This is a genomic window from Paenibacillus sp. SN-8-1 (assembly GCF_050995535.1).
Classification (GTDB): Bacteria; Bacillota; Bacilli; order Paenibacillales; family Paenibacillaceae; genus Fontibacillus.
Window position 1 is genome coordinate 4,022,672 of the sequence record NZ_CP194782.1, and the last position, 115,343, is coordinate 4,138,014.

A 115,343-nucleotide genomic window follows, 5' to 3' on the forward strand; every position below is an offset into this window, starting at 1 on the left:
AGGGTCTGAGTCTGCAGCTTTTCTTTAAGAGTGGCCGCATCCAGCTTTAAGAGAAGCAGAAGCTGTTTCTCGAATTTGCCTAATCCTTCAAGCTTGTCTCCCTGCTGCAATGTGGTCTTCTGCTCTTGCACCGCGCTTGTTCCCGCGGCTGCGCTTGCATGTCCAGTTGCCAGAATTCCCCCGCCTAGCGCCAAAGAGAATGCCATAACTCCGGCTGCTACTGTTTTTGCTGATTTTCCCTTTTTCATAATGAAGACCACCTCTCATGATGTGCTTGGTTGGTTACTGTTACCAACAATTTCAGTATAACTGAGATCAAGCGAGATGGAACTACTTTTTTCGATAGTAATCGACAAAAACTTCGTAATGTCGAATCATGCACAAATGAGCCTCAAAATTAAAAGAGCGACGGTAAAGGACAAGTGCGTAAAGTCCTTAACTGTCGCCGTATCATTGAACCCACGATTCTATTAGCGCAATAAAATTAGCCAATCTATGATAATTGCGTGTTCTATATGGATGAACTAAAAACTGCGTGATTGATTACCTGGCACACCAAGCGGTTGCCTGGATCCAAACGTTCATTTCTTTAGCTCATTCCATATAGCTTGACGTGTGTGTTAGTGTCTTCTCTCTTGCATCTGCCAGGATGCGGCGCCAAATGTCCGTCCTAGTATGCAGATCGTGTCCACCTTCAACTTCATAAAGTGCAGCATGTTTTATCCTATTAGCTAAGTACCGTGAACCTTCAATTGGTGTTATCGGATCATGGATACCGTGCCACAAGCTGACCGGGACAGATATGACCCCGGGATCGAATGACCATGGCCTCGCCGTGATGCTTGTATCTTGCACGCACCCCTTTACACCTTGACGATATACTTCGCAATAGAACGAGCTGCCTGGTGAATTTGGAAATTTTGCAGAACGGCGGGCTTGTGCCTTAAAGATTAGGGTCAATAACCCAGGTGCCCTTCTTCCCAGGAAAAACATGACACGATTGAGATGGTTCATCTTTTTTGAAGCACGATGCCATACGGATGGTGTGGAGGTCATAATGATGGTTACAAATGTTAATCGGGAAGCAAGCTTCGCAGCACATGCAGCCGCATAAGGTCCTCCGCCCGAAATACCAATAACGCCAAACTTCTCAATACCTAATGCATCGGCTAGCTTTGCCATATCGTCTGGCCAGTCCTCTAGACCTCTTTGCATCTTAGGGGATGAGCGGCCCATTCCCGGGCGATCCGGCGATATCAGTCGTAGACCTAATTCTCGGGAAATCGGCTCATCAGGTTCAAATAGATGTCGGCACCCAGGTGTCCCATGGAGGACAAAAATCGGGATACCGGATGTATCCCCATATTCAGTAAAAGCTAACACGCGCTCATCCGGCAAAATAATAGTCCCTTCCAGCCACCCTTTTGCGTTAACCGATTCCACCAAGAAAACCTCGCTTCCGCTCAATACAACACTGTCCTAAATCTCATTACTACTAGAAGATCATACTATAGTAAAATATTGGCTTTTCCATAATAGCACATTCAGCAAAATCCGTCCCTTACCTTATTCAGCTTGGACTAACATAGCTCAATTTCATTTAACTACGCTTGTCTCTTGAAGCCTTCTCCAAGCACCTCATGTGCATTCGTAATAATGACAAAGGCGGACGGTTCAAGCTGCTGAACCAGTGTCTTGAGGCGGGTAACTTCACTTTGTCCTACTACGACCATCAGCACAGGCCGGTCATCACCGGTGTATCCGCCCCTTGCGCTAAGCTTCGTCAGTCCCCGATCGAGGTGGACTAGCACCGCCTCCGAGATTTCATCTGTCTTCTCGGCGATAATATAAGCCACCTTCGTATAATTCAGTCCTAGTTCTACTGCATCTATAATCTTGCCTGTAATATAGAGGCCGATGAGAGCATAGAGTGCCTTCTCGGGAGATAGTATAATACCCGCCAGCGTGATGACGAGTCCATCCATCATAACTACACACGTGGATAAGCTGAGTCCGCTGTATTTCTGGATAATCTGAGCCAGGGTAGACAGACCGCCCGTGGAGCCACGTCCACGGAACACAATCCCCAGCCCCAGACCAACCCCAATCCCTCCATAGAGAGAGGAGAGCAGCGGATCTGTGGTAGGAACGATCCAATCCTTCGTCAAATAGACGAATAACGGCAGCACTACTGTACCCAGCAAAGACCGAATTGCATAATTACGGCCGAGCAGCAGGAAGCCTGCGGCGAACAAAGGAATGTTCAGCGCCCACTGGACATACGCCGGCTCAATGCCGAACAGAGAGTTCGCCACGATGGACAGTCCAGATACTCCTCCCGACGCGATATGATTCGGCAATAAGAACATATTGAAAGCCAGGGCAGTTATAAAAGATCCAATCACAATCATCATAGTATCCAGCACATGCCGGGCTGGGCCAGTCACAGGAAATACCTCATTTATTCTACGTTTACGGCCTTTTGGGGGCATAATTCCGTTCTCCTTCACTACGTCAAAGTGTTAATGGCCAAAAAAATTCCCGCACAAGTTAGCTTGTGCAGGAATCGTATATTTATTGAACTTAAGCTTGCTCCGCCTCAGTCTTGATTTGGCTTCGCAGGTATCCATCGATGAAGGCATCCAGCTCGCCATCCATGACCGCGCCCGTATTCCCCGTCTCAATGGAGGTCCGGTGATCCTTAACCATACTGTAAGGATGGAAGACATAGGAACGAATCTGACTGCCCCAGGCAATATCAGATTGCTCCCCGCGGATTTCATCCAGCTCCTTCTGCTGCTCTTCCAGCTTACGCTCATAGAGCTTGGAACGAAGCATCGTCATTGCCCGTTCCCGGTTCTTGATCTGGGAACGTTCATTCTGACAAGTTACAACCACGCCTGTAGGGATATGCGTAATCCGTACAGCGGAGTCCGTAGTATTAATGTGCTGACCCCCAGCGCCGCTGGCCCGGTAGGTGTCAATCTTCAGATCCTCCGTACGGATCTCTACATCGACATCTTCCGTAATTTCAGGCACGACATCGCAGGATACGAAGGAAGTATGACGGCGGCCCGAAGAATCGAACGGGGAGATCCGGACTAACCGGTGAACCCCTTTCTCTGTCTTCAAATAACCGTAGGCATTATATCCCTTAATCAGCAAGGTCACACTCTTGATCCCCGCTTCATCTCCGGGAAGATAATCGAGTACTTCCACCTTGAAGCCGCGCTTCTCTGCCCATCTAGTGTACATACGGAGCAGCATTTGGCCCCAGTCTTGCGACTCGGTCCCCCCTGCGCCCGGATGCAGCTCAAGAATCGCATTGAGCTTGTCATATGGCTGGTTGAGAAGAAGCTGAAGCTCGAACTCTTCCAGGCGCTTTAGCAGCGATTCCACGGACCCGGCAATTTCCGAGAGAAGCTCCGCATCCCCTTCTTCTTCTGCCAGCTCAATCATGACGACAATGTCGTCATTCTCGGACTGCAACTTCTGGTATTGATCGACTGAAGATTTGACGGCGTTCATGTCTGCAATTACTTTTTGGGCGGATTCGTTGTCATCCCAGAAGTCGGGCGCGGCCATCTTCTCCTCAAAGTTCGCAATCATCTCCTGCTTCAGATCTAAGTCAAAGAGACCCCCTAAGGTTGGATAATTTCTTAGCTATTTCACGCAGATCCTGCTTGATACTTGGATCGATCATGCTGCTTCGTCACCTCTTCTACTTGTTACAAACCGATACGATTAGTCGTTCTGACCATGGCAGTGCTTGTATTTCTTGCCGCTGCCGCATGGACAATCATCATTGCGTCCGATCTGCTCGCCGCGTTGAACGGGGCGCTTCTCGGCAGGCTCGCCATTAGTGGAGATCTGGTTCTCATCCACAACAGTCTGACGCTCCTGATTCGTCTCGATTTGTGCTTTCATAATATATGTTGCGACTTCCTCTTGGATACTCGCTGTCATTTCGTTGAACATCTCAAAGCCTTCGAACTGGTACTCACGAAGCGGATCCGTACCGCCGTAAGCACGAAGGTGAATACCCTGACGCAGTTGATCCATAGCGTCAATGTGATCCATCCACTTGCTGTCAACAGCACGAAGCACGATAACCTTCTCGAATTCGCGGATCATTTCAATGCCGATATGCTCTTCGCGGGCATTGTACTTCTCGACAACCTTGCCAAAGATATATTCGATGATCTCATCCGCTTCCTTGCCCCACAGCTCATCCTTGGTCAATTGGCCTTCATCAAGCAGCTTGCTGTTGATGTACTCAGCTACTTCTTCCAGTTCCCAGTTCTCAGGAATATCATCACTGCAGTGCGCCATTACGATACGTTCGATTACTGGCTTAATCATCTCAAGCACAATATCCTTGATGTTCTCGGATTCGAGAATCTCGCGGCGCTGCTTATAGATAATTTCCCGCTGTTGGTTCATTACATCATCATATTGAAGAACGACTTTACGCACGTCAAAGTTATTGCCTTCTACCCGTTTCTGAGCCGACTCAATGGCACGGGTAATCATTTTGCTCTCGATTGGTGAATCCTCGTCAAAGCCGAGGCGGTCCATCATAGCCAGCACGTTGTCAGCCCCGAACCGCTTCATCAGATCATCGCCAAGGGATAGATAGAACTGGGTAGAGCCCGGGTCACCCTGACGTCCAGCACGGCCGCGCAGCTGATTATCGATCCGGCGGGACTCATGGCGCTCTGTACCGATAATGTGCAGACCACCAATTTCGGATACGCCGTTACCCAGGATAATATCAGTACCGCGTCCGGCCATATTGGTCGCAATGGTTACGGAGCCCGGTTCACCGGCACGGGAAATAATCTCTGCTTCCTCCGCATGGTACTTCGCATTCAGTACCTTGTGCGGAACGCCTTTGCGCTTCAGCATTTCATGAAGAAGCTCGGAGTTCTCAATGGATACTGTTCCGACGAGAACCGGCTGATTAGTGGCATGACGCTTCACGATCTCCTCCACTACAGCCTTGAACTTGCCTGCTTCGCTCTTATACACGATATCCGGGTTATCCACACGGCGATTCGGACGGTTCGTAGGAACCTGAAGAACCTCAAGACCATAAATCTTCTTGAATTCCTCTTCCTCGGTCTTCGCTGTACCCGTCATACCGCCAAGCTTGCGGTACATACGGAAGTAGTTCTGGAACGTAATCGTCGCCAGCGTCATACTCTCGTTCTGAACCTCAATGCCTTCCTTGGCTTCAATAGCCTGGTGAAGGCCATCGCTATAACGGCGTCCTGCCATCAGACGGCCTGTGAACTCGTCTACGATCACGACTTCGTCTTCCGTCACCACATAATCCACATCACGGCGCATAATTACATTGGCCTTGAGTGCCTGTACAATGTGGTGGTTAAGCGTTACGTGAGCGTTGTCATACAGATTCTCGATCCCGAAGGCCTTCTCGGCTTTCGCCACACCCTTCTCGGTCAGAGATACGGCCTTAACTTTGATATCTACATTGAAATCTTCTTCCGCTTCCAGACGCTTCACGAAACGGTCTGCTGCATAGTACAGCTCGGTCGATTTCTGGGCTTGTCCAGAAATAATCAATGGTGTACGCGCCTCATCGACGAGAATGGAGTCCACCTCGTCAATAATGCAGAAATAGAGCGGACGCTGAACCATCTGCTCTTTGTAGAGGACCATATTGTCACGCAAATAGTCGAACCCGAATTCATTGTTCGTTCCGTACGTAATGTCGCAAGCATAAGCAGCCTGCTTCTCTTCATGCTCCATGCCGTTCAGGTTGACCCCTACGGTCATACCCAGGAAGTTATAGATTTGGCCCATTTCCGCGCTGTCACGCTGTGCCAAATAATCATTCACGGTAACCACGTGAACGCCTTTGCCAAGAAGTGCATTCAAATAAACCGGAAGTGTCCCGACCAATGTTTTCCCTTCTCCGGTTTTCATTTCCGCAATACGGCCTTCGTGCAGCGCAATACCGCCAATAAGCTGGACGTCATAATGACGCTTGCCCAGTACACGCTTGGAGGCTTCACGTACAGTTGCAAAAGCTTCAGGAAGAATATCGTCGATATCCTCGCCTTTCTCCAATCTCTCTCTAAATTCTACCGTTTTATGTTGAAGCTGCTCGTCCGAGAGCTCCACAAATTTAGGTTCCAATGTATTAATTATGTCGACCGTCTTCATAAGACGTTTGACATCACGTTCATTCGTGTCGCCAAATATCTTTTTCACTAGTCCTAGCATGGTTTTCCCCTTTCACGCATAAACAGATGATTTGCCTAAATTGTAACAGTTTGTCAGGGTTGCCGCAACTTAAGCTAGAGCGCTTTCCCGCGGCAAATTCACCCATATATGAATAAAGAGCCTTACCCGCGAGGCGGATGAGGCTCGGTCTCTTACGTACTAGTTAGATAAAAATAAATTCAAATGCTGCTAATTCATTGGATCATAGGATCAAGCATGTTCAATAAGTCCGTATTTCCCATCGGTACGTTTATAAACCACGTTAATCTCTCGGGTATCCACGTTGGAGAATACAAAGAAATCATGCCCAACCATATTCATTTGAAGTATGGCTTCCTCCACGTCCATCGGCTTAAAGGTAAAGCGCTTGGTACGGACAACCTCGAGTTCATCATCGGTTAGCGCATCTTCTTCCTCGCTCGCAAGCATAGGGCCATCAACAGGCTCTTCGACGAATAATGTCTTCAGACTGCCTTCCTGGCGGAATTTGCGGTTCACCTTGGTCTTGTGCTTACGAATCTGGCGTTCGAGCTTGTCCACTACCTCATCTATGGATGAGTACATGTCATCGCTCTTATCCTCTGCCCGGAGCACTACACCGGTTAGTGGAATCGTTACTTCCACTGTGTGCAATCCCCGGATGACATTAAGGGTTACATGTCCTTCTGAGGTGGGAGGTGCATCAAAGTACTTCTCAAGCCGGCTGAGTTTCTTGTCCACGTAATCATACAAGGCGTCAGTCACTTCAATCTGTTGTCCTCGAATACTGTAATTCATAGGGCACTCCTCCTTTGCCTCTATATTATACCATATGTAAAGCCCAAGTTAAAATGTTAACTCTGCAAAAAGGGCCAAAAATCGAACTTATTTGTGACGTCCTATGTAATATTCTTAAAGACCAAAAAAAGACCCTGGAAAGTCCAGAGTCTGTTGCTAGCGAATTCAATTGTTAACCATCGTTACCAGGTATATGGGTCGGCTTGAGCCGGGATGATTATAGCTTGATTACGTTAGCAGCTTGAGGTCCGCGTGCGCCTTCGACGATATCGAATTCTACGGATTGTCCTTCTTCAAGCGTCTTGAAGCCTTCGGATTGGATCGCGGAGAAGTGAACGAATACGTCGCCTCCGTCTTCAGTCTCGATGAAACCGTAACCCTTCTCAGCGTTAAACCATTTAACTTTACCTTGCATGCACTAACATTCCCTTCTTAGTCAAATGAAAGTGTGAAGATTTCTTCACATTTGGAATATAACATCCTTACTTTCCCATTGTCAATTGGAAATGAAAAGGTTTTTCTGTAAATAAAATGTGATATTTTGTCTGATTTCATCAGATTTTCACAGGGGTGAATTCGACAAAAAATGAGCCGGGTACGAAAGGTACCCGGCTCGTCTGAACGTATAATGTTATTGTTGCATCGTTACTTTCTGCGATCCATAAGAATGCTGTCTGGTGAATACGCGGCCTCGTATGCATTACGTCTAACCTTGGCTTGACCGCGAAATTGAAGCCAGTTCGAGGCTTCCTTCTTGAGAGATGACATGCGGCTGAGGATGAGGGAATCTTTTAGCAAAATATCATTTAAGCGTTCCAATTGTACTGGTGTATACGTCGTCTGTTCTTTTAACAAGACGATCTGATCAATAATCTCCTGCCGTTCATTTACGAACAGTTCCAATTCTTCGGACGACATATCTTCGATTCGACTAACTACAGATTCCGTTAACTCTTCCAAAGAAGAGATTAGATTATCCATGTAGAATCTCTTGACCTTGGCTTTGGCCTGCAACAGTCAATTTGGCTGCTTGGGCGAAGGTCTCTCTCAGATCGGTCAAATAGCCAAGCGCTTCCTCTGCAGGCTGTTCATTCTTCTTAATGTTCGCCTCAATCAGAAGATGATTAATATATTCATAAAGGGAAGCAAGCCCCTCGGATACCTCATAGGTTCTGTCCAAGGTGGACAGAAGTTCGTTTACGATGCTTTGTCCTTTGCCAAGATTCAGATTCGCCTTCTGCATATCCTTTTTCTGCAAGCCATCAATCCCTGAGCGGACGAACCGGATAGCTCCATCATACAGCATAAGAAGCAGTTGTCCTGGAGTTGACGTTTGAACGGATGACTGACGGTATTTTTCATAAGGAGATGTAATCAAGTGCCTTCACCCTTTACTTAATTATTAATTAGATGTAGAGCCTAATAGACTGGACGACTGGGACTGGAGCTTGCTCATGGCAGACTCCATGGCTGAGAATTGTTGATAGTATCGAGTCTCAGCATCATTTAGGCGAGTGGTCATAGCGGTGATACGGGAAGTATAATCCTTCATCGCCTTGCCCATAACGCTCTCGTCTTTGAATGCACTACTCAAATCCCCGCTGAACCGGTTGGTACCCGCGCGGTCGGAGAACTTCTGAAGGGTACTCGTCATGGTTGTCGATAACTTACCAACAATACTATCCTTATAGTTCGAACCTGATCCCTGGAAAAGGTCCGTAACCTGCTGAGGATTACTTTGAAGCGCAGCCTTTAGCTTATTCTCATCAAGATACAGCTTACCACCTTCATAGTATTGTCCTGTGGTAATGCCCATTGAGGTTAATTGCCCCATTTTGTTATTGATTACCGACCGCATAGCTGTGATGGTATCCTTGAGAATATCGTCGTTTTTCAGAAGACCGCTCTTGGCCTTAGCTTCCCAAGCGGTAATATCATTTTCCTTCATTGCAGACTTTTGTTCATCGGTAAGCGGAGTGTAATCCCGATACTTCTCTTCATCTACCTTTGAATTCATTAGACTAAGCAGATCATTATAGGTCTGAACAAAGGATTTAAGTGTATCTACCGCTTTGGCTGGGTCGATAGTAGTTGTAATCTTGGACAACTGCTTAGCAGTGGTCTTGTCCGCAGGATCCGTTCTTTCCGATTCTTTCAATGCAGTCAGAACAATACCATTCACTGTAAAAGTATTGCTGTTATCTGAAGTAAATACATTTGTTCCGGAGCTAGTTGTAACTTCTATTTCTGAACCTTGCCCAAGTTGATGAGACACCCCAGAAAGTTTAAGGAGATCCATCATCTTAGTTGTTCTAGTAGTACCATAGTTATCCTCAACAATGCTTATATCCTTATTACCGAAATCTTTTGAGGTTATTGAGAACTTGCCACTTACTTCATCAAATACTGCATTTACATTCGCGGAGGAACCATTAATTTTACTAATCACACCTGATATGGTGTCTGTCTTGGAGAACTCCAACCTAGTATTGTTAATTGTCAATACAAATGGCTTGTCTTCGTCCGCAGGAACTGTAGCCGCTGTATAATTATCCAACGAACTAAGCGCAGTCGTAAGCTTTGCCTTGGAAGCAGGAAGAATTGGATCTGTAGAAGCTGGCACCATCATAGCGTCCGTTGGCACGATGGTCGTTTTTGTAGCTACACTCCTAACTGCCACACTCATCGCAATACCAGCAGTATTAGAGCTTGCCTCTGCTCTAATAGCATCCGTATCTCCACTAACCGAGGCGGTTTGTGTGTTCATCGAACTCGAAAGACTGAAAGTATCCGTCAGTTTTGATTTGAAATTAAATACCTTACTGTTCATCTCACGGTAGCTGTCACGCTGCCAAGAGAGATAGGTCTTCTGTTGATTCAGCTTATCAAGAGGGATCCTCTTCGCTGTCATTAACTGCTTAACCATACTATCTATATCCATACCTGAAAAACCATTAATCCGCATCGTAGTCATTTTGTGTTATTCCTCCTTACACCTTCTCATCAATCATGATTCCGGCTAATTCCATCATCTTAGCTACCAAGTCAAGCGTCTTCTCTGGTGGAACCTCACGAATAACTTCTCCGGTGTCCTTATTAAGTACTTTCACCATGATTTGGTGCGTCTTGTCATGAATACTTATATCGAGCGTAGTCTCAGGGCCCTGCAAAGATTTCACGGCCCGATCAATGGTACGAATTAACTGTTCTTCACCTACGGGAATTGACATCCCCTGCTGTTCTTTCACAGCTAAGTCCTTAACGTTCCGTATGCTTGATGCACTGTATGCTGAAGCCGCTGATTCAGCGGGAACTGCTGGATCTGGCTTACTCTGAGATGTCGTACTCGCTGTTAGAGAGAATTGTACATTCATCCTAATAACCTCCGACGGAAATTGATATATAGTTTATTATCGGTTAAGAGGGTGCCCAGATTTAGGGAAAAGCCAATTTTTCAAAAAATATAAACAAAAAAAGAGCCTTAGAAAAATACTAAGACTCTCTGGAATCAGGCTTTCGCAAATAAGCACACATTCATACATCTAAGCAGCCTTCCGATTCACACAAGATTCCCAGGGTTGTTAATAATTATGATCGTATCGTATTTAAAAGGCATCAGATTGAACCCGATTATTGAAGCAACTCAAGACAACTCATCCCTCTAGCTAAAGATTATCAAATAAAAAAAGTTAATTTACTTCTAATGTGTAGTGTATATACTTTTCATTAACGATATCCATATTATCCCTGTTATTCTCTTTTGACCATGCAATATCTCTTCTGATAATTTTTGCAGGGCTTCCAGCGATAATACAGTTATTCGGAAATTCCCTTTTAACTAAGCTATGAGCACCAACAATACTACCACTATGGATCTTTGTGTTATATAGGCATGTACATTTTGCCCCAACCCAAACATGGTCGCTGATGATGACACTTTTTTTGTATTGTTCTTTCAAAGCAGAATTTATATTTTTTTTTGTATTAATATCAAAAATGGAGTGCCCATCGTTCGTTCGTATCATTACATCTCTACTAAACAAGCAATCGTTTCCGATTTTTATACGAGATTGTATACTTGCAACAATCCAATATCGACAACCAAACAATATGTTTGACCCAATTGTAATTTCAGCATTCCTACCGCACGTTAATTCACCATCTTGTTCAAATATGCAGTTGTCCCCTAAAGTAACTAATGAATCCGGAAGGAAATTCCACTTCGTGTTTTTAAATATCGTCAAATTATTCCCAATAGAAACATTTACATCATCATCAATATATATTTCAACATTCTCTTGAATATTTGTTGAATTGCCAATTGTAATTGTTGAATTATAACCTCGAAAAATAACCTTACAATTACTGATATCACCAACAATTTTATTGCCGAATATGTCAGAATATGAGTAATCATCCATTTTATCCTTTGTAATGCTTATTGGCTTATGAGAGCTATAAGCATAATCGTTTACTTCCTTATACCCAAAAGCGGTTAGTCGTTCAATGATCGACTTATGATATCTTAATGGTATAACTACGTAAATATCATTGCTTTTTCTGTCAATTTCCATAACACTTCTTACTGTTGTACCGTTAAGCAAATTAGTATTACTATCAATAAAATATTCAGTTACAATTCCATGCTGTTCATAAAGAGCTTTTGATATCATATCACTAGAGTCGCACTTTCCCCAAATGACTACTTTCCTGTTGTTGTAATTTCTTACTATACATTCAATTAAAGTTTGAACTCTATAACTCTTCATTATTTCACCCACCTCAATTTATATCATGTCGTAATCCTGTTACTAATTTTCATGTTTTTATTCGTTGTAAGACATCTCGGCGATTATGATCATAGCAATCAGCCATTGATTAAAGTAACCGTCGTATATGATCACCTCAAAGTCCAAAAATCTGTGAATTTTCCCGCGCTTCATATATTGCTCTGAATATATAGTAATCCGAAGCAGTTGTTATTTTTATATTTTCTGCCGGGCCATCGACCGTGTGTAATTTGTATCCGTAATGCATCATTAATGAAGCCGAATCCAGCATTTTAAAGTTATTATCTTCTATTGCCTTTTCGTGCGCTGCCATGATATCACCTAAGTAAAAACTTTGCGGGGCTTTCGCTATTTTAGAATAATTACGATTTTGAATATCTACGATTTCATTTTGGTCATTTGTATTAATCACAGTTTCTACAGCTTTTGTTACCGTAATTGCCGAACCGAACTGTTTTACAGCAGCTATGTTATCAGAGATAAGTTTGTCATTGATCAACGGTCTAACGCCATCGTGGATGAGTACGATTGTATCCCCAGGGTTATCACATGCATCATAAATTGTTCTCAGCCCATTGTATATGGACTCTTGCCCAGTCTCACCACCAGGTACAACCCAGCGAACTTTCTCAAAAAAATTGTGCTTTAACTGTTCTTTGAGATAATCGATCCAACTCTCTCTGCAAACTACTGCTATGCTATCTATTTCATTGTTGGATTCAAAGTATTCCAACGTATGGATGATAATAGGCTTTCCGTATAAATCCAAAAATTGTTTAGGCTTTGATCTACTATTCATTCTTGAGCCAGTGCCGCCCGCGAATATTAGTGCTGTCGCCATCAAAGAAGGCCCCTTTCTAAGAAGCGTTTATATTTAAGGTTTTAATAATTCACTTTTTCGTCACTTTCATTTCATAAGTCGATCTTATGAATTAAGTGGTTTACTTGTTTCTTCCTACTAGTTCTGGTTCAACCAACCGATAATTAGAACATGGAATATGCGGAATTCTTTCACCTGGTGGTGGCAATTCCATGTATTCTCCATATACCAACCTTAAATATCGGTCATACTGGCTAAAGCCCCAAAATGAATATCCTTCAAATTCAACTTGAATTCTATTGTCATAAAAACTTTTAGGGGTTCCATATTTGCACCTTGAAGGATACCCACCCGTCATTCTCCTGATCAAATCCGTTTCCATAGCATTACAGCTATTAGCAATAAGCTCCCTAGCTCTAAACAACCAATTAGTCGGAATATATGAGGCTAATTTATACCATAGCCTTAAATACCATTTAGGATGCAGCACTTGGCCTGCTTCAGACCATAACAATTTTCTAATACAGTAACAAAAAGCATTATGAAACTTCCTCATAATTGGACCGTCTGGAACATTATCCACTATCATAATATCGATAAATATACCAGTTCTGTACTTCATATGTTCATGTCCAGCACGTATAAATTCCGTTCCAATTCTCCTTAAGCGTGAATATCCCCAACGATAATACGGATCCAATTCATGGTCTTGTAGAAAGAATCGTCTAGTATCTAGATCTTCCCCGCAAGCTTTCTTGAACTTTTTATATTCATTGCTGTGCATAATAACATCAACATCAGGATCCCAAGGTATAAAACCCTTATGGCGAATAGCGCCCAGCAATGTGCCACCATCGAGTGAATAAACAATATTGTGTCTGTTACAAATGCGGTCGAACTCAACTAACATCTCCAGCATGATCATTTGAATTTTTCTAAAATCTTCTTTCGGGATCTCCATGATTATAGCCCCATGTTCAGTTTCTCATATATTCAATCATTCGATTATACATCTCTTGCATTCCATACTTCGGGCTCCAACCAAGCTTAAGCATTTTTTCTGATGATAAATGCAATTTAACTGGCGGCGGATATCTAGTTATGCTTTCTTTGTCAATCTCCATCTTGACCGAAATACTTCCATTCGCCACTTTTTTCACAACGAGTTCTGCCATATCTAGAATCGTCATATGGTTTGCTTCATTTGCGATGTTATACGCTTCCCCTTCTTCACCACTTAAAAGTAAAATGAATAAAGCCAATATAGCATCTGCAGTATAGCAGCAGTTTGTATCACTTTCGCCTTTTGTGTGAAGAACAATATCCTTGTTATCAAGAACACTCTTAGCGAATTGAGCAAATACCCTATTATCTTCTATGGAGACCCCTGCCCCAAAGGTTTGTGACAACCTAGCTATCTTAACGGGTACGCCATACTCGATTTGATAATTAAAGCAAATATTTTCAGCCATCCTTTTACTCATTGGATATGAACTTCTAGCATTAAAGATATCGATCATTCCTAGATCTTTCTCACTGACTTTCCCTGAAATTAAACTTGTTCCGTATACTTCCATAGAAGAAAGGTATACTACACTTTCCACTTTTTTTTCATACGACAACTTCATCAAATTGTAGGTTCCCAGAACGATTCCCTCTGTTACTTCAACTGGTCTTTCAATCATCGTCTTAGAATCTGTAACAGCCGCGCAATGAAAGACAAAATCTATATCGGTCAGAATTGTTGGCATATTGCGAATGTCTCCTTTTGCGAAGACCACATTACAGTTATCAAGCACTCTTCGTGCCTTCTCTTCATCACGTATAAGTGCAACCATTTTGATATTTCGGTGTTGTGTCACATTCAAATAGTCGATAAACCGAATGATTAGCGAACCTAAAAAACCTGTCCCACCAGTTATAAGGACTGTTTTATTATCCAGCTTTCCCCATGGCAATTCAGCTTTCGCTATATATTGAAAATCTGCTTCCAAAATTCCATTCATCAAATCACCTCAAATGCTTATGCACTGTAAATAAGATACAAATATCCCCTTAAACAAATCGCTTACTCTATATATAGTTTTTTCATCATATCATCAAATTCAGGTATTTCAGGTTTAATTAGCGTTAATTTGGAGCATGGAATATGACTCTCTCTTTGTTCTACAGGAGGGAGAGTCATATAATCACCAAATGTATTTTTCAAGGCTTCCTCGTAATGCTTTGAAGCCAAAAATTTATATCCTTCGAAATCCAGATCTGTTAAAAAATAATCCCAGGGCAACTCACCATTAATAAACTTCTTTTCCTCTTCTCCCGACATTGTCTTCTTTGGATACCCCCATTTAGATATACTCTTTGAAGAGACCTTATGAGCCATGTTTCGACTTAATTCTGTCTGGTTCCCTAAAGTCCAACTAATTACCCAATCTCTAAATTTAAATATCAAATTTCTGGGGGTTAGCGATAGAAGTGCAAGCCATTTTCTCATAAAAAAGTTTGGATGCAAGTCTTTACCAACTTTGGACCAAAGTGCTTTGCGTATGATAAAGCAAGAAAAGCAATGGATAGGCCGGAGTATTTGCAAATCAGGAACACGATCTGAGTACATGATATCAACAAAAACACCATTCCTAGCATTCAATTCTTCATGACCGGCTCTAACAAACTCCGTTCCATTCCTAAGCATTCTTGTATAATTCCACCGATAATTAATATCGGTTCGCCATTCCTGCAGAAAAAAACGACTTGTATCAAGCTCATCCCTGCATACTTCAAAAAAACGATTGTATTCTTCCCTATCCATTGAAATATCCAAGTCAGGATCCCAAGGAATAAATCCTTTATGCCTCACAGCCCCAATAAGAGTTCCGCCAATTATTCTATATGCTATTTGATGCTTACGGCAGATCCGATCGATTTCAACCATCATCTCCAACTGAATTATTTGAATCTGTCTTCTCTGCTCCGGGGTAATAATAATGTCTGTCTTTACTCTTGCCTCTTTCACGATCTCGCTCCTATAAACTGACTATGCGTTTATGAACTTTTTGTCCGCAAGAGCCATCATCAATATTAACTACTGAATTTCTTAAGTCTGTTAAGCGCGATTCCTTATTGATATCTTTTTCGTCTATAATCATATTGCAAAAATCTTGAATGCTAAAACCATCATATATGAAATAGCTCGAAAAATGATCAAACACACAAATTCTGTCTTTTTTCATTTCTTTTTTACCATTCAGCATTAAAATTGGCTTTCCAGTTGCAATATATTGACGAGCCCAAGAACTTAAATCACTTATCATCCCAGCAGATACAATTGTAGCAGGCACGGTACTAGCAGATTGATCAAGTATACCATTCGAAGAGTTCTCAATCATATGAATAATCTCCATATAAGCATCATAGAAATCGGGTCTCATAGTAACTATTGTGGTTTCCAAAAGAGGATGCGGTCGCCAAATGAGAACCAATTCATTATATGACAAAATAATGGACATTCTGTGTTTCAATTTTATAAAATAGTTTGGGTCATTTAAGAGAGAACCGATGCTACTGTTTAAAACAATAGCTTTCTTCCGGTTAAGTTTCTGTATCCAGGTTATTGGTATTGGTATATTCTCATTGTTTTTGTTTAAGTTTACAATTGAGTCCATTTTAGGAGAGCCCATTACAAGCAGTTTATTTTCATTGACACCACACTCAACATATATTTTTTTGTGAGTATAGGATTGTACGATAATTTTATCGACTTCATTTACGCAAGAAGTCAGATGCTTTTGTGCAAAAACCTGAGTATTGAGATAAGCACCAGAAATAAAATACGGCACGTAAACAAGCATATTCGTGAATCTCTTGAGGTTATACGAATAGAATCGCGGATCAACCGAAGTGACCAGATTATGCTCGTCGTATGGGTTATGAATGTAAATCACGTCTGGCTTACTATTGCTCAAGTCATAGTTGTCATAATGAACAATAGGGACATAATCGGGATACTCTCCACCCTCATAATGAAACTCTCCAAAACTTCGATCGGGATTTCTATCATAATAAGGGATAGGCACAACAATTGGATCACAACTTTCATCATTTCTTGCAGCAAGCCAGATACTTTCAAGGGAGTCCCACATGCTTGCTTTATATGGCATAAACACAACTTCTAACTTTACCTCAGATTCCTTAATAAGCTCCTTTTTCAATAGTCCAAGCATGTACCTAAACTGTTTCACAAATTCAGAAATTGGCTGGTTGCTTGAAATACCTTCATTAATAGCTTCTAGCATATTCTTCATCCCGGAAAGGTAATTCTCATAAAAAGCAAAACGGTTCTCACTAAGCCCTGCTTCAAGACTGTCAGCTATAGAATTCACCGCAAAATAACAGTCACTTAGAATAACAGTGGCCTGTTCTGATTGTTTATTCTTGGCATATTTAACCCCTTCCCAAATAGTCGGGAGAAGCTCGATGAGTTGATCTCGAATATACTTTCTCATGTTAACCTCTTTGTATTCAAATTTTACAGTGCTCATTTCCATGACCTATAAAAAGCTCGTCGTTCATTAATTTTTCTGTCTAACAAAAACTTATCCTCTTACTAAATTTTATCGACTAAAAGTTAAAAAAGTTAAGATATTACTTATTTTCTATTCCGGCAGATTGAAATACTACCTTTTTAACATGTTGCAAGAAGTCCATTACTATTTCATCTTTTTTTGCACTTTTTTCAAAGAGATCCTCGGCATGTGTGATAGCATTAACAGCTAGTTCAACATTCACCTTTACCGCTTCTCCCGCAAAATAAATGTAATTCATAATGTTGTCCGGCTCTTCCTTCATAGCACTTTCAAGCAGTCTTACATTTCTTATTCCCTTCTGAATCTGATTTACTTCCTCGGGATCATACCCATCGTGGTAAAGACGAATCGGCATATTGATAAGAGCTGCCTTAACTTTATAATCGTTGGTTAATGTTTCGTGCATTTTGCCGTGATATTTAAAAACTCCTGTAAAAATCCGTGCATTGGCTTTTGAATAAATATCATCAGCTACTTCCGAATTCTTAATGTTTATTATATTGACATCTGCAATTACATTCCTGAACCCCTGTTTCAGTGAATATTTACAGTAATCACGAATTTTACTTACATCTTCTGGATGCAAGAACTCATCTGCATCTATTGTTAATTTCCACGTTCCTCTTGCCTTTGAGATTGCAAAATTCCGAGCTGCCGAAAAATCATCAATCCACTCGAAATGATACAGTCGAATCTTTTTTTGATCTTTCCTGTACTCTTCAATAAGTTCTAATGTGTTATCAGTCGATCCAGTGTCTACAATAACAATTTCGTCTACTGCATCAACGATACTAGAAAGACAGCGTATAATACACCTCTGTTCATTTTTCACAATCATCACAGCTGAAATAAGCGTACCCATTATCCTCATCTCCTCTTGTGCACCTTATCTTTATATCGGAAAAACACCTCTTTTTTCTTAATCCATTCATTCACTGATTGCCGAGTCACTTCTACCCGTGTTAATCTCACTCCTTAAATTGGTATTTAAAATAGGACCCTCTGGAAGAAGAGTCCTACTCGTATCAACCTACAGTATTTTCGTGAATATTTATCTAGAAGGACGTTAACCATTTCTTATTTCTTAATCAAAAAAGAGACCCTAGAAAGTCTAGGATCTCTCGGTAATACATTAAGATTAACGAAGCAATTGAAGAACGCCTTGTGGTTGTTGATTAGCTTGAGCCAACATAGCCTGTGCAGCTTGAGCAAGAATGTTGTTCTTAGTTTGTTCCATCATTTCTTTCGCCATATCAACGTCACGGATACGGGATTCAGCAGCTGTCAGGTTCTCAGAAGCAGTTCCCAAGTTGTTGATTGTGTGCTCCAGACGGTTTTGAACAGCACCAAGTTTAGAACGAGCGCTGGATACAGTTTGAGTAGCTTTGTCAAGAACAGCAATTGCTTTGGAAGCATCTTCTTTAGTAGAGATGTTCAGAGCAGCTTCGGATTTCACATCGTTAGTTCCGTTAGTAACGGAGTTAGTTTTTGTGAAACCATCCTGACCAGCGTTACCAGTGATTCCAAGTGCAGCCGCACGCATGTCATCGATAGACAGGGACATAGATTGTCCAGTGTTAGCACCAATTTGGAATTTAGTATTGAAACCAGTGCCTTGAGCTCCAGCACCAACTACTTGATCAATGTTCTTAACTGTGCTCAATCCACCACCAAGAGCAGTAACTGGCGTTCCAACTCCATTTTCTACTTTAATGTCTTTACCAGTTTCAGAAATGAATTGAATTTCGTTGTCCTTGGACAACGATGCTGTCACTTTACCGCTCAGTCCTGCATCTTGAAGAGATGCGTTGATGTCTTTAACCAAATCTGCCATAGCAGCATTTTTAGCATTGTCATCTACGCCTGAACTTGTTTTGTAAAGTTTATCAGCTGTTCCAGTGTTAAGTTTAACTTCAACTGCACTATCTGTACCAACTGTAATTTTAAGCGTAGAGTCCTTAGCGATAGTTGTATCCGAAGCAGTCAATTTTGCCGCAGCTTGTAGACCCGCACGTTCAACAGTAGTAGGATTTCCTTTAACTGCCTTTGCAGAACCGACATCGGCAGTAGCGTCAGTACCAAGTTTTGCATCAGCCCCTGTAAATTCAATAGTACTAGTCGTACCTTGGGATTTGGCTGTGAACTTGAGCTTACCGGATTCACTCGTAATATCAACAAGATCTCCGAGTTTAACTCCACCGCTAGTAACATTTTTCAGCGCAGAAATTGAATCATCTGCTTTAGTTGAATCTAAAGCAACCCCATCAAGATTGAAAGTAGTTCCATCAACTTTAACTGAGACACCAGCACCGATTGTACCAGTAGCAAAGGCGCCAGTGAGTGTTTTCTCTGCACTTGTTGCTTTAGTAATTTTGTCACTAGACCCTGAACCAATACCACCATTCAGCAATTTCTGAGTATTGAACTCAGTTGTGTTACCGATACGGTTGATTTCGGAAGTCAATTGGTTCATTTCATCTTGCAGCGCGCCGCGGTCAGTATCAGTGTTCGTACCGTTCGCAGATTGGTTGGAGATTTCGCGCATACGTTGCAGGATGGAGTGAGTTTCGTTCAATGCACCCTCAGCTGTTTGGATCAAAGAGATACCATCTTGAGCGTTACGGGAAGCTTGATCTAGACCGCGGATTTGACCGCGCATTTTTTCGGAGATTGCCAAGCCCGCTGCGTCATCACCAGCACGGTTGATGCGAAGACCGGAAGACAATTTCTCGATGTTTTTGTTAGTGTTAGCTGTGTTGATAGACAGTTGGCGGTGAGTGTTCAGCGCCGCAATATTGTGATTGATAATCATTGTGTGTTTCCTCCCTGAAATTAAATTAAGTTCCACATCCTTGTGGTAAACACTGACTCGTTAAGGTCGGCCGCCCTGCCGAATCAGCGTCTAATACATATATCGACATGCTCTGCCGAACAGTTTAGAGCATTTTATAACTTTTTTAATTTTTCTTATTTCCCCGGAGACGCTCCATCAATGCCTCCAGATTGGCAGGGGTAGGTGCCGCCGATTCACGGTTGCTCTCTTGTATAGACAGATAGACTTCCTTGCGAAAAATATCGATATGCGGAGGCGCGGAAATACCCACTCTTACGGTATCTCCTTCGACGCTGAGTATAGTAACCTCAATCTGATCCTGAATGACGATAGACTCACCTTTCTTACGGGAAAGCACCAACATATCTATTCACCTGCCTTTACAGAATCTTCAGTCCATAACTGGTGTCTTGTCTGGTAAGAGGAGCTATGCAGAATAATCTGCTTACCCACTTGCTTCTCAGGATTAAGGATGACTGGGGCAAGCAGGTTGATCGTGGACTGCTCTACCTGCTCCTTCAAAGAGATAATACAGCGTACAAGAACCTGGGCTTCAATCTGCAATTCTTCCGTATCAGCCGCTGGAAGTTCAAATTCATAATCAGGATAGTAGTCAAAAGGATCAGCAAGAAGAAAGGCAAGCCCCTTCTCCTTCAGGGATTGCAGATAAGAGAACATCCCCTCCTCCAAAGTAATGAGGGCGAACTCCGTCTCATCCTCAAACCCTGGCATTCCTTTGGGGAAATGGAAGATTTGGTCCTCAGCAACCTCCAGGCTGCCCCACGAAGCTGTGTGTATCATCATCATGTATCACTCCTTATTCGTCTTAGAAACAAAGAAAACTATAGATGGCTGGCTGCAAACCGCATCTATAGTCATCGTACAACATCAACTTTGTATATCCACCTCAGGCGGAATATACTGCACAGCTGCATACTGCTTCATGTACATGTCCAGCTTACCGCGGTTGTACTGAATCTCCGGTCTGTGCACTTCCACTTGGATGTCGGTATGAGCTTTATGAAAATTAATATCTGGTGGAGTTACATCGAAACGGATATCCACGTTATCCATAGAAGCCGGGGTTCGAAACTCCGGAAAAGGGATTGGCTGCCAATCCTGTCCGTATATGTCCGCAATGGTATTACCCGGCTCATAGATTGCAGCAGCTCGATTGCCCTGCTCTACCCGGTTCGCAATCCCCTGAAGATAGATGTCCTGGAACCCGGAATAGATCCGGCTGTTCATATCTAGGAAGTTCCCTCCGGTAAATGCAGAACGGGCAGCAGAAGAATCTATGGTCAGCTTAGGCACATATTGATGAATCTCCAGCTCGGACGGCTGGGTATTCATATTCACTTCAGCCTTCGGCTGCTGAATCGAATATTGACCCGGATCCGCATCGAAATTCAGAATAGCCGGGGTCTGCCTGATTTGAAGAATAGGCTGCATGGATACGGCCTCCTCTATACTATCTCAGAAAATCAACCAAAGAAGGCTGTATAATCTTAGAACCCGCAGAAAGGGAGGCATTGTAAATGTTCTCCTGTACTTTGGATTTCATGATCAGTTCTGCGTAGTCCGCATCCTCAGTCTTGGATTGAAGGTCCGTCAGGTTCGTATTGAGATCTGATAGTCTTCCCTGCATCAGTTCAATCCGGTTCGTCTTCGCACCAAGCTCGGCACGGGTAGTCAAGATCGTCTCCATACGGCTATCAATCTTATCTAGCTGAGAGGAAATTCCGGTAAAGTCCCCATTCGTTAAGCTTTGAGATAGATTGTTAATAATATTAAAAATATTATCTGAGTCAGATCCATTCCCAAATACATCTGTACCCGTGAGATTAATAGGCAGCTGAACACTATCTCCTACAGAGTAATTAATCAGACCTTTATCCGTAGTTAGCGTGGTAACACTTGAAGTATCAAAGGTCCCATCAGCATTCCGCGGGAAATCATAAGGCTTCTTATCGTAAGATTCTCCGTTGAAAATGTATTTACCATTTAGTTTACTGTTAGAAATATCGATCAGCTGTTCTCTTAACTGACCTACTTCCTGCTTGATGCTGTCTAGCGCTGACTGTGGGTTGCTCCCTGTTGAAGCTTGCACAGTTAACTCGCGCAGACGTTGAACGACATCCCCAGTCTGACTCAGAACTGTATCATTGAAGTCCAGCCAGGACAAAGCACTATCTACGTTCTTCGTATATTGATCATTGGATGCCAATTCCCCGCGGTAACGAAGGGAGTAAGTAATACCCACGGGATCATCTGAAGGTTTGTTGAGCTTACGGCCCGTAGCCAGCTGATTCTGGGTATTGTTCATAGCCTGAGCGTTCCGGTTCAAATTGAGCATCAGTTGGGAATTCATCATATTTGAAGTGATTCTTAACATTATCGCTAACCTCCTTTACTTATTTATTATCTCCCTACAGTTCCTGTTGAATTAATTAACTTATCCAGCAGTTCATCAAATGTAGTCATAAACCGCGATGCTGCACTATAGGCATGCTGAAATTTAATCAGATTGGACATTTCCTCATCTAAGGATACACCGCTAACCGATTGACGCTGGCTCTCTACCTGTTGTACCAAAATCGTGGAGTTCGCTGTCTGGCGTTGTGCTTCCTGCGACTGAACACCAAGCTGACCTACCGCTGAGTTATAAAGCCCTTCAATTGTGGTCGTCCGTGAACCATCTGCTGCCGTAAAGTTAGTCTGCTTCATATTAGCCATCAACAGGGCAAGCGTATTATTCCCTCTGATCACAGCTTCTGATGTTCCTGTTCCCTCCGTCCGCATCGAGGTTGCAATCAAATTCTCATTAGCCGCAATCTTGGTATTCAGGCTGATGTTCGCCGCTGTAATATCCCCGCCGCCCTTAGCCTCAAAGAACGGCAAGCCGCCTGTAGTGGTTCCGTCCATCGTATAACCGAGCTGATGAAGGCCATTCAGACCTTTTACCGTTACTACGGTATCTTGGGTTACGTTCCGGCCGGTTACTCCATCGACTGTTACGCCATCTGGAAGGACTGTTCCTTTCGGAAGCGTAATCTGGATGTCTCCATTGGCCAAAGTGTTGGCCAGGTTATCCAGCTGCTTCTGATAATCCTTGACATAATTCTCTCGTGAAGCGATCATGCCGTGTACTTCGCCGCCATTCAAATTGCCGGAGGCATACGCTGCTTCGAGGAATGCACCTCTGTCATCCGGGCCTGTTCCGTCAACGTCCACCTGAACCTCACTGCCTTCGATTAAGGTCTGTCCACCCATAGAGACCGTGTAGCCCTGATCCGTCTCCTGAACGTTGATGTTAATAATCTGGGACAGCTTATCTGTTAGTAAATCCCGTTGGTCCCGAAGGTCATTGGCTTGGTCGCCAAGCCCCTCGATACGGGTAATGGACTGGTTAAGATCTGCAATGGAGGTCAGGTAATTCTGAACCTCGCTTGCTTTCACTCCAACGTTTGTTGTCAAATCCTGACTTAACTTCGTAAGCTGTCCGCTCATATAATTCATCGCATCAGTTAGTGCCGCCGCATTCTCCTTAACGACTTTACGGGCTGAAGCGCTTTCCGGGTCCTTACTAAGGTTAGACCACGAGCTCCAGAAATTATTAAGCACTTTACTGATCCCTGTATCCGAAGGTTCATTAAATATCCCTTCAAGCTTATCGAGGGTATCTGCTTTGATATTCCAACTGCCGCTTGCATTGTTCTCGCTGCGATACTGGCTATCCAGGAATCCCTGTCTAATTCGCTCAATCGCCTGATACTCTACCCCTGTACCTAACTGTCCGGGAGTATTGGAACGATTAAGCCCATATGCTTCTATGGAAAGAGAAGGCTTCATCTTCACCGTCTGACGGGAATAGCCTTCTGTATTCGCATTTGAAATGTTATGTCCAGTTGTATTTAACGCCGCTGTCTGAGTGAACAGACTTCGTTTGGCGGTTTCTATTGAATGAAATGTGGATGTCATGACCTTACTTCCTCCTCAAATGAGCCTTAGGCGCGTGTATCAAAAAGTCCGGGGCGGCCACTGCCGCCGCTCTTGTCAGCCGGATGCTGGTATGTCGCTGCCTGCTCAGGTTCACCGACCAGCAGATCCAGTGAATAATCGAGAAAAGTAAGCGACTGCTCAATCAGCTTCTGATTCAAATCGTTCAGTTCCTTGAGTCTGTACAGCGTATTGGAGAGCTTCTTCTGCATGTCCAACAACGCCTTCTTCTCTTCCGGGTCGAATACAAGTCTCGAAAGCTCCGTAATCGTCAGATTCAGCTGCGACTTAACGCCTCTCTCCTGCAGGAACGCATAGCATGCAGTCATACGAACGTCCTCCAGCTTCTCAATCTGCTTGACGATACGGGACTCCTGATTCAAAATCCCGATTAGCTCTTCTACATTGTTCTTCATGATGGCGTCCCGCTTCTTCTCCGCCCACTCCAGCATAGTCAAGTGCGCATCTTCAAGCTGACCCAGTGAGTCTATTAATGCCTGTACTGCCATGGTATCCTCCTATACGTATGAACTAAAGAAATGAACACACGATTATTCGTATTCACCTATGAACCATCAAGGCCATGAGCCTTTAGTTCATTCCGTCTAGTTACTGTTCTATGACTTAAAGTATGGTGCCAGCTTCTCAGCAAGTTTATCTGCATCCACCTTATAAGTCCCGGCTGCCACTTGTGCCTTTAAATCCTGAATGCGCTGAGTACGCGACGGATCGGAGGCCTTCTCAGTCGCCTGGGCTTGAAGGAGCTCCTGAGCTGCTGTTGAAATAGATACTTCATCTTTGCGTTTGGTCTTCTTGTCAGTCAGCTGCCGCTGATTATCTAGTTGGCGTTGATACGAATTTATCGACCCAATTCGTCCGGTCTCGTTAATCTTCATAACCTACACCTCTCTCTCAAAAAATAAAAATACCGATAATCTCTACTAAGTTTATCGGTACCAAATGAAACATTATTAATAGTTCCGGGGAATGAACTTTTCCTGAACAACCTCTATTCACAAGGTCACAGATAGGATAACTATATTAGTTCAAAATTAGTTCAAATTATACAAACATCTCATTCTCTAGTCCTTACGAAGCCGATCCAGCGTCTTGTATGCACTAGTCTGGTTCTGCTCTGGTTCTCTCGCCAGCGCTTCTTCTCTTGCTGCGGCCGTAAGATCACGGGTCAGGCGTGTACGGCAGCCGTCACACATATTCCCTTCCCGGATCAGAATCCCGCACACTTCGCAGGGATACATCATATTGGGGTTATTCTCAACAGAGATTCTACCCTCTTTGATAAACTTGGTAATCTGCTTGATGGATACCCCGGTAGCATCGGAAAGCTGATGAATGGTTGATCCTTTATTCTCACGAAGATATTTGAAGCACAGTTCATATTCTTCTTCAATAGCCTTAATGCAAGCGGAGCATAGATTCTTGAAGTTCTTGGCGTACAGCTTCCCGCAGCGAGGACAATTGTCTAAATTCATGGAAATTACCTCTTTCATTTCATTCTACTGTAAAGTATCGTACCTAACAAATTCCAAATAGTTCTATACGCTGTTTCTTCTACAGATTACCTTAAAATTACAACACACGTCTATGCTTAATCATAAAAAGTTAAGTAATAAAAAAGCCCTACCGGCATCTCCAGTAGGGTAAGTAGCTTCTTAAAGTAAACCAATGGCTACTTCATTAGCAAAAGTTTCGGATATAACATATATCGGCAATATAATCTAAAAATTAATCATACTCGCATCAATTGTTACTCAATTCCAAACAGGCGTGGGGCTTATGCACAAATTCCAGGTTCTACACCTGCAAATCACCTCAAAAGTGACATTACAAGTCTATGATTATTCTTGAACCTTATTTGCAATATGTGCTGTACATTTACCCATTAAAAAAGAAAAGAACACTCTTAAGTCCTAGTGTTCTTGACATGTTCTGGCACAGCAGCTCAGCGGTTCAGCTACAGTTCAATTTGAGTGTGTTCTTCTAATCTTTCAATACGACGGAGAATCTGATTGAGATCAGTCTCCATCCCTGTAACATACCTGCGCTGAGAATGGAGCTCGTCACGGGTATGATCATATTGGTCCGTAAGCCGATCGAGCTTCTTCTCGATCGTATCAAGTTTTGCGACCTTTTGATCCATTTGGTCCATCTTTTGATCCATTTGGTTCATCTTTTGATCCACTTGTTCTATCTTCTGTTCCAGCTTGGCCAGCTTATTATTATTCTCGGCAACCATCTGAATCAGTTGTGTAAGCATTTCATGCTGTTGTTGTACTACTGTCTCCATGTCCATTTTCATACAACCCCATTTCTTAATAATAATTGGCACAGTCCGTCCACGTATAATTGATCTTCATTATAGCAGAGTAAAATTAATGCGTATACTTGGAAGATTATATGCCTCTATGGTTAATTATAACAAACATATGTTCTTACATTCAATCTTATATGGTTCATTATGGAATCTGGTCCATTGCTTGTCAGATATTATGCCGACTCTCCCCGCTAACCTCGGTTTTAACTCTAACCCCAATTCTAATAATGCGAAGCACTACTGGATATTTGGGGGACATCCGGATTATACACCTCCGGGATATACCCCCTCGGTTCACGACCTCGCCCAGGTCAGGCAGTAAATTTCTACAGTTATTCCAGCCTCACGGCAGGTACCCAGAAGAGCTTCTGAGCAGAATCCAACTGTGCTCCCCGTTGTATAAATATCGTCCACCAGCAGAAGTCTGAGCGGAGAGTTCTGGGATGATGAAATCCGGGTCCTTCTCTTATGTAATATAGACAATAATAATTCTTCTGTCTGTGGCAGCGTGCGGAACACACCCTGCATACTATGCAGTCTCTGTCCCCTGCCCTTGAGACTCATCTTCTCCGTATCGCGGGACCGCTCGAGCATAGCGATGAGCGGGGCCCGGGCCGCTGCGGCTGCGCCGGAGGCTAGCAGCTCCGCCTGATTGAAGCCGCGTTCAGCCAGCCTCTGGCTGCTAAGCGGCACACAGGTTACGGCGTCGATCCGCCAAGGCATACTCCGCCCATGGACAGCGGATAATTCCGACGCCAGCGTCTTGTAAGCTTGGCCCATCATGCGGGCCAGCATGGGGGCCAGGGTCTCTTGGCCGCGGTATTTGTACGCGGCCAGCCATTCACGCATTCGCGGGTCGTAAGCAACCGCGCTGCGGTTCAGTAGGAATGGACGTGCTTTAGCTCCAGGACGGGTACAGTCCGGGCAGCCGATATGACGGCCACACTTCGGGCACCGCGGGTGCCGAATCCACGGGATAGCCGCAGTACACTCGCGGCAAATCTCCGGATGCTCTCTTGCTCCGCTCTGCATAGGCTTGCCACAGGTCATGCAGTTCGTTCCTGATGGTGTGAGAAGTCCGCGCAGGGGATCAAGCAGCTGTGTCCATTTCATAACCATCACTCCCGGTTTGAAGTTTTTGCATTCACATATTCCTATGTTCATATGTTCATGCATCTACACTTTCATACATTCATTTAAATATCCAGTTACATATTCAGTTGCTTATTCAGTTACTTATTCAGTTACACGTCTCTTTCATACACCGTTCATAGATTGACTCACACACTATACATACAACCCTTACAACTCTTTCAACTCTTTCAAGCACTCATTCACACATATATTGCGACCAGCCATCCAAGCATGCCCCGGACCACGCATCCGTGCGCACAGGGAGTAGTGCGCACGATGTTACAAAGGCCCATTCATTCACGAATGCAAATAACCGTGACGTCTAGCTATACTGTTCATCTGCTTAATCTGGCGGATTGCCCCGCGCTGGGATGCTGTCCACTGTGGTGAGGCGAAAATGACCCGGCCATTCGGGTCATCCTTGGAACGCCCTGCCCGGCCTGCCATCTGTACAAGTGAAGCTTCATCGAAGAGTCCGCTGTCCGCATCTAAGATGAATACATCACTGCGCGGAACGGTGACCCCCCGCTCCAAGATCGTCGTTGTTATCAATACGCGAATCTGGCCTGAACGGAAGGCCCGCACTTTATCGGCCCGCCGTTCATCCTGAGAAGAGGTTCCGTCTACTGGAACACCATCTCCAAGCGATATTCGTATCAAATTAACCAGAGGTTCGATATGCCGAATCCGCGAGACAAACAGGAAGATCTGTGCGCCCCTGGCGGCAGAATCCTTCAAGGCTTTCACAAATTCCCAAGGCAACCGCCTGTTGCGTATGCAGCTCTCCGCGGTATTTGCTGTTAAATGCCGGGGAACAGGCAGTGGATGTCCATGGAAACGCGCAGGGACCTTGGCATGGGGCAAGCGCCCTGAAGCAGCTTCACGCTGAAGGGGCTTCGGGGGCGTCGCGGACAGCAGGATAAACCGCCCCTCTGGCTTACAGCAGTTCTCGGCGGCGTAGGCCAGCATCGGGTCATTATGATAAGGGAATGCATCCAGCTCATCGATAATGACTAGATCAAACGCACTATGATAGCGAAGCAATTGGTGTGTCGTCGCCAGAACCAACTGGCTGTCTTCCCACCTCTGAGTGCTTCCACCGTAGAGCACAGTCACGGACTCATCCGGAAAAGCCTTGGCGATCCGCGGTGCCAGTTCCAGCACCACATCCCGCCTTGGCGTAGCTACCAAGGCGCGCCCGCCCTGATCCAGCACATGGCGCAGCAGTGGAAAGATCATCTCGGTCTTGCCTGCGCCGGTGACCGCCCAGAGCAGGAATCGCGGCGGCCTGCAGACCCGCCGCCGCCTCCTCGCCTGGCAGCTGTCCGCAGGTCCAGCTGCCCGTGCACACCAAAGCGGGGCTCCCTCTTCGCCCCGCCGCCCTGCTGAGCGGCCGCCCCCGGCAGGCCGCTCGCCCAGGAACCGCAGCGCGGCACCAGCCGCCTCGCGCTGCGCAGGGCTCAGCCCCCACCTGTCCAGCTGGACACCGGTGGGGACGTCACGGTCGGCCGCGCGGCTAACCGCGGCCGGCTCCGGCGCGCCGCGCAGCAGCAGCGCGCAAGCCCGGCTGCGCCCGAGCGCGAGGCACGCCTCGCAGTAGGCGCAGGCCTCGCTGCCGCATGAGGCGCATGGCGCCACGGTGAGCGCGGCGCTCCCGCAGCGGCGGCAGCGCGGGGGCTGCCCGCGGCGCAGCAGGCTGCGGCGGACGGCCGGGGCCACGCCGGCCGTGAGCAGCACTTCGCCGCGCACATACGCAAGCTGCGCGGCCCCCCGCCAGCCGCCTGCGAGCTGCGGCAGGCGGCTCTCAAGCAGCTGCTTCAGCTCAGGCAGAAGCAGCGAGCGCCCCTGAAGCACTCGAGCAAGCAGGCTGGCAGCTTCGAGGGCATCGCCCCAATCCTGGCCCGAGTCCCTCCAGAATGCCTCCCCTCCGAAGCAAAGACTTCTCCCCACTGGAGTGTATCCCTGATCCTTCATCCATAACCAGAGGGGCTGTATATCCTCCCTCATTGCAGTCCCGCCACGTTCTCTGTCACTGTCTCTGTCTCCATCCCTATCCCTATCTCTATCCCTGTCCCTGTCTCTGCCACTATCACTGTCCCCGTCTCTGACCCTGTCTCTGCCACCGTCACCGTCCTCACTTTTGGAGTGAACCGTCCTCCCTCGCCCTCCGGCCTCTACACGCTCCAGACAAGCTGCCCACTCAGCGGCCTTGTAGCTGTCCATATCCGCAGTACACTCCATGTTATCCCGTAATGCTGCAGCCCTTCCAAGCGGAACTTCACGTGCAAGGAGTAGCAGGCTTTCAGCATCACTGCCGCTTCGGAGTGTCCACCACTGAAGATCGATCTTGATATCTAAGCTTATGTAACACTCCCATCCTATCGATCTACGAACCATATATAGTGCAGCCTTCAACTTATTCCCTCTTTCCCTTAAGTTCATCTATATAAGCCGTTATATAAGTTGAACTATAGATTTACAGGTGAGGCAGTCCTATGACCGTCATGTGACGCTGACTACCGCTACTTAGATGCTTTGCCCAGTCGAACAAGGTTGCCCTCCCGTTACGTCTCTCCTGTTTTGTCACTTTTCTAAAATGAGGTTTTGCATTATCTCAGCAGAATGACCCTTTCTCTGCACGCAAAAAAGCACACTCCCGGCCGCAGCCTCATGAGTGTGCTTCACACTGAATTATCATATAATGGAGCTTGTTCTGTACGAAGGGAACGCCCCGGATGAAGCCGAGCCAACCCTCCATTAGCTCCGCGCTTTTGAAACCGTTTAAACATGGACATATGGGATTTTGGCCGCCTCCATAGGCACTCTTAGATCGATAAGGAGTGCAGTCTCATCTTCAGCTGGAGCTGCCTGTCGTCTCATATCGTCTTCACTTTGCCATCCGGATAAACCATACACCGCGAGCTCCAAATCACCCGATTTCTTGATTCGCTGGGTTATGGCCAAGGTATCATCTTCCGATCCCTCATCCAATACCGTAATCCGGCAGTCCCTTCCTCTTAGCCGGGCATACCAGGAAATTGCCCGAAGGTACCACTCCATCTGTTGCCCATGATTGCGGGTCACGAGAATATAATGCTCCCGATCGGGTGCAGAGACCCTTCCACGGACATACATTCCATGCATAAGATGCACCAGCACTGCAGCCAGACCATAGCACAAAAAGATCCACACTGGAACCACCCTGCTCACCTCCTTATAGCGACAATATATGCCGCCACAAGGCTGTCGGTTCCACGCAGTGCTGAGCAATTGCCCAGTCCCCGGACAATCCGGCTATTACCCTGAGTTCAGACTTAAACCGAGGGAAAAGGAAGGGCTGACTTATATAAATTCAAAAAAGTTTATACCCACTCATACTAATCAACTCTGCTGATGAATCAACTATCCGCTGATCCATACTCTGGGATGCAGATATGTATTAAAGGGTTACCCATCCATACTTGATAGCATTAATTACAGCCTGAGTCCGGTCGTCCACTTCCATCTTCTGCAGAATACTGCTGACGTGGTTCTTCACCGTCTTCTCGCTGATGAAGAGGAATTCCCCAATCATCTTGTTACTGCGTCCCTCAGCCATCAATCTGAGCACCTCGGCCTCACGGCGGGTGAGCGGATTATCATCACCAGCCACAAACTTTACGCCGGCTTCACGGATCGCGCCATCCTCGGCAATAGCTCCAGTCTCATTCAAATATTCCATCCGGCGAAGCTGATGAATCAGCTTGCCTGTTACCTTAGGATGGATGAAGGCATGGCCCTCCGCAACGGAACGGATCGCATTAATCAGCGATTCAGCCTCCATATCCTTCAGAAGGTAACCTGTTGCCCCCTTGCGGAGGGTCTCAAATACATAGCTCTCGTCATCATGAATCGAGAGAATGATCACTTTAATTTCCGGAAGAGAGACACGAAGCTTCTCAGTAGCATCCACCCCGTTAAGGAGCGGCATATTAATATCCATCAATACGATTTCAGGGCCATAGCGCTGGCAGCATTCCAGCACCTGGGTACCGTCGCTGCACTCACCTACAACCTCTATATCTTCTTCCATATTTAGAATACGTTTTAGGCCCTCCCGAAACAGTTGGTGATCGTCAGCTAAGAGAACTTTAATTGGTCGTTTACTAGTATAAATGTGGTTTTCCATCCTATTGCTCCTTTCTCTTATCTACGTTAGTCGGGATATGAATGATGATTTTGGTACCCTGGTTCTCGGCGGATTCAATCTCCATTCTGCCTTCCAGCAGCTCGACACGCTCACGCATGCCAATCAGCCCGAAGTGAGAATGCTCCTTGGTCTTTTGCTCCAATGATTCCACTCTAAACCCAAGACCGTTATCCTGCACCACAATTTTGATCATTTGGGCCTGGTAAGTTATCTCAACCCCAACAAACGTAGGGTAAGCATGCTTTGCCGCATTGGTGAGGGCTTCCTGCACCAACCGGAAAATGGCTGCCTCCATCGCGGAAGACAGGCGCTGCTCTTTCCCTCTGGTCTCGAAAGTTGCACGAATTTTCGATTTTTCTTCATAGTCATGAACGTATTTACGGAGAGTCGGAATCAGTCCAAGATCGTCAAGTGCCATAGGCCGGAGATTGAAAATAACTTTGCGCATTTCCTCCAGACTGGCACGTACTTGACCCTTCAAGTCTACTATTTCGTCTTGGACCATCTTAAATTCCTGCTTCACAAGCATTCTTTCCACAATTTCCGTCCTAAGAACTAGATTTGCGAGAAGCTGGGCAGGACCATCGTGGATTTCTCTGGAGATCCTTTTTCTTTCTTCTTCCTGGGCCAAAATAATCTTCAAGCCGATGATTTGACGGTTCTTCGCAGATTCAAGAATTCGGGTTACTTGACCAAGCTCCCCTGACAGATACTCGAGAACAACCCCCATTTGACTGCCGATGGTCTCGGCGCGTTCTACCGACTTCTCCACATTTCTTGCCCTCTTCTGAAGCTCGTCCCTCCGAGCCTTCAGATACATCTCTTTCTCGCGGTAAATCATTAGATCCAGCTGAAGCTGGGTGGCCACCTCATACGCCTGTTTGATGTCCTCTTCCTTATACCGCACAAAATCCCGGCTGACTTCAGTCAGCCGGATTCTTGAGCGGCGATAATTCAATTCAAGCTGATCGACCTTCTCTACGGTCTCAGCGGTCTCTTTCATGACCAATTGTACTTCGTTATTAAGAGTCTTCAGCTCCTGGCGGGCTGAATCGAGAATCTCGAACATCTGGTGCTTGCTGTTCTCCATCACGTTGATAGCGTTCTTTATAACGCGGTCGATCGCGTCGGCTTGAAAATCCACTTGGGCAATTCTCCATTTCTTTCTACCGTGTATATGTCAAATCTATCATATCATGATTGGAGGGTAATCGACTTCGTTTTCTGTTCCCATTTTACAGCTATACCTAGCTGTTCGGATACCAATCTTAATGGGACCAAGGTCCTATTATTGATCATAATCGGGGAAACTTCCACCTGTTTTCTTTTTCCATTGATAATAATGTCTTTGCTGCCAAGGGTTAAATCTATCAATGTTCCACCTCTGAGCACGGTGATTCGCTGACTCGCGCCATCCCAATTCGCCTGCCCTCCAAAATAATCAACCACATAACGAATCGGCACATAAGTGACATCTCCCTTAACTATAGGAGCCACATCCACAGCTATCTTCTTCCCGCCTGCCGAGATAGTCTTCTGCCCTACCGTCATGACGACAGTCGTGCTCTTCGTATTGGCGCTTCCAACAAGGCTCGGTACCGAGAACTGAATATTGTCAAAAGCCACACTGCCTGTAAGCGCGCGTTCGTCCTGACCGTCAGCCAAGTTCACCAGGTACAGGCGCTTCAGCTTGGCTGACGAACCTAAGCCTGAGGAGGTAAGATCAATATTCAGGTTCTTCCAACCTGTCCAATCAACCTGACGAGCCAGATCCACATAGACGGACTTCCCGTTCACATCAAACTCCGCACGAGCCCAGTTCAGACTGGAATCGCCAAGCACATCAATAGACATAGAAGTCGGATTCGCCGGAACGCTCTTGCCGGTTGTCCCATTAATCTGAGCATAAGCGTACTTGTTCCCTGTACCGCCCGTCAGATCATAATTCAGCTGAAGCACCTTGGAGCTTGCATGGTCACCTGTTCCTTGTACAACCTGCGCCGTCCCTTTCGCTTCTGCCGGAAGTCCTGTGAAGGCGACCGGGTAAGACACGTTCTCAAAATTCTCCCAAGCCTGCTGTCCAGCCTGGCTAAGGACAATCATTGTACTGAATCCATCGTACCTTGCGATGGCATAACCTGTCTGCACACCCGGCTTAACCGATTGCACAGTTAACGTGCCGTCCTTCACGCTGCCGCTAAAGCCGATAAATTCCCATTTGAGCGCTTCAGCAGGGACTTTTACCGAGCTGCCGTTCTTCAGCTGAGCAGTTACCGAAATATTAGATGATGTTCCCGCCGTAAGAGGTAAAGACTGTGTGCTGGCTGTAAGGCTGCTTAGGTCAGCCCCGCCGAGGACATTCACCTTCATGCTGGTCTTTGCTGATCCGCTGACTGCCGTAATTTCTGCTGTTCCGGGCTTCGCTGCCTTAAAGCTCTGGCCTGTCCAGACCAGACTGCCGTTGCTGGATTTCCAGCTTGCCTGAATCCCGGATGCATCCACCGGATTGTAATACGTATCATAGCCTTTCAGCTTGTAAGTTGCTTCCTGACCGATTAGGAGCGAGCTGCTGCCGCTTACCTTAAGGCCTTTCAAAGTTCCTTGAGGAGCCTCACTGTACACACCCAGACCACTAGCCACCAGGCGCTGAGTCGTTCCTCCATTGGACGTATCCGAGGTAAGCCCCACTTCTGTCTCGGCAAGCGGGCGGTTGACCATGGTCGTTGAACCTCCACCATCCAGGTCGAGGCCCTTCCATACCCCAATGCTGGTCATGAATCCCTGAAGCTCACTCAGCTTCATGCCGCTGCTATTGTCGTTCTTCTGGGCAGTAATAATATAAGCGGTATGTCCATCCTTGGAATAGCCTACAGCTGTACGGGCAACCGGGCTGCTGCCACTGATTGAGGAAGTTGAACGAGTGAAAGAAGATGCTTTACCGTTGCTTACAAGCAAGGTGTGGCCGCCGACCATCATGGCCTGAGCGTTCGGATCCAGGGTGTTCCCGGTGGTCACGGAGCGCAGCTGGTAGTTCGCATCAACCCGCTGGCCTACAGCCAAGTGGGAGGTAATATAAGTTGCCGCAGTGCCGTGGGCACGCAGAATATAAGCTCCTTCAGGAACCTCACCCGGAATAGCCGCGCCCGGCGAGATCTGCTGTACCACATTGTTCTGGACAAGAACCTCGGTTGGGGTCGTTGAGCTGTCTTTTGGCCGATCTGGAGACTTCCATGCACTTGTATAAATATACAGCGCGTTCACATGGCTGTAACCTTTATCCGGCTCTGTACGGTAGGCTTCCTTGTTAATCCCTGCCAGCGGGAAGGTCGTTCCGTCTTGTGCACGGATACTTCCGTCGAAGGTGTATTCATCAATCGTTGGGGTTCCACTCTTACTTACTGCAAAGGCATACATCCCCTGCAGATCAGATGGACTTGTAATCATCGTTCCATCCGATACGGAGGCTCCCATAGGAACGCCCTGACCGTTCACATTGAAGAAGTCGGCATTGACGCCCGCTACTGCGCCGGTCTCCTTGGCCATACCCTGTACAGACTGACGGGTGGTAACCTGTCCTCCCTTACCGGTCATGACATCCAGCTTGATATAAGGGTTGGTCAGATCGACCTGAATCACGTCCGCAAGGACCTTGACGGTAGATCCAGAACGGTTAACGGCATATTGATAATGAATAAGCTTCGCGCCTGATGTTATCATCTCTTCTCCCAGCTTCACGACCGGGCTTGCTGCCGCATATACACTTCCACTAGGAGCCGAGAGAGGCCCCAGACTTAATACAGGCTGAATCCAGATCAGCCCCGCTAAAGTAATGATAGCCAGACGCTTCCCCCGGCTGCTGACGACGAACCCTACACGCTTTGCTTGATTTCTATCCATCATATTAAAATGCTACTCTCCCATCTTCATCACTAAATCTAGTTGTAGTAATCTCTCATACTATTAATAGACTTCAAAATGACGGAAAAGTTACGAAATATAGCGAATTTTCTCCAGTTGCATTTTCTTCCATGATTTTGTCATTTTATTGAATTAAAGGGCGTTTGGTGAGAGCGGAATAGAATAGAGAAGAGTACTACGGCCGACGAATTTAAGAGAATTGTTAATTGAGGAGCGAATGAGGAGAGGCATATAGTCTATTTTGACAAGAAGAGGCATAATAATTAAAATTTTTAATAAAACTTAATTCATTTGCTAACTAACTGGGTAATGAGTTAAGAAAATACATATAAGGGGATGTTATCAACATGAAAAAGGTTATTGCTGCACTTGCATTAGGAATGATGATCGGTTCTACCACGGTGGCACTGGCTGCGCCGAGTACGGTGCAGGCTACAATCACGAAATTCAGAATGATTGTTAACGGACAATTGAAGTCTTCAACTTCTACACAACTGGTGTATAAAGGCACTACATACGTGCCCATCCGTGAGACAGCCAAATACTTCGGCTATAATACTTTTTATAACCCTCATTTTGATTCTATTGAATTCACTCAAAAGAACAAGATTTCTAACAAATGGTCCACACTAATTGAATTCACCAACTTAAATGATTACGAAATTCTGCCTTCCGATGATTCTAGTGTTCTTACTATTGGCACACCTAAAAACGTAGCATTTAAAATTACAACTTCGGTCTTAAAAGAAGGAAGTGAGACAACAGTAATCACTACAAACGGTAAATTATTGCATGTCTTGTATTCTAACAGTACCTTATTCCTGAATAAGGAAGACTTGAAAGCTGCAGGTTATAATATCTAGTATACAACGCTGAATTTAGCAAGAGGAACCTATGTCAGTATATTGACATAGGTTCCTTGTGTTGTAACAAGTTGACTTTTACAAATAACCCAGCTTCGTAAGCACCCGCTTCAGCATAACCGCAGCTTGAGCCCGTGTAGCATTACCTTTCGGATCGAAGGTTGTGGTGCTGGTCCCTTGGATTATGCCTTCCTGATAGGCTTTGGCGACAAAGTCTTGATATGAGATCTTCTTACTGTCCTTGAATCCTCTTAGAGTCTGTGCCGGAGTGGTTCCTAGCGTAACGTTATACCCTGCTGTACTTAGTGCGCGAACCATCATGATCGCCATTTGCTCCCGGGTAATCGGGCTGCCCGGTTGGAATGTGCCGTCTGTGTTTCCTGTAATGATTCCCGCCTTAGCCGCGGCATTAATATATGCGGCTGACGGAGATAATGAGGACACATCCCGGAACCGGCTGCCAGATGAATTGTCTGGCGATAGGCCAAGACCTTTGGCAATATACACTGCAAACTCAGATCGTGTAATATTTTGATTCGGCTGGAATTGGTTCTGGGTACGGCCATCGATAATTAGCTTACTGGCTAGTTCATTTATATCTGTGCTTGCCCAATGGGAACTTACATCCGAGAAGAATGTAATGCCTGTAGCTGGGCCGGCAATAATGTTACTAGGGATTTGGGCAGTCAAGGCCGAGTAGCTCCCTAATTTGGTTACCTTGGATGGAAGAAAAGATCCTGTACGCGTATTTGCATCAAACTTGATCATAGCTGTCTGGGATGATGGTGCACTTTTGCTAGTGCGAATGATCAGTTTGCCCGTAATATCAACTGGCTGAGCTGATGATGAGTTTGAAGATACTAGACTAACGTAGGTTTCAAATGGATCTTCAACAGCCGTATATGACACACCCGCTCCTGTACTTGTTGTTTGACCCGTTAACGTAGATCGGGAGATTCTCTCTAGCTGAACAACCAGATTAGTTGACGTGAATGAAGTTCCTCCTACAAGACGTGATAGATCTGTAAAAGATATTTTGGCTAATGGGATTTCATATAGCACATCTCCGTAACGAACGATAAATGAAGGATTGCCCCCGCGTGTATAGGCCTCCATTAAGGCTTGAAGAGGAATTACTACTTTAGCTGCCTTCTCCGTGGAAGGCACTTCAAAAGCTAATGCACGATCAAGTCCAGCGGTTGCCACGAAATTATACGCATCCGACAGCTTGCTCTTGTCCAGAGTGTACTTATTAATATCCTGGCCTGCTCGGGATCTATCATTCACCTTAGAAGCCGTACTTAAATTCAGCACGTATGCAGCTCTTCCAAACTCCCCTGACTGAAGCAGAGTTAAATATGATGGAAGACCATTGTTGCTTGTCGCTCCTTCGGTTAAGTTCTGGAGAGCCATGCGGCTGAACGCCGGGACAGCCTTGCCCTGACTGTCATACAGGAGCGGACTTCCCTGCATATAAGACAGGTCAGCTGTCTGGCCGGAAGTGACCGGTGTTGAAAGTTTAAGCGTAATTGTGCTTCCGCTGAGCGAAGCCGATTGAACACCCTTTTGCTGATTATCAGCGGTAACATAGAACGAATTGGCTGGAAGACTAGCTGACGAATAGCTTAACGTACTGTTATATACAACCGTCACTGTATCCCCATTAACTGTGGCAGAACGGATATTCTGGCCCGCCGTAGAGCTGTAATTCACAGGCTCAAGGTTAAGATATCCCGCCAGATTACCGTTCAAGTCACTGATCCCGCCAGAAGCGGGTACGTAGGAGACGGTTACAGTCTGCGCTGCTGTATAAGATGATGCCAATGTCAAAGTAACCTGATTGGAACTCACGACTACCGCGGTAACATAAATCGGTGAATTATTCACAAGAACTGAATATTGGCTTTTCATCGGAATTCCGCTTGGCTTCAGAGCTTCGTTGTAAGTAAGAACAACTGTATTGCCGCTCCCCTCTGCCCTTGTAAATACAGGCGGCTTCGTATCATAAGTGTTGCGGACATAGAAGTCGCTGAATCCAGAGATATTCTGACCTCTATAGTCTTGAAGCGGGTAAGAGCCTGGTGAATAAGACACCTTCACAACCTCGCCGTCCCCTACAGAGCTGGACAAGTATAGATACACGTAGCTTCCACTCTGAGAAATACTGCTGATTCCCTTGGAGTATCCATCTGATGTCACTGAGAACTGACCTGCCGCATAACTGGATACGCTCTTCAGGCTGTCCCGGAAAGTTAGAACTACCGTGCTTCCACTGACATATCCGTCCTGCGGCTTAGGCAGAGCGGAATCAATTCCGTTGGCCACCTCACGCAGAGAGAAGGCGGAAGCTGCGTTCTTGTATAAGTCCTGAATAGGTCGAACCGTATTGCCTGTATAACTGATGCGGATATTTTGCCCAACGGCCACTCCTGTCTCCAGGGCCACATACACAGCATCCCCTGACACATATGCGCTTGAAATACGCCGCGATTCATCGTTGACGGTAACCTGGAAGCTCGAAGTCAACAGGTTAACGGATGAATCCAACGTCTTGTTATACTGTAGACGAATCGTTGAATTGTTATAAAGCTGAGCACTTTGAAGCAGTGGAGCCGTCTTGTCCAGTACACCTGTGCTAAAGCTCCAGCTGCTTGTACCGGTGAATCCGGCAAAAGAAGCATTGGTTGCACTGTCCAGAATTGCGCCTGCAGCAATATCCACATAATAGGTTGCACCAGCATCAAGTACCGATCTAGGTGAAATGATGAGCTGTGAGCCGCTGGTCTGAATGAGCGCCGATGGGATAGATGTCGTTCCTGCTTTACGGAGGGTAATCAAGTTCCCTTGTCCATTCTCCAAGCTGCTCACTGAACCCTGAAGCTTAATACTGCGGTTAAACGTCAGTGTTGGTATAACGGAGGTACTCGCTGCACTGCTTTGATCCGATGGATTTTTGCTTGTTACTGCCAGCTGGGTGGACACCACTGAACCTGTAGTGAAGGTCCAACTATATGCAGTCGAACTTGGATATGAGTTGTTATCACTATCTGTAAAAGCTCCCACGGGTACAGTTACCGTATAACTCGTTCCTGGCGTAAGCGCCGTCTGCGGCACTACGGTGATTGTATTCGTGCCGCCACCCGTTACACTGGAGGAAGTTAGCGGTACACTTTGTGCAGCCAGCCCTGAAGGCTTGATGCTGATAGCCCCCTGAACCGGATAGACCGGACGGCTAAAGGTTAACTTCAAGCTGCCGCCTGGAGTTACATTAGCCGCAAGATTCGCGGGACTGACTGAATTCAATTGTACAGCCGTTCCCCGCACATTAAATACCCAGTCTTGGGCACTTGTAATTCCTGTATAAGACTGATCATCATCATCAACAAAGGCCCCCGGATCAATCAGCACGTAGTAACGTTCCCCGGCAGTAAGACCAGATACTGCAAAGGTTGCCGTGTCCATGTTCGCTCCGGTTATAGCAATCTGCGTTGATGCCACCGGCAGAGATAGGATAGATGTATTATCTGAAGCACGCTTCACTGTAATATTGCCGCTCTTCCCTTTCATAACCGGCTTGCTGAAAGTGACACTGAGCGTCTGTGAGGTTGAACTCACAATAGCATTATTTAACGGAGCGAATGTACTTGCGCTTGGCGGTACACTGCCGGCTGTAAGAGTCTTGAACCTATACGAGAATGCTGCCGAATTATTCCCTGCTTCGTCCACGAAGGTTCCCTCAGACAGACTCACAAGGTAATTGCTTCCGGGTGCGTACGTAATACCAGAAGTGTCAATATTACGAATCGTACTATAAGCATCTACCACACTTGGGGCTACTGCAATTGTTCCTGCAACCGATGGTGTGCTGTCAGGATCCTTGGTTACTGTAATCGTACCTGTACCCGCTTTCACTTTCCTATCAAATTGCACCTTCAAATCAACCTTGGTTGGATCGATCCCTTTCGATCCATTAACCGGTGTGGTAACCGTAGGAATAAGCGTTGGATCTGGCTGAACAGCAGCCGCAGCAGCTGCAACCGAGACTACCATATTCAACCCCATAACCAGCACTAACCATAAAGCTATTTTCGTCCTCACTCTAGTAACTTCTCCCTTCAAGTCCAACTTATATATTTGAAATATGTATAATCAGTCGTATATCTATTTTCGGCTAATAAGCCCTCTAACTTTAGTTTCCTACAAATTTATCCAACCACTGAAAGAGATTAAGCATTATAAGACAGGTTTCCCCCGTTAAAAGAATACAAAAAAAACGGGTAACCTCCACATTCGGAGGAATACCCGTCTTATATTTTGTAAAGTAAATTCAGCTTACAGACCTGCTTGCTCTTTAAGGAGCTCAGCCTTGTCTACACGTTCCCAAGGAAGATCCACATCTGTACGGCCGAAGTGACCGTAAGCTGCAGTCTGATGGTAGATTGGACGACGAAGGTCTAGCATACGGATGATTCCGGCAGGACGAAGATCGAAGTTGTTGCTTACGAGTTCAACAAGCTTCTCCTCGGACACTTTACCAGTTCCGTATGTATCGACATTAATCGATACTGGTGTAGCTACCCCGATCGCGTAAGCGAGCTGGATCTCCACTTTGTCAGCAAGACCTGCAGCTACAAGGTTCTTCGCTACATAACGTGCTGCATAGGCTGCGGAACGGTCTACTTTCGTAGGATCCTTACCGGAGAATGCACCGCCGCCATGACGAGCATAACCGCCATAGGTATCTACGATGATCTTACGTCCAGTCAAACCGGCATCCCCTTGAGGTCCACCAATAACGAAACGGCCTGTTGGGTTGATGAAATATTTAGTATCTGCATCCAGCAGTTCAGCTGGAACTACAGGAAGAATAACTTTTTCTTTGATATCTGCTTGGATCTGCTCCAAAGTTGCTTCTTCAGCATGCTGTGTGGATACAACGATTGTATCAACACGGGTCGGCTTACCGTCCACATACTCAATCGTAACTTGTGTCTTACCGTCTGGACGAAGGTAGTCCAGGGTGCCGTCCTTACGTACTTCAGAGAGACGACGAGCAATACGGTGGGACAGAGCAATAGGAAGAGGCATAAGTTCAGGTGTCTCGTTCGTAGCAAAACCGAACATCAGACCTTGGTCCCCTGCACCAATATCAGCCGTTTCCTTATCCACTTGGGCAGGATCGCGGTTCTCCAGCGCCGCATTCACGCCTTGGGCGATATCCGCGGACTGTTCATTTAGTGACGTCAGCACTGCACAGGTGTTATAGTCAAAACCGTACTTCGCACGGGTATAACCAATATCCTTGACGGTCTTACGTACGATAGACGGGATGTCCACGTATTCGGAACTCGTACTAATCTCACCAATTACAAGCACCAAGCCCGTCGCAACGGACACTTCGCAAGCAACGCGAGCATTAGGGTCATTAGCCAGAAATGCGTCAAGTACCGCATCAGAGATCTGGTCACAAATCTTGTCCGGGTGTCCTTCGGTAACGGACTCGGAAGTAAACAAATGTCGCCCTTTAATGGACATGAATTCTCAACCTCCCATATGGATAGTATGGCAATCGCCAACCGATCCTACACAAAAAATGAACCTTTTCCGCTCGGAAAAGGTTGAAGTACAAGCCTCAAAAGTCATATTAACGTATTTGTACCCCCCTGTCAATCAAGGGACAAGGCTTATTATTCCTGATTTCCGATTAATAATTGTAGTATAGCTGAGAGTATTCTTTATAATGTAAAATGCCGTTCTGCGTGCGCCACCAAACGCTTCGTAATCTCCCCGCCCACAGAGCCATTCTCACGCGAGGTCAAGTGACCCCAACTGCTTGTAGTATGACCATTTCCCATGCTTCCAAGCTCCCCGGCAAATTCAGTATCTGCCGAACCCATGGATCCAGCACCATAACCTACCGGAAGACCGAACTCTGCTGCGATCTCATACTTCATTTGCTTCAGAGCTTCCCGGCTTTGCGGTACGATTTGACGACTTCTTCTACTGCTGCTTGCCATTAGAATACACCTCCTGAGTAAATTGTATACAGGATTAGTATCTCTGCCTTGCGGACTTGTAGCCGTATGAATGTTTGTTATTATATGCAATTAATGGCGCTGCTGGTTAACAGGCTACTTAATTACATAACCGCCTCTAACCATGACAGTAAGACTCATCTTCTGTCCGTCTGCTACCTGAATACCCCGGCCTTCCCTTGGAAAAGATAACAGATGATTACTTGCAGCCGTCTCTCCATTGGCTACATCCTTACCATCCGTCAGATCCGCCACACCGTTAGCGTCTGCACTATATATAATGGCCTTACCGCCACGAACGATGAACTCGGCGCCTGCCTTCGCGATCAACGTCTGACCAGGCTTCAACGTAACGACTTCAATCCCTTCACTAGTGGCTGCTCCTCCAGTCGATGTTCCCGTCCCGCTTCCAGTGTCTGGTGTTGTTGGCTTTGTGGTCGTGGAGCCACCACCAAGCGCTTTCTGAATCTGCTGATCTACATAACTCTTCGTAACCACTGGATCATCCGCAGTACCTGGCTGGTTCGTTACGCCTGCGCCTTCAGCTTGAAGATTCAACAAGGATCCCGCTATTAATCCACCACCAATTAAAACGGCTGCTGCCGTGACTTTCCACATTCTATTCATGAGGTGCCTCCTGCCATTTTGGAAATTCTTTCTCTTATCTATTAATGATAGAGGTTTTAATAGGGGGAGACAAGCAAAATCCCCGAGGACGGGGATTTTCAACATTAAATTAGTCTATTAATTGTTTACTAGATAATTTGCGTTATAGTAGAACCCTTGGTTTGCCAGCTTAATCTTTTGACCCTGAAACTCATCGTATAAAGAGAAGTTATAGGATCCGTACTTCATTTTGTCGTAAATAGTATCATCAACGTTAAATGAAAATGTATTATTAGTACCCAATTTCAAATCTGTTTCTGGTGTTACTTCTTTTTCAAAGGTTCTGCCAGTACTTGTATCTAATATTTCCATTACAAACTTATGCCCTAAATCGCCAACACTATAGTCCAAGTCCTTTTTGAGAGTATACTCAACTTTGACTTGAAGTGAGCTAGAACCAGTTAATACTGCGTCAACATAATTTATTCCAAGAGTATATGGGAATAAATCTATAGATTTAAGTGTTCCATTTAATGCCGGTTTAACAACGTTTAGTTCCATCGAAGTTGCATTAATATATCCCGTTGATTCTCCTTTAGCAGGAGTAAGCTTATTATCTGTTATGCCTTCGCCAACAATCAATTTCATATCAGGAACATTTATTCTGCTCGGAATTTTAGTCCACAAGGCTACAACACTTTTCTCATTTGGACCTACCGGTGTCTCAATTTGAACCGTCTTAGCCCGATAGTTTTGTCCACCCGCTGCTTTATAATATCCAACTACTTGGGACAAATCAATTTGGTGATCCTCAAGGTTCTTCACTTCTAGTTCTGTATATACGATGTCTGAGGATGTTCCTGGGTAGACAATAGTCTTACGGACTTTGAATTCTTCTTTATTTCCACTTGTTATCATCTGATATGATGATTCTTTCTTAATTGTATTAAGTTCTGGTAGACTTCCTAAGTTCGTAAATTGGAACCAGGGAGATGTAATTGGGTTAGCTGCATCACCCGACCTTTCCAATAATGATATTTGTAGTTGGGAAAAATCAAGGTATGAAGGTAACTTAGAGATTACATAAAGATCCGTTGACATACCTGCACCTAACAATGCAACACTTTGAGTATTAATCAATTTCGTATCAGCCGTTAACTTTGCAGAATCTATCGTGAATTGACCTGCTAAATCTGGTAAGACTACTGTCTTATTGCTCTTATTCGCTACGGTAATTTTTGCAGCGACCAAATCACCGTCACTCCAAGGCAATCGCTGTACACTTGCTAATGTTAATCCGAGAAGGCCGCTATTCGTCTGTATGAGTTGTTCGGTACCCTTTGTATTCTGAAGAGGTGTAGCCTCTGGCAGTGCAAATATTCCAACTGGATAACTGAATACATTTTCTTTGCTGGTGCTTGGTTCTTTACCAGTGACGTCCTTATTAACATCATTAGACGATTGCGGAACATTGACAAATAACTGTAGCTTCTCATCTACTAAGTTTGATGGAAGTGAAATATTTAACCTTAAATTCTTTTCTTCTTCAGGCTTAAGAGACACATTGTCTAATCCTTGTACAGTGATCGGGAATGTATATCCACTTGGAGTATGGATAACAAAGTCGTATTTAGGTACTGCAACTGTCGTCCTACCCAAATTACGAATTGTAAATTGAATTGCCAGATCACTGTTGTCATAACTTTGGTTAATCCATGCACCCTTTACGCTTGCCCCGATTTTACCTGTTGGCAGTGTTATAACTTTCTCTGCGTAAGGGGCTGTAGTTATCGATTGATTTCTGGCAACTGGCAGCTGCAAAGTGGCAATAGGTAGACTCAACTTCGTAGTTTCATCATCCTGTATGACCTGAAACTCCAAATTTTTGAGAGGAACACTTTTAGGGATGGAAGCCATAAGATTCAGTTTCTTCGTGTCTTGTGGCTGAATTCTGTAATCTATGCCTAAGGAGTCCGCCGTTAATGGATAATTTGAACCCCCTGATGTTTTTATAACCATTCTTACCTTTGGATCTTCGAACATCTTATATCCAACGTTCTGAAGATCTACAGTAACACCAACATAATTATAATCACCTGATAAGTATGTTGTTACTTGGCTGACCTTCATTTTTATTGGAGCTTCATTAATACGAACCGTTCTAGACTGGCCTGAAGGTGTAGAAATTAAATATGATGCGGGGATTTTGAATGAACCTAAGTTACTCTCATAATTCGGCTTACTGAAATCCCATTTCACAATTTGAAAAGCAAGATCGCTGATCTTTATATTCTTACCCGTTTTTACAATGTAGGTTAAAGTCGTTGTTGATCCAGGTGCTACATTCTTCTTGGTTGCATCTGTTGACTTAAGAGCAGCGCTATACATCGATCCTCCAGCAGATTTAACTCTTGTCCAATAATCCGTCAAATCAAGGTTTTTTGAATCACCATTATTAAAAGTGAGTGTGTATGTAACAATACTACCTTCATCTTGAGTTAGTACGTTTACTTCGGAGAGGCGAACGGAGCTTTTTCCTGTAAGTTTAATTGCAGGTAGTGCATTGATAGTGTGGACTATAGGTGTTTTTGCTTGAACTTGTGAAGCCTTTGTTGCACTTATAGAGGTAGCAGCTGATACATTTGGTTCCAATGTACTTCCTACAATTAACGTCAGCACTAATGAGACAGACGGAAGTAAAGCCTTTTTCAAACTGAATCCTCCCATTCGTTAAATAGTTTCTACTAATTTAAACGTATATAAGTTGAAATTGTTTCATTAAATGGAAACAAATAATTTACCCGTGTTTTTCACTGTTTTCTTGCATACCAGAGTTCTCCTTCTCCCCTTATCAATTCAATTTATAATCAAAAGGCCTTCTATACTAGGTAGTCTAAAAAATAAAAAAAACTCAGACCGAAGTCTGAGTTTTTTAAAAATTAATTAAGGAGTAACAATTACAGCATTAGAAGTAGTGTTACCAGCCAAATCAGTGATATTCACCTTAACATCAGATGTACCGAATTTAGCAACGTTTGTTGTACTGTTATTTGTAATTGTTAGCACTCCACCAACCCATCCGAAGGTAAGATCAGAAGAAGCTGCACCAGTTACTGCATTTTTCAATGCTGTTTCAACAGCTGTTTTACTTGCAGTATTAAGTGCTTCACTGAATGTAATAGTAGCATCATCAGATGTAGCGATACCAGTCGCATTACCATTAGCAAGTGCAGTAGTTACAGTTGGAGCAGATGCGTCCGGAGCAACATCAATTGCAGCTTGAGAAGCAACGATATTGTTACTTGCATCCAAGATAAATCTTGGGTTAGCAATTGCTACAGACATTACACCTTTGTGTTGGGTAGCACCAAAGTTAATTGTAAGGAACTTATCTCCTGCAGTAACTGCATCTACAGTATATCCAGTTCCCGGTTGAAGAACAGTTCCGTTCTCGTCGGTAACTACCAAATCTGTAGCATAGTTTGTAAGTGCAGAACCTGTTGCAGCTTTCAACGGCTCATTGAAGTTAACTTTCAAGCTAGTTCCATTAGCAGATCCAACCACTGTATCAACAGAAGCTGCAATCTTATCAGTTAGAGTAACTGCACCACCTGCGTTGGAAGCTACTGTTCTGCCTTCTGCAGTAGCAGTGGTAGCATTAGCTTTAACATCTACAGTAACAGCACGAGTATTATATTTTGCATCGTCCGACAATTTAGTAGCATCCGCCAATGTCAGATTAACTTTCTTAGCATTATCTGCATCAAGTGAAGCTGCAATGACAGTTAGAACTTCACCACTTGTAGATTTCACTACAAAATCAGAAGGATTTACTGTATTAGACAGAAGGTTTTGATCGAACAGTACGCTAACTTTATTGTTAGCAGTAGCTGTGGATGATTGCAGGACAGAAACAGCTGCATTTCCAACAGCAACATCTTTCGTCAAACCAGAGATGTAGTTACCGGCAGAGTCTTTAACCAACTGAACACGGATATTAGCAATTGTTGTCACCGCTACATCAGATGGGAAGGAAATGATTACCGATTTGCCATCTGGAGTAATGTTCAGACCAGTACCGGATGGAAGAGCTACCCAAGTACTAGGAGCAGCAGTAGTAGCGTAGAAGTATTTGCTTGCCTCTACAGCTGAACCATCACCAGAAACTGACATTACTTTAGGATAAGTTACAACGATACGGTTCAGACCACCATTTGTCACGGAGTTAGCAGTGATAAGGGAAGTATTTGCACCTGTTGTGTCAGCGATATCAAATTTCTTAGTGTATGGCAACATTACGTTATGAAGCGTTGTAGTGTCACTAATACCAGAAATTTCGAGTGTGTAAGAAGCACCTTGACTCAATGCAGATGACAAAGTAACTTTAACAGTTTTGTTGTCTGCTTGAAGAACTGGGGTCTTCAGCTTGCTTACTTCTTTGCCGTCTTTATCTTTAATTACATAGTTAGAGCCTTTAATAACATCAGCATTAGTAAGTGTCTTGTTGAATTTAACTGTGATAACTTGGTTTGTGCTATCAAGTTCTGCATTCACAACTTCTGGGCGAGTTTGGTCCAGAACAGGCGATACACTTACTTTTGTGTTGTCAGCGATAGCATTACCAGAGTAATCTTTTACGCCAGTTACATAAAGGTCAGTAGCGTATTGGATTTTATTAGCATTAAAGTCAAACTCAAAAGTATCATCAGAAATTTGTGTTACATTACTACTAGCATACTGTTTGGAAGTACCAGATAACCAGTAAACGTTAGTTCCAAGAACAGTAGCAGGGTCTACTGGTTCGCTGAATTGAAGACGAACCTTTTCAAAAGTAGCACTTGTTACTGCTTTGATAGTAGGAGCAGTAGTGTCTTCTGCAACAGTAAATTTCAAATCAGTTGCCAAAGATTTTAGTGAAGAATAGTCACTCACACCGTTAACAGAGATAGTGTGTTCACCGTTTGAAAGCGCAGAGTAAACTTTAACAATCAAAGTTTTTCCGTTGATTGAAGTGTATCCAACAACAGGCACACCATCAATTTTCAAGTTAGCAGCTGAAGCAGTTTGGACTGGCTCACTAAATGCTACTTTAATTGTTTTGTTACCAAGTGCTTCTGCTGATTGAGCAACAGGCAATGCAGCATCTACTGGCGTAAAGGCAACATCTTTTGCAGAAATCACAGTATTACCTGCTTTGATATTATTCAAAGTCAGTTTGTACTCAACTTGGTTTGTAAGAGCAGTCCCAGCAGTAGTGTCCAAAGTCAGAGTTACGGTTTTTCCATCACTGGAAAGTGAAGCAGATTCAATGATTTTGCTGTTATTCAAAGAGTAGTTGCTAGCATCTTCAGCAGTAGCCTTATCAACTTCACCATCAAAAGCAACAACTACTTCTTTAAGGTTGCTTGCAGATACGCTAGCAACTTTAGTTGCAGTAGTCACAACATAAGTAACTTTAGTTGCGATTGTGTTACCTTTGGAATCTTTGAATTCTACAGCTGTTTCTTTGTTAGCTTCAAGAGCTTTGTCAAGTTTAACCTTAACAACTTCTTGGTTGGACAGTGTGAATTCAACGTTGTTAGCGTCTACCACTTTGTAAGAAGCTACAGTTGGGATAGAACGTTGTTGGTCAACTGCATAAGCTGCTACAACTACTTGGGAGCGAGTTGCTGCTGCTTGATAGTTGATACCTTTTTCAAGGTAACCAGCGTTGATTGCTGCTTGGACATAACCTTTAGCCCATGCAGTTGCGCTGTTATCTACACCTTCAGTTGGAACAGTAAGGTTCAATGCACGAACCAATACAGTTGCCAATTCTTCTACAGTAACGTTACCGTTGAAGTCGAAGATTTTTTTAGCAGTGTCTTTACCTTGCATGATTACTGGAGTAGAAGAGGATACAGCCTCGATGTAAGGAGCTGCCCAGTTCTTAGCATTGTAGTTCTTGTCTTTGAAAGAATACACACCAGTGATTTCTTTCAATCCAAGAGTTTTAACGATCACTTTAGCAAGTTCTGCACGAGTGATTGTTTTCTCCAAGTGAGCGGAACCATCTGGGTAACCAGTAAGGATACCTTTTGCTTTCAATGCATCAAATTGTTGTTGTGGAGTTTGGGACTCAGCACCGAATGCTACAGAAGCAAACATGGAGAATGCCATTGCTGTAGACAATGCTACGGATAAAATTTTCTTCATAACCTTTTTTTCTCCTCCTTGAATATCTTTCATTTGAGAATTTTCTTTAAATGTATAGCTCGTGTTACTCATTAGCCGATACACCCCCTTTCCCGAGTTGAGCGAATTACTATAAATTATGTCTGTGAACGGTGCCACAGAAACTTGTAAACTTTGGAGCACGTAGAAATAGAGTAGTTACCTAATCCTACCTTGACATTATACAATGGGTCCCTAGAGGCGTAAAGATAATTTTTCTAGTAAATAGACAAGTTTCCCTATGAGGGACATTCTGGTTTGTCTAAATTGGTCACCGTTGTTCATGTTCTACATCTTAAACGCAGGGAATTTCAAAAAGTTGCGGGTTGCGGAAAAAATATTTAAATTATTATGCAATTCCTATCCGAGCCCTTTTATTCAACTTTCTCCCAGCAATGGGGCTTAACGGTTATTAGTATACCATGGGGTATTATGCCAGTCATTAAGCAACTTTTCCCAATCCAATACCCTATATCTATCCATCTCAAACATAGAAAAAAGACGTCCATAACATGGACGTCTCCCTACTATATATAGTATAAAGAAATTCAATTATTACCTTACTTTCATAGCCAGTTCAATAATACGAGCTCGCATCTGTGGATCAGAATTCAAATTCGCATACATATTCTCGATCGGCTGCTTGTTCTCTTTGTAAGATTTCTCGTGCTTCATTGTTACGTGTGACCAGTCAATTAGAGCATTCTCGGCAACGGTAAGTTCGTTGAAGGCATCATGAAATCCAGTCTCTACCACGAGTCCTTCCATGACCTCTTGGGTAACCTCTTGCAATTTCTGAGTTTCTCCGATCTTCTTCTCCAATACTTTCGCTCTATCCTCAAATTTCGCTTTTGCTTTCATATAATCCAGTTGAGCTTTCGATAATAACGGTTTCATGCGCATATTCACCCTTTTGCAAAAAATGTCTATTACTCTGTTATTGTATCCTAATCTCTGAATAATTACAAAAAGATGTAATTGGTAATTATAGATTGTCCCTATTTCGCTATTAATACAAGAATACCCGCCTGTAAGCTCACACTCACAGGCGGGTATTGAAAGTTCATGCTAGCTTAAGTTCTTAGGGAAGATCTTGGTGCTCTTCTTAAGGAGCTCTACAGCGATCTTGCCGGCTTCTGCACGGGTCAGATAACCTTTGGCGTTGAAGCTGTACACCGGCTTCTTCTGACCGGCAATTGTAGTAGCACTTCCTGTCATTACCTTAGCGGCGTTCACAGCTTGAATCGCTGGTCGTGCGTAGATATCAATACTGCCAGAGTCTACAAAAGATTTGGCCAGGCTCGCATTCAGCTTGTCATCATTTGTTGCCATCTTCAATTTGAGCGCCCGAGCAATCATGACAGCAGCCTGTTCACGAGTGATTGGCATGTCTGGTGCAAAGAACCCTTCTGTCTGTCCCGTAACAATACCTGCTCTTGCAGCTGTCTCAATATACTCAAAGCTCCATGTTGCCGACTCTGCTCCATACACAATATCGAAGAAGGTTTGTTCATTAGGATCATACTTAAGCGGTAGATTAAGTCCTTTCACAAGCAGCGTTGCGAATTCTCCCCGGGTTGTGCGATCGTCAGTACCGAATGCATCCGCCCGCAGGTTGGACATAATTCCTTTAGAATAAAGACCATTCAAAATATTACGGGCCCAATTATGATTCGTGATGTCACCGTAGGTTCTACGAAGTTTCATTACTTTGTAATAACCAAAATCATCGAACGGTACGGTAATCGTGTGGTTCTTCATATCCACTTCTCCGCCGATGTTCTCCCAAGCGCCCTTATTGCTTGTTCCGGTGTATTTATAGACAGTAACCGTAGTTCCCACTTCATCTACCACATTCTTATCGAAGGAGATCTTCAGGGATCCACGCTGGGAAGGTACTATCTTCCGTTGGCCGGATGGTACATCCTTCTTAGCCCGGCTGCCGTTATAATCCGGGAAGTCTCCTTCCACGGAGTTCGGAGCAATCCCATTGGTGGATGGATAATATACATTGCCATTACGGTATTCACCCAGTCCTCCGCTGATCCAGTAAATATCAGATATGCGCGTGAAATTGCCTGAGTTGATGTTTGAATTAAATCTTGCCGTCAAAGTCGCATCCAGGTCGATCTGGTCAAGCGCGCTCTCATCATTCGTCTTAGGCAGACCCACGTAGTTGCCATAATCATCGCGGCGTTCTACTACGCCATCTTTAGGATCCGCAATACCGAAGAGCAGCTTGTTGTCAGGGTAGTATTGCGTAACATTGAGGCCTGGGTTAGCAGTCTGAAGCACGGTTCCTTTAGGGAAGCTTAGTTCCACACCCTTGTTAAACACACTGTATTTATTCGCTACCTTCTCTGCCATAAATTCAGAATTCACAGCCACTGTAGATGTGTAGTACACACTGATTGTATCATTCAAGGTACTGTTGGCACGCACAATTTGGATTTTGATTGCCGTTGCCTTGTCTGGCTTCAGACCTACGAAATCATATACAAAACGATCCTTCATACCATCAATTTGAAGCGGTTTTGCTTGGTCCTTACCAATCATTACCTTGGTAGCACCCTCAGCCTCAATATCAAAATGTACGAAGTTCTTATTAACGATATACTGGTTACCTACAGTTGGTCTTGGAGAGAGTAAGCGGTAAGGCTCTACCGTCTTGGTAATCTCCAGCTTCTTGGTTGTACGTGCGCCTGTGCTATTTACAAGTTCGAGATTGTAAATATGGCTTCCTACAACATCAAAATGCACGCCTCTAATGCGAAGCACAAAGTCCTTCTCACTGCCAATTAGATCATAGTTGTACGTTTTACCGTTCAAAGTAAAGCTTTTATCCAATTGTTGAGTCACCTGATCCTGGGACAACTGTTCGGAAATAATTCTCTCTGAACCAAAGTACAGATTCAGGAGCGTTGCGCCTCCACCTCTAAGGACAACATCATAATCATCCAATGTGGTTGTATAGTTCCCCTGTGCACTGTTATACACAAATCTTGGAGACAACGCGAACAGACTGGACATTGTTGATGCGAAGGACTCCTTCTCTGCTTCTGTAGGCGCAGAAGTCAGATTAAAGGAAATCTTGTTATACAGCGCGAGTGTAGGTAGATCTGGACGATCCGTCACAGCCAAGGAAGGCTGGAATTTATCGATCGTGGATGAATTCTCATCTACGATATAGATGCGCAGACTCTTCTCTATCTTCACCGTATTCCCCAGTGCATCCTTATACGTGCCTACAAATTTGATAATATTCTCTCCGTATACAAGCGGTCCGGAAGGCTTGATATTCAGCTCAAGGTCGAAGCTGGTGTGGGATGTATCAACTCCAAGAGTAGTATCCTTACCATCATCGGCAACGCCCTCCTTCAAGCTCGTACCGTTAATCCCGTTGACGCTGTATTCAGCTACTTCAATGTTCGTGAATCCAAGATATCTACCTGTAATCTTCAGGCTGTTCGTATTTTTGGAGTTAAATGAATACGTCTGACCATCAATCAGATTATCAACATAAATATTATTCATGGTGACATAGCTGACCGTAACATCTTTCGCATCCTGACCATAACTAAATCTGAGATTCTGCTGTCCACTTGGGAAGTTGGTAATTTTGTAAATTTCCTGAGTACTAGTTAATCCAACTGTACCCGGTGCAGCAATAGGAGTCATAGTGAAAGTTTTACTGCCACTAGGAAGGAATTCCCCATTAAGCGAGCCAGCAACTGGTGTCTTACTTGAATCCACCAGGATATAGAACGACCCGGAATTCACCTGCGCCCCATCTAATGGTTCTTGGGATACCGTTGTGACATTGGTTCCTTCCTTATAGTTCGGAAGGTACTTCAGCGATGTAATCAGAGACTGATTAGGTAAGTATTTATAAGCTGCACTAAAAGTAGGATTGAACATGTTCGTTCCAGCTCCGTACTCGATTTTCAGCTTAATCGGTTGATTCGTCTTGGAAGTGTCAACTGGAATTACCGAGTTCGTTATAAATGTAACCAGACGATACTCAGGCTGTCCTGATGCTCCAGGAATAATGACCTCTTCCCCTGCCGTAGAGCTCAAGGATCCATCATCTTTAAAAGGATTCATAGAAAGGAGCGTAAAAGGTATATTCGTAGTCATATCGTTAACATATACCTTAGCCTCGCTCGCGAAAGTATTCGCACTCGTGCTGTAAGGGATAAGCGCCTGCCCGATCACCTTTACTCCTCCGGCAGTAGTTAGATCTGTCGTTACTGTAGGAGTGTCCTTGAGGATACTGTAACCCTTGGTTCCATCATAAACATACAACCCGGTTATCGGATCCGTTGATTTGTAATAAAAAATTGAACGCTGTACTGTAACTGAATCCGAGCCATTCTGAATTACAAGCTTAATGGTATTCAAGCCTGGATTCAATGTCACTCCTGCGGTGTAGAAGGTGCCTGTATAAGTATCTATTGTACTCTCTTGGGTACCCCCACCGTTAGCAGACATTATCACTTTGGTTGCATTCATTGCAACACCTTGAAGTGAGATTACACTATCTTTGACAACAACAGGAGTTCCCTCATTCAAAGCCACTCCTGTTGTCCCTCCACCCATGAGCTTCAGTTCGCTTAGGTAAGGAATCTTGTCGTAAAGAACATAGAAGGATTCAGAACGCTGCAGCTCACCTTGAAGCCCTGTGAAGGTAATCTTGTTGAAGCCGGCAAATAGACTTAGATCTTTGGCAACAAATCGCTTGCCTGTTGTATCGTTTGGATCTAGAGTAATAACACCATAATTATAACGGGTAGAGTCTGGCACCCAGCTGACTTGCCCGGAGCTGTTAGCCACCGAATTAAGCTGTTCTACCTTAACTGTCATATTCGTAGAAGATACCTGAGCAAAGCTACCGTTTATCGTTAAATTGGGCTTGCTGTACTTATAGACATTATCACGGTTGATCTGTTTCCATTCAGCTGGGGTCTTAGTACCATCATGATCCGTACTGGTATATTCCGTAACCAATGAGATCGTCTTGCGAATATCCAGAATGTCCGGGCTGAAATAAGTTGCTGAAGACAATCCAGAGTCTGCCTTAGCTACTGGAGTTAACCCAACCGGTACCAAAGAAACTATCATTGTCAACAACATAAGCCATACTAACGGCCTCTTAACGCGCTGCATGTATGAATCTCTCCTTTTTGAAGTCAGTTATCTTATTTATCGGACAAGGGTGAGCGATTTTGAAGAAAACTGGAATAATAAATCCAAATTAATGGAATTTTGCCTCCAATATGGATAGTTCATCTATCGATGCTTGTATCCAGGTATAGAAAAAGTCCCACTGCACCTATGTGCAGTGGGACTTTTCTGGTTATTATAAATTTCACTTACATAGAAGCTTACTTGATTCGACGCAGTTCTGAAATATCAGCTTCATGTTCAATTGACCGTACGGACAGCTTCTCTAGAAGCTTGTCATGTCTCTCCTGACCTTCCTTGAGGCGGGTGAACTGCCCGTGCAGCTTGTTGACATCCATACTAAGAGCGTCCAGCTTCGCATCGGTCTCTTCCTGCCGATCACGAATGGCCTTTACGATCTCATTTGTCTCACTTAGCTGCGTCCGGAACAATTCTTGTGTATCCTTAATTGAGACGACTTCTGCTTTAACGTCATGTATTTCTGTCTTCACAAGCTGAATCTCTGTCTTCATAGCCTGCTGCTCGCTTTCGATCCGTCCCAGTTGGTTCACAATCTGTTGAAGCAATTGTTCACTCATATTTACCCCTCCTCACAGTAGTTTTCTCATCGGCTGACTGTTTTCTTTAGTATACATCACTTGTGCTATTTGAGAAACTTCATTCTGCTGGCATCCTAACATCTGAAATTATAAAAGACACCCCCCGCCATATCTTCCACAGACGAGAGGTGTTCTTAACTAGAGTAGACCATCTAAATATTCAGATCAATTAATCCGAGCCTCGTTCCGTGCTCTCCTTCATTCGCAGCCTTGCGATGAAGTTAAGGACAGGACGCTTCGTCTTGCCGATCAAGCCGATAACCTCTGCACCGATCTGCAGGAAGAAGACCATGATACAGATGACAACGAAGGTGACCCAGTTGGCCGAATAGAGCGCGGCCGAGGACTGGATGATCGCAAGCACTCCGAAGAATGCGGCAATTCCGTAAATGATCAGCACGGTCTGACGGTGGCTGAAGCCCAGCTCACGCAGACAGTGGTGAAGGTGGCCTTTGTCTGGCGAGAAGATTGGCTTCTTCTGCATCCAGCGGCGCACAATAGCGAACATAGTATCCGACAAAGGTACTCCGATCAGGATTAGCGGGGTCAGGAACGACACGATAGCGACCTGCTTAAATCCTAACAAGGACAACAGCGCAAGGCTGAATCCAAGGAACAACGACCCCGAATCTCCCATGAAGATCTTGGCCGGGTGAAAGTTAAAGTACAGGAATCCCAAGATACTGCCCAGCAATAGAAGACAAAGCACGGCTGTAATCTCATTCCCCATAATAAAGGCCATTACCGCGATCGTACCGATTGCTATCGCCGATACCCCTGCAGCAAGCCCATCAAGTCCATCGATCAGATTGATCGCATTCGTCACACCGACAATCCAGAGGATCGTGAACGGAATCGACATCCACGTCTCTACGGATGAGTAAGTGTGAAACGGAATATTAGCAAATTCAATCTTAATATCAAATCCGAACACCACAACACACGCTGTAGCAATTTGGACTAGTAATTTTAATTTCGCAGACAGATCAAATCGATCGTCTAAAGCACCTAGTAATACAATCATAGTTCCACCGACTAGGAATGCTCCTACAAAGTCGAGGTCTCTGGAAGAGATATAACTCTCCGGGATAAAAGGAAGTAACGCGACTAATCCGATTACGAAAGATAAATAAATGCCTAGTCCACCGAGTCTCGGCATAACTCTAGTATGCACCTTACGTGCATTCGGAACGTCAACTACGCCAACCTTAATCGCGAATTTCTTCACCAGCGGCGTCAAGCCAAGCGCCAGAACGAGCGAGACGATAAACCCGATGATATAGATCATCAACATGTCAATTTCAACCCCCATTTTATCTACCGAATGAATTATACTCCGAATGCGAACAAACTACCAGCTCTGTAAATCAGCAAAATTCCGCTAAATTTCAGAGGATTCCGCCTATTTACCGCACTTTCGTGAGGTTTTCTCCCTCACGCAGTACTTTGACGGTGAATTTCGGCAGCGCAAGCATTCTTCGAATCCTTGTAGGTTCGCGGAGAAGACGGTAGAACCACTCCAGATGCATCTTCTGCATGAATTTCGGTGCACGCTGGGTCCGCCCTGAGATCACGTCAAAGCTTCCTCCAACTCCCATAATTACAGGGACACCAAGTTGTTCTTTATATTTGGCAATCCACGGTTCTTGTGTATCTGCCCCCCGGGCTACGAACAATAGATCCGGCTTAGCCTTAACAATATCTGCAACAACCTCAAGATCCTGCTGTGGACCAAAGTAACCATCACGTGTACCGACGATCTTCACTCTCGGATACTGCAATTGTAACCGCGCGGATGCTTCCTGAATCACTTCGGGGGCTGCCCCGAGCAGGAATACTTTCCAGCCCAGCTGCTCTCCTTGCTTCATCAGTTCATGCAGCAGGTCGAACCCCGCCACACGCTCAGTTACGGGTTGACCGCCCTTCCGCGCGGCCCATACCACTCCGGTTCCATCCGGCACAATCAGATCTGCATGCTGCATCATGGACTTATATTCAGGGTTCTCCAGTGCGGCCATCACCATAATCGGATTAGCGGTAATAATCTGATGCGGCTTCCCGGTCTGTACGACTTCAACCAAGTACTTGACGGTATCTTCCATCCCCCATTTGCAGACTGGAATGCCGAATACAGATACGGTAGGCACATTTGCCGGCTGCTTCATGTTGATTCACCCTCTGTTCTTAAAAAATTCAGCAATCCGCTCCGCCGGCCGGCGGGCTTCCTGCTTGAGCGTATCGATTCTGGACGCATTTCGGCTGCGCCAGGCCTCTCCCTCCAGGAGCAGGCTCCGAAGCTCGGATGCCACGATCTGTGGATCAAGCTGATCGCTTGTTCCCACCGGGACGGAGCCCAGGCGGGCCAGAAAATGATCGATCTTCGGATCATAGGAAATGCCGAGCAGGGGAACACGCTGTGAAGCCGCATAAATCAAGCTGTGCAGCCTCATACCTATGAGCGCCTGACAACGGCTGACCTCGGCAAGCATTTCCTGCGGATTGACCGTCTCTGGCGCCACGCTGATGACGCTTCCCTGCGTAGTCACACCCTTCATAAGGTCGATGACAAAGCGCGAGGCTTCATCATCGCCCGGTAGGTGAAAGGGCAGAAAGCGGAAATGAACCCGCATAAGCGAGGCTAATGCCGTAAGACCGGCAGCAAGCTGCGTTAACTCCTTACGCTCTGTATTCCAGTACCGAACGGAGATGCCTACGACAGGCAGATCCCCTTCGTGCTGTCCTGAATTGACTATCATTTCCGCGCCCTCTGGCAGCGGAAGACCCATAACGGGATCAGGCACAACCTCTATCTTGTCCCGGCTTAGTCCCATTGTTCCCAGCAGCTGCGCAGATTCATTGTCACGAACAGAGATGTAACTGCATTTCCGGAAGATTCCCTTTATAAAAGGATGAAACATCCCCCGGTTCACGGGTCCGACACCTTGAGCATAGATAAAAGTAGGCTTCTTAAGCCACTGCGCTATCTTAATGATGCCCAAATAATAGGGGATCGTGGTCATGCCTGTAGCATCTTGAAGCAGGCTGCCTCCGCCGCTGATCAGACCATCACTTTCCTTCAAGGCCCGCCTAACCTCCCCGAGCTTCATACGGTGTACAGCCCTTACGCCGTACATCGATGTTGTCCATTCCGGGTCGATAGATAGAACGATGGGTTCAATTCTAAGTCCTGACCGCGCGCCCTCTTCTTCCAGCGCGGTCAGAATCGATTTGAGCACCGCCTCGTCCCCACTGTTGCGGAAGCCGTAATAACCGGAGATGACTAGTCTTGTAACAGACGGGGTGACCATTTTGTCCAGCACCTTTCAATGATAATCCATACTCCAACAGCAATAAGTCCGATGATAATGCCAAAGCCCATGCCCAGCAGTCCGCGAATCAAGGAGATGAGGACTGGTGAATGAATATGAGCGAAGGTATCCACCATAGATAACTGACCAATGGATGCAATAATCAGCACATAGATCAGCTTAGGGAAACGCAAGGCCGCGAATACACCCATAATGAACAGCGGGTGGAAGGCCAGGAACTCCTTGTTCCTTGGGCGTACCCCAATCGTATTCTCCAGGAATGAACGGAATGCAGCTTCGCCAGGCAGGAGACTGCCTGAGTTCCCTGTACGGGAAAGGTAGTACAGTCCTACCGCCCCCAAGATGGCCGCACAGACTACCCATAGAACAGTGATTGGCATACGAAGCCATCTGCGAAGCTCGCTGTACACCGATGTCCCTTGGTAGAGGAAGACATACAGAGCTACCAGGAATACCGGAACTACATGCAGCAGGCTCACCCCACGGAACTGATTCAAGACAAGAGCATAAGTAATATTATTCAGCAGCGCGATCACAAAAGGCACTGCACAAAGTGACAATAACGATGTCTTAATGAACAGCACAAGGCTGTGAGTCAATCGGCGCCCAGATGACATCGCCCGGTTCGCGCCTTGAATCTCTTGTACCTTCTTGATTGCAAGCAGCATAGCAATGGTTGGTGCGCTAATCGCCACGAGCAAAGACAGCATTTGTTCCATCAGATCTTGCTTGTGAATGACGAACAGCCCCGCACAGCCAAGAAGACCAAGGATCAGAGCTGCCAGCGTTAATGATGGCAAGAAATAGGATACAAGAATCGAGACGAAGGCTACTCCGCCCAAGACAACTAAAGCTTTGAGTATTTTATCCCAGGAATGGGAGTTGACTGTGAATGCCTCAGCCTGTCCAAGCAGGTAACCGTCTTTCTCAATCCGCTTGATTGCATTTCCCGGTTCACTCAAAGACTGGACAATGTTGTCCACCGAATCTGTGATTGTAGACTTCGACAAGTCCTTACTCGGCATACTGTTGATATAGATCATACGGATCTTCCGGTCCTTGACTGCCAAAGCAAAGCGGTCCGCAAGAGTATCTGTATCCAGCTTGGCATCCTTATCGCTTAAGGAATATAGACGTACTACATTGTAATTCAGATCGTAAGCCAGCTTGTTAAAGCCTGCTTGAGGCTTCTTGAGACCTTCGATGGTCACAATACCCAGCCCATGAGCTTTAAGCGAGTCGGCAAAAGCCTTCAGGCTCTTCTTCTCCGGATTATCCGTAAATCCCTTAACGGCATCCCCTTCAAAGAGTATGTGCTTCACATTGTTCTCCTGGAACGTGGTGAGCAGCTTGTCTACCGCAGCCTGATCGTAAGGCATGCTGTCGCTCATACGCGGAAGAATATTAAAGCCTTTATCCCGCAGCATCTTCATCGCAATCGGGTCAGGGGCAAAAGATTTGATTAGAGCATTTGCCATAGACGTATTAATTCGGATAGCCGTTGTACCTGGTTCCCAGCTCCAAGGAGCTACGTCGATATCGAACATTTTGAATGTGTCTTCAATTAAAGGCTGGAAAGTACGGGCGTTCTCCTCATTGGTAAATACGACATAAGTCTGATTCTCGGTTGCTGCACTCGATAGGGGCAGCTTCTTCATGTTGATCAAATCCTGTGTGCTGTATACCATCACACGATGGGATCTGGACAACTCGTCGAGATTGCTTTCAAACATCGCAATCGTGCCGACACCGGCGCCTTGCAGCTTATCCAGCTGTTCATTCAAATACGCTTCAGGGTTAGGTTGGTAATAGGAACTTTCCAGCAAGCTGCGATAATTGAAAATAAGCTCCACGTTCTTGGCTGTCTGCTCGGTCTGGATACGGCCATAGATTAGGGGCAATGAAGCCACCATACCTACAACAACCAGAATCCACAGCCACTTGCGGGACACTTTGTTCCACTTCTGCCATCTTTGATACACAAAGGTACCTCCTCATGAATAAACTCCGAAGTCCCTAAGCCCAGCCCATAAGCAAGAGCATTCAGAGACTTCGGAATATTAAGTAAAAACGTTATATCATTATTACATTTAAATGTGAATTAAGCGTCAACTCTGGCCATAACCTCATCCTGTAATTTACCAAGTGTGCTCAGTGATTCCTCATTTGAAGATCCCCGCACGGCAAAATACACTTTGATCTTAGGCTCTGTACCTGATGGCCGCAAGCAGAACCATGATCCATCCTCAAGAATGAACTTAAGCACATTCTCTTTAGGGAAACCATAGAGTCCTGTAGAGAAGTCCTCTACTTCCTTCACTTTGATACCCGCAACTTCCTGAGGAGCGTTATCCCGCCAGTCCGTCATGAGAGACTGAATCTTGGCTACGCCATCCTTACCCTTAAGCGTACGGGAGATAAGAGACTCGCGGTAGTAACCGAACTGCTGATACAGCTCTTCAAGAACATCAAACAGGGTTTTCCCTTGTGTCTTATAGTATGCCGCAGCTTCAGCAATTAAAGTCGATGCCACAATCGCGTCTTTATCGCGGGCATAGCTGCCAGCCAGATATCCATAGCTCTCCTCATATCCGAATAGGAAAGTATGATCACCGCTCTGCTCGAATTTATTCATCATTTCACCGATATATTTGAAGCCTGTCAGCGTGTTGAACACCGAAACTCCATAGTGGCGCGCAATCACGGCCCCGAGTTCGCTGGTTACAATAGTCTTAACTACAGCCCCGTTAGCCGGAAGCTTACCGCCTGATTTCAGCTGGCTAAGCAAATAATGCACCAGAATCGAACCCGACTGATTACCTGTCAGGATCTGATATTCTCCATTCGCATCCTTGACCACCGCACCCATACGGTCCGCATCCGGGTCTGTTCCCATGAGCAGATCAGCGCCTACTTTCTTCCCAAGCTCGATGGCCAGGGTAAAAGCTTCACGCTCCTCCGGATTCGGAGATTTCACTGTGGAGAACTCAGCATCCGGCTGCTCCTGCTCGGCCACAATGTGGACCTGTGTGAATCCAAGCTTATCCAGAACACGACGCACCGGAACATTCCCCGTTCCGTGAAGTGGAGTATAGACAATAACCACATCTTTACCGGCCCCGGAAGCTAGCATCTCAGGGTTCACACTTGCAGCAGCTACTGTATTTGCGAAATCTTCGTCTTCCGCTTCACCCAGCCACACAAGCAAGCCTTGGGATTCCGCTTCTTCCTGGGTCAGACGTTTCACCTGCGCGAAAGAAGACACCTCCTGAATCAAGGCAATGACTTCCTCGGCTTCATGAGGAACGAGCTGTCCGCCGGAAGCATTGTATACCTTGTATCCATTATATTCAGGCGGGTTATGACTCGCTGTGATTACGATACCTCCCGTAGCTTGAAGAGAACGCACAGAGAAGGACAGCTGCGGAGTCGGACGAAGGGAAGGGAACAGCTTCGCGGTAATTCCGTTCCCTGCCAGCACCAGTGCAGCTTCCAAGGCAAATTCCGGCGAGAAATGCCGGGAGTCATGTGCAATCACAACAGAAGGCTGACCCTCCGCTTGAGACTTGCTGTGTACATCCAGAATGTACTGGGCAAAGCCTTGGGTTGCTTTACCCACAGTATACCGGTTGATTCGGTTGCTTCCAGCGCCAATCAATCCACGAAGTCCGCCTGTACCAAATTCAAGGTCTCTATAGAAACGATCTTCCAGCTCAGCTGGGCTGTTATCCAGCGAACGAAGCTCCTCTTTGGTCTGCTCATCAATTGAAGCATCCTGCAGCCAAGCCTGGACCTTCTCTTGAATTGCCTGATTCATATCGCTCATTTGTCTCTACTCCCATCTCTTATTTGATTATTTCAATTCCCCATCCGAGAGGGCGAACATAATTTCACCTTCTGCTACCACTTTATCTCCTACCTTTGCGGTAGCGCGGCCCTTGCCGATTGAACCCTTCAGTCGAATAATCTCAACTTCAAGGCGAAGGGTATCGCCCGGGAACACCATATCGCGGAAACGGAATCCATCCAGTCCTGCAAGGAATCCGATCTTCCCCTTGTTGCTCTCCACACTAAGCATGGCGGCTGCTCCAACTTGAGCCAATGCCTCAGTAATAAGTACGCCAGGCATAACCGGGTAACCTGGGAAATGCCCTTGGAAGAAAGGCTCGTTAATGGTTACATTCTTAATGCCTACTGCACGCTTTCCCTCTTCCATCTCGATAATTCGATCCACCAGAAGGAATGGATAGCGGTGAGGAATAATGTCTTGAACCTGCCGATTGTCTAACATGATTATGTACTGCCCCTTTCTTATTTGCCCACTCTCCGGGTAATGGTATTTAAACGGGAAATCCCGTATAAAAACAAGTGTCAAAGGTCACACTGTAATTATCCTTCGTCTCTGCAGATGCGAAGGTTCAGATAAGGGGTTTATTCGCAGGGCTGCTCTAAAGCCGCCTTACGGATAGAACCCTTTTGCTTTTGCCGCTGGGTATACTGACTGCCCAAAGCAGGCATTCCTCCCACAATTATACCTTCTCCCTACTCAAAAATAAAACTCCCGCTTAAGCGGGAGTTTTTATGATGCTTCGGCGTGAGAACTCCTTGCAAGGGCGGGAGTTATTACGGTAACTCTTGCGTAAGAACTCCTCGCAGGCGCGGGAGTTCTTGGTCATACAGATAAAATACTGAAGCACTCTTGCCGGATATATGATCCTTAAGAAGCAAAAATCAAATCATAGACATGACGCCAGGTACTCCACTGGAAGGCACCGCTGAGACTCTGCTTGCCGAGCACAACATATCCTACAATCATACCGCTAAAGAGCGCCAGGAATAGGATGAATAGGAGCAGCAGAATGAACAGGCTTCTACGTAGAGCAGGGCGCTTGGCCGCCGGTTTACTCTCTTGACTCATCGATACTTCCACCTATCCACGCAAATTGTTCGCCAGATTTGTCATCGTATCACTTGATGTCAAGGCGCGTGCTGAAAGCTGATACGCCCGCTGCACCTGAAGCATTTCCGACATTTCGGTCGTCAAATCCACGTTGGACTGTTCGAGCGCACCTTGACGAAGAGATGCCTGCTGACTCTGTGGAAGCGTATCGTTACTCGCAAGAACGTCATTCTCGTTAGCGCCTGCTGTTAGGACAAACAGATTGTCCGCTCTTTGTTCAAGAGCCTCAGGCCGCTGAGGAGACACCAACTGAATGGACTGTCCCAGATTCGTTGTAGTCTTGCCTAGAGTTGCTTTAATATTGCCATGAGCATCGATTTGGAGCTTGGAGCCTGCAGGAACTGTAATGGGCGCATTATTCTTATCCAATACATAGTATCCCTGGTTAGTAACCAAATATGCTAATTTGTTATCCTTGGGATCGGGCTGGATATGGAAGTCACCTTCTCTAGTCCACGCCTTCTGGCCGTTCGCCTGTACCGCGAACAATCCATTCCCCTGGATCGCAAGATCGGTGTCGTTCCCCGTATCCTTGATCGGTCCTTGAGAATAATCCCGGGAGACACTCGTCATTCTCGAGCCATATCCTACATTAATTCCTAGCGGAGTAGCTCTACCTGTCCGGCCCATCCCGGCTTCCTGCTTTACAATGCTGGTAAGGGTATCCTCAAAGGTAGCTCCCTTGCTCTTATATCCAACCGTATTCACATTCGCAATATTATCCGCAAGCAGATCCAGACGCTGCTGAATTCCAGCCATGGAGACCGCGGAACTGATCATGGAGTTGTTCATTTAGTGCCTCCTACACGCGGCCGACGTCATTGACGGCTTTGTCCATACTTTTATCGTAAAATTGAATGACCTTCTGGTTCGCTTCATATGCACGTTGTGCTGTCATTAAATCGACCATCGATTGGGCCGTATTCACATTAGAGCCTTCAAGAGAGCCCTGACGTACGGTTACAGCATCGGTAGCTGCCAGATTACGAAGGCCCGCCTTCTGCGGATCAGCAGCTTCATACACACCGTTCCCGTTACGAACAAGCTCATAAGGGGAAGTAGCTACCGTGATCTGCAGCTGCTGATTGGTAGGGGCTCCATTATACAGGAAGTTCCCCTTGCTATCCGTCTGCAGATCATTAATAGGACGATTAAGAACTAGCGGCTGACCATTGCTTCCAAGGACCTTGAAGCCGGTGGAACTAAGGAGCTCCCCTGCTCCATTCACATGAAAGCTGCCATCTCTCGTATAACGGATATTCCCGTTATTGTCCTGAACCGTGAAGAAAGCCTGAGGACGGTACACAACGCTGCCATCCGCCTTCACGAACTTGCCAGACTGATCAAAAGCATACGGCTGTCCCGTCGCCGGATCAACCAGCTCCAGGCTGGACTCCAGCCCAAAGTCCGAGCTTTTGCCCGTCTCTCTAAGGTCTCCCTGCGTGTAAGTAGGCTGTGTCTCTTCGGCGAACACGCCGGTATTCAGCTTGCCAATTTGTGAAGTGCCGGGACCGTTCCCGCCCACCAGAGAAATAAGCACCTCTGGAAATGAGCGGGCTGCTTCGTTCACCGACTTGTATCCTGGTGTATTAATGTTGGCTATATTCTGGGTCACCGTATCGTGCATCCGCTGCTGGGTCATCATGCCCGCGGCAGCCGTATAGAGTCCTCTTAGCAAATGGGAAACCTCCTAATCTTTTGAGAAAATCTTTTTCACAACCCTCCCAAACCCTCCCTTGCCTAAGCATATGCTTCCGAAGTAGTTTTCCTCCGGAAAACTTTTAGGAAGGGCCCCAAGGATTTCATCCTCTGGACACCTGAATGGGTGGGGAGTTGAGATGTGTTGGCTGGACTTAGTGCTCATGGTGCTCTGAGCCGCTTGTCGTCCCTTCGGGACACGCTTTAGGTTTGAGGTACTTTGATAAAAATTACTGTGTGATGTTAGCAAGTTGACTGACTTGGATTGACGTCTATTGTCTTAGAAAACCATGTCAGTTGCTGATATTTTAGCTAGGGTCTGAATTGATTCATCATTGACTACTTGTTCTACATTCATTAATTGCTAGTCGCTTTCTGGGCTTTCTTCCTAAGACAGTATTAATTGCTCTCGAAAGTACTCGTCCAGTTACTGGCTACCTGTTGTCTCTATTAGTTACTAGTGTTGCTAGGACACGCTTACGAATCCTGTTTGTCTCCATCTACAAACTAGTACAAGCTATTACATGCTAATTAAATATGCTCATGTTAATGCACGTGGTCGATCTGTTTGCTTGCATGCCTTTTGACGGGCTAAGTTACTTACTCGGTTCACCCGATTTACTTAATTGACTTACTTGTTTGGCTTACTTGTTTGGCTTACTTGCTAGTTTACTTGCTTAAAATTTGCTTGCTGGGTTGTCTTATTAAATGTCCTACCAGCTAAACATTTTACTTAACTATTGGCTAATTGCTCATCAGCAGGAGGAACAATCCTCTTGCCGCCGTGTGAAATTCCAGCTAGTGCCACTGTAATAAATTACCTGTTTCTAATGAGTTAACCCTGGTTAGTTAAACTTTAGGCCTATTTACTTGGCACATTTATGTCTGATTGCTGTCTTCTACATAACATTTAAAGCCAGGGTTAACTATGATTTAGATCATCTATATCCAATTGCCCAAAGGGCAATAAGGTTCTTAAGTTTATATCGGATGGTTAGAACTTTTTCTTAATGACTTTGTCCAAATTATCCAGCATGAGTCCTGTGCCCTTCACGACGCAGTGCATCGGATCTTCGGCAACAACTACAGGTACGCGGAGTTCTTCAGCCAAAAGCTCGTCCAATCCGTTCAGCAGAGCGCCCCCGCCAGTCAGAATCACCCCGCGGTCGATAATGTCCGCAGATAGTTCCGGCGGAGTGCGCTCCAAGACTGATTTTGCTGCCGCAACGATCGAAGACACGGGCTCCCATAGAGCTTCCTGTACTTCTGCAGAAGAAATCGTAATGGTAAGCGGAAGTCCTGATACCATATCTCTTCCTCGTATGTCGAGTTCAGCCTGACGACCGCCGGGACGAACGGTTCCGATTCCGATCTTGATATCCTCAGCTGTACGCTCGCCGATTAAGAGCTTGTACTTAGTTTTGATATAACGAATGATGGCCGAATCGAATTTATCGCCTGCCATCTTGATTGAAGACGCGGTAACAATGTCTCCCATAGAGAGAACCGCAACGTCTGTCGTCCCGCCTCCAATATCAACAACCATATTCCCGCTCGGTTCATAAATATCCATTCCCGCTCCGATGGCAGCTGCCTTCGGCTCTTCCTCCAAGTAGACTTCCTTGGCCCCGCTGCGCTCAGCGGCCTCACGAATCGCCTTTTGCTCAACTGAGGTAATGTTCGTTGGGGCACAGATGAGAATTCGGGGGTGACTATACCAGCTCTTACCACCAACACGATTGATGAAATATTTCAGCATCGTCTCCGTAATTTCGAAATCCGCAATAACTCCATCCTTAAGCGGACGGATTGCCACAATGTTCCCTGGTGTTCTACCTACCATCCGTCTTGCATCTTCACCGACAGCAAGCACCCGCTTGGTATCGCTCTCAATCGTTACTACCGAAGGCTCGTCGAGTACTACACCTTTCCCTTTTACATGGATAAGCACATTCGCCGTGCCCAAGTCAATTCCGATATCCTTGCTCATCATTACAAAGCTCCCCCAAAGCGTATTTTAAATGGTAAAAGAATTCCTCATCTATGGTTACCCGTTTTCGACAGAAAATCCGTTAGTTTTACACAAAAAGACTAGTAAAATACATCTTAAGTCCATTCTGTAAAGCTAAATTTCGGGGTGAATGGATAAATTACCCGCATTCTCGTACCATATTTAAAAATATCACACTTTGGGGGACGTATTCAATCACAATCCTGTCTTTTTTAGAGGGAAAACAGCTCTGATCTTGTCGATTCAATGAAATTAATGCTTGGAGCAATCTGTGACATTTGGAATACAAAATTAGGACTAATTAACTGCTGAAATCACCTCCCGTTTGGAGGGTGTTGTTTTTTTATACTTAATTTTGGTCGCCTCTCCTCCGCGCAGATGCCGAATAGACTTGTGGTACTCCAAAATATGCTTCACCTGGTCAGCCAGATCCGGGTTGATCTCCGGAAGCCGTTCGGTCAGGTCCTTATGCACCGTGCTCTTGGACACGCCAAATTCCTTGGCGATCGTTCTTACTGTATGCCTCGTCTCCACGATGCAGCGGCCTATCTTAATGGTACGTTCCTTGATGTAATCATGCACGCTCCCGCCTCCCAACTCGAGATAGTTTGGTACAGTATATGAGGGGCGTGCCCATATATTCTTTGTTTCCAAGCGTGACAAGCTTGGGGACGGCCGATTTTTTTAGACAACACAGCAAAAAGACGAGGAATCTCATGATTCCCCGCCCTGTTAAAGCAATTATTTTTGTGGAAGAAGTGTTGCCGGGTTCACCGGCGTATCGTTCTCAAATACAGCAAAGTGAACATGATTGCCAAGGTCCTTTTCCAGCTCACTACGTCCGGCGCTAGCCAGTGTATCGCCTTGTTTCACTTCGGCATCCTTCTTCACCTTGACATCCGTTAAGCTCTCATACACGGTCTTCAGGTTGTTGGCATTGGTGATCTCCACCACATAACCAGACAACGGAGTCTGTTCCACACGAGTCACTTTACCACTTAAGGCTGCTTTGACTTCAAAAGTCTTGTTGTCCCCGCGCGCCAGGTCAATGCCTGTGTTCGGGATAAACGTATCGTTATACTTCACGATCGCAGCAACATGGTCTTCGGCTGAAGCATCTTTGTCATAGAACGGCTTAACGACAGTAACATCGGCGGCATTTGCCACCGGCCATACGAGATCTTCCGGCGTTGCAACAGTAGGTACGGATTTACTCTCTTCCGTCTTGCTTGAATCCACAACCGGTGTGTTGTCCACATTCGTGACGACCCCAGCTGTTTCTTTGACCTGCGGCTTATGGCTGGCATCCTGGTAGACCCACACTAAGGTTAGTATGATTGCCGCGGTGGCCATGTATGCTGCTGGGTATACCCACTTTCTTGACAACAGCCTTTTCCATGAGGACGCCTGGACTACTGGCTCTCCCAATCCAATTTTAGGAGATTCCTCATTCTTTTGATTCTTCTGATTTTGATCATTCATAGTTTATCACCTCAGTAACAAGTGTTACCGGGGACAACTCTTTTATACTTCGGCTATACTATTTTTTTGGAAAATATTTCAGGGTGGTATGAATATATAAGCCGCAGTTAAAGTTCACATTTGTGGGTACAGTCGTAACTACGGGGAATGCTTGGACTTTCGGCCGCTGTTGTCTCCAGATTTCTTGATTTATACCGCAGGGCGGATGAAATCCGGAGACAAAGCATATGCTTCCGATGCAGCTTTCTTTCAGAAAGCTTGTAGGCGATCGCTTTCGCTCCTACAGTTCCAAGCTTCCCCTCCGGTACGCCTTACCCTTAAGTAAATTTTTAACTGCGTCTTATATAAAACCTACACTTACGTAAGGTCCGCCTATCCCTTAGGCAGCAGCCGGGAGGCTTGATCGAAGGAGATTCCGGTATAGTAGTGTCTGAGAATCTGAGTAACTGTATAGCCTTCCCGGGCCATTCCGTTGGCCCCCCACTGGCTCATCCCAACCCCATGCCCATACCCGTAGGTGGTAATCTTGACCTGATCTCCTGCTATATCAAAACGAAATTGGCTTGAACGCAGGCCCAGCTTCTCCCGGATCTCTCTCCCGCTAAATTTGCTCCCGCCTATCTCCGCCTCCTTGACTCTATGTCCCGTTGTGCTAGATAAGATCTTGAAAAGATTCCCCGTATTCCCGCTTTGTGTACTGACAGCTACGCTTGGCTGGCTAAGGCCGAGCTTGTGGAACACGCTGCTGAGCTTCATGGAGACCGTCTCCTTATAGGTTGGGTCCAGCTTCGCATCCCACGGACTGGCCACACTGCGAAGATAAGGAATCTTCTGATTCCAGTATTCTTCAGAATTCTCGGTATACCCGCTGCTTGCGGAGAAAAAGGAAGCCGTGATCGGCTTGCCTTGATAGGTCATAATGGTGCCGCTTGTATCCTGTACCGCCTTCTTGATCTTGGCTAGCTTGTCAGCCTCGCCGTCAGTCTTCCATTTCGTCAGGGCGGCCCGTGAGAGATAGGCCTGATGGGCTACGGTATCCGTCACGTTGGCGGCCCCGCCTGGCACGCCGCTGACGTCACCATCCACCAGCCGGTGCACGATGAATGTCCGTGCGGCAATGGCCTGTGCCTTAAGTGCCTCCAGCTCGAAGGTGGCTGGCATCTCAGCTGCAAGCACGCCAGCTACATACTCCTCGAGCGGCAGCGTCTCGACCGCGCCGGTCTTCGAGAGATAGACCCGGACCGGCGTCTTGTCCGCCTGCGCCTGGCCTGCCGGAGCAGGCACCGGCTTCGCCGGAACCCGAACCGGCGCGGGCTGCGGCACCGCGCCGGGCGAATGGCCCCCGCGCAGGAGCGTAACCAGCGCGGGCAGCACCAGGGCCGCCGCCGTCAGCACAGCCGCGGCGGCCAAGATCTGGCGGTCCTTTCTTCCGAATCTGCGGAAGAAAGGATCGCGGGCCATGCCCCGCACGCGAACGCGAGTGCGGGGCGGCTCGATTGCGCCGGGCGGCGTGAGCACGCCCGGCGGGTGCAGCGGGCCCGCGCCCTGCGGGGCCCGCGGTGGGGCCGAAGGCCCCGCTGGCGCAGCGGCGGGGCCGTGGGCTGTTCGCCCAGCAAGCGAAGCGCTGGGCGTGCCCGCCACCGAATGCTCCGCCTTGATCAGCTTCGCTTCCCCTGCTTCCGCCGCACTCCAGCTTACCGGCTCTCGCTTAGCCACCACCATCAGCGGTACCCGTCTACCCTCCGCTTCACTTTGCCAAGCTCGCTGACTTCCCGCCTGGGTCCGCTGTACCTGTTCACTCACCACTTGGCTTTGCGGTGCCCGTTCACTCTGGCCATCTAGCTCATGCACCGCCTTGATCAGCTTCACTTCTCCCGCTATGGGCTGAACACTTGCAGACCTTTGGCGCTGTCCAGCCGAGTGAAGAGGCCGGGTATCATCTCCCACTGCTGCGGGCAGGTGACCCTGAGGCCGAAGGCTGCTTTCACCTGCTTTTATATCATTCAGATGATTTTCCACTAATTCTGATTGGTAACCAGGCGTTAATGTTACTTTAATAGATGCTCTCTTCTCCTTCATGCTGCTCGTAACCTCCATTACCTATATGTATTGAGCTTCTTTCGTTCATTCCATACAACTAGTAATTTAGCTGGCCTGATCCGAATTGTTCGGTCAGATCATTCTAGCTTTTACTCGTTATATCTTTTCGCCAATATACTTATAGATATGAGTTTTGCTCGGGAGGTAGAACCTGCATGATTAAGGTGATATAAGTCGAAATATAGATTTACACGTTATGCAGCCGTGTGTACTGTGTTGAAGTATTCTTAAGGTACGATGCTCTGATCAGATTCCTTAATTAAGTATGTAAGTGAAGTCTGGTCATACAGACAATGCTTCTTCTCCAGAAATGTTCACACTCTTGTCTATTGATAACTTACCGAATCGCTGGAGCTTCTGTTCCCTTTATGCAAATAAAAAAGACCCCTGCCCTAAGGCAGAGGTCCTTCCTATATTAGAATGAAATTTATGCAAGTGTAGGTTGTACTTTGAAAATCCCCAGCTCTTCTTGAGCTTCAGGAGCCTTCTCGCCGCTTGACGCTTCCACTTCTTCGTCCATGGATACACGCCAAATGTTGGCTCCAAGTCCTTGTAGCTTCTCCGCCAAGTTCACGTAACCCCGATCGATGTGGTGTGTACCACTTACTTCGGTTGTACCCTCAGCTACGAGTCCAGCAATGATTAGTGCTGCACCAGCGCGAAGGTCTGTTGCGCAGACTTTAGCGCCCTTCAGATCAGATCCGCCTGTAACAATCGCACTGCGGCCTTCCACCTTGATTTCAGCATTCATCAAGCTGAATTGCTCCACATGCATGAACCGGTTCTCAAATACAGTCTCCGCTATTACGCTAGTACCTTCAGATTTGAGCAGAAGGGCCATCATCTGGGATTGCATATCTGTTGGGAAGCCCGGATAAGGAAGTGTCTTCACATCTACGGACCGAAGAGGTTTGTTCGCCGTTACGCGAACCCCATTCTCTTGGACATCCACAGCAACGCCCATCTCTTCTAGCTTGGAGATTACTGGTCCAAGGTGATCCGCAATCGCACCTTCTACGAATACATCGCCGCCAGTAATTGCTGCTGCGATCATATAAGTTCCTGCCTCAACACGGTCAGGAATTACAGTATGATCTACACCGCGCAGCTTCTCAACGCCTTCAATGCGGATGACTCCGGTTCCCGCACCACGAATGATTGCGCCCATGCTAGTGAGGTAATTCGCAAGATCGACAATTTCCGGCTCTTTCGCTGCATTTTCGATAATCGTCGTACCTTCAGCAAGCGTAGCCGCCATCATAATGTTCTCCGTAGCACCAACGCTCGCTACGTCCAGATAGATCTTCGCACCGCGGAGTCTGCCTTCGGATTTTGCTTCAATATAACCTTGACCAAGGTTGATCTCAGCTCCCATGGCCTCGAAGCCCTTGAGATGTTGGTCGATCGGTCTAGTCCCTATGGCGCAACCGCCAGGGAGTGAAATTCTTGTATGTCCCATGCGTGTAAGCAAGGGTCCCATGACCAGGAAAGATGCCCGCATTTTGCGTACCCACTCATAGGGAGCTTCACAGGATACGAGTTTCTGCGCATCTACCGTGATCACTTCCTGCTCGTATGTAACAGCAGCTCCTAGATATTCCAATACTTTATTAATCGTCATCACATCATCAAGTGGTGGTGCATCTCTTATGATGCTGACCCCTTCTTCACCCAACAAAGAGGCTGCGATAATGGGCAGCACTGAGTTCTTAGCTCCGCTGACTTTGACGTTCCCGGTCAACACATTGCCACCGCGGACGATAAATTTGCTCATCTTGGTTCCCTCCGCGCGTTCATTTTCTCTTTTTTCAAACATTTGAAAAGAGTATCCCGCTAATTCACTAAGTTTCATAATAACATGGTTTATTTACATGGCTCAAGAGTTTGTTAACATAAGAACATCGTTTAGCGCTGTAACCTGAAAAAGCCTATCTACGCTTAAGAACAATATTCTCTTACCATACAGCGGATAAAATTACGGAGCATAAGATCCATATTTCCATTGTTAACACAATGTTTCGATGTTATTCGACATTTCATACTCGCTGAATAATTCCTAAGAGAGATATAACCAAACGTCTGAATATTAAAACATGTATCGAAGCATCCGAGTGTAACCCCAGTAATCCAGCACAAAAGAAGCAACGAAGTGCCCCAAAACAACGGCCAGCAACAGTTGAAGCAGCTTGGCTTGAGGTCCCTTTGGGTTGCGTATAACCAAATCCAGCTTTAGATTCTGCAGGGCCCAAAAGGCTACTGCAATGCTAACCAGCGATACGATGATAGCTGTCAGACCACCCACAGCTAAGCTTGACGGCAATTGGCTTACCGTATTTGAATCCACTTGGATTCCTCCTCGGGCACGCTTATAATTTATGCGGGCAACCTAAAAACGGTTAATCACACCATAAATTATATCGGTTATTTGTGAGATAAACTGAAGACCGCATTCCCTTCATCTTATTCACAGCATTTACGCAATTTTTTAATTTAGATTTTACAAAAACAAAGACCTTCTATATCATACTTGCCAAGCTTGCAATAATCCAGCTTTTTTCAACCTTTTTCAAATTTTGTCACATGAAAGCGGTTTATATTGCAAAGTATAACTTGGGCTTCGTTTTCAATATAATTAAGGATGAGGATAACTTAAATATATACACTAACACACAGTAACCTACGGGGGAAATATTATGAAACTTGAGATCATTGCCTACACCCTTGCTGACGCAAAGATAGCCCATGCAGCCGGGGCCGACCGGATCGAGGTCATTACAGGCCCTGCGGAAGGCGGGCTAACACCTAGCCTCGGTCTTGTAGAAGAGATTCGGGAACATAGCAGTATCGATATGCGGATTATGGTTCGGCCTCACAGCCGCCATTTCTGTTATGATGCTGATGATATCCAGACTATTATAAGAGATACCAGATTGTTTAATCGTTTAGGGATTGACGGATTTGTATTTGGAGCCCTCACTCCCGAGAGGAAGATCGATGAGGAGCTTCTGCGCAGATTCATTGAGGCCGCTGACGGTCTTCCTGTCACCTTTCACCGAGCATTCGATAAGGTTCTCGATCAGGAAGAAGCGCTTATCACGTTAAGCAAATTCCCCGAGGTTACCCATGTTCTAACTTCAGGAGCTAAGTCGGTTGTTACCGATGCTGTGGATACTCTACTTCGCCTCCAGGATTTGGCGTCGAATTCCGGGCATCTTCGTGTCATTGCGGGTGCTGGATTAACTGTACATGCACTTGATGATTTTTTGCGAAGCTCCGGTATATCCGAAGTGCATCTGGGCTCTGGTGTCCGGGTGAAAAACCATATTCTGCAACCGCTTGATGCCAATTTAATTACAAAAGCAAGAGACCTGGTTCATCGGCCTTTCTGAATTCTTGGCTAAATTCAATTTAGAAATTAGAATCTATTATATGTAAGAAAGAGGAAAATAATCTGAATACTATATAGAAAAAAGGGGCATTTCCTTAGGTCAACTTGACCTTGGAAATGCCCCTTTTCTTAACTATTCCTTGCTTGGCGATGAGACGTTGATACGGGTAATCGCTCTTTGCAATGCCAGTTCCGCACGGCGGTGATCAATAAGATCCTGGTTACCACTTGAGCTTAGACGTCGTTCAGCGCGCTCCCTCGCCGCTTTGGCACGTTCTACATCAATGTCAGTGGACATTTCTGCGCTTTCGGCCAGAATAATCACTTTTTCCTTCTGCACTTCAACGAAGCCGCCATGGACAGCTACAGTCAAAGCCGTGTTACCCGATTTAATGATGATCGGTGCTACTTTCAGTGGTGTAACTAAAGGAAGGTGACCGGCCATAATGCCCAGTTCCCCTTCAGCACCACGTACGGATACACTGTCCACCTGCTGGGAGTACACGATACGCTCAGGAGTGACAATTTCTAATAAAAAGGTGCTCACTTGCAACCCTCCTAAAAGCTACCCTGATGATAGCTATCTTCGTAAGCACTACTAAGCTTCCCTTGCGGAAAACTATAGCGATATTCTTATCTCAGCTATCCAAGAGATAGTCTCGTACTCGGCCTAATCCTATTGCCTCTGATTGGAAAGCCTATGAAATAGGCGTTAGGCTTATAGGGACTTAGCTTTCTCCACAGCTTCTTCGATGGCTCCAACGTACAGGAATGCAGCCTCTGGAAGTTCATCGTGCTTACCGTCAAGAATTTCTCTGAAACTACGAACGGTATCCGCAATCGGAACGTATTTACCAGGGAATCCGTTAAAGGCTTCCGCAACGTGGAACGGTTGGGAAAGGAAGCGCTGAATTCTACGGGCACGTCCAACGATCAACTTATCTTCCTCGCTGAGCTCATCCATACCGAGAATCGCGATGATATCTTGAAGCTCTTTATAGCGTGCCAAGATCTGTTTAACGCCTTGGGCAACGTTATAGTGCTCTTCACCGACAACCTCTGGTGTCAGAATCCGGGAGCTGGAAGCGAGAGGATCCACCGCTGGGTAGATACCCATCTCGGAGATTTTACGCTCCAGGTTCGTTGTAGCATCCAAGTGCGCAAATGTCGTCGCAGGAGCCGGGTCAGTATAGTCATCCGCAGGAACGTAGATCGCTTGGATCGAAGTAACGGAACCCTTCTTGGTAGAAGTAATCCGCTCTTGCAATTGTCCCATTTCCGTAGCGAGTGTAGGCTGGTAACCTACCGCTGAAGGCATACGTCCGAGAAGGGCGGATACTTCAGAACCCGCTTGGGTAAAGCGGAAGATATTATCGATGAACAGAAGCACGTCGCGTCCTTCTTCATCACGGAAGTACTCAGCCATAGTCAGACCTGTCAATGCAACGCGAAGACGTGCACCTGGTGGTTCATTCATCTGGCCGAACACCATCGCCGTCTTGTTGATAACACCGGAATCCGACATCTCATGGTACAAGTCATTACCTTCACGAGTACGCTCACCTACACCGGCAAATACAGAAATACCACCGTGTTCTTGAGCGATGTTATTGATAAGTTCTTGAATAGTTACCGTCTTACCTACACCGGCACCACCGAAGAGGCCGATCTTACCGCCCTTGGCGTAAGGGGCAAGAAGGTCAATAACTTTAATTCCTGTTTCAAGAATTTCAGCTTGTGTAGACAGTTCATCGAAAGCCGGCGGCTGACGATGGATCGGGTTCTTAACGGTTGCTGCTGCTTCGCCTCTGTTGTCAATAGTCTCACCCAGAACGTTAAAAATACGTCCAAGTGTAGCTTCACCGACAGGTACAGAGATTGGAGCGCCTAAATCTTCAGCTTCGGTTCCACGCACAAGACCGTCTGTAGAAGACATGGCAATACAACGAACCAGATTGTCACCCAAATGGTTGGAAACTTCAAGGATCAAATCCGTGACATTTCCCTGCTGATCCTTTTTCAAAACTTTAATGGCATTGAAGATCTCCGGAAGCTGACCACGATCAAATTCAACGTCGACAACCGGACCCGTAATGCTGACAATGCGTCCTTTGCTCATCTCTTTCGTTTCCCTCCTCAAAGTTTGCGGAGCTAAGCTTTAGCCAAACTCTACGTACCGAGTAACCGCAAACTGTCATTGTTACTTAGTTATTAGGATTGAGCGTTCGCACCGGCCACAATCTCCGTAATTTCCTGAGTGATTGCCGCTTGGCGAGCGCGGTTGTAGGTCAGTGTCAATTCACCGATCATTTTGCTTGCGTTCTTGGTCGCATTACCCATCGCAGTCATCTTGGCCCCAAGCTCACTTGCTTTACCTTCAAGTAGAGCTCCATAGATAATAGTCTCAGCATACTTCGGAAGAAGTACCTGGAGAACATTCTCCGGAGAAGGCTCATACTCGTAGCTAGCCTTCACGCCTGAAGCGGAAGCGGCCGGCTTTTCAAATGGAAGAAGGCGGTTAATGGTTGGTACCTGGGTAATCGCATTAATGAATTTGTTATAGCAAATGTAGATCTCATCGAACTGCTCGTCTTCAAAGCTGCGTACTGCCGAGTAAGCCAAAGACTTGATATCGGCGAACGTAGGAGAATCTGATAGTTCGGTTACTTCGTCAACCACTGGAAGCTCGCGCCGTCTGAAATAGTCACGACCTTTACGTCCTACAACGAATATTCCGTATTCCTCCTTGGAGGTATGGTTAGCTTTAATTCTATCCATAACCGCGCGGAGCATATTGGCATTGTAACCGCCAGCAAGCCCTGCATCGGAAGTAATAACGATATAAGCTGTTCTCTTAACCGGACGGGTAACCAGCATGGGATGTGAGATTCCAGTTGTACCAGCAGCAATTCCGTCTACGACTTCCTTCAGCTTCTCAGCATATGGACGAGAGGATTGTGCCTTCTCTTGGGCTCTCCGGAGCTTTGCGGCTGCAACCATCTCCATCGCTTTCGTGATTTGGCGGGTATTCTGAATACTCTTAATCTGACGCTTTATCTCGCGCATTCCTTTTGCCATGATTTCACCACCTCAAAGTTTTGGCAGCTCCAAAACTAGCTTCGTAAGCCTCATTTCACCTTGGGACACCAAAGTTACTTTTCGCGCGCATATCCCTGGAATGGCTAACAGCCAAACTCCTGTAAACATGCTCCTTAGCTTTGAACCTGATATTCAAAGCTAAGCGCATTTGTATATTAAGCCGATACTGCGAATCCGTTTTTGAATTTCTCAATTGCGGCTTTTAGTGCTGTTTCATTATCTGCAGTCAGATCCTTGGTATCACGAATGGATTGCAGAACATCCGCATGATGACTATCCATAAAGTTGTGGAATTCACCCTCAAAGCGGTGGATATCTGCAACTGGAATATCATCCAGGTATCCTTTAACAGCGGTATACAAGCTGATAACCTGCTTCTCAACCGGCAGCGGCTGGTTAACCCCTTGTTTCAGGATCTCCATAAGACGCGCGCCACGGTTTAGACGGGCTTGTGTAGATTTATCGAGGTCAGAACCGAACTGGGAGAAGGCTTGAAGCTCACGGTATTGAGCAAGGTCCAGACGGAGTGAACCGGCGACCTTCTTCATGGCCTTAATCTGTGCGGAACTACCTACACGGGATACGGAAATACCTACGTTGATCGCAGGACGTTGACCCGCGTAGAACAAGTCGGACTCCAGGAAGATCTGTCCATCCGTGATGGAGATTACATTCGTTGGAATGTAGGCAGATACGTCGGAAGCTTGAGTCTCGATGAAAGGAAGTGCCGTAATCGAACCGCCACCAAGCTCATCACTAAGCTTAGCTGCGCGCTCCAACAGACGGGAGTGCAGGTAGAATACGTCACCCGGGAATGCTTCACGACCTGGTGGGCGGCGAAGCAGCAAGGACAATTCGCGGTATGCCGCAGCTTGCTTGGACAAGTCATCATAGATGATGAGGACATGCTCACCCTTGTACATGAAGTACTCAGCCATAGCTACACCGGCATAAGGAGCAATATACAGTAGTGGTGATGGTTCAGAAGCAGAAGCGCTGACTACGATCGTGTAGTCAAGTGCACCGTGACGACGAAGGGTTTCAACCACGTTAACAACTGTAGATTGTTTTTGTCCGATAGCGACGTAAATACATTTTACACCGTTACCTTTTTGGTTAATGATCGCATCAATAGCAATCGCTGTCTTACCTGTTTGGCGGTCACCGATAATCAATTCCCGCTGACCACGGCCAATTGGAACCATGGAGTCAATCGCTTTAATCCCTGTTTGCATTGGCTCATGTACCGATTTACGGTCGATTACGCCTGGTGCGTTGTTCTCAACTGGACGGAATTCAGTTGTAGCGATCGGACCTTTACCATCGATTGGTTGTCCGAGTGGGTTCACTACACGACCGAGCAGGGCATCACCAGCTGGAACCTGCATGATTTGTCCTGTACGTTTCACTTGGCTGCCTTCGCGAATTTCGCTGTAAGGTCCAAGGATTACGACACCGACATTGCTTTCCTCAAGGTTGAGGGCAAGGCCGAATACGCCGTTTTCAAATTCGAGGAGTTCGTTTGCCATTGCATTCTCGAGTCCGTGAACACGGGCAATACCATCACCTACTTGAATAACGGTACCGACTTCAGCTACCTCGATTTCCGTTTTATACTGTTCGATTTGACTTTTGATCAGTGTACTGATCTCTTCAGGTCTGATACTCAAGAATTTCACCCCTATCTTCAGTGCTTATCTTCGAAAAGACTTTTCAAGGCGTTCTAACTTACCGGCAAGACTGCCATCGTACAGCGTGTCACCGATAACCACCTTCATACCGCCGAGCAAACTTTTATCGACCACGTTGTGAACGCGAATTTTCTTGTGAACGATTTCTCCGAATTCCTGAGCTACTTTATTCTGCTCCTGTTCATCTAGAGAATATGTTGTATAGACAGTTGCATTAGCTAGACCGAGCGCATCGCCGGAGATCTTAGTATAGCTATCCAGCGTCTCGGGCAAAATATCTGCTCTCCCGCGCTCAATAAGAAGCTTCAAGAAAGAGATCACGGACTGTGAAAGCTTCCCCTGAAGGCTGCTCTCAAGCACCTGCCATTTCGCATCTTCAGAGATGTTAGGAGATTCAATGAAATTGACAATCTCCTTATCCGAAGTAAGCGCCTCTACAGCGGCCGTTAATTCCTGTTCCACTTCAAGTGTGCGGCCATCCTGTGCGGCAGCTTCATATAAAGCCTTTGCATAACGTTTGGCTACAACCGTTTCGCGGCTCATGATTTGCCACCGACTTCTTTAAGGTACTGATCTACCAGTTCTCCTTGAACACTGTCTTCCTTAACTTCCTTGCCAATCAGCTTGGAAGCAATCTTCACGGAAGCCACACCGACTTCTCCGCGCAGTTGTTCTACCGCTTTGTTCTTCTCGTTCTGGATATCACGAACAGCTTCGTCTTTCAGACGCGCTGCTTCCGTTCTAGCCAGTTCTACGATCTGAGCGGCTTGCTTACCACTAGTCTGCTTCGATTGTTCAATAATTTCGTAGGCCTGCTGACGCGCTTCCTGGAGGGCTTGCTTCTGCTCCTCGACGTAGACGGTAGCCTGCTCACGAGTGTTAGCTGCTTCACTCAACTGCTGTTGAACGAGCTCGCGACGCTTTTCCATTACGGAGAAGAGCGGGCCGAAAGCATATTTGTTGAGCAAGATATACAAGATCAAAAACGCGATTAATGTAATTACAAAGGACTCCCAATGTAAACTCAAACCTGTCACTCCTTTCCGGTGCCGTAAGGTTCCTCTTTCAATAGTTCGAAATGCTCCGGTCTAAAAAGAAGGGCGCGGATGACTGTGGCCTTCCCCGCCAAACCTTTAAGCATTTAATTATTAAGCTGCTCCGTAGAAAATGAACGCAAGTACTACCCCGATGATTGGAAGTGCTTCTACAAGGGCAACCCCGATGTACATCAATGTTTGCAGGGATGATTTCGCTTCTGGTTGACGAGCGATCCCCTCAACTGTCTTACTTACGATCAAACCGTTACCAATACCAGCGCCAAGTGCGCCCAAACCTACCGCGATTGCGGCTGCAATATATGCCATAACTCCCATTTCTAAGTCCTCCTCAGTAATTGTTAAATTTTATATTTCGGTTAAGAACAACTTAATCTTGCTCTTAACAAAATGCATTTAGTGATCATCTTCAGCCGCATACGTCTGTGAGATGTATAGAAGGGTTAGCATTGTAAATACAAATGCCTGAATTGTACCGATAAAGATACTGAACGCCTGCCAAACAATCAAGCCGATTACCGAGAAGACGCCGCCTACAGGACCTAGTGAGGTCAATCTCAGGATAACGGTGATTAGAACTTCCCCTGCGAAAATGTTACCGAATAGCCGCATACCATGTGTTAATGGTTTGGAGAATGTCTCAATCAGGTTGATTGGAAGGAAATACGGGTATGGATGAACATAATGTTTGAAATAGGCCTTCGTGTTCTTGAAGATCCCCAGCCCATGTGACAGAAGGAACACCATAATAGCCAAAGCCATACTTGCACTTGCGTCCGCAGTTGGTGATTTCCACCAAGCCACTTCCACTTCCGGCTCTTCATTAGGATGCTGTTTGTGAATAGCTTCCATCTTCTCCGTGACCGACACTAGAGGCTGGCCAAAAATCTGAGCCTTCTCCGCATCGTGCACAGTCGTATTAATCCCGAAAGGCAGACCCAGCATGTTACTTACAAAAATAAACATTATCAGTGTCATAGCCAAGGAGATAAAAGGTTTGCCCTTCTTCCAGTCCATGGTGCTGTTGGAAAGTCCTCTTACGAACTCAACCAGCCATTCCAAAAAGTTTTGCATTTTGCCAGGATTCTCAACCGACAGGTTGCGAGTGGCCAAGCGTGCAATAATAAATACAATCACGCAGCTTACAATTAACATAAAGACGATAGACAAATCGATATTTAGTCCGCCCAATTTAATAATTGGAGCTTCATGCATGTTTTCTCACCCCTTTCTCCGATACAACGTTCAGTTTTCTTTCCGAGAAAATCGAAAGCCGATAAAAAGAATAAGAAACTGCGCCAAAACTAAACTTCCAGCCACTGCAATTACATTAAAGTAACCGGGTGCTTTGAGAGCAAGCATAACGGCCAGAATGCTTAGGGCAGCACGCACTCCGAATCCCATACCACTGCGATTCCCCGCCTTGTTGGAAGCTACCGCCTCCGTTACTTTCTTCACCTTGTAGCCCAAATAAAGGATGTTGATGAAGCTCACGCTCGACCCCAAAACCAATCCAAGAGCAACACTCCGATAAGACGGAAGGAATGCGGCGACCAATAGACAGAGGGCAAGAAAGTAAAGTGTCAGCATGGTTAATACCCTACGGTATTTGGTCAGTTCATTCATCACTTTCCCCCATGACTGCTTTAATGATGGCAATGATACTTGCAGCCCCGACAAAGAGTCCTAGTAACACTCCGAAAGCGGTCCCAATTCCCGATAGATTCCAGAGCTTATCAAGCCAAGATCCGACATAAAATCCGCCAAATGTACATGCAGCCAGACTACTTCCTATCGTAGTGACGAGCCCCATAGCTTTCAAAGGATTTCCCTTGGTATTACCGGGTTTTTTTGGCTTTTCAGGCCTGTTCATTATCATCCCAACCTTATAATCCCAGTTAATTTTACTTAATGTCACGAGACTTTGTCAATTGGCGGATTATTACGGAAACAGGCCTGAAAATATGAAAAATGTCACTGCAATTTCCCGCCAAACCCACGTAATCCGTACAGTTCAACTGTATACTGTACTGTTGACTTTCACAAACTATAACTTATAGATTTGTGAACGTTGTGTGAAACTTCTCCGGACGGGACTCATCCAATCCAAAATGGTGACAAATTGCCTTGACGATTCTCTCCGAAGCCTTCCCATCCCCATACGGGTTGGCAGCCCGGCTCATCGATTCGTATACGGCTTGATCGGTCAGCAGAGTTCTTGTCCGCTCGTACACGGTCTCTTCATCTGTCCCTACCAGTTCCAGGGCTCCGGCATCAATTCCTTCTGGACGTTCGGTTGTGTCACGCAGTACCAGCACTGGGACGCCAAAGGAAGGAGCTTCTTCCTGCAAACCACCGGAATCTGTCAGAATCAGATGCGTATGCGGATAGAAATTATGCAGATCCACAACATCCAGCGGATCAATCAGTTTGATGCGGGGATGGTTACCCAGAATCTCATAAGCTGGTTCCCGTACCGCGGGGCTTGGGTGAACCGGATAGACAATAGCGATATCCTCGAACTCGTCTGCAATTCTACGAACGGCGTTAAAGATATTGCGGTGCGGCTCTCCTTGGGATTCTCTGCGGTGTGCGGTCATCAGAATCAATCTCTTACCCTCGGCCCAGTCCAGAACCGGATGCTTATAATCTGACTTCACGGTATATTGAAACACATCTGTTACCGTATTGCCTGTGACATAAATGGTTGAATCATTCTTATTCTCTTTGCGAAGGTTGCCCGCAGACCAATCGGTTGGCGCAAAATGAAGATCTGCTAAAACACCTGTCAGCTGACGGTTCATCTCTTCCGGATATGGCGAGAGCTTATTCCAGGTACGAAGACCGGCTTCAACATGTCCTACCTGAATCTGCTGCAGGAAAGCGGCATAGCTGGCCAGGAAGGTCGTCAGTGTATCTCCATGGACAAGCACAATATCCGGCTTCGCCTTATTCAGCACTTCCTCAAGACCTTGGAGCACCCGAATGGTGACTTCGTTCAAGGTCTGGCGTTCCTTCATTACGTTCAGATCGTAGTCCGGATTAATCTGGAATACCTCGAGCACCTGATCCAGCATTTCACGATGCTGGGCTGTTACGCAGACAATCGATTCAATCTTGTCCGGATGCTTCTGAAGCTCCAGAATGAGCGGGGCCATCTTAATGGCTTCCGGCCTTACACCAAAAATCGTCATCACTTTAATCTTGTTGTTCAAAACTGTAACCCCTTTCTATTTCCCTGAAAAAAAATGGCCGGAACAGGGTCCATCCCCATGAAGAAGAAGATATTCCCGTTCCCCATTGATTAAGTTATCCGGCGATAACCTGAATTCCTCACTATATAAGCCGCAGTTAAAATGTTCACATTTGTGTTACAGTCGTAACTACAGGGAATGCTTGGACTTTCGGCCGCTGTTGTCTCCAGATTTCTTGATTTATACCGCAAGGTGGATGAAATCCGGAGACAAAGGCGATCACTTTCGCTCCTACAGTTCCAAGCCTCCCCTCCGTTACGCCTTACCCTCAAATCAAATTTTTAACTGCGTCTTATATAGATGGCCTGCAATTGAAGCTGAAGGCCGCTGCTACTTGGTTCCGTACAAACGGTCGCCGGCATCTCCCAGACCTGGAATGATGTACCCATGATCATCAAGGCGTTCATCCATCGCAGCCACATAAATGTCTACATCCGGGTGAGCATCCTGAACCGCCTTAACCCCTTCCGGCGCCGCGATCAGATTCATCATCTTAATCTGGGTACAGCCCCGCTTCTTCAAGGATTCAATAGCGGCAATCGCTGAACCTCCAGTTGCCAGCATAGGATCTATAACAATCAGTTCGCGTTCTTGAACATCAGTTGGAAGCTTAACATAATATTCTACTGGCTGAAGAGTCTCTGGATCACGGAACAAGCCCACATGACCAACCTTTGCTGCAGGAAGCAGCTTAAGGACTCCATCCAGCATCCCCAGGCCCGCACGCAGAATCGGAATAAGGCCCAGCATACGGCCGGATATCACCTTTGACTCGGTCTCAGCAACTGGAGTTTGTACGATTATAGACTCCAGCGGTACATCTCTTGTAATTTCGTAAGCCATCAAAGTAGCGACTTCATCCACCAATTCACGAAAATCCTTCGTGTTCGTACGCATATCGCGAATAAATGTCAATTTGTGTTGAATCAACGGGTGATCACATATCACCAATTTTCCCATGGTTAGTCCCTCCGGTTATGTTGCTGCTGTGTACTCTACTAAGAGGCCTGTCCTGTATGTATAAGCTTCTATACATTCGAGCTTGTATAATAGCGGCCAAATCCTGTTTATTATATCACTCCCTTGGGGCATTTTCACCTTTAAATGCGCCTGTTCTAACCACAATTGCCAGACCGGACAAAATCAGTTTAATTATTGCCGTGCTGCACGACTCAAATACCTGTACTGGCCCATCATATACCTATAAATACAGCAAGTGGCTCCTGCACTGTCCAGTACAGGAGCCACCAATGATCTATAAAGGAGGATTAATACTTCATTTCTGGATACAACGGATAGCGATCAGTCAAAGCAACCACTCTTGCACGGGCCTGTTCAAGAACCGCTGAATCTTCAGGAGACTTCAGGGTGAGCGCAATGATTCGTCCGATTTCAATCATAGCTTCTTCATCCATACCGCGGGAAGTCGCAGCAGGTGTACCCACACGAATACCACTGGTAACGAATGGACTTGTAGGATCGAACGGAATCGCGTTCTTATTCACGGTAATACCAATGGAATCAAGGACATGCTCCGCATCCCGTCCAGTAATATTCAGACCACGGGTATCGATCAGCATCAAGTGATTGTCTGTTCCGCCAGATACCAGGTTCAGACCTTCTTCAATCAAAGTCTCAGCGAGGCGCTTCGCATTCTTCACAACATTCTCAGCATAAGTCTTGAATGAAGGCTGCAGCGCTTCACCCAAAGCGACGGCTTTGGAAGCGATGACGTGCATTAGCGGACCACCTTGAATACCTGGGAACACAGCCTTATCAATAGCCTGAGCCCAAGCCTTCTTGCAGAGGATCATACCGCCGCGAGGACCGCGAAGCGTTTTGTGTGTGGTAGTCGTTACGAAATGGGCGTGAGGTACCGGGCTTGGATGAAGACCCGCGGCAACCAGACCCGCAATATGCGCCATGTCCACGAAGAACAACGCGCCCACATCATTGGCGATCGAAGCGATAGCTTCAAAGTCAATGATCCGCGGATATGCGCTCGCACCAGCCACGATCATACGCGGACGGTGTTTGAATGCAGCTTTGCGCAGTTCGTTATAATCGATTGTGAATGAATCTTCTTGAACACCATAAGCTACGAAATTGTACAACAGTCCCGATGCGTTAACCGGACTACCGTGAGTCAAGTGACCGCCGTGCGCCAGATTCATACCAAGAACTGTATCTCCAGGCTTAAGCGCGGCCAGGTAGACAGCCATGTTCGCCTGAGCGCCGGAGTGAGGCTGCACATTCGCATGCTCTGCACCGAACAGCTCCTTCGCACGGTCACGAGCGATATCCTCTACGATATCAACATGTTCACATCCGCCGTAGAAGCGTTTGCCAGGATAACCTTCAGCGTATTTGTTCGTCAGTACGGAGCCAAGAGCCTCCATAACCGCTTCACTCACAATGTTCTCGGAGGCAATCAGCTCAATGTTGTTGCGTTGACGCTTAAGCTCCAAATTCATAGCCTCAAGTACAGCCGGGTCTTGCTTTCTCAAATGTTCCATGTTATTCATCCTCCTATAATTTGTAGTAGTTGGACTCTTAATTACACGTGAGGCAGCCATGTGAAATGTTCTTACGATCGCTGTTGCTCCCAGATTTCTTAATTAAATGTATTAGGTAGAAATCCGGTCACAAAGGCGAACGCTTCGCTTCTCCAGAATCATTTCACACTCTTGCCTATGGGTAATTCTTAAGTTCAACTTATACAGCTTGATCAATCACAAAGACTAGAGTCCTGCACGTGTGGCAGAACATAGACTGCTCTTTCTCCGCCAATCAGCTTCGGACGGCTCCAGGCCGCATTCACCCGTGCTTCGCCTACATACCGAATGGAGGGGCGGAAAGGCACAGCGACCCGCCGCAGATGCATACCGATCATCGTCTCGCCGATATCAATCCCGGCATGAGCTTCGATCGTCTCGGCAAGGCAGGGCTCCTTCAGCCGGCGATACGCGCCAGCCGCCATAGAGCCGCCTGCCTTGGGTACCGGAACCGCGCTTACCTCGGTTAGACGCAGACGTTCGAGCAGGCCGCGTTCGAGAACAAGTGCCCGGTTAAGGTGCTCACAGCACTGGAACACAAGCTCGAAGCCATATTGGGCCCGTACTTGCTCAAGCCCTTCATACAGCTCGGCTGCAATATCCTCGGCTCCATGCGTACCGATTCGCTTGCCCGCCACTTCACTTGTGCTGACACCGGCAACTACGATCTTACCGGGTCCAAGTCCTGCCGCCTCAGCGAGATCAGACAATACTCTAGCCGCTTGTTCGCGGATGGACAGCGCTTCATTGCCTTCATTCATTCACACATTCCTCCCATTTCAATCACAGGTACAAACCGTGCGCTCCAGGCGATGCAAATCGTGAACCGATTCTGCAGGAACCAACATCCTTCCCGCTCACAACGCCCTTATTATACCTAAAAATCGACAAGAAATCGAAAGAGGGAACGAAAAAAAGAGCAGTACGCATCTAAAGAATGCGTGTGCTCTTTTGCCCAGGCGACCGGCCGTATACTCCGATGCTCCATCGTGGTTAGCCCACTCTCGTCGCCAGTCACATCGGATCTGCAATTTTCAACTTCATCATATAGCAATCACAGCCGCTTTGCAAGCCAAATTAATGAGTTTTGCGCTGCTTCAGCAAATCCATCAACTTATCCAAGGCGGTCCGGATTTCAGCCGCTGTACGATCATAATCCTCCCTGGAGCCACCAAATGGATCGGAGATATCATAGACCGGTATTCTCTGCCGGAGTTCAATCATCCGCTGGCCATCCACTGCACTCATCTGCTGCCCTAGAGACATCTGCAGTTCTCTTGCGGCGAGCAGACTATCCAGTTCCCGAATATCAGCCAGAACCCGCTCATCATCCTCCACATATTCCTTAAGGGTGTAAGTCTTCCCGGCGGTTCCAGGAAAATACTGAATAACCTGCCTCTTATGACCCTGGGTTAATGTAAGAATCAGATCCGCCCATTCTGTGAGCTCCGCACGCAGCGGTGTGGAAGTAATATTATCTTGAATCTGATTCTCTCTCAGCACAGCTTCCGCATGATAGGAGATCTGTACACCCTCCGCTGCCGACACACCGGCAGAACGGACCTCAACATCCACGCCGTGTTCCTTGGCCAGCTTACGCAGCATGCCCTCAGCCATCGGGCTGCGGCAGGTATTTCCTGTACATACAAATAAAATCCGCATACTTGTGTATCTTCACCTCCGGTAACTCTCTAGCTCCAAGCCTCTATTGTCTACTATTGTATCAAAAGATAAACATCAGTCCAAACGCAAGAAGGACAGCTCCTCCCGCCGCTTCCCCATAATCACCAAGACTGTGGCTCACCTTGCGCCCCAGCATAAGGCCCAGCACAGACATCAAACCGCCGAAGAAACCAAAGGCAAGCACGGTAAGCACCAGATTGCTATGAAACATTCCCAGCGATACGCCGACCGAGAAGGAATCGACACTCACACTCATGGCGAACAGCAGCATCCCTATGAAGGTACGCGGGTTCACAGCCTGCATGCCGTTCCCCCGCCAAGAGCTTATAATCATATGCGCTCCAAGCAGCACGAGCAGTCCCCCCGAGACATATCCGGCTACCTGTCCAAGCAGCATCCCCAAGTATTCTCCCGTAAAAATGCCCAGCAGCGGCATAAGAATATGAAACAGGGCAATGACCAAGCTAATCCGCAGGACTTCGCGCAGGCGCACTCCCTTCATGCCGATACCTATACCCAATGAAAAGGCGTCCATCCCTAGAGCTGCCGCCATCATAACAATCGTCGCCAGTTCACCAAGCCGTTCGGCTGCTTCATGCATTCATCATTCCCCCATGTCCGCAATTCTCGGCGTACCCCTTGCGCCGAATCCTGTCTTTATACCAAATTATGCGGACAAGGCAGGGTTCATGACAGCTTATCCTGTTCCAGGGACAGGTGTGAACATCTATTAGTAAGATCAGCATGGAACAGGCATGAACTTGGGACATGGGTAGTAAGTATGGGTATATCCGTAAATTATCAGGAGGGTAGCTAAAATGGAGGCAGTTGAAAAGATCCTGGTGCTTATCCATGTCCTGGCAGCGATTATCGGTATCGGACCGGCCTTTGTACTGCCAGTCATCACACATTCGGCCAAAACAAGCAGTCAGCTAAGGTTCGCTTATCACTTGAACGACAAGATCAACAGGTTCCCCAAAGCCGGAGGGATCACCTTGTTAGTTACCGGCGCTCTGCTCATGCTTCTGGATCACACAGGGTTCACCAAAATGTGGCTCAATATCAGTCTCGCGTTATTTGTCGTTATCGAGATCCTTATCATCGGGTTCCTTGACCCGGCTATGAAGCGTGCCGGCAAATTCATCAGGAAGCACAAAGGAGAAGGCATCCCTGAAGACTACCTCCCCATGGCCGGCAAAATGATCTTTCTGAACCGAATCGTGCAAGTCCTTACCGTGCTGATCATCATTCTTATGGTCATCCGTCCTTAGGCGCGAACAAAGGGGCCAGCATTCAGACTGACCCGTTGTTCTCCAACGTCTCTCCGAATAAATCCAACTGACGCGGGGCGTTACCTGTCGGCTTCATGCCGAGCAGCGCCATCATTTCCTTGGCATTATCTGCCGCATCGCCGCCGGAGTTATTGTTAAATATCATATAGATATCGCCCGCGTCCTTTTTCCCGAGCTCATTTAAGTGATCACGCCACTCCTGAAGCTCTTCCGTAGAGTAGCGGTACAGCGTCCGGACTTCCCGCCAGTTCGGAGCACTGCTCATCTTCCAGCCTGCCGCATTTCTCCCATGCAGCCGGATGAAGGTCTTGCCTGGAGCCCCGGGCTCAAGCACGGTTGGCACCGAGCCATGTCCAATCTGGGGCTCATCGCAGATCACATGGAACCACCCTTCCTCCCGCATGAACTGAACAGTCTTCTCCCGCGTGTCACTCTGGAACCAGCTCGGGTTCCGGAACTCAATCGCGAGCGGAAGCTCTCCCATCCACTTGCGGATGGCCCGGAGCCGGCGGATACTGTCCAGCGTACAATCGAACCAGGGCGGGAACTGAAAGAGGATGGCATTCAGCTTGCCTGCTTCCACCACAGGATCAATGGAACGAATAAAGGCCTCGAACATTTCCCCAGGGCCCGCAAATTTCTGATTCTTCCCGCGTGAATGACCCGTCATCCCCTGATAAGCCTTAACAAAGAAGGTGAAATCGTCCGGAGTTATATCCACCCACCGCTGGTAATTGGCCTGTGACTGTATGGCATAGAATGAGCTGTCCACCTCGACCATGGGGAAGTGCTGTCCATAGATCCGCAGCTTGTCCCGAGCAGGCGTACGCGCAGGATATAGATCATCATGATCGCCCCATCCGGTAACTCCTACCTGGATCATCTCCATCCCCGCCTTTCTTGGGTAAATACACCATTATTAAAATGTTCTAATTTGAGGTGAGTTGTAGCTACAGGGAATGCTTGGACTTACGGCCGCTGTTGTCTCCAGATTTCTATATGATACCCTAGTATGGTTGAAATCCGGAGACAAAGGCGATCGCTTCGCTCCTACAGTTCCAAGCTTCCCCTCCGCATACACCTCACCTGAATGCCATTTTAAGGCGATCTTTATACGTCTATTACCTCATTTCCCGCGGCTTTAAGCAGACGATTCATCACCGCCAGGCCAACCCCCTCTTCGGGGCAGGCCTCGGCTACCATGAAGGTTGCGCCTTCTTCATCGAAGCGGCGCAGCCCCGCATAGAGCCGGTGCGCCGCGTTCTCCAGCGCACCGATCGGGCCGAGCGAGATCACGATGCTCGCCCGGTACTGGTGCAGGTGCTCGTCATACGCGAGCACCCCTGTCACTTCGCCGCGCGCCTCCGCCGCGGCGAGCTCGGCCTGGACCCGGGCCGCTACGGCCCCCGGGTCCTGCCCACGCACGATGCGCAGGCTGCCGCGCGGCGCATAGTGCGTGTACTTCATGCCCGGCGAGCGCGGCGCCGGGCTGTTCTCCTCCCGCCCGCTGCTGTGCAGGGCGGGATCGGTGTGCACGCTTGCCGCCACGCGGGCAAGCGCTTCAGCCGTGACCGAGCCGGGGCGCAGCACGGTCACGGTGCCGTCCGGGCCGGCCTCGGCCACGGTGGACTCGAGGCCCACACCGGTGGGCCCGCCGTCCACGATGCCGCCGATCAGGCCGGCAAGGTCCTCGCCCACGTGGCTCGCCAGCGTAGGGCTCGGGCGCCCGGACCGGTTGGCGCTGGGCGCCGCAACCGGGCAGCCTGCGGCGGCGATGAGCCGCAGGGCAATGTCATGGGCCGGCATACGCACGGCCACGGTGGACAGGCCCGCTGTTACGCGCGGCGAGACCGCGCCGGGGCGAACCGGCAGCACCAGAGTCAGCGGGCCGGGCCAGTAAGCTTCCATCAGCCGCCGCGCCGTATCGTTCACCTCCAGAACAATCGCGTCTAGCTGGGACAAGTCAGCGATGTGGACAATAAGAGGGTTGTCCGACGGCCGCCCCTTGGCAGCAAAGATCCGCTCTACAGCTTCATTGCTGCGCGCATCGGCTCCGAGGCCGTATACGGTCTCCGTTGGGAAGGCTACCGTCTCCCCGGCACGCAGAAGAGAGGCTGCCTCTCGAATAGCCTCATTCATATCATTTTCATTAGAGTTATGCCCCAGGGCTTTGGTGTCCCCGCTTGTTACGTTCCAATATTTAGTGGCTGCCTCGCCATTATACTTATATTCCATTCAGATCCCAAGCTTTCTTTATCATATTTGGATATACACCCTTACATACGAAAAAGCGCCTCACTCCCCCAAGTATAGTGCGGTGCACCAGACTGCGGCAGAGTGAGAGCACTCTAAATAGCTGAATTGAGCTAGTTCATATCACGGGCCATTCTTGCCGTATATCAACTCAGGTCAGTAGACTATAATCCACGCCTGAAATTATTTAACACTTTAATTTATTTGTAGCCGACTTGATCTCATTACTTTTGACAAACTGCTCCAGGTGCTTTATAGAATACAATAAGATAAGTGCAAATTACGGAGTAAATCTGGGCTAGTTTCCGGAACTCGGCTTTCGCCATCTATAGTTCAGTTTATTTCATAACGAATATTTTACCATAATTGCTGTTTGAAACAAACGATTTGCCCGCGGTAAAGCTGTAATCAGGAAAACAAGCTGCCCACCCAGCTGAAAAAGCTGCTAAGCATATCCCACAGGAAAAAGCGAACTTCAGGAGCTTTGGCCTCCGCCTTCGCACCAGCCTTCTCACCTCCTGCAGCAGAGGCCGTCTTGACCTGGTCTCCTGCCTTAGGGGCCGCATCCCCGGTTCCGGCGTCTATGAAGCAGAGCGGCGGGAACAGGACGCACCACCAATTCTGACCTTCTCCAGTCCCCAGGGTTACACGAACAGCCTCGTAGTTGCCCGCTGGGTATACTTCCCCGCCATACAGCTTCGTAGGAAAAGGTACAACCCCCAGCTCCACCTTATAGCTGTACGATTCGCCATTAGCCCGGAGCGTCCGGCCCACTTGATCTTCAATCTCGGGAAGCTTGGCGCGAACAATTTTCCGGGCCTCTTCAAGACTTTGGGGATGATCCAGCTTTCCGACCCATCCATTCATCTGCTCGACAACGGCATCCCGTACATTACGCTTCACGATCTGATCCTCAGGGCGATCGGAGTTGGCGAGAATACGCAGCCGGATCGAATCCTTGGGAATCTCCGTCTTCGCAACGGCCGCGTCAGTCTTCTGGCCTTCCCAGGACATGAGCAGGATCGCCATACACAACATAAGCAGCAGCGTACTGCGGACGCCAAGTTTGCTTCTTCTTGTCCTATTATATTTTTTAAATTCTATAGTATCCTTAGTTTCTTTAGTTCCCCCAGCTTCCCTATCACTTCGATTCAACGTCATTCCGATATCCCCCTAACCGTGATGTGCTGATGTCTATCAGTATGTCCGGTTAAGAGATTCCTAAACCTATGAATCTATCATTTATATTTTTCTCGTATATTTAGATATAAAAAAGCCGCCCTGCTCAGCCCCCGTGGGAGCAGCAAGACGGCTTACTTCTGTATTGTTCTTGTTCCAGTTCTAGCTCTAGTTCCAGCTCTAGTTCCACTTCCAGTACGCTTATTCCCAAGTTAGCTGGACCGGGTAAGCGAAGGCCGGGTCGTCCGCGGAATATCATCGTCCACCTCATGACCGTGAATGCGCACACTCATGGCAAGACCGAGGCTCGCCATATTGATCAAGAGCGAGGTTCCCCCATAACTGATGAATGGCAGCGTAATCCCGGTCAGCGGCATCAGACCCATGAACATGCCGATGTTCTCGAAGATCTGATAGAGCCACATCGCCACGATGCCTACGATGAGCAGCGGCCCAGTTTTATCTTTGCACTCCAGAGAGATCAGAATGAGCCTGTGGATGAGTATGAAATAGAGCAGGAGCAGTACCGAGCAGCCGAAGAAGCCGAATTCCTCGGCCACCACCACAAATATGGAATCTGAATACGTATAGGGCACCCGGCCCGACTGTACATAGGGCCCCTGCATATATCCGTTGCCGAACATGCCTCCGGCGGCAATGGCTACGCTGGCATTCCTTGTATGGTAGGACGCGTTCTTGTCCGCCTTCTCCGGCAGCAGCCAAGGATCCAACCGGTTTAGCCAGTGCCCCATATTGGTCTGCTTCAGCGTGGTGGCAATCTGATCATGGAATGTAATATAAGATTTAATCCCCGCCCCTATTGTTACAGCCGTAATGACCAGGATGATCAAGGCATGGGAATACTTCAGCTTCCCGATCCAGAGCATACCAAGCAGGATCACCAGATAGCTGAGACCATTACCCATATCATTCTGTTTCATGGCTAGCGCCAAAGGGATTAAAGTAACCAGACCAAGCGGAACTACATCTCTCCAGAATAAGAGGCGCATCCGGTATTTACGCATCAGCAAAGCAGCCAGCGTAATGATCAGCACAAGCTTGAACAGCTCGGCCGGCTGCAGGCTAATAAAGCCCAAATTCAGCCAACCCTGTGCTCCGTTGAGCTCTTCTCCTTTGAAGATAACAATGATCATTAGAATAAAGCCAGCTCCGAATAAATACAGGAAGTACTTCGTCAGCAGCCTAAAATCAATCAGCATCATACCAAAGAATGCTAGAAAGCCGGCAATATAGAAAAAGATCATTTTCGTATCAACGCCCTTGAACTTGGGCCAAGCGGCAACACCGCTATGGATAAGAGTGACACTTAATATCCCGAATATGAACACGATAAAAACAATCGACCAATCCACTCTCTTCCACTTGTTAAGCATGAAGCGGCTCCCTCCAGCGTTCCCCGGGTACAGCATTACCACTGTTCTTCCAGAAGCTATCTATATTTCTATATTTCCAATTTGAAGCTATTATTCGTCCTAATCTCCGCCCACGCAGAGAACTGTATTCAAACCACTAAATCTAATGGTACACCATCGCTAAGTCCCTGAACAAGCGCAGTGCGTTCTGTTAATTCTAATATAGTGCAGGCCGTCTATGAAACGCAAATTAACTGGGATAACCAGCAAGGATTCCCTGTTCCCGTTCAACTGTAGATAAGGTGTGGCCACTTCGAGCTTAACGGAGGAGATTAAGAGTTCTTCCTAAACCTTATGGATCGAAGCTGGACGAATACAGCACAAAATTCTTCTATAAACCACAAAAGCCTATCTAGCAAATACACCGACATCCTCTTACGAGTTCAATTTCTCTAATTTCGAGAAATCCCCAGAACATGCCGGTCGATCCCCGCAAGATCTGGTATGGTCACAATCTCATTCCAGTGACCTGCCACACGGAGAAGCTCAGCCACTTCTGCCGCCTGACCCATGCCCAGCTCAAAGCCAATAAGCCTTGGTGGGGCCGGCAGGAGACGAAGCTGATCCATCATAATCCGGTAGGGGGCGAGCCCGTCCGGGCCTCCATCCAAGGCCAGCCGGGGCTCGAAGTCCCTGACCTCGGGCTCCAGGGTCTCGATCTCCTCCGCCGGGATGTAAGGCGGGTTGGAGACAATAATATCGAGCGGCTCGCCAGCGAACGGTTCAAGCAGGTTCCCTTGCTTGAACGTAATATCAGCCCCGAGCCGCGCCGCATTCTCTCGCGCAAGCGCAAGCGCATCCGGCGACAGGTCGCCGGCAGCCATCTGCCACGCGGGACGCAGATGCTTCAGGGCAGCCGCAATGGCGCTGCTGCCCGTCCCGATATCGGCCGCGCGCGGCGAACCGCCCGGCCAGAGCTTGTCGCCTTCGGCGGCAATGGCTTCCACGAGCAGCTCCGTCTCGGGGCGGGGAATCAAGACGGCCGGGGTGACCTTGAAGGTCAGGCCGTAGAATTCCTGCTCCCCGGTGATGTACTGCGCGGGCTCCCCCGCCGCCTTCCGGCGCACGGCTTCTTCCCAGGCGGCAGCATGCTGCGCCGGGAACGGATCACGCAGGGCCATCAGATACTCGGCCCTGCTCACCTTCAGCACATGCCGCAGCAGCAGCTCGGCATTGGATTCCGGTTCATGCACCCCAGCCGATGCTAAAAAAGAAGAAGCCTCCTTAAAGGCTTCTATCAACGTACTTCCTGAAGACAGCTTGAACTCATCTATATTCAAGGATTATTCTCCTTTGTCCATCATTTCTGCCTGCTCTGCAATAGTAAGCGCGGAGACGAACTCCTCAATCTCCCCGTTCATCACTTGATCCAGCTTATGCACAGTAAGGCCGATCCGGTGGTCGGTTACACGGCTCTGCGGGAAATTGTAAGTACGAATCCGTTCACTGCGGTCACCCGTACCTACCTTGCTCTTCCGCTCCCCGGCGAACTTCGCTTCTTCCTCTTGCCGCTTCACATCGTAGATACGGGCCCGGAGTACCTGCAGGGCCTTCTCTTTGTTCGAGTTCTGCGATTTGCCATCCTGACAGGTAGCCACAATCCCGGTAGGGATATGCGTTACCCGCACAGCGGATTTGGTGGTGTTAACGGACTGTCCGCCGGCACCGCTAGAGCAGAACGTGTCCACACGGATATCCTTGTCGTGGATTTCGATATCGAAATCCTCAACTTCCGGCATTACCGCCACGGTGGAGGTAGAGGTATGAATACGTCCGCCCGATTCCGTGGAAGGAATACGCTGTACCCGGTGGGCACCGCTCTCGAATTTCATTTTACTGTAAGCACCGCGTCCATTGATCATGAAAATGACCTCTTTAAACCCACCCAGATCACTTGCGTTCACATCCATCACATCTACACGCCAGCCTTGGGAATCAGCATAACGAGTGTACATCCGGTACAGATCAGCCGCGAATAGAGCCGCTTCATCACCGCCCGCCGCGCCGCGGATCTCCACAATAACGTTCTTGTCATCGTTCGGGTCCTTCGGAAGCAGGAGGATATGAATCTTCTCCTCAAGCTCCTGCTGGCGCGCGGTGAGCTCTTCAATCTCCATTTTGACCATTTCACGCATCTCGTCATCAAGCTTCTCGGCCTGCATCGCTTTCGCAGCATCCAGTTCTTCCATGACATTCTTATATTCGGTAAAAGCCTCATAAGCAGGCTGTAAGTCTGATTGTTCCTTGGAATAATCCCTAAGTTTCTTCGGATCACTAGCCACGTCCGGATCACAAAGCAGCTCGCTTAATTTCTCATAACGATCAGCAAGGGATGAAAGTCGATCTAACAAGGAAAGCACCTCTCTTCGCATACATAATTTCCTGATTAAAAAGTTAAGGTAAACGACTTTTTATTATAGCATGGTTTTGTCCATTTGAATAGATAGCTAATACCCGGCTCGTTGGATCCGACAGGGAACTGCACATATGGACATTAGGGAAATATACCCTATATTCATGTGCAGGGACGAGTGATTTTAACCACGCCAAGCGAAGCGCCCAGGGTAAGCTTCTCCAAGCAAGCCGTACCAGGCTGAGCATATCCATGTTATGCGGGTCGCCTTTCGTCTGTTCCTTGTATTCTCTTTTGTCACCCATACACAAAAGCCCCGCCCGTCTGAAACGGGCGAGGCTGTAGGCTGATACTCTTTATATAGATAAAGGCCTATACGTTAAAGCGGAAATGCATAACATCGCCGTCTTGTACAACATACTCTTTACCTTCTAGACGAAGCTGACCGCGCTCTTTGGCTACGTTCATGGAGCCTGCGGCAACCAGGTCATTGTAGGAGACTACCTCGGCCCGGATAAATCCACGCTCGAAGTCAGAGTGAATAACTCCTGCTGCTCCCGGAGCTTTGGTTCCTTTGCGGATCGTCCAGGCACGTACCTCCTGAACACCGGCGGTGAAGTAAGTGTAAAGTCCGAGCAGACGATAGGCTGCTTGAATAAGGCGGTCCAGACCTGAAGCATCCAGTCCAAGCTCTTCCAGGAACATCGCTTTATCTTCGCCTTCAAGTTCGGCAATCTCCGCTTCTACCTTCGCACTGATCGGCACCACTTCCGCATTCTCGGCAGCGGCAAATTCTCTTACCTGCTGTACGAACGGGTTGCTGTCAGCTTCCGTCACACCATCTTCACTGACATTGGCCGCATACAGAACCGGCTTAAGTGTAAGCAGATGCAGATCGCGTACGATCGCTTTCTCATCATCCGACAGCTCGATACTGCGTGCTGGCATATCGTTGTAGAGCGCTTCTTTCACGCGCTCAAGCACTTCAACCTCTTGGGCGTATTGCTTGTTACCGCCCTTCATATTTTTGCGGGAGCGTTCGATCTTCTTCTCCACGCTGTCCAGGTCAGCCAGAATCAGCTCCAGGTTAATGGTCTGGATATCGCTGATCGGGTTGATCTTGCCGTCCACGTGAGTAATGTTCTCGTCCTCGAAGCAGCGGACAACATGCACAATCGCATCTACTTCACGGATGTGGGCAAGGAACTTGTTCCCAAGGCCTTCCCCCTTGCTTGCGCCGCGCACAAGCCCGGCGATATCTACGAATTCAAACGCCGTAGGCACGGTGCGGTTCGGCACCACCAGCTCGGTCAGCTTGTCGAGCCGCTCATCAGGCACTTCCACTACGCCTACGTTCGGATCGATGGTGCAGAACGGATAGTTCGCGGATTCGGCACCTGCCTGCGTGATCGCATTGAACAGTGTCGATTTGCCGACATTCGGCAGACCCACGATTCCTGCTTTTAAAGCCATATCTATGACAACTCCTCATTATTGTAATTGCTCAGTCTTCTTCAACCATAGTACATATACCCCGGAAATATTTCAAGGATAGCCGGCGAAAAACCTCAGATCGCCATAACCCGCTCCTTGGCGATAATCGGCCTGAGCCCCCTGTTAACCGCACGGACGCTTCTTAGATCCTTGTTATCTTCTAAGCCTTGAAGGATTAGTAGGAGAAGAATTTCGGGAGAACAGGGGAGGCTCCCTTCATTCAGAATGGCTGCTGCTCGCTCGCCGAATCATATCGGCATTCTTCCTCAGTCTATTTACGAATGAGGCGATATCGAAACGCCCTTCTTGCTGCGCCTACTTACGAATCAGCCGCTCAGTTGCCTTAAGCGAGGCAATATCCGCTGCGCCAATTCCGAACATGGCTGTCCGCAGTTCGAACTCCACCCGGCTGAGCACCTCGTCAAGCAGCTGCTCGGACTGAACTGCCGGGCTAAGCAGCGCCCGACCGAAGCCGGCCAAGTCAGCACCAAGCGCCAGGGCCTTGGCTGCATCCACACCCGTGTGCAGCCCTCCGCTGCCGATAAGGGCACATCCCGGAAGCGCTGTGCGCACTGCCCGGATGCACTCGGTCGTCGGGATTCCCCACCCGGCGAAGGCTTCTGCAGCAAGGCGGCGAACCGGATCACTGCTGCGGAATTTCTCTACCTGGCTCCAGGAGGTGCCGCCGGCTCCGGCCACATCAATGAACGCAACCCCGGCCTCATGCAGCCGGACAGCTGTATCAGCATCGATGCCCCAGCCCACCTCTTTTACCCCTACAGGCACAGTAAGGGTGCTGCACAAATACTCGATACGCTGCAATAACCCGCCAAAGGCCGTATTGCCTTCGGGCTGGAATACTTCCTGTAAGCCATTCAGATGTAGGACGAGCATGTCCGCTTCAGCAATTTCCACAGCCCTCCGGCAGTCATCGGCGCCAAAGCCGTAATTCAGCTGAACTGCGCCAAGGTTGGCGATGATCGGGATCGTAGGTGCCTTATGCCGCAAGGCAAACGTCGCTGAAAGCTCCGCATGCTCCACGGCCGCACGGACCGAGCCAACGCCCATTGCCCATCCGCGGCGTTCTGCGGCTTCAGCCAGCCGTTCATTGATGCGTCCGGCTGTCTCGCTCCCGCCAGTCATTGAGCTTATCAAAAGCGGCGTTCTCAGCTTCCGCTCCATAAAGTAGGTACTTAGACTAATCTGGTCAAAGTCGATCTCCGGGAGTGCATTATGCCGGAAGGCGTACTGATTAAAACCGCTGGATAATCCCGCGGCATTGACTTCTTCATCCAGACATATGCGTATATGCTCGGTCTTGCGGCCCGATGTCAAGGATAAGGCTGCTCCAGTGGAGTTATCCTCAATAGAGGCTGATTGCTGCGCCCGACTGCTGTCACCGGACGCCCTGCCTAACTCGTTGCTTGCCATGTTTGAGATGTTCGGCTTGTTCACCATGTCGAACATGTCCGCCAGATTCGGCATTCCCGGCGTATTTTCCATATCTGCATTGTGTTCCATGTCTGTCATGTTCAGCTTGTTCGTCTCCGGTTTATTTCTCAACTTGGCTGTGCTTGCCCGCCGGCCCGCCAAGCTCCTTCTTCTCCGTCCGCCCTGTACGCCAAAACGTTCTTTCATCCGCGCCTCCTACCGGCTGCTGCCGTTCATTCCTTGTCTATCTTGCAGCATAACATATCCATATATTATTGCTATTATAATTCACCTGGTGGGACTAGCCTACCTACTAGCCTCGGCCTTATCTTTTTGAATCACCGTTTCTTAAAACATTGTAAAAACACGTAATAGGTATAATTTATACCATAATATCAGAACCATATTAACCCATATTTGAATTATATTGTTATTACAGTATAATTATATTTAGTTGTACTCCATATTCATCCAAATCTATTAAAAGGAGTTGCTATATATGAAGAAAAGTTTATTGTCTCTAATTTCTACTTTGTTATTATTTAGTTTATTCTCAGCGAGTGCGAGTGCAGCGGAAGCGAAACCTCAATATCTTGAAGAGATTCAAAGTATACAGGATAGACTTCTCAAAAATTTGGAGGATGCACACGTCAGCGATACTAAAGAAACAAATCAAGTAATCAATTCATTTTTTCAAAAAAACCCTGTTGATAAAAAATTGATTACGGATTATTTTGTTAATACGAAGCAAAAAACAGTTCTTCCAGAAACTAAAAATGTAAGTAATAATGATTTCAAGAGTTACCTAAAAGCTAACGTTGAGAGTGGCAATTTCAAGGAATATACTATTTCAGATAATGTTAAGATTACATTTACTAATTCCCCGTTCTTTGTTGTAGAAACAGTAACTGAGGACAATCCAGTTATCAACAGTTCATCAGTATCCCCTGATGTTAAAACGGCAGCAGCAAGTAAGGCAACTCCTACAAGAACATATACTCTTGATGTTAAAGGTATATTTGGGAACACTCTTTTTTCGATTAGTGTAGAAGGTTATTTTACCTATAATGGCACGGCAGTTAATCCTCATCTTGTAGATGCTTGGTATAATAAAGGCAACTTTTCTATCTGGCAGGTTAGCAATTGGGAGGAAGGTAAAACATACGAAATTACTGGAAAAGCAAGAATTTATGGAAGAGGAAACTTCCACTTTGGAATTGAAATTGCGGGCTATGGACTCACTGTCCAGGATGTATACTATAATGTATTCCAAGAAGGCGACAAAGACGGAGGAGTGCTTTGGGACAAAGTAGTTAAATAAAAACCAACAGAGGCGAAAAATCGTGTTGAAATTTCTAAGATCAAAGTCCTTTATTCTATCTACAATATTATTCAGTCTAATATTTCTTATTAATATAGCAGTTAGTGATTCATCAACTGAAGAAATTGTTCTAGCTGTAATTAAATCATTGTTGGCTGGAGTAATATGTGGATTCATTTTCGGATGGATTATTTATCTAATACGAAAAATAAGCAACAGAATTAATTAGTCAAGGATTATATGGAGTATAACTATGACATAATACTGTATTTAGAGTATTGTGTCTTTTTTATGGGTTTCAGATCCTTCTTCGGCAATGTCCCCCAACGGGCCTTTGATGATGGTTGGTCTTCCAATAGCAGCTTCGGCAACGCCTGGAACACATCTGCCCTGAAATAATCTCTCAGCGAAGAACGGCCTTTGGAGAAGCGGTATCACATGGCCAAATTTGATCTCTTCCTCCTTCATGAACCGCCGGTAGCCGACTTCTTCTCTAAGGAACAGCCGTGCGAAGTAACCTCAGGATCGTCCGAAGGGATAAATATAAAATACGGTATCTCCAAAATGCAGCGAATACAAGAGATTCAGCTTCTTCATGACCACGTAGTCCCCGAGAGAACGTCCCGCAGCGGTGAATAACTCTTCTAGCAGATGCGGCATCATCAGGAAGGTCGCTCCCCGATCGAAGTGGTAATCTCCAAGTGTGACCCTGGACGATCTGCCTCCCACACAGTCGTTCTTCTCCAGCACCTCAACTTCGTAGCCTTGACTCGTAAGCAGCATCGCAGCAGCAAGACCTCCCGGATCGGCACCTACTACAATGGCACGCCTTGCGATAGGGTGATAGGCCATATAAAGGCCACCTCTTTCCTGTCTAATTTTTAGACGAATATTATACAAATGTCATACAAATGTCATACACTGTTGTAAATGACGAATCTTACGTCTGGCATGCGTCGGATATGTGGACGCAAAAAGGCCTCCACCCGATGGGTCTACCTTTGTCTAAATGACAGCGGTTTGACCAGGTATGGAGGCCTTTACTATTATTCCGATGACTTGCGGACCAGCGACTCTAACCAAATCTTCCATTCCTCGGGCCTGAAAGGAGTGAAGCGCCTGATAGATCTGCTCCTCCATCTTGGCGTAGGCGGTCTGATCGCCTACCTTGGGGTGCTCTTGCAGCAGCACGGAAGCCTCATTCTGCTCCTTTTTGCGGCTATTAAGCATTTTGACGGCCTGTGAAATACTTGCCCCCTGCTCCTCAACCTGCGCTTTAAGCCATTTCAAATCCTCAATATTCTCTTCTGTATATAAGCGGTATCCAGCATCTGTGCGTTCGGGGCTTACGGCCTCGTAGCGGTTCTCCCACGCACGAATCGCAACCGTTGGGATATTCAGCATCGCTGCTGATACTTGTTTGATCGAGTACAACCCTTTCACTCCACTCTGGTTCTCTTTCCGTGACGGTCCTTCTTCATATTCAGCATACCAAACATTGTACAAAAAAAGTACATTCATTATACGCCCAGAGAGTGTCAGGGCGACATATTATTATTCCAGCTTCGGATAAAAGCTAGCTTTCCAACTGTTGGATTGCTTCAACACTACTGTAATTACGTTAATAGGAAATAATAAGCAGGAGGAGGAAGGACTATGACGTCTTTATTCAAGCAGCATACCGCATCACCCCGCCATTCCGGGAAAAGACGCGTACTCAAGAGTATCTTTATCGCTTTTTGTGTGCTCATCTTATGGCTTGCCGCCGTGATGATCTACCAGACTCATAAGCCCCTTCCAGCAGGGACTTCTTATGAGAGTCCCCTTTACAGCGTGGACAATGTTGATTTCCTCTATGATCTGACCTACCCGGACGGAAAGGGCGGATTTCACCAAGAGCGGCATATCTTTGACCGGATGCTTCAGATGATTGGCGAGGCCCGCGAGTATGTGGTTCTCGATTTGTTCCTATTCAATGATTATGTACATAAAGGCCAAAGCTACCCCGATGTCAGCGGTGAAATGACCAGCAGGCTGTTGGCTCAGAAGCAGAAATACCCCCGGCTCCAAATCGTGTTCGTTACGGACGAGATCAACACCAACTATGATTCCGCCCCGAATCCCCTGCTCGAGCAGCTTAAGCAGGCTGGCGCTCAGGTCATTATCACAGATGTCAATCCGCTGAGGGATTCGACCCCGGCCTATTCGGCTGTATGGCGGACGTTCTTTCAATGGTTCGGACAGTCGGGCACCGGCTGGATTCCGAATCTTATGGCTTCGGCTGGACCTGATATTACCGCGCGTTCCTATCTGAAATTACTCAATGTGAAGGCCAATCACCGTAAAGTTCTCGCCACCGAGAACAGTGCGCTGATCTCCTCGGGTAACGTACATAATGCCAGTGCCTTCCACTCCAATATCGCATTTGAGGTGCGAGGGGATATTACCGGGGATATCCTCGAAAGCGAACAAGCCGTAGCGGACTTCTCGGGCGGTGTAACTCTGCCGAAATGGAGTGGCTCAGCTTCTTCGGCCAGGCCTTCTGCCAAGCCAGCTGGTTCATCCGAAGCTGCACCAGCTCCCCTGCAGATCCGGTATCTGACCGAGGGCAAAATCTATAAGTATGTGCTCAAATCGATTAACGAGACAGCCCAAGGAGATACCTTATGGATGGGGATGTTCTACCTGGCGGATACTCAGGTCATGAAGGAGCTGGTCGATGCCGGACATCGCGGAGTTCAGATCCGGCTGATCCTCGATCCGAACCAGAATGCATTCGGTCAGGAGAAGATTGGTCTTCCCAACCGACCGGTAGCTGAAGAGCTTCTGGAACGATCAGGTCAGGAGATGCAGATTCGGTGGTATAACACAACGAAGGAACAGTATCACACGAAGCTTCTCTACATCGCCAAAGCGAAGGGACCCAGCATCATTATGGGCGGCTCAGCCAACTTCACAGCCCGAAACCTCGATGATTTGAATCTTGAGAATGATCTCTGGATAGCTGCGCCGAAGGGGAGCAAGCTGACCAAGGACCTGGACCACTACTTTGGCCGGATCTGGTACAACGAAGGAGCCGAGTTCAGCCTCGACTTCAGCGCGTATCATGAGCGGTCCGTCTGGTTCAAGGATGTCTTGTACCGGCTTCAGAAGATCTTGGGATTCACAACGTATTGAAGATGAGCAAGGCCATTCGAGCACCCGTACAAGCGGTCGTTCTCAGCCCCTAACGCAACAAAGAGGGCCGCCCCACCAGGGACGGCCTTCATTAGGTTATTCAGTTCCTTGGCTCTCCACCACCTACGCCTCTCTCTAAAGCAGCGGCGACATCAGCCGGGCTGCCGATTCCATGAGGCGTACTACGACGCGCTTCTTCATGAAGGCTTTTCTCTCGATCAGCTTGGTGGAGTGCAGGTCGCGCTCGAAGTCCTCGACGATCTTGCGTACACTGTCGCTCTGAACCAGCAGCGCACTGACCTCGAAGTTCAAGTGGAAGCTTCGCATATCCATATTAGCCGTGCCGACCGAGGCCACTTCCCCGTCAGCAATGAGGAGCTTGGCATGCAGGAAGCCCTTCTCATACTCATAAATTTTGACACCCGCTTCAAGCAGGGATGGAAAGTAGGAGTGTGAGGCCAGGAACGGCAGCCATTTATCGGGCTTCGCCGGGAACAGGATACGCACATCTAGACCCGATATTGCCGCTACACGCAGGGCGGTCAGCAGATCTTCATCCGGTATGAAATAAGGCGTTGCAAGCCATACCGATTCTTTTGCCGAGGTAATGATGGAGAAGAAAATATCCTTGAGAGACCGGTTCGGATTATCGGGACCGCTGGGAACGATTTGCACCGCACCGCTGCAGCCCCGCTCCATTTCAGGAGATAAATACTCAAGACCAAGGATTTTCTCGCCGGTAACGTACTTCCAATCCTGAAGAAAAATAATCTGCAGCGATCTCACCGCCTCGCCCTTCACGAGCATATGGGTATCCCGCCAGAAGCCATAGGTTTTGCTCCGGCTTAAGTACTCATCCCCGACATTCAGGCCGCCCATGAAGGCGGTGTTCCCGTCAATGACAACGATTTTACGGTGATTACGGTAGTTCACCCTGCTTGATAAGGCCAGAAACCGGACCTGACCATAAATACCAATCTGGATCCCAGCCTCCCTCATCTCATTCAAGAAGGCCTTGGACAGGCCGAGGCTGCCCACCGCATCGAACATAAAGCGAACTTCTACACCCTCCCGCGCCTTCTCAATGAGCGTACGCTGAATCTCACGGCCTATCTCATCCGCGCGGTAAATGTAATATTCCATGTGAATATGATGCTTCGCCATCTTCAGTTCCTTCAGCAGCGAGGAGAACGTCTCCTCCCCATTGGTGAGCACACGTGTACGGGTAGCCATGGAGAACGGGGTACGGGCGATTTTATGAGACATCTTAAGCAGCCTCTGCTGTCCCGGCGTGAACGTAGACAGATCAAAGCCCGCATGCAGGTTAGTGTTATCAATCATTTCATAAGCTTTCTGGTCGTTCATCGCTTTCTTATCGAACTTCCTCCGCTTGAAATAGTTCTGACCTAGCAGGAAATAGAGAACTAGGCCAACTACCGGCAAAAGAACCAGCAGCAGAATCCAGGCTAGGGTGCTGGAAGGATTCCGGTTCTCCATAAAGATGGCCAGCCCTACGGTAATTACAGTCAAGGTCTGAAAAATACTGACCAGCGTACCGCCGAATTTCCCGAAAAATCCAAAGCCTAAAAAGTAAAAGACAAATAATATTGCCGCAATGAGTATAATTTGCAGGCCACGTCTCATGCATGATCTCCTTTTCTACGATGTATCGCCTTTCCTGACACATTACCATTTTACATGAAGCTGACTATTCTTCCTAACCATATTCCTCCAAGACCTGTATATATCTGCAAGAAGTTCGCCTCCCGCCTGCCTTGACAGGGGAGTATATGTGTGAAAAAGTCAACCTAACGACCGTTAGGAAGGTGAGTTTGTTCAATGACAGTTGGAAAACAGCGGATCCAGGAGGCCGCCCTTGCCCAATTCGCAAGAGACGGCTACGAAGGTGCTTCTCTTCAGAAAATTGCGGCTGGTGCCGGAATCAAGAAGCCCTCCATTTATGCCCATTTCAAGGGCAAAGAAGACTTGTACATGAGTGTGCTCAGTCGGGTGTTCAGGGAGGAGAAGCATAAGATTGTCCAGTTTTTTCTAAGACGTCAAAGTGATCCTCTGGAGGAAAGGCTGCAGGGCCTATTCCAGATGCTTCAGGATGAATATGACCGAAATGAGGATATGAAATTCCTGCTTCGGATGCTCTTCTTTCCGCCGCATGCGATACGGGATGAGGTTATCGGGATTATTTACCCGTTCCTTGATTCTCTTGAGCGCAAGTTGATCAAGCTAATGGAGGCAGAGTCCCGAAGAGGCACGTTCAAGGTTATGGATATCCACCAGGCAGCCATTGCCTATATGACCTTGGCAGACGGTATTATGGTCGAACTGCTGTATTCGAAGCCTGAAAGATCCAAGAAGCGTCTGGAGGCGGCCTGGCCCATCTATTGGAGTGGAATTACCGGGCATCAGAGCCGGGAGTAATGGATCAAGATTAGGAGGAGATATAGATGAACAGACACTGGCTGTACGTCCTTATGGGCGGGATTATAGAAGTAGTATGGGTAAGCGGGCTTAAGCACTCGAATGCCTGGTGGCATTGGTTAATTACCGCGGTAGCTATCGCAATCAGCTTCTGGCTCATTATTGAAGCTTCCAGAAGACTTCCGGTAGGGACGGTCTATGCAGTCTTCACAGGTATAGGAACTGCGGGAACCGTTATCGGGGAAATGGTCGTCTTCGGCGAGCCCTTCAGATGGTCTAAAACGCTGCTGATTGCGCTGCTCCTGGCTGGTGTCATGGGCTTGAAGCTGATGTCGGACAATACGCAAGAGGAGGCGGCTTCATAATGGCCTGGATAGCTCTAATTATCGCCGGATGCTGTGAAGTATTCGGTGTTATCGGAATCAAGCAGGTTACCTTGCGGGGAAATCTGCTTTCGTATGGTCTGCTGGGAATTGGATTCCTATGCAGCTTTTCCCTGCTCACATTTGCAATGACAACACTTCCAATGGGAACAGCCTACGCGGTATGGACGGGGATAGGCACTGTCGGGAGCGCCTTAGTGGGAATGTTCTTATATAAGGAGCCTAAGGAATGGCGAAGAGTGGTCTGCATCGCTATAATTCTGGGGTCGGCTATAGGTCTCAAGCTAATTCACTGAGACAAATTTGTAACCTCGAATCGGAGTGTAATATAATGTAATTGACTAGTTGGTCATAAGCAGAACCTGTTAGTCAGAAAGGAGTAGAAGTTGTTGTCTGAGAAGTCGCCGGATAAAAGAAAACATATCATTCGAACAGCCATGGAACTGTTCTCGGTCAAGGGATCCTCGGCAACCTCCATGCAGGAAATCGCCGAGCACTGCGGAATGTCCAAAGGAAGCCTGTACCTTCACTTCAAATCCAAGGTGGAGCTTGAGATCAGCATTTATAACCACTGTTACCAAATGCTGCAGGAGCACTTAATTGAAGTCGATCAAGAGACAGGACTGTCGCCGAAGGAAAGCCTTCGGAAGCAGATTGAGGTCCTGCTCAGCCTGGTACTGGAGCTGCGGGAATTTCTGCTGATGCAGTTTAGAGAATGGGTAACCTATGGAAAGAAGAACTTCGAGCCGCAATGTGTCAAGGATAACAACCTCATGCTGCTGAGCTGGGCACAGACCAAGCTCGTACGTGTCTATGGCCCCGAGATCGCTCCTTATGCCGCGGATCTTACCTTGTTCCTCCAAGGCTCATTCGGTTCCTATATACGTCTGCTCTTTGATCCAAGGATCAACATTAGCATTCAGATGATGTCCGAGCACCTGATGTTCGCACTGGATCAGCTAAGCGATGGATTCTTGCATAAGCGTCCACTTCCTCTTTTCTCGGCAGAGATGCTGGAGTGGGCTCATGAGGGAATCGAGGCATTAGCTTCGAATAGGCACCCGCTTCAAGTCATCAAATCCATGAAGAATAGAGCGCGGGACCTCAGCCTGTCTCCTGAACGGAAGGAAGAGATCCATGATTCTCTGCACATTCTGGAACAGGAGATTGTTGAACTCCAGCCCCGGCGCGTTATTCTGCAGGGAATGCTCAGGAATTTGGAGAACATTCCGGAGCTTGATGAGGAGTTCAAAGAATTGGAAGCAGCCATGCTTCTACATACAAATTTTAGACAAGGCCCCGTTACACACGGGTGAGTAGAGAGATACGGAGAGGAGCAGTTACCTAAGTATGAAAGGAATTATTAATTTCTCATTGCGAAACAAATTCGCGATCTGGCTGCTGACGATTATCGTTGTTGCCGCTGGTCTTTACAGCGGTCTGACCATGAAGCAGGAGACCATCCCGAATATTAATGTACCTTATTTGAGCATCTCGGCTGTGTATCCAGGCGCGGCCCCCGAGAATGTGGTAGACGAGATTACGAAGCCTCTGGAGCAGGGGCTGCGGAATGTCGAAGGCATTAAGACCATTACGTCTACCTCCATGGAGAATGCCTCATCTATTATCCTTGAGTTCAACTATGGAACCAATCTGGACAACGCATCTGCGGTCGTACGGGAAGCACTGAACAGTGTAACCCTTCCAGACGGGGCCCAGAAGCCGCAAATTACCCGGTTCAGCCTGAATTCATTGCCTGTCATCTCTCTCAGCATGAGTGCCAAGAACGGCAACGACTTGGAGAATCTGACCCGGACAGCTGAGAATGATGTTAAGCCCGCACTGGAGAAGCTGGAGGGTGTAGCCTCCGTCCAGGTGGCCGGTCAGTATGTGAAGGAAGTTCAATTGAAGTTCAATCAAGACAAGCTTAAGGAGCTCGGTCTAACCGAAGATACGGTAAAAGGGGTCGTTCAAGCCTCGGCCGTCCGCGTACCACTTGGCTTGTTCGAAATGGATAAATCCCAGAAGGCTGTCGTTGTGGATGGAGCCATCACAACGGTGGAGGATCTGAAGAATGTAACGATCCCGGTAACTCCAAGCAGCGGAGCCGCTGGACAAGGTGCAGCGCCGGGTAGCGCTGGAGCGCAAGGCGCAGCGGGGCAAGGCACTGCCGCGGGCGGTGCTGGTACCCAAAGCGCTGCGGGTAGCACTGGAGCCCAGGGCGCTGCGGGACAGTCCGCTGCGGATGCTGGCAATGCCAGCGCTGGGCAGGCTGCCGCTCCAGGCGGAGCGGGAGCGGCTGGAATCCAGGGCGCTGCTGTGCCCGCGTCCATTCCTACGGTTAAGCTGTCCGACGTAGCTGCAATTAATGTCGTGGGTAAGGCGGAATCCATTTCCCGTACGAACGGCAAGGAATCCATCGGGATCCAGATTGTTAAGTCCAATGACGCGAATACCGTTGATGTGGTTAACAAAGTTAAGGACAGAGCGGAATCCCTGAAGTCCGAGTTCAAGGATCTTGATCTCACCATTCTGATGGATCAAGGCAAGCCGATTGAAGACTCCGTTAACACCATGCTTAGCAAAGCTGTGTTCGGTGCCTTGTTCGCCGTGCTGATCATTCTGATCTTCCTGCGCAATATCCGCTCTACCATTATCTCAATCATCTCGATTCCTCTGTCGCTGCTTATTGCCGTACTAGCTCTGCGTCAGATGAATATTACACTGAACATGATGACTCTGGGCGCCATGACCGTTGCGATCGGCCGGGTTGTCGATGACTCCATTGTCGTCATCGAGAATATCTACCGGCGTCTCTCCCTGACCGGCGAGAAGCTGAAGGGCAGCGAACTCATCCGCGAAGCGACACGCGAGATGTTCGTCCCGATCGCCTCATCCACGATTGTAACGATTGCGGTCTTCCTGCCGCTGGCCTTCGTTAGCGGTATGGTGGGCGAGCTGTTCACCCCATTCGCGCTTACGATGGTATTCTCGCTGCTTGCGTCACTGCTGGTTGCCATTACCCTGGTGCCTGCGCTGGCACATACCTTGTTCAGGAATGGCCTCAAGAAGACGCATGATCATGAAGAGAAGCCGGGTGCACTGGCCCGCGGTTACCAGAAGGTTCTGAACTGGGCATTGTCCCATAAGCTGATCACCTTCGGTTTCGCCGTGCTGCTTCTGGTTGGCAGTCTGTTCCTGACCAAATTCATCGGCACCAGCTTCATGCCGGAACAATCCGAGAAGTATGTTATGGTGACCTATTCACCAGCACCGGGCGACACGCGTGAGGATGTCGAGAAGCGTGCGCTGACCGCTGAGAAATTTATTTTGAAGCAGCCTGGCCTGGATAAAATGCAATATTCCGTTGGGGGCACCAATCCGCTTAGTCCCGGCCCTTCCAACTCCGCTTTGTTCTATGTGATCTACAAGGAAGACACCAAGAATTTTGAAGATGTGAAGAAGAAGTTAGTCGAGGATCTAAAGGTACAGGTGCCTGATGGAACCTGGAAAGAGATGTCCGGCATGAGCGGAGGCATGGGCGGAAGCAAGCTTGCTGTTCAGGTCTACGGCGACAATCTGAAGCAGATCCAGCCGGTATCCGATCAGATCCTGAAATGGGTGAATGATGACAAGACTCATTTTGACAAAGGCGACTCCAGCTTATCCAAAGCTTATGACCAATACACGCTGGTCGCTGATCAGAAGAAGCTCAGCTCGCTGGGACTTACTGCCGGACAGCTGGCTATGAAGCTTAGCCCGCAGCGTGAGCGTCCGGTTCTGACCGAGGTCCAAATCGATAACAAGGACTACAAAGTCTATATTGAAGCCGATAACAAAACGTACAAGAGCCTGCAAGACATCGAGAACGAAACGCTCATGTCCCCACTTGGCAAGGAAGTAGCTATTAAGGATGTCGCTAAAGTAGAAAAAGGTATCTCGCCGAACTCCATCATGCGCATTGACGGCAAAATGGTGATCGAGGTCAGTGCCAATATCATCTCTACAGATGTAAGCAGCGCCTCCAAAAGTCTTCAAGACAAAGTTAACGCTTATGACAAGCCGGATGGCGTTACAGTGGAGTTCGGGGGAGTCACGGCTCAAATTAACGATACGTTCACCCAGCTTGGCCTTGCTATGGCTGCCGCGATTGCGATCGTATATTTCGTGCTCGTAGTCACGTTCGGCGGCGGGCTTGCGCCTTTCGCTATCCTGTTCTCTCTGCCATTCATCATCATCGGCGCACTGATCGCCCTGTTGATCGGCGGAGAAACCCTGAATGTATCGTCACTTATGGGTGCACTCATGCTGATCGGGATCGTGGTCACCAATGCCATCGTCTTGATCGACCGTGTTATTCATAAGGAACGCGAAGGCCTCTCTACACGCGAGGCTCTTCTGGAGGCCGGGGCAACCCGTCTTCGTCCGATTCTGATGACCGCCCTGGCCACGATTGGCGCTCTGCTGCCGCTCGTATTTGGCCTTGAGAACAGTGCGGGAATTATCTCGCGCGGGCTTGGTATCACAGTCATCGGCGGACTCATCAGCTCAACCCTGCTGACACTCGTCATTGTGCCGATTGTCTATGAATTCCTGATGAAGCTCCGCAGGGGCGGCAAGTCTAAAGCTGCAGCCAAAGCTAAGGCTTAAGAGTAGAATTAAGTTAAGCGTTCTTCTTTCATTGCCGCGAACGCATAAGGGCCGCATCCTAAGTAGATGACTCTACGAAGGGTGCGGCCCTTTTCTTTTAAAGAATAACCAAGCTCCTAATACCGATCATGAACTCTGTGCAACTCTCCAAGAACGCAGTACATCTAGATCCCGTGGAAGGAATTCCGACAATAGTACAGCCAGGCCTTTGTATAGCGGAGTTCTCGCCTCTCTCTGTAAAGCTTCAGCGAAGGCAGGCGCCCACTGCAGCAGATGGGATTCCAGGAACCACAGCTGTATGTCGGCAAGCTCCGTGCATTTATTCCTTACACAGCCGGCCACAAGCATCCGGTCTGCGAGCACAGACATGAATTCAAGTTCAATTGCCATATGATCGTCCTGTTCATTATGCAGCTTATTGAACACAACTCCGCACTCACAATACACGGCCCCAAGCCCAGAAGAGTGCCTCAAGGCTTCCAGCCCTTCCTGTCTTGCCCGAAATACCCCTTCTGTAAAAGGCAGCACAGCTTGACTCCCCGCAAACAATCTCATATATTCATCAGCTTCCTCATAACATACCTGCCGAAGCCGGCTCTCCTGGGTACTATCCAAATAGCTCTTCAACATCCGGGCTCCCTCACCCGATATTACAGGGCCCTTCAGCTTGCCTTCACGGCGGTACTGTGCAATTAAGGATAGACGAGGGACACGTCCCAGAAAATCAACCAGCAGCTGATATACCCAGCCCCTGCGCTCCAGCCACAGCATCTGCTCCACGCTTGCAGTAACACCATCCTCGAATATGGTCGTTGTCATCATAAGTCAGCTCCCTAAGTTCGCTTATAGGTAGAGATACCGCCTTCCTTGCCCTGATTGACGACGTCTCTTCTCCTTCATTATAGCTAATACAGAACTTCCCAAGTGAATGAATTCACACATAAAAATGACATTAGCGTGAACGCGCTTTCACAATATTTTTATTGAAAAAAGATTCAATCTTTTTTCATCAGAATGCTCAATCACTTGCTATGCTATACACCAAAATGAATTATAATATAAGAAGTATTATTAATTGCACTCCGAGTTCATATCGCAGAAAGGGTGAATCTGGATGGAAATGCTGCAGGACTCTTTCGGACGGATTCACGATTACCTCCGGATTTCAGTAACAGACCGCTGTAATTTGCGTTGTGTATACTGTATGCCCGCCGAAGGCATGGTATTCCAGCCTCACGAGGAAATCATGTCCTATGAGGAGATCGCCGAAGTTGCCGCCGCGTTGGCCCCTATCGGGCTGCGCAAGATCCGCCTTACAGGGGGAGAGCCGCTTGTCCGCAAGGATCTGGAGCAGCTTATATCCATGCTGTCCCGTATAGAAGGGATTGAGGATATTTCGCTCACAACGAACGGCATTTTCCTTCCCAAGAAGGCAGCCCTCCTCAAGGAAGCGGGTCTGAACCGCATCAATATCAGCCTTGATTCACTTCACAAGGACAGGTATGCCCTTATCACTCGCGGAGGCGATGTCTCCAAGGTGCTTGAAGGGATTACCGCCGCGGAAGAAGCCGGACTTGATCCTATCAAGCTGAACGTGGTGCTGATGAAGGGCTCCAATGACGATGAGATTCAAGACTTCATTGCCATGACGCTGGACCGTCCTATTCATGTACGGTTTATAGAATATATGCCAATCGGCAGCGCTACCGATTCGTGGCGTAAGTCCTACCTGCCTCTGGAAGCTGTTATGGAGGTATGCCAGGCGGCGGGCTGGGAGACGGAAGCCGCGAGCCAATTGAAGGGAAATGGCCCTTCCCAGAACATGAGAGTCAAGGGCGCTGCCGGTACTTTCGGGCTGATCCACCCGGTTAGCGATCACTTCTGTGATAACTGCAACCGGCTCCGGTTGACAGCGGACGGCCATATCAAGTCCTGCCTGTACTGGTCTGAAGAATTCAATGTTCGCAAAGTTACAGGCAAGAATGACCCTGACGCCATCCGCTCCATGTTCATTAACTCCCTGGGGACGAAGCCCAAGAACCATGAGATGGCGCTCGCTCTGGAAAAGAAAGAACAGAGCAACACCCCAACCTCACGCCGGATGTCCCAGATCGGCGGATAAGCAAGGCCAGGGTGCCTTGATAGGTCACACCTGCCATATTAAATGATCGAAGAAGCCACCAGCTCCATGTAGAGCGGGTGGCTTCTTCGATCATTTATCAACTTATGGCCGGAGCCTAAATTCCTCATAAATCTGACACGCCTTCTCATAGTCCCCGGGCCGGTTCATATTGAAAGAGAGCAGCTCCTCTGTAACCCCTTCCTTGCACAGCTCATGTGCCGGAATATAAGCTGCTTGAAGTGTCCGTGTCCATGAGATTAGGCGCAGCTGATCTTCCCTTAGAGCTGCATCGAGACCCGGAAGCACGGAACGCCGATACATCGCAAGCAGCGGCAGAACACCGTCCGCTGTAAGCGGGATGACCGCTTCGGTTAGTTCTTTTCCATTAGATGCATGTTCCCTTTCGCTAATTGCCTCTGCCTCTAATATAAGCCGGCGTAAGGCAGCTGTATTTACGAACGGCATGTCGCAGGCCGTAATGAGGTTCCAGGAGCTTCCAGAGGCGGACAGCCCCGCATGAATACCAGCGAGCGGACCAGCTTGTCTATATAAGTCTGGCACAATCTCTTTACCCAGATAGCAGTATGGAGATTCGTCGTTAGAGACAACAATTAGTCTATTGGTAACTTCATCCAAATTTCGAACTAAATTCTCTATCACCGGGAGATTCCCTAGAGGCAGCAGCGCCTTGTTCCTCCCCATACGACTTGAACGTCCTCCTGCAATCACTATGCCTGTGATATCCATGAATTATCCGCTCCCCTTCATGCCATAATTAAGAAAATCCGATAAAACATGGTTTGTATCCCTTTCCATCACATGATACATTGATCTTATCCGATTTATTTACTTAGCGACCATTATCTTCTTCATCCCGAGATCAGGCTTCTGTTCATGCAGGCCAGAAAGGAATGGCGCGTTTGCGACATCAATATGCTTCACAACCAGTACAGTCCTTGTTCTTTCTTAAGCTGCTTAATTTCCTCATCTATGGGGCAATGGTTATATTTGCAGTCTTTTTTCCATTATATTTGCAGGAAGCCGGAATGAACAAGCTGGAGATCGGTCTGCTGCTGTCTATGGGGCCAATCGTCTCGCTTGCCGCCAATCCATTCTGGAAATACTGTAATGATCGACAACAAAATACGAAATATGTGCTTCTTCTGATGATGTCAGGCCTTCTGCTTGTCGGCTATCTTGTCTTCCTGGTAGATACTTACCGCATGCTCTATTTGACCATGATTATATTCTACTTCCTGCAGACGCCTTTACTCACCCAAAGTAACACTTTGACCCTGTGTTATACTGAGAGTACGGGACGGAGGTTCGAATCCTTCCGGATGTGGGGTTCCTTGGGCTGGGCAATTGTCGCGGTAGCCGCGGGAACTGTTATCGATAAATCCGATGCGCTCGGCATGTTCCTGCTGTTCACAATGGTTCTTATTCTTGCAATCAGCTCCGCCCTGCTGCTTAAGCCGCTTCATCGGGCACCGGATACGCCGTGGCTGAACCTGTGGGAGTTCACCCGTTCCCTGGGGAACAAGTATTTTGTGTCATTTGTAATTCTTGGCATGCTTGTGGCTGTACCAAGCTCCATGAATGCCATGTTCATGCCCTTCTTCATCACTGATCTTGGAGGATCGAAGCTCTACGTCGGTGTGGCGGTATTCGTCTCTACGATCTTTGAAGCAGGCATATTCATGCTGCTGCGTAAATATATGAAAAGAAAAATCACCCATCTCATGACCTGCATGTTCATTGTCAGTCTGCTGCTCGCTTTGAGATGGATGCTCATGGCCGAAGTAACTACATCTTTGCAAATCGTATTTATTCAGGTGCTGCACGCTGTAACCTTTGGCGGATTCTTCTATGTGGGCACACAGCTTACCACCTTGTTCCTGCCAAGGCCTTACAGATCCTCGGGACAGGCAGTATACACCCTTCTCCTGGGGGGGATATCCGGCATGATAGCCGGAGTATTCGGAGGATGGCTGTACCAGTATTTCGGAGCGGTTACCATGTATAAGATAAGTCTCATGCTGACCTTATGCGGAGCTGTAGGGTTCGCTGTAATGGGGTATCGTCTGTATCGGCATGGTTATACCCCGGTTATTAATCACAAAGAATAACAAACAATCCACGGAGAACGTCACGCCCTAAAGTCAGGTAACGCCGGTCTTGCGTGGATTGTCTGCCGCTTGGGACTAGATTAAAACCTCGTCCCATATTAAATATAGTAATTTATGAAACGCATTACAGAGCAAGTGGTTTGTTCAGATTAATTATAATGGCTTAATGGGAGGTGAGATCCATGGCCAATATCAAAGAAATCGCCAAAATTGCCGGGGTCTCTGTAGCTACCGTGTCACGCGTTCTCAATAATC

101 protein-coding genes and 1 riboswitch (2 of these 102 running past the window's edge) are annotated in these 115,343 nt (G+C 47.3%); of the genes, 13 read left to right on the forward strand and 88 right to left on the reverse strand.

Translation table 11 applies throughout. From position 1 onward, the window contains the following. The 34 genes from ACRRNK_RS19745 to ACRRNK_RS19910 form a co-directional block, all read right to left on the reverse strand. Positions 1-248, reverse strand: the beginning of a protein-coding gene (locus ACRRNK_RS19745) for an SHOCT domain-containing protein (RefSeq protein ID WP_433944305.1). Its footprint begins 1,006 nt before the window's first position; the window shows 248 of its 1,254 coding nt (coding positions 1-248); it begins with the start codon at positions 246-248; its stop codon lies beyond the left edge, outside the window. Positions 249-594: 346 nt separating this feature from the next. After that, on the reverse strand, positions 595-1,443 hold the full coding sequence (locus ACRRNK_RS19750; RefSeq protein ID WP_433944306.1) for an alpha/beta fold hydrolase: 849 nt from the start codon (positions 1,441-1,443) through the stop codon (positions 595-597). 161 nt (positions 1,444-1,604) lie between these two features. Further along, positions 1,605-2,492, reverse strand: coding sequence for a YitT family protein (locus tag ACRRNK_RS19755; protein ID WP_433944307.1), 888 nt, complete (start codon positions 2,490-2,492; stop codon positions 1,605-1,607). 91 nt (positions 2,493-2,583) lie between these two features. After that, a protein-coding gene (gene prfB / locus ACRRNK_RS19760; RefSeq protein ID WP_433944308.1) for a peptide chain release factor 2 occupies positions 2,584-3,703 on the reverse strand; the annotation gives its coding sequence in 2 pieces (ribosomal slippage) (positions 2,584-3,630 and positions 3,632-3,703; 1,119 coding nt in all). 41 nt (positions 3,704-3,744) lie between these two features. Further along, positions 3,745-6,252, reverse strand: coding sequence for a preprotein translocase subunit SecA (gene secA / locus ACRRNK_RS19765; protein ID WP_433944309.1), 2,508 nt, complete (start codon positions 6,250-6,252; stop codon positions 3,745-3,747). 210 nt (positions 6,253-6,462) lie between these two features. Beyond that, entirely contained in the window at positions 6,463-7,029 is a 567-nt protein-coding gene (gene hpf / locus ACRRNK_RS19770; RefSeq protein WP_433944310.1) for a ribosome hibernation-promoting factor, HPF/YfiA family, read from the reverse strand. Positions 7,030-7,246: 217 nt separating this feature from the next. Next, entirely contained in the window at positions 7,247-7,444 is a 198-nt protein-coding gene (locus ACRRNK_RS19775) for a cold shock domain-containing protein (RefSeq protein ID WP_024631599.1), read from the reverse strand. A gap of 230 nt (positions 7,445-7,674) precedes the next feature. Further along, entirely contained in the window at positions 7,675-8,010 is a 336-nt protein-coding gene (locus tag ACRRNK_RS19780; protein WP_433944311.1) for a hypothetical protein, read from the reverse strand. Continuing rightward, positions 8,003-8,407, reverse strand: a complete 405-nt coding sequence (fliS, locus tag ACRRNK_RS19785) for a flagellar export chaperone FliS (RefSeq protein ID WP_433944312.1) — start codon at positions 8,405-8,407, stop codon at positions 8,003-8,005. Before fliS ends, ACRRNK_RS19780 begins: the two co-directional genes overlap by 8 nt. A 24-nt stretch (positions 8,408-8,431) precedes the next feature. Continuing rightward, complete coding sequence (gene fliD, locus ACRRNK_RS19790; RefSeq protein ID WP_433944313.1) at positions 8,432-10,003, reverse strand: flagellar filament capping protein FliD; 1,572 nt, start codon at positions 10,001-10,003, stop codon at positions 8,432-8,434. A 16-nt stretch (positions 10,004-10,019) separates the two neighbouring features. Beyond that, a complete protein-coding gene (locus ACRRNK_RS19795) occupies positions 10,020-10,403 on the reverse strand; it encodes a flagellar protein FlaG (protein WP_433944314.1) in 384 nt (127 codons plus the stop codon). A 315-nt stretch (positions 10,404-10,718) separates the two neighbouring features. Continuing rightward, on the reverse strand, positions 10,719-11,798 hold the full coding sequence (locus ACRRNK_RS19800) for a hypothetical protein (RefSeq protein WP_433944315.1): 1,080 nt from the start codon (positions 11,796-11,798) through the stop codon (positions 10,719-10,721). A gap of 136 nt (positions 11,799-11,934) precedes the next feature. Then, entirely contained in the window at positions 11,935-12,660 is a 726-nt protein-coding gene (locus tag ACRRNK_RS19805; RefSeq protein WP_433944316.1) for an IspD/TarI family cytidylyltransferase, read from the reverse strand. A 100-nt stretch (positions 12,661-12,760) separates the two neighbouring features. Beyond that, entirely contained in the window at positions 12,761-13,600 is an 840-nt protein-coding gene (locus tag ACRRNK_RS19810; protein ID WP_433944317.1) for a LicD family protein, read from the reverse strand. Between the two features lie 16 nt (positions 13,601-13,616). Beyond that, complete coding sequence (locus tag ACRRNK_RS19815) at positions 13,617-14,645, reverse strand: NAD-dependent epimerase/dehydratase family protein (protein ID WP_433944318.1); 1,029 nt, start codon at positions 14,643-14,645, stop codon at positions 13,617-13,619. Positions 14,646-14,707: 62 nt separating this feature from the next. Then, a complete protein-coding gene (locus ACRRNK_RS19820) occupies positions 14,708-15,652 on the reverse strand; it encodes a LicD family protein (RefSeq protein WP_433944319.1) in 945 nt (314 codons plus the stop codon). A 10-nt stretch (positions 15,653-15,662) separates the two neighbouring features. Further along, positions 15,663-17,141 carry a CDP-glycerol glycerophosphotransferase family protein gene (locus tag ACRRNK_RS19825; protein WP_433944320.1) on the reverse strand — a complete coding sequence of 493 codons (1,479 nt, stop codon included), beginning with the start codon at positions 17,139-17,141 and terminating at the stop codon, positions 15,663-15,665. A gap of 139 nt (positions 17,142-17,280) precedes the next feature. Beyond that, the gene (locus ACRRNK_RS19830; protein WP_433944321.1) at positions 17,281-18,084 is read right to left on the reverse strand and encodes a glycosyltransferase family 2 protein; all 804 of its coding nucleotides are present in this window, start codon (positions 18,082-18,084) and stop codon (positions 17,281-17,283) included. 276 nt (positions 18,085-18,360) lie between these two features. Beyond that, the gene (locus ACRRNK_RS19835; RefSeq protein ID WP_433944322.1) at positions 18,361-20,034 is read right to left on the reverse strand and encodes a flagellin; all 1,674 of its coding nucleotides are present in this window, start codon (positions 20,032-20,034) and stop codon (positions 18,361-18,363) included. 145 nt (positions 20,035-20,179) lie between these two features. After that, positions 20,180-20,419 (reverse strand): carbon storage regulator CsrA, encoded by a 240-nt coding sequence (gene csrA / locus ACRRNK_RS19840; RefSeq protein WP_433944323.1) that lies wholly within the window; start codon positions 20,417-20,419, stop codon positions 20,180-20,182. Between the two features lie 2 nt (positions 20,420-20,421). Continuing rightward, positions 20,422-20,862, reverse strand: a complete 441-nt coding sequence (fliW, locus tag ACRRNK_RS19845; RefSeq protein WP_433944324.1) for a flagellar assembly protein FliW — start codon at positions 20,860-20,862, stop codon at positions 20,422-20,424. 81 nt (positions 20,863-20,943) lie between these two features. Beyond that, on the reverse strand, positions 20,944-21,507 hold the full coding sequence (locus tag ACRRNK_RS19850; protein WP_433944325.1) for a DUF6470 family protein: 564 nt from the start codon (positions 21,505-21,507) through the stop codon (positions 20,944-20,946). Between the two features lie 19 nt (positions 21,508-21,526). Then, positions 21,527-22,450 carry a flagellar hook-associated protein FlgL gene (flgL, locus tag ACRRNK_RS19855; protein WP_433944326.1) on the reverse strand — a complete coding sequence of 308 codons (924 nt, stop codon included), beginning with the start codon at positions 22,448-22,450 and terminating at the stop codon, positions 21,527-21,529. Between the two features lie 26 nt (positions 22,451-22,476). Next, positions 22,477-24,036: a flagellar hook-associated protein FlgK gene (flgK, locus tag ACRRNK_RS19860; protein ID WP_433944327.1), complete on the reverse strand. Its 1,560-nt coding sequence runs from the start codon at positions 24,034-24,036 to the stop codon at positions 22,477-22,479. A gap of 26 nt (positions 24,037-24,062) precedes the next feature. Next, positions 24,063-24,563 (reverse strand): flagellar protein FlgN, encoded by a 501-nt coding sequence (locus tag ACRRNK_RS19865; protein ID WP_433944328.1) that lies wholly within the window; start codon positions 24,561-24,563, stop codon positions 24,063-24,065. 108 nt (positions 24,564-24,671) lie between these two features. Next, a complete protein-coding gene (gene flgM / locus ACRRNK_RS19870; RefSeq protein ID WP_433944329.1) occupies positions 24,672-24,950 on the reverse strand; it encodes a flagellar biosynthesis anti-sigma factor FlgM in 279 nt (92 codons plus the stop codon). A 186-nt stretch (positions 24,951-25,136) separates the two neighbouring features. Continuing rightward, entirely contained in the window at positions 25,137-25,547 is a 411-nt protein-coding gene (locus ACRRNK_RS19875; RefSeq protein ID WP_433944330.1) for a TIGR03826 family flagellar region protein, read from the reverse strand. Positions 25,548-26,029: 482 nt separating this feature from the next. After that, positions 26,030-26,368 (reverse strand): hypothetical protein, encoded by a 339-nt coding sequence (locus tag ACRRNK_RS19880; protein ID WP_433944331.1) that lies wholly within the window; start codon positions 26,366-26,368, stop codon positions 26,030-26,032. Positions 26,369-26,683: 315 nt separating this feature from the next. Further along, the gene (locus tag ACRRNK_RS19885) at positions 26,684-27,502 is read right to left on the reverse strand and encodes a ComF family protein (protein ID WP_433944332.1); all 819 of its coding nucleotides are present in this window, start codon (positions 27,500-27,502) and stop codon (positions 26,684-26,686) included. 318 nt (positions 27,503-27,820) lie between these two features. Continuing rightward, positions 27,821-29,938, reverse strand: a complete 2,118-nt coding sequence (locus ACRRNK_RS19890; protein ID WP_433944333.1) for a DEAD/DEAH box helicase — start codon at positions 29,936-29,938, stop codon at positions 27,821-27,823. Between the two features lie 366 nt (positions 29,939-30,304). Next, positions 30,305-30,724: a hypothetical protein gene (locus ACRRNK_RS19895; RefSeq protein WP_433944334.1), complete on the reverse strand. Its 420-nt coding sequence runs from the start codon at positions 30,722-30,724 to the stop codon at positions 30,305-30,307. Between the two features lie 238 nt (positions 30,725-30,962). After that, positions 30,963-31,691 (reverse strand): response regulator, encoded by a 729-nt coding sequence (locus tag ACRRNK_RS19900; RefSeq protein ID WP_433944335.1) that lies wholly within the window; start codon positions 31,689-31,691, stop codon positions 30,963-30,965. A gap of 1 nt (position 31,692) precedes the next feature. Next, the gene (locus tag ACRRNK_RS19905; protein WP_433944336.1) at positions 31,693-32,856 is read right to left on the reverse strand and encodes a sensor histidine kinase; all 1,164 of its coding nucleotides are present in this window, start codon (positions 32,854-32,856) and stop codon (positions 31,693-31,695) included. 50 nt (positions 32,857-32,906) lie between these two features. Next, complete coding sequence (locus ACRRNK_RS19910; RefSeq protein ID WP_433944337.1) at positions 32,907-35,612, reverse strand: stalk domain-containing protein; 2,706 nt, start codon at positions 35,610-35,612, stop codon at positions 32,907-32,909. 365 nt (positions 35,613-35,977) lie between these two features. Between ACRRNK_RS19910 and ACRRNK_RS19915 the strand changes: the two genes are divergently transcribed. Continuing rightward, positions 35,978-36,493, forward strand: a complete 516-nt coding sequence (locus ACRRNK_RS19915) for a stalk domain-containing protein (protein WP_433944338.1) — start codon at positions 35,978-35,980, stop codon at positions 36,491-36,493. A 78-nt stretch (positions 36,494-36,571) separates the two neighbouring features. On the opposite strand, the gene ACRRNK_RS19920 is transcribed toward ACRRNK_RS19915, so the two are convergent. The 24 genes from ACRRNK_RS19920 to ACRRNK_RS20035 all read right to left on the reverse strand — a co-directional run bounded on the left by ACRRNK_RS19920 (position 36,572) and on the right by ACRRNK_RS20035 (position 73,054). Beyond that, positions 36,572-40,591 (reverse strand): SwmB domain-containing protein, encoded by a 4,020-nt coding sequence (locus ACRRNK_RS19920; protein ID WP_433944339.1) that lies wholly within the window; start codon positions 40,589-40,591, stop codon positions 36,572-36,574. A gap of 234 nt (positions 40,592-40,825) precedes the next feature. Beyond that, positions 40,826-42,028, reverse strand: coding sequence for a methionine adenosyltransferase (gene metK, locus ACRRNK_RS19925; protein ID WP_433944340.1), 1,203 nt, complete (start codon positions 42,026-42,028; stop codon positions 40,826-40,828). A 200-nt stretch (positions 42,029-42,228) separates the two neighbouring features. Next, the gene (locus ACRRNK_RS19930) at positions 42,229-42,510 is read right to left on the reverse strand and encodes a small, acid-soluble spore protein, alpha/beta type (RefSeq protein WP_433944341.1); all 282 of its coding nucleotides are present in this window, start codon (positions 42,508-42,510) and stop codon (positions 42,229-42,231) included. Between the two features lie 114 nt (positions 42,511-42,624). Beyond that, a complete protein-coding gene (locus tag ACRRNK_RS19935; RefSeq protein WP_433944342.1) occupies positions 42,625-43,155 on the reverse strand; it encodes a hypothetical protein in 531 nt (176 codons plus the stop codon). Positions 43,156-43,272: 117 nt separating this feature from the next. After that, on the reverse strand, positions 43,273-45,846 hold the full coding sequence (locus ACRRNK_RS19940; RefSeq protein ID WP_433944343.1) for a hypothetical protein: 2,574 nt from the start codon (positions 45,844-45,846) through the stop codon (positions 43,273-43,275). A gap of 231 nt (positions 45,847-46,077) precedes the next feature. Further along, complete coding sequence (locus tag ACRRNK_RS19945) at positions 46,078-49,401, reverse strand: Ig-like domain-containing protein (RefSeq protein ID WP_433944344.1); 3,324 nt, start codon at positions 49,399-49,401, stop codon at positions 46,078-46,080. A gap of 501 nt (positions 49,402-49,902) precedes the next feature. Next, positions 49,903-50,244: a hypothetical protein gene (locus ACRRNK_RS19950; protein WP_433944345.1), complete on the reverse strand. Its 342-nt coding sequence runs from the start codon at positions 50,242-50,244 to the stop codon at positions 49,903-49,905. Positions 50,245-50,415: 171 nt separating this feature from the next. Next, entirely contained in the window at positions 50,416-54,468 is a 4,053-nt protein-coding gene (locus ACRRNK_RS19955) for an S-layer homology domain-containing protein (protein WP_433944346.1), read from the reverse strand. A 263-nt stretch (positions 54,469-54,731) separates the two neighbouring features. After that, entirely contained in the window at positions 54,732-55,109 is a 378-nt protein-coding gene (locus ACRRNK_RS19960) for a hypothetical protein (RefSeq protein WP_433944347.1), read from the reverse strand. A gap of 190 nt (positions 55,110-55,299) precedes the next feature. Then, the gene (locus ACRRNK_RS19965) at positions 55,300-56,424 is read right to left on the reverse strand and encodes a glycosyltransferase family 4 protein (RefSeq protein ID WP_433944348.1); all 1,125 of its coding nucleotides are present in this window, start codon (positions 56,422-56,424) and stop codon (positions 55,300-55,302) included. Between the two features lie 112 nt (positions 56,425-56,536). Further along, positions 56,537-57,295, reverse strand: a complete 759-nt coding sequence (locus ACRRNK_RS19970) for a WecB/TagA/CpsF family glycosyltransferase (protein ID WP_433944349.1) — start codon at positions 57,293-57,295, stop codon at positions 56,537-56,539. Positions 57,296-57,301: 6 nt separating this feature from the next. After that, the gene (gene csaB / locus ACRRNK_RS19975) at positions 57,302-58,438 is read right to left on the reverse strand and encodes a polysaccharide pyruvyl transferase CsaB (RefSeq protein WP_433946956.1); all 1,137 of its coding nucleotides are present in this window, start codon (positions 58,436-58,438) and stop codon (positions 57,302-57,304) included. Beyond that, complete coding sequence (locus ACRRNK_RS19980) at positions 58,411-60,441, reverse strand: DUF5693 family protein (protein WP_433944350.1); 2,031 nt, start codon at positions 60,439-60,441, stop codon at positions 58,411-58,413. Before ACRRNK_RS19980 ends, csaB begins: the two co-directional genes overlap by 28 nt. Positions 60,442-60,560: 119 nt before the next feature. Beyond that, positions 60,561-62,285, reverse strand: a complete 1,725-nt coding sequence (locus ACRRNK_RS19985) for a phospho-sugar mutase (RefSeq protein ID WP_433944351.1) — start codon at positions 62,283-62,285, stop codon at positions 60,561-60,563. Between the two features lie 27 nt (positions 62,286-62,312). Further along, positions 62,313-62,750, reverse strand: a complete 438-nt coding sequence (gene fabZ, locus ACRRNK_RS19990; protein ID WP_251376427.1) for a 3-hydroxyacyl-ACP dehydratase FabZ — start codon at positions 62,748-62,750, stop codon at positions 62,313-62,315. Between the two features lie 426 nt (positions 62,751-63,176). Further along, entirely contained in the window at positions 63,177-63,377 is a 201-nt protein-coding gene (locus ACRRNK_RS19995; protein ID WP_433944352.1) for a DNA-directed RNA polymerase subunit beta, read from the reverse strand. A 12-nt stretch (positions 63,378-63,389) separates the two neighbouring features. Beyond that, positions 63,390-64,211: a flagellar hook-basal body protein gene (locus ACRRNK_RS20000; protein WP_433944353.1), complete on the reverse strand. Its 822-nt coding sequence runs from the start codon at positions 64,209-64,211 to the stop codon at positions 63,390-63,392. A 10-nt stretch (positions 64,212-64,221) separates the two neighbouring features. Next, positions 64,222-65,097 carry a flagellar hook-basal body protein gene (locus tag ACRRNK_RS20005; protein WP_433944354.1) on the reverse strand — a complete coding sequence of 292 codons (876 nt, stop codon included), beginning with the start codon at positions 65,095-65,097 and terminating at the stop codon, positions 64,222-64,224. A gap of 1,014 nt (positions 65,098-66,111) precedes the next feature. Further along, positions 66,112-67,110 (reverse strand): rod shape-determining protein, encoded by a 999-nt coding sequence (locus tag ACRRNK_RS20010; RefSeq protein WP_433944355.1) that lies wholly within the window; start codon positions 67,108-67,110, stop codon positions 66,112-66,114. Between the two features lie 315 nt (positions 67,111-67,425). Next, positions 67,426-67,710, reverse strand: a complete 285-nt coding sequence (spoIIID, locus tag ACRRNK_RS20015; RefSeq protein WP_127198417.1) for a sporulation transcriptional regulator SpoIIID — start codon at positions 67,708-67,710, stop codon at positions 67,426-67,428. A 159-nt stretch (positions 67,711-67,869) separates the two neighbouring features. Further along, on the reverse strand, positions 67,870-68,610 hold the full coding sequence (locus ACRRNK_RS20020) for a peptidoglycan DD-metalloendopeptidase family protein (protein WP_433944356.1): 741 nt from the start codon (positions 68,608-68,610) through the stop codon (positions 67,870-67,872). 372 nt (positions 68,611-68,982) lie between these two features. Beyond that, positions 68,983-70,689 carry a stage II sporulation protein D gene (gene spoIID, locus ACRRNK_RS20025; RefSeq protein WP_433944357.1) on the reverse strand — a complete coding sequence of 569 codons (1,707 nt, stop codon included), beginning with the start codon at positions 70,687-70,689 and terminating at the stop codon, positions 68,983-68,985. A 448-nt stretch (positions 70,690-71,137) separates the two neighbouring features. Beyond that, a complete protein-coding gene (murA, locus tag ACRRNK_RS20030) occupies positions 71,138-72,484 on the reverse strand; it encodes a UDP-N-acetylglucosamine 1-carboxyvinyltransferase (protein ID WP_433944358.1) in 1,347 nt (448 codons plus the stop codon). Positions 72,485-72,796: 312 nt separating this feature from the next. Beyond that, positions 72,797-73,054 carry a DUF1146 family protein gene (locus ACRRNK_RS20035; protein ID WP_433944359.1) on the reverse strand — a complete coding sequence of 86 codons (258 nt, stop codon included), beginning with the start codon at positions 73,052-73,054 and terminating at the stop codon, positions 72,797-72,799. Between the two features lie 349 nt (positions 73,055-73,403). Between ACRRNK_RS20035 and ACRRNK_RS20040 the strand changes: the two genes are divergently transcribed. Beyond that, positions 73,404-74,099, forward strand: coding sequence for a copper homeostasis protein CutC (locus ACRRNK_RS20040; protein ID WP_433944360.1), 696 nt, complete (start codon positions 73,404-73,406; stop codon positions 74,097-74,099). Positions 74,100-74,231: 132 nt separating this feature from the next. Here ACRRNK_RS20040 and ACRRNK_RS20045 read toward each other — a convergent pair whose 3' ends face one another. The 16 genes from ACRRNK_RS20045 to ACRRNK_RS20120 form a co-directional block, all read right to left on the reverse strand. Further along, the gene (locus ACRRNK_RS20045; RefSeq protein WP_433944361.1) at positions 74,232-74,645 is read right to left on the reverse strand and encodes a F0F1 ATP synthase subunit epsilon; all 414 of its coding nucleotides are present in this window, start codon (positions 74,643-74,645) and stop codon (positions 74,232-74,234) included. A 171-nt stretch (positions 74,646-74,816) separates the two neighbouring features. Then, the gene (gene atpD / locus ACRRNK_RS20050) at positions 74,817-76,217 is read right to left on the reverse strand and encodes a F0F1 ATP synthase subunit beta (protein ID WP_433944362.1); all 1,401 of its coding nucleotides are present in this window, start codon (positions 76,215-76,217) and stop codon (positions 74,817-74,819) included. A gap of 92 nt (positions 76,218-76,309) precedes the next feature. Continuing rightward, positions 76,310-77,176 (reverse strand): ATP synthase F1 subunit gamma, encoded by an 867-nt coding sequence (gene atpG, locus ACRRNK_RS20055; RefSeq protein ID WP_433944363.1) that lies wholly within the window; start codon positions 77,174-77,176, stop codon positions 76,310-76,312. A gap of 176 nt (positions 77,177-77,352) precedes the next feature. Then, entirely contained in the window at positions 77,353-78,867 is a 1,515-nt protein-coding gene (gene atpA / locus ACRRNK_RS20060) for a F0F1 ATP synthase subunit alpha (RefSeq protein WP_433944364.1), read from the reverse strand. A 24-nt stretch (positions 78,868-78,891) separates the two neighbouring features. Next, a complete protein-coding gene (locus ACRRNK_RS20065; RefSeq protein ID WP_433944365.1) occupies positions 78,892-79,431 on the reverse strand; it encodes a F0F1 ATP synthase subunit delta in 540 nt (179 codons plus the stop codon). Next, positions 79,428-79,916 (reverse strand): F0F1 ATP synthase subunit B, encoded by a 489-nt coding sequence (gene atpF / locus ACRRNK_RS20070; protein WP_433944366.1) that lies wholly within the window; start codon positions 79,914-79,916, stop codon positions 79,428-79,430. The genes ACRRNK_RS20065 and atpF overlap by 4 nt, the downstream gene beginning before the upstream one ends. Positions 79,917-80,036: 120 nt before the next feature. Further along, positions 80,037-80,261 (reverse strand): F0F1 ATP synthase subunit C, encoded by a 225-nt coding sequence (gene atpE, locus ACRRNK_RS20075; RefSeq protein WP_127198428.1) that lies wholly within the window; start codon positions 80,259-80,261, stop codon positions 80,037-80,039. Between the two features lie 78 nt (positions 80,262-80,339). Continuing rightward, positions 80,340-81,158 (reverse strand): F0F1 ATP synthase subunit A, encoded by an 819-nt coding sequence (gene atpB / locus ACRRNK_RS20080; protein ID WP_433944367.1) that lies wholly within the window; start codon positions 81,156-81,158, stop codon positions 80,340-80,342. Between the two features lie 30 nt (positions 81,159-81,188). Beyond that, positions 81,189-81,569: an ATP synthase subunit I gene (locus tag ACRRNK_RS20085; RefSeq protein WP_127198430.1), complete on the reverse strand. Its 381-nt coding sequence runs from the start codon at positions 81,567-81,569 to the stop codon at positions 81,189-81,191. Beyond that, complete coding sequence (locus ACRRNK_RS20090; RefSeq protein WP_433944368.1) at positions 81,562-81,816, reverse strand: AtpZ/AtpI family protein; 255 nt, start codon at positions 81,814-81,816, stop codon at positions 81,562-81,564. Before ACRRNK_RS20090 ends, ACRRNK_RS20085 begins: the two co-directional genes overlap by 8 nt. Before the next feature lie 181 nt (positions 81,817-81,997). After that, on the reverse strand, positions 81,998-83,137 hold the full coding sequence (gene wecB, locus ACRRNK_RS20095; protein ID WP_433946957.1) for a non-hydrolyzing UDP-N-acetylglucosamine 2-epimerase: 1,140 nt from the start codon (positions 83,135-83,137) through the stop codon (positions 81,998-82,000). A 390-nt stretch (positions 83,138-83,527) separates the two neighbouring features. After that, positions 83,528-84,157, reverse strand: coding sequence for a uracil phosphoribosyltransferase (gene upp, locus ACRRNK_RS20100; RefSeq protein ID WP_251376447.1), 630 nt, complete (start codon positions 84,155-84,157; stop codon positions 83,528-83,530). Positions 84,158-84,465: 308 nt separating this feature from the next. After that, complete coding sequence (gene glyA, locus ACRRNK_RS20105) at positions 84,466-85,713, reverse strand: serine hydroxymethyltransferase (RefSeq protein WP_433944369.1); 1,248 nt, start codon at positions 85,711-85,713, stop codon at positions 84,466-84,468. Positions 85,714-85,925: 212 nt separating this feature from the next. Next, on the reverse strand, positions 85,926-86,513 hold the full coding sequence (locus tag ACRRNK_RS20110) for a TIGR01440 family protein (protein WP_433944370.1): 588 nt from the start codon (positions 86,511-86,513) through the stop codon (positions 85,926-85,928). A gap of 185 nt (positions 86,514-86,698) precedes the next feature. Next, a riboswitch (ZMP/ZTP riboswitch) is annotated at positions 86,699-86,780 on the reverse strand. 49 nt (positions 86,781-86,829) lie between these two features. After that, complete coding sequence (locus ACRRNK_RS20115; RefSeq protein WP_433944371.1) at positions 86,830-87,414, reverse strand: low molecular weight protein arginine phosphatase; 585 nt, start codon at positions 87,412-87,414, stop codon at positions 86,830-86,832. A 61-nt stretch (positions 87,415-87,475) separates the two neighbouring features. Continuing rightward, positions 87,476-88,036: a manganese efflux pump MntP gene (locus ACRRNK_RS20120; protein ID WP_433944372.1), complete on the reverse strand. Its 561-nt coding sequence runs from the start codon at positions 88,034-88,036 to the stop codon at positions 87,476-87,478. A 217-nt stretch (positions 88,037-88,253) separates the two neighbouring features. Here ACRRNK_RS20120 and ACRRNK_RS20125 point away from each other — a divergent pair, with 217 nt between their 5' ends. Next, positions 88,254-88,706, forward strand: coding sequence for a DUF2269 family protein (locus ACRRNK_RS20125; protein ID WP_433944373.1), 453 nt, complete (start codon positions 88,254-88,256; stop codon positions 88,704-88,706). Positions 88,707-88,728: 22 nt separating this feature from the next. On the opposite strand, the gene ACRRNK_RS20130 is transcribed toward ACRRNK_RS20125, so the two are convergent. The 8 genes from ACRRNK_RS20130 to fni all read right to left on the reverse strand — a co-directional run bounded on the left by ACRRNK_RS20130 (position 88,729) and on the right by fni (position 98,870). Then, a complete protein-coding gene (locus ACRRNK_RS20130; protein ID WP_433944374.1) occupies positions 88,729-89,610 on the reverse strand; it encodes a DUF72 domain-containing protein in 882 nt (293 codons plus the stop codon). 227 nt (positions 89,611-89,837) lie between these two features. Further along, positions 89,838-90,866, reverse strand: a complete 1,029-nt coding sequence (locus tag ACRRNK_RS20135; protein ID WP_433944375.1) for an L-threonylcarbamoyladenylate synthase — start codon at positions 90,864-90,866, stop codon at positions 89,838-89,840. Positions 90,867-91,388: 522 nt separating this feature from the next. Continuing rightward, the gene (gene spoIIR, locus ACRRNK_RS20140; RefSeq protein WP_433946958.1) at positions 91,389-92,018 is read right to left on the reverse strand and encodes a stage II sporulation protein R; all 630 of its coding nucleotides are present in this window, start codon (positions 92,016-92,018) and stop codon (positions 91,389-91,391) included. A gap of 353 nt (positions 92,019-92,371) precedes the next feature. Next, positions 92,372-93,553 carry an FtsW/RodA/SpoVE family cell cycle protein gene (locus tag ACRRNK_RS20145; RefSeq protein ID WP_433944376.1) on the reverse strand — a complete coding sequence of 394 codons (1,182 nt, stop codon included), beginning with the start codon at positions 93,551-93,553 and terminating at the stop codon, positions 92,372-92,374. A 431-nt stretch (positions 93,554-93,984) separates the two neighbouring features. Next, entirely contained in the window at positions 93,985-94,872 is an 888-nt protein-coding gene (gene prmC / locus ACRRNK_RS20150; protein ID WP_433944377.1) for a peptide chain release factor N(5)-glutamine methyltransferase, read from the reverse strand. Between the two features lie 3 nt (positions 94,873-94,875). Continuing rightward, complete coding sequence (gene prfA / locus ACRRNK_RS20155; RefSeq protein WP_433944378.1) at positions 94,876-95,943, reverse strand: peptide chain release factor 1; 1,068 nt, start codon at positions 95,941-95,943, stop codon at positions 94,876-94,878. A 374-nt stretch (positions 95,944-96,317) separates the two neighbouring features. After that, positions 96,318-97,418 carry a redox-regulated ATPase YchF gene (gene ychF / locus ACRRNK_RS20160; protein WP_127198444.1) on the reverse strand — a complete coding sequence of 367 codons (1,101 nt, stop codon included), beginning with the start codon at positions 97,416-97,418 and terminating at the stop codon, positions 96,318-96,320. A 336-nt stretch (positions 97,419-97,754) separates the two neighbouring features. Continuing rightward, complete coding sequence (fni, locus tag ACRRNK_RS20165; RefSeq protein ID WP_433946959.1) at positions 97,755-98,870, reverse strand: type 2 isopentenyl-diphosphate Delta-isomerase; 1,116 nt, start codon at positions 98,868-98,870, stop codon at positions 97,755-97,757. Between the two features lie 499 nt (positions 98,871-99,369). Between fni and ACRRNK_RS20170 the strand changes: the two genes are divergently transcribed. Further along, the gene (locus ACRRNK_RS20170) at positions 99,370-100,191 is read left to right on the forward strand and encodes a hypothetical protein (protein WP_433944379.1); all 822 of its coding nucleotides are present in this window, start codon (positions 99,370-99,372) and stop codon (positions 100,189-100,191) included. A 270-nt stretch (positions 100,192-100,461) separates the two neighbouring features. Here the strand turns inward: ACRRNK_RS20170 and ACRRNK_RS20175 are convergent, their stop codons facing one another. From ACRRNK_RS20175 to ACRRNK_RS20185, 3 genes are all read right to left on the reverse strand, one after another. Next, positions 100,462-100,659 carry a hypothetical protein gene (locus ACRRNK_RS20175; RefSeq protein WP_433944380.1) on the reverse strand — a complete coding sequence of 66 codons (198 nt, stop codon included), beginning with the start codon at positions 100,657-100,659 and terminating at the stop codon, positions 100,462-100,464. A 51-nt stretch (positions 100,660-100,710) separates the two neighbouring features. Continuing rightward, positions 100,711-101,043, reverse strand: a complete 333-nt coding sequence (locus ACRRNK_RS20180) for a phytoene desaturase family protein (RefSeq protein WP_433944381.1) — start codon at positions 101,041-101,043, stop codon at positions 100,711-100,713. Positions 101,044-101,196: 153 nt separating this feature from the next. Further along, positions 101,197-101,697 (reverse strand): MerR family transcriptional regulator, encoded by a 501-nt coding sequence (locus ACRRNK_RS20185; protein WP_433944382.1) that lies wholly within the window; start codon positions 101,695-101,697, stop codon positions 101,197-101,199. A 150-nt stretch (positions 101,698-101,847) separates the two neighbouring features. On the opposite strand from ACRRNK_RS20185, the gene ACRRNK_RS20190 reads away from it, so the two are divergent. Continuing rightward, positions 101,848-103,368 (forward strand): phospholipase D family protein, encoded by a 1,521-nt coding sequence (locus ACRRNK_RS20190; protein ID WP_433944383.1) that lies wholly within the window; start codon positions 101,848-101,850, stop codon positions 103,366-103,368. A gap of 135 nt (positions 103,369-103,503) precedes the next feature. On the opposite strand, the gene cls is transcribed toward ACRRNK_RS20190, so the two are convergent. Continuing rightward, entirely contained in the window at positions 103,504-105,012 is a 1,509-nt protein-coding gene (cls, locus tag ACRRNK_RS20195; protein ID WP_433944384.1) for a cardiolipin synthase, read from the reverse strand. 195 nt (positions 105,013-105,207) lie between these two features. On the opposite strand from cls, the gene ACRRNK_RS20200 reads away from it, so the two are divergent. The 5 genes from ACRRNK_RS20200 (at position 105,208) to ACRRNK_RS20220 (ending at position 110,837) form a co-directional block, all read left to right on the forward strand. Then, positions 105,208-105,804: a TetR/AcrR family transcriptional regulator gene (locus ACRRNK_RS20200; protein ID WP_433944385.1), complete on the forward strand. Its 597-nt coding sequence runs from the start codon at positions 105,208-105,210 to the stop codon at positions 105,802-105,804. Between the two features lie 26 nt (positions 105,805-105,830). Next, positions 105,831-106,169: a DMT family transporter gene (locus ACRRNK_RS20205; protein ID WP_433944386.1), complete on the forward strand. Its 339-nt coding sequence runs from the start codon at positions 105,831-105,833 to the stop codon at positions 106,167-106,169. Further along, on the forward strand, positions 106,169-106,483 hold the full coding sequence (locus ACRRNK_RS20210) for a DMT family transporter (protein WP_433944387.1): 315 nt from the start codon (positions 106,169-106,171) through the stop codon (positions 106,481-106,483). Before ACRRNK_RS20205 ends, ACRRNK_RS20210 begins: the two co-directional genes overlap by 1 nt. Positions 106,484-106,576: 93 nt before the next feature. After that, entirely contained in the window at positions 106,577-107,503 is a 927-nt protein-coding gene (locus ACRRNK_RS20215) for a TetR/AcrR family transcriptional regulator (RefSeq protein WP_433944388.1), read from the forward strand. Between the two features lie 34 nt (positions 107,504-107,537). Continuing rightward, complete coding sequence (locus tag ACRRNK_RS20220; protein ID WP_433944389.1) at positions 107,538-110,837, forward strand: efflux RND transporter permease subunit; 3,300 nt, start codon at positions 107,538-107,540, stop codon at positions 110,835-110,837. A gap of 126 nt (positions 110,838-110,963) precedes the next feature. Here ACRRNK_RS20220 and ACRRNK_RS20225 read toward each other — a convergent pair whose 3' ends face one another. Next, positions 110,964-111,659 carry a TorD/DmsD family molecular chaperone gene (locus ACRRNK_RS20225; RefSeq protein WP_433944390.1) on the reverse strand — a complete coding sequence of 232 codons (696 nt, stop codon included), beginning with the start codon at positions 111,657-111,659 and terminating at the stop codon, positions 110,964-110,966. Between the two features lie 292 nt (positions 111,660-111,951). Here ACRRNK_RS20225 and moaA point away from each other — a divergent pair, with 292 nt between their 5' ends. Further along, positions 111,952-112,959, forward strand: a complete 1,008-nt coding sequence (gene moaA / locus ACRRNK_RS20230; RefSeq protein ID WP_433944391.1) for a GTP 3',8-cyclase MoaA — start codon at positions 111,952-111,954, stop codon at positions 112,957-112,959. A 102-nt stretch (positions 112,960-113,061) separates the two neighbouring features. On the opposite strand, the gene mobA is transcribed toward moaA, so the two are convergent. Next, on the reverse strand, positions 113,062-113,706 hold the full coding sequence (gene mobA / locus ACRRNK_RS20235; RefSeq protein ID WP_433944392.1) for a molybdenum cofactor guanylyltransferase: 645 nt from the start codon (positions 113,704-113,706) through the stop codon (positions 113,062-113,064). Between the two features lie 164 nt (positions 113,707-113,870). Between mobA and ACRRNK_RS20240 the strand changes: the two genes are divergently transcribed. Together ACRRNK_RS20240 and ACRRNK_RS20245 are read left to right on the forward strand one after the other, a co-directional pair. Continuing rightward, on the forward strand, positions 113,871-115,088 hold the full coding sequence (locus tag ACRRNK_RS20240) for an MFS transporter (protein WP_433944393.1): 1,218 nt from the start codon (positions 113,871-113,873) through the stop codon (positions 115,086-115,088). Between the two features lie 182 nt (positions 115,089-115,270). After that, positions 115,271-115,343: the beginning of a LacI family DNA-binding transcriptional regulator gene (locus ACRRNK_RS20245; RefSeq protein ID WP_433944394.1), read on the forward strand. Its footprint extends 905 nt past the window's final position; only the first 73 of its 978 coding nucleotides appear in the window; it begins with the start codon at positions 115,271-115,273; its stop codon lies off the right edge, out of view.

What these genes read in the sequence shown, in the direction of transcription:
- ACRRNK_RS19755 (WP_433944307.1), bottom strand. Translation starts at nt 2,492, where the DNA reads ATGCCCCCAAAAGGCCGTAAACGTAGAATAAATGAGGTATTTCCTGTG.
- secA (WP_433944309.1), bottom strand. Translation starts at nt 6,252, where the DNA reads ATGCTAGGACTAGTGAAAAAGATATTTGGCGACACGAATGAACGTGAT.
- hpf (WP_433944310.1), bottom strand. Translation starts at nt 7,029, where the DNA reads ATGAATTACAGTATTCGAGGACAACAGATTGAAGTGACTGACGCCTTG.
- ACRRNK_RS19775 (WP_024631599.1), bottom strand. Translation starts at nt 7,444, where the DNA reads ATGCAAGGTAAAGTTAAATGGTTTAACGCTGAGAAGGGTTACGGTTTC.
- ACRRNK_RS19780 (WP_433944311.1), bottom strand. Translation starts at nt 8,010, where the DNA reads ATGGATAATCTAATCTCTTCTTTGGAAGAGTTAACGGAATCTGTAGTT.
- fliD (WP_433944313.1), bottom strand. Translation starts at nt 10,003, where the DNA reads ATGACTACGATGCGGATTAATGGTTTTTCAGGTATGGATATAGATAGT.
- ACRRNK_RS19795 (WP_433944314.1), bottom strand. Translation starts at nt 10,403, where the DNA reads ATGAATGTACAATTCTCTCTAACAGCGAGTACGACATCTCAGAGTAAG.
- ACRRNK_RS19800 (WP_433944315.1), bottom strand. Translation starts at nt 11,798, where the DNA reads ATGAAGAGTTATAGAGTTCAAACTTTAATTGAATGTATAGTAAGAAAT.
- ACRRNK_RS19805 (WP_433944316.1), bottom strand. Translation starts at nt 12,660, where the DNA reads ATGGCGACAGCACTAATATTCGCGGGCGGCACTGGCTCAAGAATGAAT.
- ACRRNK_RS19810 (WP_433944317.1), bottom strand. Translation starts at nt 13,600, where the DNA reads ATGGAGATCCCGAAAGAAGATTTTAGAAAAATTCAAATGATCATGCTG.
- ACRRNK_RS19815 (WP_433944318.1), bottom strand. Translation starts at nt 14,645, where the DNA reads ATGAATGGAATTTTGGAAGCAGATTTTCAATATATAGCGAAAGCTGAA.
- ACRRNK_RS19825 (WP_433944320.1), bottom strand. Translation starts at nt 17,141, where the DNA reads ATGAGAAAGTATATTCGAGATCAACTCATCGAGCTTCTCCCGACTATT.
- ACRRNK_RS19830 (WP_433944321.1), bottom strand. Translation starts at nt 18,084, where the DNA reads ATGGGTACGCTTATTTCAGCTGTGATGATTGTGAAAAATGAACAGAGG.
- ACRRNK_RS19835 (WP_433944322.1), bottom strand. Translation starts at nt 20,034, where the DNA reads ATGATTATCAATCACAATATTGCGGCGCTGAACACTCACCGCCAACTG.
- csrA (WP_433944323.1), bottom strand. Translation starts at nt 20,419, where the DNA reads ATGTTGGTGCTTTCCCGTAAGAAAGGTGAGTCTATCGTCATTCAGGAT.
- fliW (WP_433944324.1), bottom strand. Translation starts at nt 20,862, where the DNA reads ATGATGATGATACACACAGCTTCGTGGGGCAGCCTGGAGGTTGCTGAG.
- ACRRNK_RS19850 (WP_433944325.1), bottom strand. Translation starts at nt 21,507, where the DNA reads ATGCAGCCTATTCTTCAAATCAGGCAGACCCCGGCTATTCTGAATTTC.
- flgL (WP_433944326.1), bottom strand. Translation starts at nt 22,450, where the DNA reads ATGTTAAGAATCACTTCAAATATGATGAATTCCCAACTGATGCTCAAT.
- flgK (WP_433944327.1), bottom strand. Translation starts at nt 24,036, where the DNA reads ATGACATCCACATTTCATTCAATAGAAACCGCCAAACGAAGTCTGTTC.
- ACRRNK_RS19865 (WP_433944328.1), bottom strand. Translation starts at nt 24,563, where the DNA reads ATGGCAGTACAGGCATTAATAGACTCACTGGGTCAGCTTGAAGATGCG.
- flgM (WP_433944329.1), bottom strand. Translation starts at nt 24,950, where the DNA reads ATGAAGATTAACGAGACCGGACGAATTGGGTCGATAAATTCGTATCAA.
- ACRRNK_RS19875 (WP_433944330.1), bottom strand. Translation starts at nt 25,547, where the DNA reads ATGAATTTAGACAATTGTCCTCGCTGCGGGAAGCTGTACGCCAAGAAC.
- ACRRNK_RS19880 (WP_433944331.1), bottom strand. Translation starts at nt 26,368, where the DNA reads ATGGACATGGAGACAGTAGTACAACAACAGCATGAAATGCTTACACAA.
- ACRRNK_RS19885 (WP_433944332.1), bottom strand. Translation starts at nt 27,502, where the DNA reads ATGAAATGGACACAGCTGCTTGATCCCCTGCGCGGACTTCTCACACCA.
- ACRRNK_RS19900 (WP_433944335.1), bottom strand. Translation starts at nt 31,691, where the DNA reads ATGGAAAACCACATTTATACTAGTAAACGACCAATTAAAGTTCTCTTA.
- ACRRNK_RS19910 (WP_433944337.1), bottom strand. Translation starts at nt 35,612, where the DNA reads ATGATGGATAGAAATCAAGCAAAGCGTGTAGGGTTCGTCGTCAGCAGC.
- ACRRNK_RS19915 (WP_433944338.1), top strand. Translation starts at nt 35,978, where the DNA reads ATGAAAAAGGTTATTGCTGCACTTGCATTAGGAATGATGATCGGTTCT.
- metK (WP_433944340.1), bottom strand. Translation starts at nt 42,028, where the DNA reads ATGTCCATTAAAGGGCGACATTTGTTTACTTCCGAGTCCGTTACCGAA.
- ACRRNK_RS19930 (WP_433944341.1), bottom strand. Translation starts at nt 42,510, where the DNA reads ATGGCAAGCAGCAGTAGAAGAAGTCGTCAAATCGTACCGCAAAGCCGG.
- ACRRNK_RS19935 (WP_433944342.1), bottom strand. Translation starts at nt 43,155, where the DNA reads ATGAATAGAATGTGGAAAGTCACGGCAGCAGCCGTTTTAATTGGTGGT.
- ACRRNK_RS19945 (WP_433944344.1), bottom strand. Translation starts at nt 49,401, where the DNA reads ATGAGTAACACGAGCTATACATTTAAAGAAAATTCTCAAATGAAAGAT.
- ACRRNK_RS19950 (WP_433944345.1), bottom strand. Translation starts at nt 50,244, where the DNA reads ATGAAACCGTTATTATCGAAAGCTCAACTGGATTATATGAAAGCAAAA.
- ACRRNK_RS19955 (WP_433944346.1), bottom strand. Translation starts at nt 54,468, where the DNA reads ATGATAGTTTCTTTGGTACCGGTTGGGTTAACTCCAGTAGCTAAGGCA.
- ACRRNK_RS19960 (WP_433944347.1), bottom strand. Translation starts at nt 55,109, where the DNA reads ATGAGTGAACAATTGCTTCAACAGATTGTGAACCAACTGGGACGGATC.
- ACRRNK_RS19965 (WP_433944348.1), bottom strand. Translation starts at nt 56,424, where the DNA reads ATGTTGATGATCTATATCATCGGGTTTATCGTCTCGCTCGTTCTGGCG.
- ACRRNK_RS19970 (WP_433944349.1), bottom strand. Translation starts at nt 57,295, where the DNA reads ATGAAGCAGCCGGCAAATGTGCCTACCGTATCTGTATTCGGCATTCCA.
- csaB (WP_433946956.1), bottom strand. Translation starts at nt 58,438, where the DNA reads ATGGTCACCCCGTCTGTTACAAGACTAGTCATCTCCGGTTATTACGGC.
- ACRRNK_RS19985 (WP_433944351.1), bottom strand. Translation starts at nt 62,285, where the DNA reads ATGAGCGATATGAATCAGGCAATTCAAGAGAAGGTCCAGGCTTGGCTG.
- fabZ (WP_251376427.1), bottom strand. Translation starts at nt 62,750, where the DNA reads ATGTTAGACAATCGGCAGGTTCAAGACATTATTCCTCACCGCTATCCA.
- ACRRNK_RS19995 (WP_433944352.1), bottom strand. Translation starts at nt 63,377, where the DNA reads ATGAGTCAAGAGAGTAAACCGGCGGCCAAGCGCCCTGCTCTACGTAGA.
- ACRRNK_RS20000 (WP_433944353.1), bottom strand. Translation starts at nt 64,211, where the DNA reads ATGAACAACTCCATGATCAGTTCCGCGGTCTCCATGGCTGGAATTCAG.
- ACRRNK_RS20010 (WP_433944355.1), bottom strand. Translation starts at nt 67,110, where the DNA reads ATGATGAGCAAGGATATCGGAATTGACTTGGGCACGGCGAATGTGCTT.
- ACRRNK_RS20020 (WP_433944356.1), bottom strand. Translation starts at nt 68,610, where the DNA reads ATGAATGATCAAAATCAGAAGAATCAAAAGAATGAGGAATCTCCTAAA.
- spoIID (WP_433944357.1), bottom strand. Translation starts at nt 70,689, where the DNA reads ATGAAGGAGAAGAGAGCATCTATTAAAGTAACATTAACGCCTGGTTAC.
- murA (WP_433944358.1), bottom strand. Translation starts at nt 72,484, where the DNA reads ATGAGCAAATTTATCGTCCGCGGTGGCAATGTGTTGACCGGGAACGTC.
- ACRRNK_RS20040 (WP_433944360.1), top strand. Translation starts at nt 73,404, where the DNA reads ATGAAACTTGAGATCATTGCCTACACCCTTGCTGACGCAAAGATAGCC.
- atpD (WP_433944362.1), bottom strand. Translation starts at nt 76,217, where the DNA reads ATGAGCAAAGGACGCATTGTCAGCATTACGGGTCCGGTTGTCGACGTT.
- atpG (WP_433944363.1), bottom strand. Translation starts at nt 77,176, where the DNA reads ATGGCAAAAGGAATGCGCGAGATAAAGCGTCAGATTAAGAGTATTCAG.
- ACRRNK_RS20065 (WP_433944365.1), bottom strand. Translation starts at nt 79,431, where the DNA reads ATGAGCCGCGAAACGGTTGTAGCCAAACGTTATGCAAAGGCTTTATAT.
- atpE (WP_127198428.1), bottom strand. Translation starts at nt 80,261, where the DNA reads ATGGGAGTTATGGCATATATTGCAGCCGCAATCGCGGTAGGTTTGGGC.
- atpB (WP_433944367.1), bottom strand. Translation starts at nt 81,158, where the DNA reads ATGCATGAAGCTCCAATTATTAAATTGGGCGGACTAAATATCGATTTG.
- ACRRNK_RS20085 (WP_127198430.1), bottom strand. Translation starts at nt 81,569, where the DNA reads ATGAATGAACTGACCAAATACCGTAGGGTATTAACCATGCTGACACTT.
- ACRRNK_RS20090 (WP_433944368.1), bottom strand. Translation starts at nt 81,816, where the DNA reads ATGAACAGGCCTGAAAAGCCAAAAAAACCCGGTAATACCAAGGGAAAT.
- wecB (WP_433946957.1), bottom strand. Translation starts at nt 83,137, where the DNA reads ATGACGATTTTTGGTGTAAGGCCGGAAGCCATTAAGATGGCCCCGCTC.
- upp (WP_251376447.1), bottom strand. Translation starts at nt 84,157, where the DNA reads ATGGGAAAATTGGTGATATGTGATCACCCGTTGATTCAACACAAATTG.
- glyA (WP_433944369.1), bottom strand. Translation starts at nt 85,713, where the DNA reads ATGGAACATTTGAGAAAGCAAGACCCGGCTGTACTTGAGGCTATGAAT.
- ACRRNK_RS20110 (WP_433944370.1), bottom strand. Translation starts at nt 86,513, where the DNA reads ATGAATGAAGGCAATGAAGCGCTGTCCATCCGCGAACAAGCGGCTAGA.
- ACRRNK_RS20115 (WP_433944371.1), bottom strand. Translation starts at nt 87,414, where the DNA reads ATGCGGATTTTATTTGTATGTACAGGAAATACCTGCCGCAGCCCGATG.
- ACRRNK_RS20120 (WP_433944372.1), bottom strand. Translation starts at nt 88,036, where the DNA reads ATGCATGAAGCAGCCGAACGGCTTGGTGAACTGGCGACGATTGTTATG.
- ACRRNK_RS20125 (WP_433944373.1), top strand. Translation starts at nt 88,254, where the DNA reads ATGGAGGCAGTTGAAAAGATCCTGGTGCTTATCCATGTCCTGGCAGCG.
- ACRRNK_RS20130 (WP_433944374.1), bottom strand. Translation starts at nt 89,610, where the DNA reads ATGATCCAGGTAGGAGTTACCGGATGGGGCGATCATGATGATCTATAT.
- ACRRNK_RS20135 (WP_433944375.1), bottom strand. Translation starts at nt 90,866, where the DNA reads ATGAATGAGGCTATTCGAGAGGCAGCCTCTCTTCTGCGTGCCGGGGAG.
- spoIIR (WP_433946958.1), bottom strand. Translation starts at nt 92,018, where the DNA reads ATGTTGTGTATGGCGATCCTGCTCATGTCCTGGGAAGGCCAGAAGACT.
- ACRRNK_RS20145 (WP_433944376.1), bottom strand. Translation starts at nt 93,553, where the DNA reads ATGCTTAACAAGTGGAAGAGAGTGGATTGGTCGATTGTTTTTATCGTG.
- ychF (WP_127198444.1), bottom strand. Translation starts at nt 97,418, where the DNA reads ATGGCTTTAAAAGCAGGAATCGTGGGTCTGCCGAATGTCGGCAAATCG.
- fni (WP_433946959.1), bottom strand. Translation starts at nt 98,870, where the DNA reads ATGGCAAGCAACGAGTTAGGCAGGGCGTCCGGTGACAGCAGTCGGGCG.
- ACRRNK_RS20170 (WP_433944379.1), top strand. Translation starts at nt 99,370, where the DNA reads ATGAAGAAAAGTTTATTGTCTCTAATTTCTACTTTGTTATTATTTAGT.
- ACRRNK_RS20175 (WP_433944380.1), bottom strand. Translation starts at nt 100,659, where the DNA reads ATGAAGGAGGAAGAGATCAAATTTGGCCATGTGATACCGCTTCTCCAA.
- ACRRNK_RS20180 (WP_433944381.1), bottom strand. Translation starts at nt 101,043, where the DNA reads ATGGCCTATCACCCTATCGCAAGGCGTGCCATTGTAGTAGGTGCCGAT.
- ACRRNK_RS20190 (WP_433944383.1), top strand. Translation starts at nt 101,848, where the DNA reads ATGACGTCTTTATTCAAGCAGCATACCGCATCACCCCGCCATTCCGGG.
- cls (WP_433944384.1), bottom strand. Translation starts at nt 105,012, where the DNA reads ATGAGACGTGGCCTGCAAATTATACTCATTGCGGCAATATTATTTGTC.
- ACRRNK_RS20200 (WP_433944385.1), top strand. Translation starts at nt 105,208, where the DNA reads ATGACAGTTGGAAAACAGCGGATCCAGGAGGCCGCCCTTGCCCAATTC.
- ACRRNK_RS20205 (WP_433944386.1), top strand. Translation starts at nt 105,831, where the DNA reads ATGAACAGACACTGGCTGTACGTCCTTATGGGCGGGATTATAGAAGTA.
- ACRRNK_RS20210 (WP_433944387.1), top strand. Translation starts at nt 106,169, where the DNA reads ATGGCCTGGATAGCTCTAATTATCGCCGGATGCTGTGAAGTATTCGGT.
- ACRRNK_RS20220 (WP_433944389.1), top strand. Translation starts at nt 107,538, where the DNA reads ATGAAAGGAATTATTAATTTCTCATTGCGAAACAAATTCGCGATCTGG.
- ACRRNK_RS20225 (WP_433944390.1), bottom strand. Translation starts at nt 111,659, where the DNA reads ATGATGACAACGACCATATTCGAGGATGGTGTTACTGCAAGCGTGGAG.
- moaA (WP_433944391.1), top strand. Translation starts at nt 111,952, where the DNA reads ATGGAAATGCTGCAGGACTCTTTCGGACGGATTCACGATTACCTCCGG.
- mobA (WP_433944392.1), bottom strand. Translation starts at nt 113,706, where the DNA reads ATGGATATCACAGGCATAGTGATTGCAGGAGGACGTTCAAGTCGTATG.
- ACRRNK_RS20240 (WP_433944393.1), top strand. Translation starts at nt 113,871, where the DNA reads ATGGCGCGTTTGCGACATCAATATGCTTCACAACCAGTACAGTCCTTG.